Annotated in this window: 102 protein-coding genes (2 of these 102 only partly in view); 77 read left to right on the forward strand and 25 right to left on the reverse strand. The window is 59.9% G+C overall.

Annotation, left to right across the window (positions count from 1 at the left end; translation table 11 throughout):
• Positions 1-1282, forward strand: the 3' portion of a protein-coding gene (locus KB449_RS09690; protein WP_282908183.1) for an FAD-binding protein. 23 nt of this gene lie to the left of the window's left edge; only the last 1282 of its 1305 coding nucleotides appear in the window; its start codon lies off the left edge, out of view; the stop codon is at positions 1280-1282.
• Here KB449_RS09690 and KB449_RS09695 read toward each other — a convergent pair.
• On the reverse strand, positions 1279-2118 hold the full coding sequence (locus tag KB449_RS09695; protein ID WP_282908184.1) for an AraC family transcriptional regulator: 840 nt from the start codon (positions 2116-2118) through the stop codon (positions 1279-1281). The two genes, KB449_RS09690 and KB449_RS09695, sit on opposite strands and share 4 nt — an antisense overlap.
• A 148-nt stretch (positions 2119-2266) precedes the next feature.
• Between KB449_RS09695 and KB449_RS09700 the strand changes: the two genes are divergently transcribed.
• The 9 genes from KB449_RS09700 to KB449_RS09740 all read left to right on the forward strand — a co-directional run bounded on the left by KB449_RS09700 (position 2267) and on the right by KB449_RS09740 (position 12817).
• Positions 2267-4339 carry a beta-galactosidase gene (locus KB449_RS09700; RefSeq protein WP_282908185.1) on the forward strand — a complete coding sequence of 691 codons (2073 nt, stop codon included), beginning with the start codon at positions 2267-2269 and terminating at the stop codon, positions 4337-4339.
• A gap of 108 nt (positions 4340-4447) precedes the next feature.
• Positions 4448-5560, forward strand: a complete 1113-nt coding sequence (locus tag KB449_RS09705; protein ID WP_282908186.1) for a dienelactone hydrolase family protein — start codon at positions 4448-4450, stop codon at positions 5558-5560.
• Positions 5561-5778: 218 nt separating this feature from the next.
• Entirely contained in the window at positions 5779-6639 is an 861-nt protein-coding gene (locus KB449_RS09710) for a hypothetical protein (protein WP_282908187.1), read from the forward strand.
• A gap of 74 nt (positions 6640-6713) precedes the next feature.
• A complete protein-coding gene (locus KB449_RS09715; RefSeq protein WP_282908188.1) occupies positions 6714-7448 on the forward strand; it encodes an ABC transporter ATP-binding protein in 735 nt (244 codons plus the stop codon).
• A complete protein-coding gene (locus KB449_RS09720) occupies positions 7445-8191 on the forward strand; it encodes an ABC transporter permease (RefSeq protein ID WP_282908189.1) in 747 nt (248 codons plus the stop codon). Before KB449_RS09715 ends, KB449_RS09720 begins: the two co-directional genes overlap by 4 nt.
• 37 nt (positions 8192-8228) lie before the next feature.
• The gene (locus tag KB449_RS09725; RefSeq protein WP_282908190.1) at positions 8229-9701 is read left to right on the forward strand and encodes a sensor histidine kinase; all 1473 of its coding nucleotides are present in this window, start codon (positions 8229-8231) and stop codon (positions 9699-9701) included.
• Entirely contained in the window at positions 9698-10390 is a 693-nt protein-coding gene (locus KB449_RS09730; protein ID WP_282908191.1) for a response regulator transcription factor, read from the forward strand. Before KB449_RS09725 ends, KB449_RS09730 begins: the two co-directional genes overlap by 4 nt.
• A 53-nt stretch (positions 10391-10443) precedes the next feature.
• The gene (locus KB449_RS09735) at positions 10444-11088 is read left to right on the forward strand and encodes a DUF2306 domain-containing protein (RefSeq protein WP_282908192.1); all 645 of its coding nucleotides are present in this window, start codon (positions 10444-10446) and stop codon (positions 11086-11088) included.
• Positions 11089-11389: 301 nt separating this feature from the next.
• Complete coding sequence (locus tag KB449_RS09740; RefSeq protein WP_282908193.1) at positions 11390-12817, forward strand: FAD/NAD(P)-binding protein; 1428 nt, start codon at positions 11390-11392, stop codon at positions 12815-12817.
• A 205-nt stretch (positions 12818-13022) separates the two neighbouring features.
• On the opposite strand, the gene KB449_RS09745 is transcribed toward KB449_RS09740, so the two are convergent.
• Positions 13023-13859: an AraC family transcriptional regulator gene (locus KB449_RS09745; RefSeq protein WP_282908194.1), complete on the reverse strand. Its 837-nt coding sequence runs from the start codon at positions 13857-13859 to the stop codon at positions 13023-13025.
• Between the two features lie 148 nt (positions 13860-14007).
• On the opposite strand from KB449_RS09745, the gene KB449_RS09750 reads away from it, so the two are divergent.
• Genes KB449_RS09750 through KB449_RS09760 form a run of 3 tightly spaced genes read left to right on the forward strand, consistent with a single transcriptional unit; the run spans position 14008 to position 17036 of the window.
• A complete protein-coding gene (locus KB449_RS09750) occupies positions 14008-14766 on the forward strand; it encodes a sugar phosphate isomerase/epimerase family protein (protein ID WP_282908195.1) in 759 nt (252 codons plus the stop codon).
• Positions 14767-14796: 30 nt separating this feature from the next.
• Positions 14797-15960, forward strand: coding sequence for a Gfo/Idh/MocA family protein (locus tag KB449_RS09755; protein WP_282908196.1), 1164 nt, complete (start codon positions 14797-14799; stop codon positions 15958-15960).
• On the forward strand, positions 15957-17036 hold the full coding sequence (locus tag KB449_RS09760) for a Gfo/Idh/MocA family protein (protein WP_282908197.1): 1080 nt from the start codon (positions 15957-15959) through the stop codon (positions 17034-17036). Before KB449_RS09755 ends, KB449_RS09760 begins: the two co-directional genes overlap by 4 nt.
• A gap of 100 nt (positions 17037-17136) precedes the next feature.
• Here the strand turns inward: KB449_RS09760 and KB449_RS09765 are convergent, their stop codons facing one another.
• Positions 17137-17502, reverse strand: a complete 366-nt coding sequence (locus KB449_RS09765; RefSeq protein ID WP_282908198.1) for a hypothetical protein — start codon at positions 17500-17502, stop codon at positions 17137-17139.
• A gap of 167 nt (positions 17503-17669) precedes the next feature.
• On the opposite strand from KB449_RS09765, the gene KB449_RS09770 reads away from it, so the two are divergent.
• The 11 genes from KB449_RS09770 to KB449_RS09820 all read left to right on the forward strand — a co-directional run bounded on the left by KB449_RS09770 (position 17670) and on the right by KB449_RS09820 (position 27853).
• A complete protein-coding gene (locus tag KB449_RS09770; protein ID WP_282908199.1) occupies positions 17670-18575 on the forward strand; it encodes a LysR family transcriptional regulator in 906 nt (301 codons plus the stop codon).
• A gap of 188 nt (positions 18576-18763) precedes the next feature.
• The gene (locus KB449_RS09775) at positions 18764-19660 is read left to right on the forward strand and encodes a transporter substrate-binding domain-containing protein (RefSeq protein ID WP_282908200.1); all 897 of its coding nucleotides are present in this window, start codon (positions 18764-18766) and stop codon (positions 19658-19660) included.
• Positions 19661-19681: 21 nt separating this feature from the next.
• Positions 19682-20464: an amino acid ABC transporter permease gene (locus KB449_RS09780; RefSeq protein WP_282908201.1), complete on the forward strand. Its 783-nt coding sequence runs from the start codon at positions 19682-19684 to the stop codon at positions 20462-20464.
• Positions 20461-21171, forward strand: coding sequence for an amino acid ABC transporter permease (locus KB449_RS09785; RefSeq protein WP_282908202.1), 711 nt, complete (start codon positions 20461-20463; stop codon positions 21169-21171). Before KB449_RS09780 ends, KB449_RS09785 begins: the two co-directional genes overlap by 4 nt.
• Entirely contained in the window at positions 21168-21920 is a 753-nt protein-coding gene (locus tag KB449_RS09790; protein ID WP_282908203.1) for an amino acid ABC transporter ATP-binding protein, read from the forward strand. Before KB449_RS09785 ends, KB449_RS09790 begins: the two co-directional genes overlap by 4 nt.
• Positions 21921-21940: 20 nt before the next feature.
• Complete coding sequence (locus KB449_RS09795) at positions 21941-22960, forward strand: LLM class flavin-dependent oxidoreductase (RefSeq protein WP_282908204.1); 1020 nt, start codon at positions 21941-21943, stop codon at positions 22958-22960.
• 77 nt (positions 22961-23037) lie between these two features.
• Positions 23038-24246, forward strand: a complete 1209-nt coding sequence (locus KB449_RS09800) for an amidohydrolase (protein ID WP_282908205.1) — start codon at positions 23038-23040, stop codon at positions 24244-24246.
• A complete protein-coding gene (solA, locus tag KB449_RS09805; protein ID WP_282908206.1) occupies positions 24243-25406 on the forward strand; it encodes an N-methyl-L-tryptophan oxidase in 1164 nt (387 codons plus the stop codon). Before KB449_RS09800 ends, solA begins: the two co-directional genes overlap by 4 nt.
• A 15-nt stretch (positions 25407-25421) precedes the next feature.
• Positions 25422-25934, forward strand: a complete 513-nt coding sequence (locus tag KB449_RS09810; protein WP_282908207.1) for a DinB family protein — start codon at positions 25422-25424, stop codon at positions 25932-25934.
• Positions 25935-25939: 5 nt separating this feature from the next.
• The gene (locus tag KB449_RS09815) at positions 25940-26470 is read left to right on the forward strand and encodes a GNAT family N-acetyltransferase (RefSeq protein ID WP_282908208.1); all 531 of its coding nucleotides are present in this window, start codon (positions 25940-25942) and stop codon (positions 26468-26470) included.
• Between the two features lie 48 nt (positions 26471-26518).
• Positions 26519-27853, forward strand: coding sequence for an LLM class flavin-dependent oxidoreductase (locus KB449_RS09820; protein WP_282908209.1), 1335 nt, complete (start codon positions 26519-26521; stop codon positions 27851-27853).
• 945 nt (positions 27854-28798) lie between these two features.
• Here the strand turns inward: KB449_RS09820 and KB449_RS09825 are convergent.
• Entirely contained in the window at positions 28799-29917 is a 1119-nt protein-coding gene (locus tag KB449_RS09825) for an iron-containing alcohol dehydrogenase family protein (protein WP_282908210.1), read from the reverse strand.
• A 265-nt stretch (positions 29918-30182) separates the two neighbouring features.
• Here KB449_RS09825 and KB449_RS09830 point away from each other — a divergent pair, with 265 nt between their 5' ends.
• Together KB449_RS09830 and KB449_RS09835 are read left to right on the forward strand one after the other, a co-directional pair.
• Positions 30183-31235 (forward strand): FUSC family protein, encoded by a 1053-nt coding sequence (locus KB449_RS09830; protein WP_282908211.1) that lies wholly within the window; start codon positions 30183-30185, stop codon positions 31233-31235.
• Between the two features lie 87 nt (positions 31236-31322).
• On the forward strand, positions 31323-31700 hold the full coding sequence (locus tag KB449_RS09835) for an IDEAL domain-containing protein (RefSeq protein ID WP_282908212.1): 378 nt from the start codon (positions 31323-31325) through the stop codon (positions 31698-31700).
• Between the two features lie 90 nt (positions 31701-31790).
• On the opposite strand, the gene KB449_RS09840 is transcribed toward KB449_RS09835, so the two are convergent.
• Both KB449_RS09840 and KB449_RS09845 read right to left on the reverse strand, forming a co-directional pair.
• Positions 31791-32705, reverse strand: coding sequence for an L-lactate dehydrogenase (locus tag KB449_RS09840; protein WP_282908213.1), 915 nt, complete (start codon positions 32703-32705; stop codon positions 31791-31793).
• A 24-nt stretch (positions 32706-32729) separates the two neighbouring features.
• Positions 32730-33527 (reverse strand): formate/nitrite transporter family protein, encoded by a 798-nt coding sequence (locus KB449_RS09845; RefSeq protein WP_282908214.1) that lies wholly within the window; start codon positions 33525-33527, stop codon positions 32730-32732.
• A 246-nt stretch (positions 33528-33773) separates the two neighbouring features.
• On the opposite strand from KB449_RS09845, the gene KB449_RS09850 reads away from it, so the two are divergent.
• On the forward strand, positions 33774-34280 hold the full coding sequence (locus KB449_RS09850) for a ferritin (protein ID WP_282912776.1): 507 nt from the start codon (positions 33774-33776) through the stop codon (positions 34278-34280).
• A 216-nt stretch (positions 34281-34496) separates the two neighbouring features.
• Positions 34497-35603, forward strand: a complete 1107-nt coding sequence (locus KB449_RS09855; protein ID WP_282908215.1) for an SGNH/GDSL hydrolase family protein — start codon at positions 34497-34499, stop codon at positions 35601-35603.
• Positions 35604-35774: 171 nt separating this feature from the next.
• On the opposite strand, the gene KB449_RS09860 is transcribed toward KB449_RS09855, so the two are convergent.
• Entirely contained in the window at positions 35775-36662 is an 888-nt protein-coding gene (locus KB449_RS09860) for a metallophosphoesterase (protein ID WP_282908216.1), read from the reverse strand.
• 234 nt (positions 36663-36896) lie between these two features.
• Between KB449_RS09860 and KB449_RS09865 the strand changes: the two genes are divergently transcribed.
• From KB449_RS09865 to KB449_RS09880, 4 genes are all read left to right on the forward strand, one after another.
• Positions 36897-38099, forward strand: coding sequence for an MFS transporter (locus KB449_RS09865; RefSeq protein WP_282912777.1), 1203 nt, complete (start codon positions 36897-36899; stop codon positions 38097-38099).
• 104 nt (positions 38100-38203) lie between these two features.
• The gene (gene fabI / locus KB449_RS09870; RefSeq protein ID WP_282908217.1) at positions 38204-38980 is read left to right on the forward strand and encodes an enoyl-ACP reductase FabI; all 777 of its coding nucleotides are present in this window, start codon (positions 38204-38206) and stop codon (positions 38978-38980) included.
• 131 nt (positions 38981-39111) lie between these two features.
• Positions 39112-39552 carry a MarR family winged helix-turn-helix transcriptional regulator gene (locus KB449_RS09875; RefSeq protein ID WP_282908218.1) on the forward strand — a complete coding sequence of 147 codons (441 nt, stop codon included), beginning with the start codon at positions 39112-39114 and terminating at the stop codon, positions 39550-39552.
• 71 nt (positions 39553-39623) lie between these two features.
• Positions 39624-40892, forward strand: coding sequence for an MFS transporter (locus KB449_RS09880; protein ID WP_282908219.1), 1269 nt, complete (start codon positions 39624-39626; stop codon positions 40890-40892).
• Positions 40893-40895: 3 nt separating this feature from the next.
• On the opposite strand, the gene KB449_RS09885 is transcribed toward KB449_RS09880, so the two are convergent.
• Positions 40896-41576 (reverse strand): LrgB family protein, encoded by a 681-nt coding sequence (locus KB449_RS09885; protein WP_282908220.1) that lies wholly within the window; start codon positions 41574-41576, stop codon positions 40896-40898.
• A complete protein-coding gene (locus KB449_RS09890; RefSeq protein WP_282908221.1) occupies positions 41573-41953 on the reverse strand; it encodes a CidA/LrgA family protein in 381 nt (126 codons plus the stop codon). Before KB449_RS09890 ends, KB449_RS09885 begins: the two co-directional genes overlap by 4 nt.
• 113 nt (positions 41954-42066) lie before the next feature.
• Between KB449_RS09890 and KB449_RS09895 the strand changes: the two genes are divergently transcribed.
• The 3 genes from KB449_RS09895 to KB449_RS09905 all read left to right on the forward strand — a co-directional run bounded on the left by KB449_RS09895 (position 42067) and on the right by KB449_RS09905 (position 46912).
• The gene (locus tag KB449_RS09895) at positions 42067-42960 is read left to right on the forward strand and encodes a LysR family transcriptional regulator (RefSeq protein ID WP_282908222.1); all 894 of its coding nucleotides are present in this window, start codon (positions 42067-42069) and stop codon (positions 42958-42960) included.
• A 161-nt stretch (positions 42961-43121) separates the two neighbouring features.
• Positions 43122-46592, forward strand: coding sequence for a PAS domain-containing hybrid sensor histidine kinase/response regulator (locus KB449_RS09900; RefSeq protein WP_282908223.1), 3471 nt, complete (start codon positions 43122-43124; stop codon positions 46590-46592).
• Positions 46593-46609: 17 nt separating this feature from the next.
• A complete protein-coding gene (locus KB449_RS09905; protein ID WP_282908224.1) occupies positions 46610-46912 on the forward strand; it encodes a hypothetical protein in 303 nt (100 codons plus the stop codon).
• An 81-nt stretch (positions 46913-46993) separates the two neighbouring features.
• On the opposite strand, the gene uraA is transcribed toward KB449_RS09905, so the two are convergent.
• Positions 46994-48289 (reverse strand): uracil permease, encoded by a 1296-nt coding sequence (gene uraA, locus KB449_RS09910; RefSeq protein WP_282908225.1) that lies wholly within the window; start codon positions 48287-48289, stop codon positions 46994-46996.
• Between the two features lie 192 nt (positions 48290-48481).
• Between uraA and KB449_RS09915 the strand changes: the two genes are divergently transcribed.
• Together KB449_RS09915 and KB449_RS09920 are read left to right on the forward strand one after the other, a co-directional pair.
• The gene (locus KB449_RS09915) at positions 48482-49186 is read left to right on the forward strand and encodes a hypothetical protein (protein WP_282908226.1); all 705 of its coding nucleotides are present in this window, start codon (positions 48482-48484) and stop codon (positions 49184-49186) included.
• Between the two features lie 80 nt (positions 49187-49266).
• Positions 49267-50259, forward strand: coding sequence for a Gfo/Idh/MocA family protein (locus KB449_RS09920; RefSeq protein WP_282908227.1), 993 nt, complete (start codon positions 49267-49269; stop codon positions 50257-50259).
• A gap of 474 nt (positions 50260-50733) precedes the next feature.
• Here KB449_RS09920 and KB449_RS09925 read toward each other — a convergent pair whose 3' ends face one another.
• On the reverse strand, positions 50734-52185 hold the full coding sequence (locus tag KB449_RS09925) for a SulP family inorganic anion transporter (protein WP_282908228.1): 1452 nt from the start codon (positions 52183-52185) through the stop codon (positions 50734-50736).
• A 241-nt stretch (positions 52186-52426) separates the two neighbouring features.
• On the opposite strand from KB449_RS09925, the gene gpmA reads away from it, so the two are divergent.
• The gene (gene gpmA / locus KB449_RS09930) at positions 52427-53221 is read left to right on the forward strand and encodes a 2,3-diphosphoglycerate-dependent phosphoglycerate mutase (RefSeq protein WP_282908229.1); all 795 of its coding nucleotides are present in this window, start codon (positions 52427-52429) and stop codon (positions 53219-53221) included.
• Here gpmA and KB449_RS09935 read toward each other — a convergent pair.
• Positions 53218-54195 carry an aldo/keto reductase gene (locus tag KB449_RS09935; RefSeq protein WP_282908230.1) on the reverse strand — a complete coding sequence of 326 codons (978 nt, stop codon included), beginning with the start codon at positions 54193-54195 and terminating at the stop codon, positions 53218-53220. The genes gpmA and KB449_RS09935 overlap by 4 nt on opposite strands.
• A gap of 332 nt (positions 54196-54527) precedes the next feature.
• Here KB449_RS09935 and KB449_RS09940 point away from each other — a divergent pair, with 332 nt between their 5' ends.
• The 8 genes from KB449_RS09940 to KB449_RS09975 all read left to right on the forward strand — a co-directional run bounded on the left by KB449_RS09940 (position 54528) and on the right by KB449_RS09975 (position 70537).
• Positions 54528-55880: an extracellular solute-binding protein gene (locus tag KB449_RS09940; protein ID WP_282908231.1), complete on the forward strand. Its 1353-nt coding sequence runs from the start codon at positions 54528-54530 to the stop codon at positions 55878-55880.
• Positions 55881-55960: 80 nt separating this feature from the next.
• A complete protein-coding gene (locus KB449_RS09945) occupies positions 55961-57265 on the forward strand; it encodes a sugar ABC transporter permease (protein ID WP_282908232.1) in 1305 nt (434 codons plus the stop codon).
• Entirely contained in the window at positions 57265-58107 is an 843-nt protein-coding gene (locus tag KB449_RS09950; protein WP_282912778.1) for a sugar ABC transporter permease, read from the forward strand. Before KB449_RS09945 ends, KB449_RS09950 begins: the two co-directional genes overlap by 1 nt.
• An 80-nt stretch (positions 58108-58187) precedes the next feature.
• Positions 58188-64598 (forward strand): S-layer homology domain-containing protein, encoded by a 6411-nt coding sequence (locus tag KB449_RS09955; RefSeq protein ID WP_282908233.1) that lies wholly within the window; start codon positions 58188-58190, stop codon positions 64596-64598.
• Positions 64599-64748: 150 nt separating this feature from the next.
• Entirely contained in the window at positions 64749-65420 is a 672-nt protein-coding gene (rnhA, locus tag KB449_RS09960; protein WP_282908234.1) for a ribonuclease H, read from the forward strand.
• Positions 65421-65605: 185 nt separating this feature from the next.
• On the forward strand, positions 65606-67171 hold the full coding sequence (locus KB449_RS09965; protein WP_282908235.1) for an ABC transporter substrate-binding protein: 1566 nt from the start codon (positions 65606-65608) through the stop codon (positions 67169-67171).
• Positions 67168-68955 carry a cache domain-containing sensor histidine kinase gene (locus KB449_RS09970; protein ID WP_282908236.1) on the forward strand — a complete coding sequence of 596 codons (1788 nt, stop codon included), beginning with the start codon at positions 67168-67170 and terminating at the stop codon, positions 68953-68955. The genes KB449_RS09965 and KB449_RS09970 overlap by 4 nt, the downstream gene beginning before the upstream one ends.
• Positions 68939-70537: a helix-turn-helix domain-containing protein gene (locus tag KB449_RS09975; RefSeq protein WP_282912779.1), complete on the forward strand. Its 1599-nt coding sequence runs from the start codon at positions 68939-68941 to the stop codon at positions 70535-70537. The genes KB449_RS09970 and KB449_RS09975 overlap by 17 nt, the downstream gene beginning before the upstream one ends.
• A 96-nt stretch (positions 70538-70633) precedes the next feature.
• On the opposite strand, the gene KB449_RS09980 is transcribed toward KB449_RS09975, so the two are convergent.
• Positions 70634-70975, reverse strand: a complete 342-nt coding sequence (locus KB449_RS09980) for a LytTR family DNA-binding domain-containing protein (protein WP_282908237.1) — start codon at positions 70973-70975, stop codon at positions 70634-70636.
• Between the two features lie 329 nt (positions 70976-71304).
• Here KB449_RS09980 and KB449_RS09985 point away from each other — a divergent pair, with 329 nt between their 5' ends.
• From KB449_RS09985 to KB449_RS09995, 3 genes are all read left to right on the forward strand, one after another.
• Positions 71305-71832 (forward strand): YfiT family bacillithiol transferase, encoded by a 528-nt coding sequence (locus tag KB449_RS09985; protein ID WP_282908238.1) that lies wholly within the window; start codon positions 71305-71307, stop codon positions 71830-71832.
• 187 nt (positions 71833-72019) lie between these two features.
• On the forward strand, positions 72020-72700 hold the full coding sequence (locus KB449_RS09990; RefSeq protein ID WP_282908239.1) for a TerC family protein: 681 nt from the start codon (positions 72020-72022) through the stop codon (positions 72698-72700).
• 46 nt (positions 72701-72746) lie between these two features.
• Complete coding sequence (locus KB449_RS09995) at positions 72747-73370, forward strand: GTP pyrophosphokinase (RefSeq protein ID WP_282912780.1); 624 nt, start codon at positions 72747-72749, stop codon at positions 73368-73370.
• A gap of 111 nt (positions 73371-73481) precedes the next feature.
• On the opposite strand, the gene KB449_RS10000 is transcribed toward KB449_RS09995, so the two are convergent.
• The 3 genes from KB449_RS10000 to KB449_RS10010 form a co-directional block, all read right to left on the reverse strand.
• Positions 73482-73787, reverse strand: a complete 306-nt coding sequence (locus KB449_RS10000) for a hypothetical protein (RefSeq protein ID WP_282908240.1) — start codon at positions 73785-73787, stop codon at positions 73482-73484.
• 85 nt (positions 73788-73872) lie between these two features.
• Entirely contained in the window at positions 73873-74916 is a 1044-nt protein-coding gene (gene add / locus KB449_RS10005) for an adenosine deaminase (protein ID WP_282908241.1), read from the reverse strand.
• 36 nt (positions 74917-74952) lie between these two features.
• Positions 74953-75327: a DnaJ family domain-containing protein gene (locus tag KB449_RS10010; RefSeq protein WP_282908242.1), complete on the reverse strand. Its 375-nt coding sequence runs from the start codon at positions 75325-75327 to the stop codon at positions 74953-74955.
• 341 nt (positions 75328-75668) lie between these two features.
• Here KB449_RS10010 and KB449_RS10015 point away from each other — a divergent pair, with 341 nt between their 5' ends.
• The 7 genes from KB449_RS10015 to KB449_RS10045 all read left to right on the forward strand — a co-directional run bounded on the left by KB449_RS10015 (position 75669) and on the right by KB449_RS10045 (position 83243).
• Positions 75669-76589 carry a nucleoside hydrolase gene (locus tag KB449_RS10015; RefSeq protein ID WP_282912781.1) on the forward strand — a complete coding sequence of 307 codons (921 nt, stop codon included), beginning with the start codon at positions 75669-75671 and terminating at the stop codon, positions 76587-76589.
• A 119-nt stretch (positions 76590-76708) separates the two neighbouring features.
• Complete coding sequence (locus KB449_RS10020) at positions 76709-77857, forward strand: BMP family lipoprotein (protein WP_282908243.1); 1149 nt, start codon at positions 76709-76711, stop codon at positions 77855-77857.
• Positions 77858-77960: 103 nt separating this feature from the next.
• Positions 77961-79502 carry an ABC transporter ATP-binding protein gene (locus KB449_RS10025; RefSeq protein WP_282908244.1) on the forward strand — a complete coding sequence of 514 codons (1542 nt, stop codon included), beginning with the start codon at positions 77961-77963 and terminating at the stop codon, positions 79500-79502.
• On the forward strand, positions 79499-80602 hold the full coding sequence (locus KB449_RS10030; RefSeq protein ID WP_282908245.1) for an ABC transporter permease: 1104 nt from the start codon (positions 79499-79501) through the stop codon (positions 80600-80602). Before KB449_RS10025 ends, KB449_RS10030 begins: the two co-directional genes overlap by 4 nt.
• Entirely contained in the window at positions 80586-81545 is a 960-nt protein-coding gene (locus tag KB449_RS10035) for an ABC transporter permease (protein ID WP_282908246.1), read from the forward strand. The genes KB449_RS10030 and KB449_RS10035 overlap by 17 nt, the downstream gene beginning before the upstream one ends.
• A gap of 134 nt (positions 81546-81679) precedes the next feature.
• A complete protein-coding gene (locus KB449_RS10040; RefSeq protein WP_282908247.1) occupies positions 81680-82618 on the forward strand; it encodes an RluA family pseudouridine synthase in 939 nt (312 codons plus the stop codon).
• Positions 82619-82622: 4 nt separating this feature from the next.
• Entirely contained in the window at positions 82623-83243 is a 621-nt protein-coding gene (locus tag KB449_RS10045; RefSeq protein ID WP_282908248.1) for a nucleotidyltransferase family protein, read from the forward strand.
• A gap of 193 nt (positions 83244-83436) precedes the next feature.
• Here the strand turns inward: KB449_RS10045 and KB449_RS10050 are convergent, their stop codons facing one another.
• Together KB449_RS10050 and lplA are read right to left on the reverse strand one after the other, a co-directional pair.
• Positions 83437-84264, reverse strand: a complete 828-nt coding sequence (locus KB449_RS10050; RefSeq protein ID WP_282908249.1) for an aldo/keto reductase — start codon at positions 84262-84264, stop codon at positions 83437-83439.
• Positions 84265-84307: 43 nt separating this feature from the next.
• Positions 84308-85297, reverse strand: a complete 990-nt coding sequence (lplA, locus tag KB449_RS10055; protein ID WP_282908250.1) for a lipoate--protein ligase — start codon at positions 85295-85297, stop codon at positions 84308-84310.
• 163 nt (positions 85298-85460) lie between these two features.
• Between lplA and KB449_RS10060 the strand changes: the two genes are divergently transcribed.
• From KB449_RS10060 to KB449_RS10080, 5 genes are all read left to right on the forward strand, one after another.
• A complete protein-coding gene (locus tag KB449_RS10060; protein ID WP_282908251.1) occupies positions 85461-87197 on the forward strand; it encodes an ABC transporter ATP-binding protein in 1737 nt (578 codons plus the stop codon).
• Positions 87194-89113 (forward strand): ABC transporter ATP-binding protein, encoded by a 1920-nt coding sequence (locus tag KB449_RS10065; protein WP_282908252.1) that lies wholly within the window; start codon positions 87194-87196, stop codon positions 89111-89113. Before KB449_RS10060 ends, KB449_RS10065 begins: the two co-directional genes overlap by 4 nt.
• 94 nt (positions 89114-89207) lie before the next feature.
• On the forward strand, positions 89208-89954 hold the full coding sequence (locus tag KB449_RS10070) for a hypothetical protein (RefSeq protein WP_282908253.1): 747 nt from the start codon (positions 89208-89210) through the stop codon (positions 89952-89954).
• A 175-nt stretch (positions 89955-90129) separates the two neighbouring features.
• A complete protein-coding gene (locus tag KB449_RS10075) occupies positions 90130-90771 on the forward strand; it encodes a bifunctional 4-hydroxy-2-oxoglutarate aldolase/2-dehydro-3-deoxy-phosphogluconate aldolase (protein ID WP_282908254.1) in 642 nt (213 codons plus the stop codon).
• On the forward strand, positions 90768-91748 hold the full coding sequence (locus KB449_RS10080) for a sugar kinase (protein WP_282908255.1): 981 nt from the start codon (positions 90768-90770) through the stop codon (positions 91746-91748). The genes KB449_RS10075 and KB449_RS10080 overlap by 4 nt, the downstream gene beginning before the upstream one ends.
• Before the next feature lie 381 nt (positions 91749-92129).
• Here the strand turns inward: KB449_RS10080 and KB449_RS10085 are convergent, their stop codons facing one another.
• A complete protein-coding gene (locus KB449_RS10085) occupies positions 92130-92960 on the reverse strand; it encodes an AraC family transcriptional regulator (RefSeq protein WP_282908256.1) in 831 nt (276 codons plus the stop codon).
• 116 nt (positions 92961-93076) lie between these two features.
• Here KB449_RS10085 and KB449_RS10090 point away from each other — a divergent pair, with 116 nt between their 5' ends.
• From KB449_RS10090 to KB449_RS10145, 12 genes are all read left to right on the forward strand, one after another.
• Entirely contained in the window at positions 93077-95107 is a 2031-nt protein-coding gene (locus tag KB449_RS10090; protein WP_282908257.1) for a beta-galactosidase, read from the forward strand.
• 76 nt (positions 95108-95183) lie between these two features.
• Positions 95184-95414: a DUF3892 domain-containing protein gene (locus tag KB449_RS10095; protein WP_282908258.1), complete on the forward strand. Its 231-nt coding sequence runs from the start codon at positions 95184-95186 to the stop codon at positions 95412-95414.
• 203 nt (positions 95415-95617) lie between these two features.
• Positions 95618-97099 carry an L-arabinose isomerase gene (gene araA, locus KB449_RS10100; RefSeq protein ID WP_282908259.1) on the forward strand — a complete coding sequence of 494 codons (1482 nt, stop codon included), beginning with the start codon at positions 95618-95620 and terminating at the stop codon, positions 97097-97099.
• Between the two features lie 304 nt (positions 97100-97403).
• A complete protein-coding gene (locus tag KB449_RS10105; RefSeq protein WP_282908260.1) occupies positions 97404-98678 on the forward strand; it encodes a methyl-accepting chemotaxis protein in 1275 nt (424 codons plus the stop codon).
• A 222-nt stretch (positions 98679-98900) separates the two neighbouring features.
• Positions 98901-100811, forward strand: a complete 1911-nt coding sequence (gene glgB / locus KB449_RS10110) for a 1,4-alpha-glucan branching protein GlgB (protein WP_282908261.1) — start codon at positions 98901-98903, stop codon at positions 100809-100811.
• A gap of 39 nt (positions 100812-100850) precedes the next feature.
• A complete protein-coding gene (locus KB449_RS10115; RefSeq protein WP_282908262.1) occupies positions 100851-102014 on the forward strand; it encodes a glucose-1-phosphate adenylyltransferase in 1164 nt (387 codons plus the stop codon).
• Positions 102014-103126 (forward strand): glucose-1-phosphate adenylyltransferase subunit GlgD, encoded by a 1113-nt coding sequence (glgD, locus tag KB449_RS10120; RefSeq protein WP_282908263.1) that lies wholly within the window; start codon positions 102014-102016, stop codon positions 103124-103126. Before KB449_RS10115 ends, glgD begins: the two co-directional genes overlap by 1 nt.
• A gap of 45 nt (positions 103127-103171) precedes the next feature.
• On the forward strand, positions 103172-104602 hold the full coding sequence (gene glgA / locus KB449_RS10125) for a glycogen synthase GlgA (RefSeq protein WP_282908264.1): 1431 nt from the start codon (positions 103172-103174) through the stop codon (positions 104600-104602).
• 48 nt (positions 104603-104650) lie between these two features.
• Positions 104651-106636, forward strand: a complete 1986-nt coding sequence (locus tag KB449_RS10130) for a glycoside hydrolase family 15 protein (RefSeq protein WP_282908265.1) — start codon at positions 104651-104653, stop codon at positions 106634-106636.
• A 156-nt stretch (positions 106637-106792) separates the two neighbouring features.
• Positions 106793-107542 carry a DUF1361 domain-containing protein gene (locus tag KB449_RS10135; RefSeq protein WP_282908266.1) on the forward strand — a complete coding sequence of 250 codons (750 nt, stop codon included), beginning with the start codon at positions 106793-106795 and terminating at the stop codon, positions 107540-107542.
• A 39-nt stretch (positions 107543-107581) separates the two neighbouring features.
• Positions 107582-108223, forward strand: coding sequence for a zinc-ribbon domain-containing protein (locus KB449_RS10140; RefSeq protein WP_282908267.1), 642 nt, complete (start codon positions 107582-107584; stop codon positions 108221-108223).
• Positions 108224-108499: 276 nt separating this feature from the next.
• Positions 108500-109864, forward strand: coding sequence for a PucR family transcriptional regulator (locus KB449_RS10145; protein WP_282912782.1), 1365 nt, complete (start codon positions 108500-108502; stop codon positions 109862-109864).
• 108 nt (positions 109865-109972) lie between these two features.
• On the opposite strand, the gene KB449_RS10150 is transcribed toward KB449_RS10145, so the two are convergent.
• The 6 genes from KB449_RS10150 to KB449_RS10175 form a co-directional block, all read right to left on the reverse strand.
• On the reverse strand, positions 109973-110092 hold the full coding sequence (locus KB449_RS10150; RefSeq protein ID WP_090113152.1) for a sporulation protein YjcZ: 120 nt from the start codon (positions 110090-110092) through the stop codon (positions 109973-109975).
• Between the two features lie 104 nt (positions 110093-110196).
• A complete protein-coding gene (locus KB449_RS10155; RefSeq protein ID WP_282908268.1) occupies positions 110197-110604 on the reverse strand; it encodes a spore germination protein GerPE in 408 nt (135 codons plus the stop codon).
• 1 nt (position 110605) lies between these two features.
• Entirely contained in the window at positions 110606-110791 is a 186-nt protein-coding gene (locus KB449_RS10160) for a spore gernimation protein GerPD (RefSeq protein ID WP_434082550.1), read from the reverse strand.
• A 20-nt stretch (positions 110792-110811) separates the two neighbouring features.
• Positions 110812-111510 (reverse strand): spore germination protein GerPC, encoded by a 699-nt coding sequence (gene gerPC, locus KB449_RS10165; RefSeq protein WP_282908270.1) that lies wholly within the window; start codon positions 111508-111510, stop codon positions 110812-110814.
• A 37-nt stretch (positions 111511-111547) separates the two neighbouring features.
• Positions 111548-111769 (reverse strand): spore germination protein GerPB, encoded by a 222-nt coding sequence (locus KB449_RS10170; protein WP_282908271.1) that lies wholly within the window; start codon positions 111767-111769, stop codon positions 111548-111550.
• On the reverse strand, positions 111769-111993 hold the full coding sequence (locus KB449_RS10175; protein WP_090113143.1) for a spore germination protein: 225 nt from the start codon (positions 111991-111993) through the stop codon (positions 111769-111771). Before KB449_RS10175 ends, KB449_RS10170 begins: the two co-directional genes overlap by 1 nt.
• Positions 111994-112182: 189 nt before the next feature.
• Between KB449_RS10175 and KB449_RS10180 the strand changes: the two genes are divergently transcribed.
• The 4 genes from KB449_RS10180 to metG form a co-directional block, all read left to right on the forward strand.
• Positions 112183-112659, forward strand: a complete 477-nt coding sequence (locus KB449_RS10180) for a hypothetical protein (protein ID WP_282908272.1) — start codon at positions 112183-112185, stop codon at positions 112657-112659.
• Positions 112660-112766: 107 nt separating this feature from the next.
• Positions 112767-112967, forward strand: a complete 201-nt coding sequence (locus KB449_RS10185) for a hypothetical protein (protein ID WP_282908273.1) — start codon at positions 112767-112769, stop codon at positions 112965-112967.
• A 75-nt stretch (positions 112968-113042) separates the two neighbouring features.
• Entirely contained in the window at positions 113043-113303 is a 261-nt protein-coding gene (gene yidD / locus KB449_RS10190; RefSeq protein ID WP_282908274.1) for a membrane protein insertion efficiency factor YidD, read from the forward strand.
• Positions 113304-113684: 381 nt separating this feature from the next.
• Positions 113685-115343 carry the 5' portion of a methionine--tRNA ligase gene (metG, locus tag KB449_RS10195; RefSeq protein ID WP_282908275.1) on the forward strand. The gene runs 366 nt beyond the window's last position, so only the first 1659 of its 2025 coding nucleotides appear in the window; it begins with the start codon at positions 113685-113687; its stop codon lies off the right edge, out of view.

Raw genomic sequence — 115343 nt, forward strand, 5'->3', positions numbered from 1 at the left:
TAGCAATTGGGCCGGCAATTACGAATACCAAGCCGCCGAGATCGTCGTTCCGTCAAGCGTCGAGGAAATCCAGGAGCTTGTGGCGCACAGCAGTCGCGTCAAGGCGCTTGGCTCGCGACATTCGTTTAACGGGATCGCCGATACGAAAGGCACGCAGCTCTCGATGGACAAGCTGAACCGGGTCATCGACATGGACGAAAGAAGCGGCAGAGTCAAGGTCGAAGGCGGCATTCGATACGGAGAGCTGTGCGCATACTTGGATCAACGCGGATATGCGCTGCCCAATCTGGCTTCGCTGCCGCATATTACGGTCGCGGGCGCCTGCGCGACCGCAACGCACGGCTCCGGCATTCGCAACGGCAACCTGGCGACGTCGGTTCACGCGCTGGACCTGGTGACGGCGAACGGCGATAAGATTTCGATCTCCCGCGACGACGGAGACGGAATGCTGCAAGGCGCTGTCGTCGGCCTCGGCAGTCTTGGCATCGTGACGGCGGTTACGCTTGAGGCGATTCCGGCGTTTCGCATGAGCCAGACGGTCTACGAAGGGTTAGCGCTTGCGACGCTTGCGGGCAGCCTCGACGAGATTTTCTCCGCCGCCTACAGCGTCAGCTTGTTCACGGATTGGCGTCAGGCCGGATTTAATCAGGTGTGGCTTAAACGAAAGGAGCCGGATGAAGGAAGCGAACAATCGCTGGCGGAGCCTTCATTCTACGGCGCCACGCGTGCGACCGAGCGCAAGCATCCGGTGCCGGGACTGTCGGCGGACCCATGCAGCGAGCAGCTCGGCATCGTCGGCAGATGGTACGAGCGCCTGCCGCACTTCCGCATGAACTTCACGCCAAGCGCCGGCGAAGAGCTGCAAAGCGAGTATTTCGTTCCGCGCGCCGCGGCGTACGATGCGCTGTGCGCGATCGAACGGCTGCGCGGGCAGATCGCGCCGCTGCTGTACGTATCCGAAATCCGCACGATCGCAGCGGACGAGCTGTGGATGAGCCCTTGCTACGGGCAGGACGCGGTGGGCATCCACTTCACGTGGAAGCCCGAGCAGGCGGCCGTCTCCCGCCTGCTCCCTTTGATCGAGGAGGCGCTTGCCCCTTTCCGGGCGCGCCCGCACTGGGCCAAGCTTCATGTCATGAATCCGGCTCTGCTGCGCTCGCTTTACGAGAAGCTGCCCGATTTCCAACAACTGGCCGCGCGGTTGGATCCGAACGGCAAATTCCGCAACGCTTATACGGAAAAGTATTTGCTCGGCGCTGACAGCGTCGGTACGGGAGATTAACGCCCTTTATCTCTTCGATAATGCCCTGGCGACACGCCGTAGGCCTGCTTGAACGACCGGATGAAATAGTTGGGATCCATCCCGATTCGGCCGGCCGTCTCCGACACCGAAGCAAGCGGGTCCTCTTCCAGCCATACCGCTGCCTGATGGAGCCGGATGCGGCGAAGGTACGCCAGCGGCGGCTCGCCATAGGCTTCGCGGAACAGGCGCTGGAAGTGCTGCACCGAGTATCCGACCGCGCTGGCGACGTTCGACATGACCAATGGCTCGGCGAAGTGCTCGTGCAGGAAGTGGACGGCGCGTGCGAGCGCGGCGTCGGATTGCCGCGTCCGCAGCGGCGCTGCGGGCGAAGCGGGTCCGGCCGCGAGGGAGCCGAGCAGCAGCAGAAATTCGTATAGGCGCGCAGACAGCAGCCGGGCTGCGTCGGGATCGGCCCGGTCCGCGAGCTGCCAGAGTCCCTGGATGCCCGCGGCAGGCGCGTCCGTTTCTTTTAGCGTAAACGCCGAACGCAAAGGCAAGCCGCAAGCATCGGCTATATCCGGTGCGCATGCGCCCTCGAAGCCGATGTAGCCAAGCATCCAAGGCTGTCCGGGAAACGATTCGTAGCGATGCGGCTCGTCTGCGGGCAGCAGCAGCGCCTGACCGGCATCGACCGACAGACGGTTCCCGTCGGGGAATTCAAAGCGGCCGCGGCCGCCGAGCGCGACAAAGCATTGCATCACGGGAAAACCGGCCGGCCGGGCGACCGGATGCTGCGCATGCGCGCCAACGCAGTACAGGCTGACCGGGAGCCGTTCGCGTTGTACGGATGGGGATAACCGGAACGGGAGTTGCATCGCTTTACGCCTCCATGTTCATTTTGTGCTTATTTTGACGTTCATTGTGCTAACGATTATAGCAGGTGTAAGGCTACAATCAGACTATAGTTTAGTTTTATAACGTTGACAATGAGACGATATGCACAGAGTGAAGGAGAGAGTTGCGATGGCGAAGCGTTACGCGCCGGTCAGCGGCAAGATCAAGGGATTCATGCATGGCGCGGACTACAATCCGGACCAATGGCAGCACGACCCGAAGGTGCTCGAGGAGGACATTCGGCTGATGAAGCTGGCCGGCTGCAATGTGATGGCGGTCGGCATCTTCGCCTGGGCGGCGATCGAGCCGGAGGAGGGCCGGTTCGAATTCGCATGGCTGGACCGCGTGTTGGAACGGTTCGAAGCGAACGGCATCTATGCCTGGCTCGCGACGCCGAGCGGCGCCCGGCCGGCCTGGATGTCCGAACGCTATCCCGAAGTGCTGCGGGTGAACGCCCAGCGCGTGCGCAACCTGCACGGCTTGCGCCACAATCACTGCTACAGCTCGCCGGTGTACCGGGAAAAAACGGCGATTATGAACGGAAAGCTGGCGGAGCGGTACGCCCGGCACCCCGCCGTCGTCGGCTGGCATATTTCCAACGAATACGGCGGCGATTGTCACTGCGATTACTGTCAGGAAGCGTTTCGCGAGTGGCTGCAGGCTGAATACGGTACGCTGGAAGCGCTGAACGCGGCCTGGTGGACGTCCTTCTGGGCGCACACGTATACAAGCTGGTCGCAGGTCGAAGCGCCGTCGCCGCGGGGCGAGAACATGGTTCACGGACAAAATCTCGACTGGAAGCGCTTCGTCACCGCGCGGACCGTCGACTTCTGCAGACATGAGATTGCGGCGGTGCGTCCGTACAACCCGGACCTGCCCGTCACGACCAATCTGATGGAGGGCTACGAGGGGCTCGATTACCGCAAGTTTGCGGACATTTTGGACGTCGTTTCCTGGGACGCGTATCCGAAATGGCACGGCGCGAGGGACGACATCGAAGTCGCGGCCTGGTTCGCGTACAATCACGATCTGTTCCGCTCGCTCAAGGACAAGCCGTTCCTGCTCATGGAGAGCACGCCGAGCATGACCAACTGGCAGCCGATCAGCAAACTGAAAAAGCCGGGCATGCACAAGCTCGCTTCTCTGCAGGCCGTCGCTCACGGCTCCGATTCGGTACAGTACTTCCAGTGGCGCAAAAGCCGCGGTTCGAGCGAAAAGCTGCACGGCGCGGTCGTCGATCATGTCGGACATGAGAACACGCGCGTATTCGCCGACGTAGCGGAGCTTGGCGAGACGCTGCGGCGCATCGCGGACGCGGCGGGTACCGGCGTGAATGCCCGCGCGGCGCTGCTGACCGATTGGGACAATCGCTGGGCGGTCAACGATTCGCAAGGACCGCGCAATGCGGGCGTTCATTACGAGGACACGCTGATGGAACACTATCGCGCGCTGTGGTCGCTCGGCATCCAGGTGGATATCATCGGCTCCGAGGAGGACCGCGACCTCTCCCGCTACGACCTGATCGCAGCGCCGATGATGTACCTGTGCCGCGCATCCGTCGGCGAACGCCTGGAGCGCTTCGTCGAATCGGGCGGCACGCTCGTGGCCACCTACTGGAGCGGCGTCGTCGACGAACACGATCTGTGCCACCTGGGCGGGTTTCCCGGACCGCTACGCAAGACGCTCGGCATCTGGGCGGAGGAGATCGACGCGCTTTACGACGACGAGCGCAACGCGCTCGTGCCGGTCCCCGGCAATGCGCTCGGCCTCGAGGAGACGTACGAATCGCGCGAGCTATGCGAGCTCGTGCATCTGGAAGGCGCGACCGCACTGGCGACATACCGCGACGACTTCTATGCCGGCCATCCTGCGCTTACGGTGAACGAACTGGGCAAGGGCCGCGCCTATTACCTGGCGACTCGGGCAGACGCCTCGCTCCTCGATGCGCTTTATGCCAAGCTCGCCGGGACGCTGTCGCTGCCAAGAGCCATCGCGTCCGTTTTGCCTCGCGGCGTGACGGCGCATGTCCGCTCCGATGGCGTATCGGACTATGTGTTCGTCGAGAATTACAGCGGTGCAAGCCAGTCCGTCAAGCTCGACGGCCGGTCCTACCGGGATGCCGAGACGGGAGAGGCGCTGGCGGGCATTGAGCTGCATCTGGAGCAGAACGGCGTGCGCGTGCTGATCCGTCCGGCCGAATAAAATCATACATTGCGACCGCTTCCTTCATTGAGAGGGAGCGGTTTTCATTTGGCTGAAGAAAGCGCTATGATAAAACTTGGAAAAACTCAAGGTATGGAGGGTGGCGTTATGACGGCCGAACGTGGTTTGCCGGACGTTCTTAGGGGAAATAACGGAGAACGGATCGAGTCGGTTGACGAGTGGCGGAGCAAACGGAGACCCGAAATTTTGGCGCTTTTTCGAACGTATGTATATGGCAGGGAGCCAATCGACAGGCCGGCGTCTTTAACGTTTGAGACGGCTGTAACGCCAGGCATGCTGGATGGCAGGGCGGTCCGCAAGCAGGTCGATATCCGCTTCGAGGGTCCCGGCGGGAGGGGAACGATCCGCCTGCTGCTTTTTGTGCCGGACGAAGAAGGGAAAGGGCCATATCCGGCTTTTCTGCTGCTCAACAATCGAGGCGCGTTAACGACGGATCCACAGCGACAAGTCGGCTCCCCGTTCTGGCCGGCGGAGCGCATTGTCGCGCGCGGATACGCGGCGGCGGTGCTCGACGTCGAGGACGCGGATCCGGACGTCGACGATGGCCATCGCGACGGGGTGCACGGCATCTTCGACCGCTTCGACGGCGAACGGCCGGCGGACGCTTGGGCGACGATTGCGGCCTGGGCGTGGGCCGCGCGCCGTGCGATGGATTACCTGGAGACGGACCCTGACATCGATGCCGGGCGCGTCGCCGTTGCGGGACATTCCCGGGGAGGCAAGGCGTCGCTATGGGCAGGCGCCCTCGACGAGCGCTTTGCCCTGGTCGTCAGCAACGAGTCCGGCAGCACGGGCGCGGCGCTCTCGCGAGGCAAGCGCGGCGAGACGGTCCAGGCGATCAATGACCGTTTCCCCCACTGGTTCAACCGCAATTATAAGTCATTTAACGGTCGCGAGGAGGCGCTCCCCGTCGATCAGCATATGCTGATCGCAGCCGTGGCGCCCCGCGCCGTCTATGTGGCGAGCGCCGACCGGGACGAATGGGCGGATCCCGCATCGGAGTATGCGGCGCTTCTCGCAGCCGTACCGGTCTACAGGCTGCACGGCTTCAATGGATTGGGGGATGCGCCGTTCCCGGCGCCGGAGTCCCCGCTGATCGGGGAGCGAATGGGCTATCATCTGCGCAGCGGCGTTCACGACTTGACGGCATACGACTGGGAAAGGTTCATGGATTTTGCCGACGCCGGCGCGCTGAAGTGAGTTAGGGCAAGCTCGGCTGTAACAACGAACTTATAAATATACGACACCTTGCGCGGATAATCCGGCGCTTGGGTGTCGTTTTTTTTATGTCTCGCGGATGGTTCTCGGGTTTTTATACTTTTTTTAGAATTGCGTTGAGGATGGTTTAGACTTGCCCGTTAACATGAATTACAGGAAGCCGCAGCGCTTTAAAAATCTGATTTGCGGAGGAAACGAACATGAACAAGAAATGGTGGATGGCAGGCGGCGCGTTCGGCGTCGGAGCGGCGATGCTGCTCGCGAGCGGGCTTAGCGCGATGGCGAGCGCGTCTGGTTATAAGGCCTATGAGACGGCGATGACGAATACGACTCGGGTTTCGAGCCTGACGGCGAGCGTGAATCTGACCGTTACGGACAACGGCAAATCGCTTTTCGCCGGATCGTCTCGGATTCGCGTGGACAATGAACGGCATGCGGTCAGCTTAAGCGCAAAGGCGGAGGGCGACGGGGCGGCTCATGCTCATGCGGCCGACGTATACGTCCAGGACGGTCGGCTGATCGTCAAGGCTGCGGATAGCGACGCATACAAGGTTAAAGCATTGGACGAGGATAAAGCGAGTGCCGGTCGGGAGAAATCGGACGGCCCCCCAAAAGCGGCTCTGCAGGTATTCAACGCGCTGACGGGAAACGTGAAGGAGCTGGCCACGGTAGAGACGGAGGCGGATGGCAGCAAGCGGGCTTCGCTGCATCTGTCCGGCGGCCAGGTGCCGGCAATCGTGAACGCGCTCGGCGCGCTGGCCGTCTCGGGGCTGGCCGGGCACGACGACGCGAACGTCCAAGTGCCGGCGTTGACGGACGGGGTGACAGTCGAACGCATTGACCTCGACGCGAATATCGGTCCGGACGGACTGCTAGAGGACCAGACGGCTAGTCTCGTGTTGACAGGCAAGGACGACGCCGGCGTCAAGCACGAACTGAACCTTGCGCTGCGCATCGACATCTCGGATATTGACGGCACGACGCCGGACCGGATCGACCTGACGGGCAAAAAGGTCGAGCAGCTGGACGACGGGAAAGAGGGGCGCGGTTGGCACCGCTAAGCGGAACTGCTTGACCCAAGCGAACAATCGGGCGGCGGCGCCGCCCGATATGGCGCAAAAAGGAGCGAAGGCAAATGGAAGCCGTGTTAAAGGTGTCGAATGTCGGCAAGCGGTTTAAAAACGGTCGCGGCGTGCAGGACGTAAGCCTCGAGATCGCGGGGGGCGAAGTGTTCGGACTGATCGGCCCGAACGGCGCAGGCAAGACGACGCTGCTCAAGCTGATCGCGGGACTGGCGCGTCCGGACCGGGGCAGAATCGAGCTGTTCGGCTTGGATGCGGCGACGCGGTTCGAGCAAGCGATGGCGGGCGTCGGCTGCATCGTCGAGACGGCTCACGTCTACGAAAAGCTGACGGCTTACGGCCAGCTTCGGCAGGCCGCCCGGTTTTATCCGAGCCTGCCCGACTCGCGGATCGATCAAGCGCTCGAGCAAGTCGGCCTCTCCGCGTATCGCCATGAAAAGGCCGGAAGCTTTTCGCTCGGCATGAAGCAGCGGCTGGCGCTGGCAGCCGCGCTGCTGTCCCGGCCGAGGCTGGTCGTGCTCGACGAGCCGACCAACGGCCTGGACGTCCAGGGCATCGCGGAGCTTCGGACGGCGATTCGCAGCCTGTCGGCCGAGACGGGCGTCGCTTTTCTCATATCCAGCCACTTGGTGCATGATTTGGGTCTTATCGCGGGGCGCGTGGGCATTATGAGCGAAGGTCGTTTGATTCGAACCGAGGCCGTGGACGAAGGGCTGTGGGGCGAATCGAGCCTGGAGCAATTTTCAATGGCGCAAATTCAAAGCGACAGGGAGGCGAGGCTCGGATGAACAGTCTGTATGCCAATGCGCGCAACGAAACGGAACGGCTGTGGCGGCGCAGGAAAACGAAGGGGTTTGCGCTGGTTGCGGCCCTTCTCCCGCTCCTGTCGGTCTGGGCGCTAAATGCGCTGCCCGAGGGCGCCCTGCAGAGCGCGCTCGGCAGCGATCTCACGATGCTGATGCTGCGTCCGTTGACGCTGGTTCTGATTCCCCTGTTCCTCATGATGACGGCGGCCGACCTGTTCGCGGGCGAAGCGGCGGACGGAACGCTGAAGCTGACGCTGCTGCGCCCAATCACGAGAGCGAAGGTGTACGCCTCGAAAATATATGCGCTCTCTCTGTTTGCGGCAGCGCTGCTAGCCATCGGGTGGACCGTCTCGACGACCGCAGGCGTATTCGTCGTCGGCGCGGAAGCGGCGGACGGCTTAGCCGAGAGCCTGAAAGCCTACGCAGTCTCTCTGCTGCCGATGGTCGCGATCGGACTGCTGGCCAGCATCGTCGGCCTCCTCGTCCGAAGCGTCGCCGGCGCAATGGCGACTATGCTGCTCGTCTATCTTGCTGCGGGACTGCTGCCGTTTCTGTTTCCCCAAGCGTCTGTGTGGTCCGTCGTCGCTTATGCGCAATGGCATGTACGCTGGTCGGGCTCGGGGGCGCCTGTCGGCAGCCTGGTTCGCGCGGCAGGCATCTTGCTTGCCTATTGTATAATGGCTTATACGGCGGGCGTCGTCCTGCTGGAACGCAAGCAGCTGTAATCCAAGACGCCCCGCGTCCGAATAAAGGAGCTTTGCCGTGTCCATCAAGCTGAGGCTCGTGCTGTCCTACGTCGCCATGACGGTCATTCCCGTCGTTTTGTTCGCGCTGATCGCGGTGGGGGTCGCCTCGCTGCTGTTCAAGAAGCCGGAGGACGGAAGCGCAACCAAAATACCGGCAGCCTGGGCCGCGTCCAACGAACTCGACGAATTGACCGCTGGCCTCAAGTTCATGGCGGAGAACGATCCGGACCGGTTAGGCGACGCTGCCTTTTTAACGAAAACGAGCGAACGTCTGCAAGGGCTTCATGCAGAGCTTGTCGTTGCGAAAAACGGCGCGGTTGCTTACGCATCTCCCGAAGCAGGGGACGCTTCCGGCTTGTACGAACGCTTGCGGGAAGTCCGTCCGAACGACGAACGGCCTTCATGGGGCAAGAAAAAATTCGACGGCGAATACAGCGTCGTCAAATACGCCTTCAGTTTCAGCGATGCGGGCCAAGGCGAGATTTTCGTCCTTTACGACATGGGCGGCTTTTTCGGAAGCATGCGCTCGCTTTTCTTGATTGCCTTTGCGGCATTGCTCATCGCAGTCGCGCTGACCAACGGCCTGCTGACTTTCCTTGTTTCCCGCAGCATGATCAAGCCGCTCCGATCGCTCCAGCTGGCGGCCGAGCGAATCAAAGACGGACAGCTCGACCGGCATGTGAACCTGAAGCGCAAGGATGAGATCGGCAAGCTGGGCGAAGCGTTCGAGGCGATGCGGATCCGGCTGAACGATTCGATCCGGCTGCAGCTCCAGTACGAAGACAATCGCAAGGAGCTGATCGCGAGCATCTCCCACGATCTGAAGACGCCGATCGCCGGCATCAAAGCTTGCGTCGAGGGCATTCAGGACGGCATCGCGGACACTGCGCCAAAGCGTAACAAATACATCGGCATGATCGCCAACAAAGCAAACGACATGGATCGGTTGATCGACGAGCTGTTTCTATTTTCCAAGCTGGACTTGAACCGACTTCCGTTCCAGCTCGAGCCGACGGAGCTCGGGGCGTACCTCACGGATTGCGTGGAGGAGCTGCGGGCCGATCCGCGCTTGGCCGGCATCGATATCGTCGGCCCTGTCGGCGGTCCGGGCAAGGTTTATGTGCTTGCGGATCGGGAGAAGCTGCGCCGGGTTTTCATGAACGTCGTTGAAAACAGTCTCAGGCATATGGCCAAGCCGCATCGCGAGCTTGTCGTCGCATGGACGGGAGGCGAAGCTGAAGCCACGATCCGGATCACGGATAACGGCGCCGGCATCCCGCCCGAAGCGCTGCCTCACGTATTCGACCGCTTCTATCGCGCGGAGCGCTCCCGCAATACGGATACGGGAGGAAGCGGTCTTGGCCTGGCGATCGTCAGCCAGATTGTGGAGGGGCACGGCGGACGCGCGTGGGCCGAGAGCCGGGAAGGCGTAGGCACGAGCATTTATTTTACGCTGAAAAAGACGGAAATGGACGGTGTACGGGCATGAAGCGGATATTGATCGTCGAGGACGAGCAGGTCATCGGGGAAGTCCAAAAAGATTACTTGGAAGCGGCCGGCTGCGCCGTCGATATCGCGTCGAGCGGAGACGCGGGGCTGAAGCTGGCGCTCGAGGAGGACTACGATCTGATCGTACTCGACCTGATGCTGCCCAAGGTAGACGGCTTCGAGATCTGCAGACAGGTTCGCGAGACCAAAAACATTCCGATCTTAATGGTGTCCGCGCGCAAGGAAGACATCGACAAGATCAGAGGTCTTGGGCTGGGCGCGGACGATTATATGACCAAGCCGTTCAGCGTGGCCGAGCTGGTCGCCCGGGTGAAGGCGCATCTGACGAGGTACGATCGGCTGACGGCTTCCGGGCCGACCAAGCGACCGGAAGAGATCCGCCTGCGCGGCATCCGTATCGACAAGCCGTCGCGCAAGGCGTTCGTGAACGAGCGCGAGGTTGCGCTGACCTCCAAAGAATACGACCTGCTCCTTTTCCTGGCCTTGCATCCGAACCGCGTCTTCGGCAAAGACGAGCTCTTCGAGAAGATATGGGGGCTGGACGCAGTCGGAGATACCGCTACCGTCACCGTTTTCATCAGCAAGCTTCGCGAAAAAATCGAGGCCGATCCGTCCAGGCCGCAATATATCGAAACGATCTGGGGCGTCGGCTACCGCTTTAACGTATAACGCTTCCGTTTCGGAGCGGATTCGACGCGCCGTAAGAAAAGAGGGGGAGCATGATGAAAAACGGAAAAGCCTGGTGGATCGTTTTGTTTATTTCGCTTGCCGTCATTTTGCCGTTCGCGGCGCCTTATTTTACATTCGATCCGTCAGCCGCGCGCGTGGCGCTTTCTTCGTCGTCGCTGCAGTTCCCGATCCTGGTCGCGCACATCATAACAGCGCTGATCGCCTTGCTCGTCGGCTTCGTACAATTCCGGGAAACGGTCCGCCGCAGTCGGCCGATGCTTCACCGCTATGCGGGCCGGCTTTACGTAGCCTGCGTCGGAATTAGCGGCATTCTGGCGATCGCGCTCGTGTTTTATATGGAATCGTTCACAAAGGCGGTCGGATTTTTGACGCTGTCGGCCGTGTGGCTCTACGCGACCTGGCGCGGCTATCGCATGGCGCGTTCGGGATCGTTCGATGCGCATCGCAGATGGATGATCCGCAGCTTCGGGATTACGCTCGTGGCCGTAAGCGGACGAATCGCGGTGCCTTTTTTGCTGCTGCTGTATGCGGTCATCCATGGCTTTTCGCTTCCCGGGGGCCGCGAAGAAATGGTCGGGCAAGCATTAAACGTCAATATTTGGGTTGGACTCGTGCTGAATCTCATTGCGGTCGAGTGGATCGTGTTGAAGCCGCCCGCCGCCAGCTCCGAAGCGTAAACTCCCTCGCCGCGCAACCGTACTTTCCTCGCTTGCAGCAACCCTTGCCATCCGCCACGCCGCTCCAAACCACGAAATAAGTGCCCCTAGACCGGCAGCGGTGGGCCAATGATGCACATCGAAATGCTCGTGATCGCGTACAATCCGTCATTCGAAAATTAGAAATCCTCACAATATAGATGGCTTCGCACTGTCCAGAACGAACGAAAGACGATAATATGAGGTTAATCTATCATGCTGTGTTTAGGAATGTGACACGAAAAACGGTCGCGAAAACTCGTTCCCGAAAGGAAGGATCCCGATGAGTATTGAAGCGTTGAACGAGCGCGTTGCAATCGATCTTTCCTACTTGGCGTTCGGAGGCGCAACATGGGTCCGCCAGATCCGGCATCCGGAAGGCCATGTCTATGACGCAGTCATCGTCGGCGGCGGACAGAGCGGACTGGGAATCGCCTTCGGCCTTATGCGCGAGCGAATCTACAATATTTTGATCGTCGACGAAAATCCCGAAGGCATGGAGGGACCATGGGAAACGTACGCCCGCATGATGACGCTGCGTACGCCCAAGCATCTGACATCGATCGATCTGGGCGTCCCGTCCTTGACGTTCCGATCGTGGTGGGAAGCGCAGTTTGGTCCCGAAGGCTGGGAGGCGATCGATAAAATTCCCCGGGGCGACTGGATGAACTACCTGCGCTGGTACCGCAAGGTGCTGAATTTGCCCGTCGTCAACGAGACTAAGCTGACGATGGTGGAGCAGGCAGGGGAAGGAATCCATAGACTCCGCCTTGAAGGCGCCGGCGCGCCCTCCGTATCGGTGCTGGCTCGCAAGGTCGTGCTGGCAACGGGCATTCAGGGCGGCGGCGAATGGCATGTCCCGCCGATGATCGCGGACAGCCTGCCGCAGCATCTCTATGCGCATACGTCCCAGAGGATCGATTTCGCTGCGCTTCGCGGCAAAAAAGTAGCGGTGCTTGGCGGCGGCGCCTCCGCTTTCGACAATGCCAATTTTGCGCTGGACGCGGGCGTTGCCGAGGCGCATGTGTTTGTGCGGCGCCGGGCGCTGCCGCGGGTCAACCCGATCCGCCAGATGGAAGGCTCGGGTATGATCGAGCGCTTCCCGGCACTGCAGGATGCGGACAAATACGCAGTCATCTCCCACTTTTTCCGATTCAACCAACCGCCGACCAACGACACGTTCGAGCGAGCGAGCGCCTGGCCCGGCTTCGCGCTCCACCTGGGCGCGCCGTGGCTCGCGGTTCGGCCCGATGGGAACGGCGCGGTCGTGACGACGCCGCAGGGCGACCATTTCTTCGACTTTCTTATCGTCAGCACCGGTCTGCTCACGGACCCTGCGCTTCGTCCCGAGCTCTCGCGCGTCGAGCGACATATCGCCCGCTGGGGAGACCGCTACGCCGCCCCGGCCGAGCTCGCAAGTCCGCTGCTCGATACGCATCCTTATCTCACGCCAGGCTTCGCGTTTACAAGCCGCGACGAAGCGGGAAAGGCGCCGCTGCACGGTCTTTTCACCTTCAACTACTCCGCCCTCGTCAGCTGCGGCATATCCGCGTCCGCGCTGTCCGGCATGAAGTTCGGCATTCCGCGGCTCGTCGCCGCGCTGGCAGACCAGCTGTTCCTCGACGACCGGGAAGAGACGCTCGGCCGCTTTTACGGCTACGACGTACAGGAGTTCGTAGGCGAGTGGCCGCGGCGGTCCCAAGAAGCTTAGCGATAGCCTTAGATCTTCTGGCCTAAAGCGATAAAAAGCAGTAAAAAAGCGGACTCGCATGAAATGGCGGGTCCGCTTTTACTTGCATGCAACCAATGGAATTGAAGCACCTTCGCATCAAGTAAAACGAGTCAAGCCTCATCGAAGGGGATACCGTTCAAACGGGCAAAATCGTCAAATCGCCCGAATCCGAACCGCCCGTTGGCTAGCTGCTTTCCGCCGGCGTCGTACCGCGTTCGGTCGGCGCATGCCCGTAAATATTGCGGTAAGCGCGGAAGAAGGAGGAGTAGTGGCCGAAGCCGGCGCTCAGGGATGCGGCATTCGCAGTCTCGCCCTGCATCATGAGCTGCCTGGCGAGCGCGACCCGCTTATGAATCACGTAATTGCCGACGGTCGTGCCGGTCGCCTTGCGGAAAATTTTGTTCAAATGATGCTTGCTGACGAAGAAGCGGGCGGACAGCTCGTCCAGGGAGATGTCCTCGGCAATATGGGCGTTCAGGTAGCCGATGATCCGCTCGACGGTCTGTCTGGGACGCTCTTCGCCTTCTGCGCGGTGGATCGTTCGGCTCATATGGAGCAGCTGGGACAACAGCGCGCCGAGCCGAATTCGCAGCGACACGTCCCTGATGTCTGCGTGCATCCCGGCGCACGACATGAGCTGCTCGAAAAAGTCCTGAATGCCGAACCGGTCGGCATCGGTAAAATAAATGTCCTTTGGCTTGGCGGCGTCATGGAACGGAGACAGCAGCAGCTTCCGCTCCTCGGCCGGCAGGAAGGCCGGATCGAAATGAACCGCATAGCGCTCGTAAGGGCGGTCGCTCTCGACCCTGACCCCATGGAACACATTGGACGAGATCAACAGCAGACTATGCGGCGCGGGCACGTACTCGACCCCTTCGACAAGGTAGCTCGCGTCGCCTTCGACAAAATAAAACAGCTCGTAAAAGTGGTGACAATGCAGTGCGTACGCTTCCGTTCTGCGGCGGTCCAGGCCATGGTGGAAATACACGGAATCGGTAAACAGCTGCGCAATATTACCCATACGTCTCACTCCGTCTTCCTGATGCGACTTCAACACCGCTATATTTGCAATCTCAGTCGTGCTTTTCACAATGGATGCCGATGTTCGAATCATTATACTTAAAAGTAACATAAATCCCGTATGGATGACGAGGAGGAAGCCGTAAACGATGAAGTTGGGCGCGCAGCTGTATACCGTAAGATCGTATCTTCAGACAGAGACGGACATTCGCAGATCCCTTGAAAGGATTGCAAAAATCGGGTTTACGTCGATCCAGGTATCGGCGATGGGCAGCATATCGCCGGAGGTGCTGCGGCGCATTTGCGACGATCTTGGCCTGACGATCGCGCTGACTCATGTAAGCGCTGACCGGCTGCTTAACGATACCGAAGCCCTCATCAGGGAGCACGATATTCTGGGTTGCAAATATATCGGTCTTGGCGCGCTTGCGGAAAAGTACCGGACGACGGAATGGTATGAATACTTCGCAAGCGATTTCCGCAAGGCGGCGGCCTTGATCGCGGACGCCGGCAAGCTGTTCATGTATCATAACCACAACTTCGAGTGGCAAAAAATCGGCGGCAAGCGGCTGATCGAGCGGCTGATCGAGGATTTCTCGCCGCAGGAGATGGGGATTACGCTCGACACGTACTGGGTGCAGGCTGCCGGCGCGGACGTCTGCGAATGGATCGCGAAGCTTGCCGACCGCATCCGCTGCGTTCATCTCAAGGACATGGACGTTCGCGGCATGGAGCAGGTCATGGCGCCGGTGATGGCCGGCAACATGAACTTTACCGCCATTCTGGACGCGATCAAGCAGGCGGGTACGACCGAATACTTGTTGGTTGAACAGGATACGTGCGAGGGAAGTCCGTTCGATTGCCTGGAGACGAGCTATCGCAATCTCGCAGGACTCGGTTATCGCTAGCATTTTATTCCGAACAGGGGAGCGTTTATGATGAAGCAACTGAAGCTCGGTATCATCGGCATGGGGAACATGGGATCCTCGCATGCGAAAAACATAGCGGCGGGCGCCATACCCGAAGTGCTGCTGGCCGCGGTGGCCGAGCGCGAACCGGACCGGCTCGCGCAGGCCAAAGCTTACCTGCCCGCGCAGACCGCACTGTTCGATACGCCGGAGGCGCTCATGGACAGCGGGCTGTGCGACGCCGTCTTAATCGCGACGCCGCACTATGAGCATCCGGAGCTCGCGATCAAGGCTTTCGACCGCGGCCTGCACGTGCTGTGCGAGAAGCCGGCGGGCGTATACGCCAAGCAGGTGCGGGAGATGAACGAGCGGGCAGCGTCGAGCGGCGTTGTGTTCGCGATGATGTTCAACCAGCGGACGAACCCGGTTTACCGCAAGATGCACGAGCTGGTGAACGGCGGCGAGCTTGGCGCGATCAAGCGCGTCAACTGGATCATCACGGACTGGTACCGGACGCAAGTGTACTACGATTCGGGCAGCTGGCGGGCGACCTGGGCCGGCGAAGGGGGCGGGGTGCTGCTCAACCAGTGTCCGCACAACCTGGACCTGCTGCAGTGGATTTGCGGGATGCCGCGCCGCGTCCGCGCCTTCTGCCATAACGGCAAATGGCACGATATCGAAGTCGAGGACGACGTGACCGCTTATCTTGAATTCGAGAACGGCGCGACCGGCGTATTCGTGACGAGCACGGCGGATTGTCCGGGCACGAACCGGCTTGAGATCACGCTTGATTGGGGCAAGCTCGTCTGCGAAAACGATAAGCTCACGCTCTACAAGCTCGATCGCAACGAGCGCGAATTCTGCTACGACAAAACCGTCGGCGGCTTCGAGCGTCCATCCGCGACCGTGCACGAAATTGCCGCCGAAGGCGAGAATCCGCAGCATCTGGGCGTCATCGCCGCCTTTGCAGGATGCATTTTGAACGGCACACCGCTAACGGCGGACGGCGCGGAGGGCATTCGCAGTCTCGAGCTGTCCAACGCGATGCATTTGTCCAGCTGGCTTGAGCGCACGGTAGACATGCCGCCGGACGAGGAGCTCTTCCTCGCGGAGCTGAACAAGCGCGCGGCCGCGTCGCGGCATAAAACGGGAACAGGCGCGGTCTTCAGTACGGAAGGGAGCTACGGATCATGACCGAAACGCAAAAGAAAGACGGCATGAACTACGCGCCGAAGGGCAAGCCGAGTCCCGTGGTCTCGCCGGGCGAATTCGCGTTCGCGGCGATGGCGCTCGATCACGGCCATATTTACGGCATGACGAACGGACTGACTGAGGCCGGCGCGACGCTCAAGTGGGTGTACGACCGCGACCGGGAGAAGGCGGAGCGCTTCGCGAAATCGTTCCCCGGCGTTAAGATCGCGGACGGCGAGTCCGAGATTTTGGACGATCCGCAGATCCGGCTCGTCGCGGCTGCGGCGGTGCCTTCCGAGCGCTGCGCGCTGGGCCTGCGCGTCATGGAAGCCGGCAAGGACTACTTCACGGACAAGACGCCGTTCACGACGCTTGCGCAGCTTGCGTCCGCGCGTCAGAAGGCCACGGAGACCGGTCGCAAGTATATGGTCTATTACAGCGAACGGATTCACTCGGAGGCAGGCGTGTACGCGGGACAGCTCGTGAAGGACGGCGCGATCGGGCGCGTGCTTCAGGTCATCGGGCTCGGTCCGCACCGGCTGAACGCGCCGTCGCGACCGGAATGGTTCTTTCAAAAGGAAAAGTACGGCGGCATTCTGTGCGACATCGGCAGTCATCAGATCGAGCAGTTTCTATATTACGCCGGCTGCGCGGACGCGAAGGTGCTGCAAAGCAAGGTGTCGAATTACGCGAATCCGGATTACCCGGAGCTGGAAGACTTCGGGGACGCGACGCTTGTCGGGGACAACGGGGCCACGCAGTACTTTCGCGTCGACTGGTTGACGCCGGACGGTCTCGGTACCTGGGGTGACGGCCGCACGACGATTCTCGGCACCGAAGGCTATATCGAGCTGCGCAAGTACGTCGATATCGCGCGCGATGCTACAGGCGACCATGTATACTTGGTCAATCGGGAAGGCGAATTCCACGAAGCAGTGGGCGGCAAGGTCGGCTTTCCTTTTTTCGGCGAGCTGATCCTGGATTGCATCCATCGTACCGAACGGGCCATGACGCAGGCGCATGCCTTCAAGGCAGCGGAGCTCTGCCTCGTCGCTCAGGATCAGGCCATTCGCATCTGATTGCGTTTGGTTCGGCATTTATGCTTTTATCCATTCAGAAGAAGCGGTCCGCCCCGTCGCCGGGATGCGGACCGCTTTTCGATTTGCGCAGGAGCGCTTGTCAGACGACCAGAAATCCCGGAGGCAAGCAGCCAGTACGGCGGATCATCTTTATCTGCTCGTGCTTTAAGCAGTAGCGCGAGATGATGAGAGAGCCGGGGCCGCGTCCGCCGAACAAGCATTTCAGATCCGGAATGTTCGTCGTGCCGCGATAGATACGGAATTTCCCCTGGAAGTCGGGCCGGCTGAAGAGCACGAGCGTTGCTTCCCGGCTCGGCGAGAAGAAGCGAAGGCTTCCGAGATGGCTGTACAGGCGTCTCAAATCGCGAAGCGCCCGGTTGCCCCGCCATACGTAACGGCAGCCTTTGTAGTTTTTCTGGCTGAATAAGGAAAGCCTCGGGTAGACCTGCGATATCGTAGCGCGCATTGGCGTATCCACCTCCTTCCCTCCCCATAGGATATGGCGCGGGCGGACAGGCTGACTGGGGGAGAGGCGCGCGGTAAACGCCTGATTTCGCCGAATTGAGCTTGACAGCGGGCACTAAATCAAACTAATATTACCTCCAAACACGGAATAATAAGGAGGGATATGAATTGAATATCGAAAATATCGAAGCCTTCGTGCACGTTCTTCATTACGGCAGCTTCAACAAAGCGGCGGAAGCGCTTTTTCTGTCTCAGCCATCTGTTACGGCGCGGATTCAATCGCTCGAGCGCGAGCTGGACTGCCAGCTGTTCGACCGGGTGGGCAAACAGGTGCTGCTGACGAACAAAGGCAAGCTGTTCAGGCCGTACGCCGAGCAGCTGCTCGATACGTACCGCAAGGGCAAGCAGCAGGTTCGGCAGACGCAAGCCGCCAAGGAAGAGGTGCGGATCGGTTGTACCGTTTCGGCAGCTCAATATTTGCTGCCGCTGATTCTTCCTGCGTTCAGAAGAAAACACCCCGCGCTGCGGCTGAAGCTGACGACGGCGACTTCCGAGGAGATCGGCGCGCGCGTGCTGTCCAAGGAGCTCGACATCGGCTTCGTCCGCAAATTCAATCATCCCGGCCTCCATTCCGCCGTCCTGTACGAGGATCCGATCCGTCTATACGTTCACAGCGAGCACGCGCTGGCGACCAACCCGCAGCCTCGCATCGAGGACCTCTCGCGGGAGCCGCTTCTCTTTTTCGAGTGCGGCGCGCTCGACTGGCTGCGCATTCACCGCGTTTTCGAGAGCCAGGGGCTGCTGCCCAATCTGATTCTGCAGACGGACAACGCCGAGACGGCCAAGCGTCTGCTGCTGCAGCAGGAAGGCATCTGCTTCCTGCCTGGCATGAGCGTCCGCCGCGAGGAGCGCGAAGGAACGCTCGTTCCGATCGGTTTTCAGGAGACTGCTGGCATCGGTCTGATGACGAGTCTGATTAACGGGCAAGGGGAAAACGAAGCGTTCGCGCGCTCGTTAAAAGAGATCGCAGCCCAGGTGCTATCGGGCGCGGATTCCGCTTATCGGATAGTGTGATTTACTTATAGAACTTATCTATTAGAAATCGTATTGACGCGCTTTCGGCAAGCGTGTAGATTATTGAACATATAATCCTTACTAAACGGGTAAGAATTATTAACTATTAATCGATGGACGAATCGACCTGACATCCGGAGATCGTCGTGGCAAGCTGTATAACACGAGAAAAGGGTGGAGGATTTAAGATGAGAAACAGATTATGGACGGGCGCGGCAAGCTTGGTACTGACGGCAACGGTAGCTGTGACGGCGGGCTGCGGCAACAAAAACGACAATGGCGCGGCGGCCGCGACCAACGGCGCATCGGCAACGACAAAGGCACCGGCTTCCGCATCGTCTTCCGCCAGCGAGGCACCGGACGGCAAGGTCAAAAAAATCGTCGTCGGCACCGGCACGCAATTCCCGAAGGTGGCGTTCCTGGACGACAAAGGAAAGCTCACGGGGTTCGATGTCGAGCTCGTGAAGAAGATAGACGAGCGTCTGCCAGGTTATGAATTCGACCTTCAGACGATGGACTTCAGCAACCTGCTGCTGAGCCTGGAAACGAAAAAGATCGACTTCGTCGCGCACGAGATGGAAAAAAATCCGGAGCGCGAGCAAAAATACCTGTTCAACAAAGAGGCGTACGCGCATTGGCGCAATAAGATCATCGTGGCCAAGGACAACGATTCGATCAAATCCCTGGACGATCTCGTCGGCAAAAAGGTGCTTACGGGCGCGACGAGCGCAGAGGCGCAGATTCTCGAGAACTACAACAAAGATCACGACAAGAAGATCAATATCGTCTATCAGAACGGAGCGGCGAACGATACCGTCAGCCAAGTCGCGACCGGCCGCGTGGACGCGATCATCGGCGCCGACTTTACGCTCTCCCTCATCGATCCCGAGAGCAAGCTGAAGACGGTCGGAGACGATCTCAGCGAAGCCGACATCCTGTTCGTCTTCCGCAAGAACGAACCGGAATCGCAGCAGCTCGCCGACGACATCGATACGGCAATCAAGGAACTCAAGGCCGACGGCACGCTCGGCAGTCTCAGCAAAGAATGGCTGGGCCAGGACTTCACGGCCAACCTCTCCAAATAGCGTCAGAAAGGGTGAAAGCCGATGGGAACATCCGTTGATGTCTCCTACGTATTCGAGTATTTTGTCCGGCTGCTGCCTTCCGTGGGGATCACGCTGAAGATCGTGGTACTCTCGCTCCTGATCGGTTCGGCGGTCGGCATGCTCGTCGCCCTTCCCCGACTTTACCGGATTCCCGTGCTGCAGCGGCTGTCTCAGGTGTACGTTTCCTTTTTCCGGGGGACGCCGCTGCTCATCCAGCTGTTCCTGATCTATTACGGTCTGCCCGAGCTGCTGAAGCTGGTCCAGGTAGACGTCTCCCGGACGCCGGTGCTCGTATTCGTCGTCACCGCCTACGCCTTGCATAGCGGGGCCTTCATCTCGGAGGCGATCCGGGCGGCCGTAGGGGCCGTGGACCGCGGCCAGGTCGAGGCCGGCTATGCGATCGGTATGACCGGCTTTCAAGCGTTCCGCCGCGTCGTGCTGCCGCAGGCGATCGCCGTGGCGATGCCCGTGCTCGGCAATTTGATTATCGCCAACCTGAAGGATACGTCGCTGGCTTTTTCCCTCGGCATCATGGAGCTGACGGGCAAGGCGCAGACGCTGCCGACGATGTCCCAGCGTTTTTTCGAATCGTACCTGGCGCTTGCGCTCCTGTACTTCATCTTGAGTTTTATCCTTGAGAAGCTGCTCTTCCGGCTCGAGCGGCGGCTGCTCCGTCATGAAACCGCGGACGGCTCGTCCAGGTCGCGGGTTCGGGATCGTCGCGTGAAAGGCAAGGACGCCGGCGGCAGATTGAATCTGACCGAAGAGGGGGCGCTGCGATGAAGCTCGATCCGGCATTCATCTGGGAAGCCTTTATCAAGCTGCTGGCCGCGATTCCGACGACGCTCGAGATTACCGCCGTATCGGTCGGCTGCGGCTTTATTATCGGCATCGTCACCGCGCTCGCCCGCATTTACCGAATTCCCGTTCTTCGCGAGATCTCGTCCGCTTACGTCACATTCGTTCGCGGCACGCCGATGCTGACCCATCTGCTCATGGTCATGTTCGGCCTTCCCATCGCCATCGACGCGCTGTCCGGCGCGCTCGGACTCTCCTTCAGCTCCGTTCAAATCCCGATGATCGGCTTTGCGTACGTCGCATTCTCGCTTACGGCCGGTGCTTATATGTCGGAGGTCGTCCGTTCGGGCTTGCTCGCCGTGAACCGCGGCCAGATCGAAGCCGCATACGCGGTCGGGATGACGACCTGGCAGGCGCTTCGGCGGATCGTGTTCCCGCAGGCGTTCGCGTCCGCGCTGCCCAATCTGTCCAACTCTTTGATCGGGATGCTGCACGGCTCTACGCTCGCCTTCACCGCGTCGGTCGTCGAGATCAACGCCAAGGCGCAGATCGTCGCGTCGACCAATTGGAAGTTTTTCGAATCGTATATCGCGGCTGCGTTGATCTTCTGGGGGCTTACGATCGTCATCGAACGGTTGACGGCGCTGCTCGAGAAGCGGGTCGCCCGTTATGACAGAGGAGGGGTCGCATGATTGCCTTGAAGGAAATCCGCAAGTCGTTCGGCCGTCACGAGGTGCTGAAGGGCATCGATCTCGAAGTCGAAAAGGGCGAGGTCGTCGCTATTCTAGGGCCGAGCGGCTCCGGCAAGACGACGCTGCTGCGCTGCATCAACTACCTGGAACGTCCGGGCGGCGGTCGCATTCAGATCGGCGACGTCGCCGTCGATTGCGGCCACCCGTCCAAAAAAGACATTCACCGTCTTCGGGGCCGATCGGCCATGGTGTTCCAGCAATATCATCTGTTCCGTCACAAGACGGCGCTGCAGAACGTTATGGAAGGGCTCGTCGTCGTGCAGAACGTGCCGAAGGAGGAGGCGAGGAAGCGCAGCGTGGAGCTGCTCGAAAAGGTCGGCCTCGGCGCCAAGCTCGACGCCTATCCGAGCCAGCTGTCCGGCGGCCAGCAGCAGCGCGTAGGCATCGCCAGGGCGCTCGCGCTTAACCCCGACGTCATCCTGTTCGACGAGCCGACGTCCGCGCTCGATCCCGAGCTCGTCGGCGAGGTGCTCGCCGTCATCCGCAAGATCGCCCGGGAGGGCATTACGATGATCATCGTCACGCACGAGATGGCGTTCGCGCAGGAGGTGGCGAGCCGCATCGTGTTCATGGACGACGGAGCCGTCATCGAGGAGGGCGCGGCATCCGAATTTTTCCGGTCCCCGCGGGAAGAGCGCACGAGACAATTTCTGCGCCGCATGACGCCGGAGGGCGTTTATAACATTTAATTCGAACGGAGCTGGGATCTATGGCCTTATCCCTTGGCATCTTGGACCAAAGCATTGTTTTCACCGGCCGTACGCCGTCGGAAGCGCTGCAGGGCACGATCCGGCTGGCGCAGCTGGCCGAAGAGCTCGGCTACGACCGGTTCTGGGTCGCCGAGCATCACGATTCGCCCACGGTGGCCGGCTCGTCGCCGGAAGTGCTGATCTCTCATTTGCTCGCCCGCACCTCGAGCATCCGCATCGGTTCCGGCGGTGTCATGCTGCAGCATTACAGCCCGTACAAGGTCGCCGAGAACTTCAACGTGCTCGCGACGCTCGCCCCGGGCCGCGTGGAGCTGGGCATCGGCCGCGCGCCGGGCGGACTCCCGCGGTCGACCCGCGCGCTGCAAGGCGAAGCAGGCCAATCAGCGGATCTGGAGAGCAAGCTCGGCGAGCTGGAGCAGTATCTGATCGGTCCTGCGGGCGAAGCGCATCCGCTCGCCGGCGTCCAGGCGAACCCGCTGCCCGAATCGCCGGCGGCGATCCATCTGCTCGGCACGAGCGTGTCGAGCGCCGAGCTGGCGGCAAGGCGCGGCTATCCGTACGCGTTCGCGCTGTTCATCAACAACGACCCGGCTGCGGCGGCGCGCGCCTTCGAAACGTACCGCGCGAACTTCGACTACAGTACGGGCCGACAGCCCAGGGCCATTCTCGCCTTGTCGGTCATCGCTTCCGACACGGAAGCCGAAGCGGCTGAGCTGGCCGGCGAATTTAAGAACGTGCGCGTCACGCTGGCGAGCGGCAAGACCGTCAACGTCGGCACCCTCGAGCAGGCCGAGGAGTTCGCCCGGCAGGCCGGCGAGACGTTCACCGCGGAGGTGCGCGACGCGGATATCACCCGCGGCACCAAGGAGCAGGTGCGCGAGCGACTGATCGAGCTAGCGGAAACCTATGGCGTTAACGAGCTGCTGTTTACGACTATTTTGGCGGATTTCGAGAAGCGCGAGCGTTCGATCCGGTTGATCAAGGAAGCGTTCGAGGAGCTGCCGGTCGGCGTCGACTGACTTGCTGACCGGCAGACGAAAAGCGAAGGACGGTTGCAGGTTATCGAATGACCGCACGACCGAAGGAGGGACATGAGATGAGTCTGAAGGCAGATGAGCCGCTCGAACGGCAATTGATCGATATCCGGCGCCGGCTGCACGCCAATCCGGAGCTGTCGGGCGAAGAATACGAGACGACCGCGGCCATTCGCGAATGGCTCGGGCAGGAAGGCGTCCGGATCGCGGATTATCCGCTCAAGACCGGTCTCGTCGCCGAGATCGGCGGCTTGCGGGGAGGACCGATCGTTGCGCTGCGCGCGGACATCGACGCGCTGCCGATCCAGGAGGAGACGGGACTCCCGTTCGCCTCGCAGCGGGCGGGCGCCATGCATGCATGCGGTCACGATTTCCATACGGCGGCGCTCGTCGGCGCGGCCGTGCTGCTGAAGCGCCGCGAAGCGGAGCTGCCGGGAACGGTGAGGCTGTTGTTCCAGCCGGCGGAGGAAAAGGCGAAGGGGGCCGCGCAGGTGATCGAGAGCGGCGCGCTGGAGGGCGTTGCCGCGGTGTTCGGCCTGCACAACAAGCCGGATCTGCCCGTCGGAACGATCGGCATCCGCTCAGGTCCGATCATGGCGGCCGCGGACGGCTTCGCGGTCGAGGTCGACGGAAAAGGCACGCACGCGGCGGTGCCGGAAGCGGGGCTCGACCCGCTCGTCACGGCCGCGCATATGCTAACGGCGCTGCAGAGCATCGTCAGCCGCAACGTCAGCTCGCTCGACAGCGCGGTCGTCAGTGTCACCCGGCTCAGCGCGGGCACGTCCTGGAACGTCATTCCGGAAAAAGCGATCTTCGACGGGACGATCCGCACCTTCGACGAAGGCGTCCGCGCCGAGGTGCGCAGACGCTTCGAGCAGGTGGTGGACGGCGTTGCAGCTGCTTTCGGCACGACGGCGCGCACGCGCTGGACCGGCGGGCCGCCGCCGGTCGTCAACGACGCGCGGTGGGCGCAGTCGGCGGCAAAGGCGGCCGAACGGGCAGGTCTAACGGTCGTCGAGCCGAAGCCTTCTCCGGCTGGAGAGGACTTCGCGCTGTATTTGAAGGAAGCGCCTGGCGCCTTCGTCTTTCTGGGCACGAACGGCCCGCGCGAGTGGCATCATCCCGCCTTCGACGTCGACGAATCCGCGCTCCCGCTTGCAGCCGCCTATCTGGCATCCGTGGCCGTCGAATCGCTGGCCGAATTGTCGGCCGAGATGACGGCCGGCAGCCGGCCGGATAGTGCACGTGCTGAAGCAGGTACGCGAGCATGAGCGGCGCGAACGTATATGACGTTATTGTCGTCGGCGCCGGATCGATGGGGATGAGCGCAGGCTATCACTTGGCCGCGCGCGGGCTGAAAACGCTCCTGATCGACGCGTTCGACCCGCCCCACACGGGCGGAAGCCATCATGGAGAGCCCCGACTGATCCGCCACGTCTATCACGGCGGCGCGCATTATGTCAGGCTCGCGCTTCGGTCCGACGCGCTGTGGCGTGAACTGGAGGATCGGACGGGCGAAAAGCTGCTCGAGCGGTCCGGCGTGCTGAACGTGAGCGATCCGAACGCCTATGCTTATGACGGCCGGTTCGCCGATGCCGATCGCGAGGGCATTCGTTACGAGTCGCTGGACGCTGCCGATATCGAGCGGCGCTGGCCGGGCTGGACCGTGCCCGCGCACTACCGCGGCCTGTATGAGCCGGACGCGGGTTATCTGTTCAGCGAGCGCTGCGTCGCCGCATATCGGCGAGAAGCGCTGGCGGCCGGCGCGGAGCTGCTGACGGATACGGCCGTCCTTGGCATTGAGACAAGGCGCGGCGGCGGTCTTGCGGTGAAAACGAGTCGCGGAGAATTCGCGGCAGGCAAGGTGATCGTCAGCGTCGGCGCCTGGTTTAACACGCTTGCGCCGAGCGTGAAGCTGCCGATCCGTGCGGTCCGCAAGGTCGTCGGCTGGTTCGAGGCCGACGAGCGGCTTTACCGTGCAGGCCATCTGCCGGGTTTCACGTTCGGCGGTCCCGAAGGCGGCTACTACGGCTTCCCGAGCATCGGCGGCGCAGGCGTCAAGATCGGGCGTCACGACGGCGGCCGTCCCTGGCAGCCGGGTGAACGCTTCGAGCCATTCGGCTTTTATCCGGAGGACGAAACCGATCTGCGGGCGGCGCTCCGCGCGTTTCTCCCCGGGGCCGAAGGCCGCCTGCTCCACGGCGCGGCTTGCAAATATGAGCTGTCCCCGGACGAACAATTTATAATTGACGCACATCCCGAGCTTCCCGGCGTGCTGCTCGCCGGCGGCTTCTCGGGCCACGGCTTCAAGTTCGCCAGCGCGATCGGCGAGGCTTTGGCCGAGTGGACCCAATCGGATATTCCCCCGCCAGACCTTCTGCCGTTCACGCTCTCCCGTTTCCCGTCGGCTGCCGCAGCTTCAACCCCATAAGGAGGTCGTTTTCGCATGAGCAATCACAACGCCGATATCGACGCGTTTTCTAATACTTACGATTGGCTGACGGACGCCGTCCGCGGACTGGACGTATCCGCGCTGACCTGGAAGCCGGGTCCCGGCAAATGGAGCGCCGCCGAGGTAATCGTACACCTAACCGATCATCTGATCGTCGTGTCCTTCCGCATTCGAGAAATCTTGTCCGGCTCGCAGGTGCGTCTGCCCGCGTTCAGTCAAGACGCCTGGGTCGAAGGCCAATACGGCAACGAGGCGGAGACGGCAGACGTGCTCGAAGGCTTCCGTTCGCTCGTCGCCTACAACGCGCGCCTGCTGCATCGGCTGTCCCCTGCCGATTGGGAGAAGGTGGCGATCAACGCCAAGGGCGACCGGGTGACGCTTGCCGACGTTGTGCGCGGCTTCGCCGCCCATGCCAAGCACCATCTCGGCCAGCTCGACAGGATCAAGGCGGCAGAGGCCGCGGCGCTAGGTCGCGAGCCGTCGGCAGCGGCGCGGGAGGGGGCTTAACGGTTATGGCGCAGGCGCACATTCACGTCCGCGACGCTGAAGAACGCGACCGCGAAGCGATCAGGGAGGTGCTGCTCGCGGCTTACGGTCAATACGAGGCAACCATGCCGGCGGAACGCTGGGTCGAATACAAAAACAATATCGCCGCTTCCGTCGACGCGCCGGGACCGTTCGCCCGCCTGGTCGCCGAGCGGGAAGGCAAGCTCGTCGGCAGCGCTGTGCTATTCGACTCTTCAATCGTCGCTTACGGCCGCGACATCGGCATCGAGTCTCCGATTGTCCGCCTGATCGCCGTGAGCCCCGAAGCCCGCGGACAAGGCGTCGCTACCGCGCTGCTTCGCGAGTCCGCGCTTCGCGCGAAGGCGCACGGCGGCGAAACGCTCCACCTCCACACGTCCGACATCATGGCCTCCGCCGTCCGCCTGTACGAACGCCTCGGCTTCGAGCGCGCCTACGACAAAGACATTTATAACGGCGACATTCTCGTCAAGAGCTATCGGCTCCATCTGAACGACGCCGCGCTGCTGAAGATTTAATTTTAACCCACATCTTCTTCAATCCCCCATATTTAAGGAGGCAATACGATGAGCGCACGCAAAAAGCTGAAGTTCGGCGCACTTATCCACGGCGTAGGCGGCAACATCTCGGCATGGAGACATCCGGAGATCCCGTCCGACGCGAGCGTCAGCCTTCCATTCTATGTGCAGGCCGCGCAAAAAGCGGAGGAAGGCTTGTTCGATCTCGTCTTCATCGCGGACGGTCTTTACATTAACGAAAAGTCCATCCCGCATTTCCTCAACCGCTTCGAGCCGATCACTATCTTGTCCGCGCTAGCGGCCGTCACTAAGAAGATCGGGCTCGTTGGAACGCTATCCTCCTCTTATAGCGAGCCATTCACGGTGGCGCGCCAGTTCGGCTCGCTCGACCAGATCAGCGGCGGACGCGCCGGATGGAACGTTGTAACCTCGCCGCTCGAAGGCTCCGCGCGCAATTACGGGCGGACGGAACACCCGACCCATGACGAGCGCTACGAGATCGCGGAAGAGTACCTGGCGGTGACGAAAGGCCTCTGGGATTCGTGGGAAGACGACGCATTCGTACGCGACAAGGAATCCGGCGTATTTTTCGATCCTTCCAAGCTGCACAAGCTGAATCATAAGGGCAAGCATTTCTCCGTCGAAGGTCCGCTGAACGTCGCCCGTTCCAAGCAAGGTCAGCCGGTCATTTTCCAGGCAGGCTCTTCGGAGAGCGGCAAAAACCTGGCGGCCAAAGAAGCGGACGCCGTCTTCACCGGCCAGGAAAATCTGCAAGAGGCGAAGGCGTTCTACAAGGATGTCAAGGACCGGGCGGTCGCCTTCGGCCGTTCGCGCGACGACATCGCTATTCTGCCGGGCATCGGGCCGATCATCGGCCGCACGCAGGAAGAGGCGGAGCGCAAGTACGAGGAAATCGCGAGTCTCGTATCGATCGAAAAAGCGCTGGACTACCTTGGCCGGTTTTTCGAGCATCACGATTTCTCCCAGTATCCGCTCGACGAGCCGTTCCCGGACATCGGTGACCTTGGCAGCAACAGCTTCCGCAGCGGCACGGACAAGATCAAGAAGGACGCGCGCGAGCAAGGGCTCACGCTTCGTCAAGTCGCGCTTCGCGCAGCGACGCCCCGCGGCCAATTCATCGGCACGCCGGAGCAGATCGCGGATCAGCTTGAGCAGTGGCACAAGGAAGAGGCGGCCGACGGCTTCATCATTCACTCGACGTTGCCGAGCGGACTGAATGACTTCGTCGAGCTTGTCGTGCCGCTGCTGCAGGAGCGCGGCATCTACCGCACGGAATACGAAGCCGACACGCTTCGCGGCAACCTCGGCGTGCCGATCCCGGCGAACCGTTATACGCTGGCGAAGGCTTCGGTAGAGGTGTGAGGTTCGTTTGAAGGAGAAAAGGGATGAAATGGCGCGAAGCTTGCGCCGCTTCATCCCTTTTTTGAATATCAAAGCATACCATTGGCGCCGTTTCGAGGATAGTGGCGGCGATTAGCAGACAGGGTAAGCGTGCTTTCGGCGTGAAGGCTCCCCGGCTGCGGTTTCTGCGACAGTTACACGGTTTTTCCGTGCAACGCTGCTCCTGGAAATCAGCTTCCGCGTCGAGAGACGATCACTATAGATCCGCGCACCGGCTCGGGCTCTGAGGATCCCGACGATCCCGATGTAACTCCCAATAAAGGGCTTGCCCTTCAGGCATAAGTTCAGGCTGGAACAACTCTGCAATTCACTCGAATTGCTTATTTGATTCCATAAAATTGCAGAGATATCCATCGCTAAATTAAAAAATCCCGAGAGCCTAAGCTCCCGGGCTATTTCGTGTTGAACATTATAGCCTTATTACAACAGTGTAAATGCGGAAAAGCAACATATGGTCTACTGTGCGAATGTCTAAGCAATATATTTTAACGCGCATAAGCTAATAGCGTATTAAACAACTACGTTGGAGGTGTGCTGTATGGGTTGTGAAGTTGGTGGAGCAGGCGGAGGCGCAGCTTTCGCGCTTGTCCTCTTCGTACTGCTGGTCATTATCTTAGCCGCGGGATCCAAGGTTTGTTAATTAGTATTACTACCGTCTTATCCCCACTTCATCAACTTTTTGCCCATTTTCTTTGACTTTGTTCCGTTACCTTAAATGCACTTGTAAACCCCCGCCTATCAGGTGGGGGTTTGTTGTTATTGGCTCCTTCTGACCACTCGCCCTACGTAAGACGTTCGCCGGACGGTTGGCTTCTGCCTCACCTTTCGTGTCTCCATTGGCGCTGTCTGCAGCATAGGCTAACAAAATGCAATCGAAAAGAGACGTCGACGAGACTGCATCATTCGTCAAATAGCCGGCGGCACCGACGAAGCGAGCCGGGCGGCCCGCCGGCCGATGATGTCGGCCTGGACGATCGCTTCGGCGAGCAGCCGCTCGCTGACTGGAAATGCCAATCCTTCGGCGGTGTCTGCGTCAAACGGCACGTTTGCGGCGATTCGTGCGGCGAGATCGGAGGTGGCGCCGATGAAGCCGAGCTCCGCGAGCGTGACCGGCAGCTCCAACTGCAGATAAAAGCCCGCCCAAAAGGCGGCTTCCTCGAACTGCCCTTCCAGCGCCAGCTGGGCGATCAGGCCGAACGCGACCTTTTCCCCGTGCAGCGTTCCTTTCGTCTCGGGAAACCAGGTTAACGCATCGTGAATCGCATGGGCAAAAGCCGCGCGCTTGCCGTTGCCGCCGATGCTGCCGACGAGACCCGCCAGCAGGAAGATCGCGTCGATGACGTCTGGAAATGCGGGATGGGTCTTATCCTTTTGGGCCTCCCGGTAGACGGCGACCGCCTCGCGCTTTAAAATCTCGAGCGCAAGCAGCGACGTATGCCAGCCGATGTGGCCGTCGATGCGGCCGTATTTTCCATAGGAGACGTTGATGCGCGACGCGTACCACAGCACCACGCTGTCGGCAATGCCTGCCGACAAATACCGCAGCGGCGCGGCCGCGAGCAGGTCCGCATCGGCCAGCACGAGTGCGGGAGAACGGGTCAACGGCCGGCGGCCGACGAACCTGCCCGCATCGTCGTACAGTACAATCAGCGCCGACCAGGCTGCGCAGGTAGCGGGGACGGTCGGTATCGTCACGACAGGCAGGCCCAGCCGTTGTCCGACGGCTTTGCTCAAGTCCAGCGCGCTGCCGCCGCCGGCACCCACCACGAACTCTGCGCCGAAGGCGGTCGTTTTATCCGCATAAACGTCGATTTTCTGCGCGGTGCAGCGCCCTTCGAACGGGTAATAGGCGAATGCGATTCCGTCGTCGTAAAATCGTCCCAGCAGCCCTTCGGATACGCTTCGCCAAGCCGTGTGTCCGGCGATCACAACCGCATTTTTACCGGCGTAAGGCGCCCAAGGCGCAGCTTCTCCCAGCGCGCCGGCGCGGTTCCAATATTGCGCGGGCGTCTTGATCTCGATCATTCGACATTCCTCCTTCTTTTCCTATTAGAAACGGAACGTTAAAAGGGACCGGCGAATCCGCGGGCTGCAGCAGCATCGCGGCGTCGTCCGATCCCCGGTCGTCCGGTAGACGGTATAATACATAGTAATATAGTTGGAATAATTGGTTATGTTCCGAGTATAGGTGCAGCAAGCCGCAGTGTCAACCGTGCCTACCATAGATATTTCCGATCGATGTATCAAGGTTGCTATAATAAGGTTAATGAGTATAAGGGAAGTGAACGGAATGATTCGGGACGCGTTCCTGCTCCTGCGCAAGCTTGGCATTGATCTGCAATCGGTTAAAACGGCGTTGGCATGCGGTTTGTCATGGGTGCTGGCGGAGGCGGTCACGCCGCATTCATATCCGTATTTTGCGCCGATCGCGGCTATTCTCACGCTCCAGGTGACGGTTGCCGATTCGATCCAAAAAGGCATCTATCGCATCGTCGGGATCGTCGTGGGCATTGGAATCAGCCTGCTGGCCGGTCAATGGCTGAGCGTGAACGCTTGGACGATCGCATTGGTCATTCTGGCGGGGCTGGCGATGTCGAACGCCATGCGCCTGAACGCGCAGATCGGTGCGCAGATCGGCGTTTCGGCGCTGCTCGTGCTGGCTTTCGGCAATACGAACGGTTATGCGGCCTACCGGATCTTGGAGACGCTGCTCGGCTCGGGCGTAGCGGTGGCGATCAATCTCGCGCTCGTGCCGCGCGACACGACGCATGAGGCGTTGAACGCGGCATCGGGCCTCGGAAAAAGAATCGCCGACGTGCTGCGGCACGATGACGAGGCGGTACGCGGGAAGCGACGCCCGGCTCAGGTGCTGGAGGAGGCGCGCGGACTGCTGCTACTTATCCAACGGGGGAATGAAGCGACGGCGCTCGCCCGGCAAAGTCTGAAGTTCGTGCCGCTCGGACGCATGCGTCGCGAGCGCGTCGAGCGCGTCTCGGCCGCGATGGAGCGGTTGGAGCATCTGTCGGTACAGGCGCGGGGCATCGCGCGAAGCCTGGTCGAGCTGGACGATGCCGGTCTGCAGGTCCCGGGGCTTGTACCGGCGCTCGCTGCGGCGGCGGATTGCGTGGACCGCTACGCGGACGCGGTGACCGATCCTTCGCCGGAGGCGCAAGACAAGCTGCGAGAGGCGACCGAGCATGCGCGTCAAGTACAGCTCGGCAGCCTTGGGCAAAGCATGGCCGGCGCGGATCTGGAGCGGCTCAAGCTGATCGGCAGCGTATATGCGGATCTCGGCCGGATGCTGACCGAAGTGGCCAGAGCGGAGAAAAGTGGGAACGATTGACGAAATTAACTGTAACCATTATAATAACAGTATAGTCGAAGCCGATCATGGCTTTGGGCTTACCATTATGAACAGGCGGTGATTTGCATGCGATTTGAAATGGGAGAATGGGTAGCCGGCAGAACGAGTCAAGGTGAACTGATACAAGGCTTCGTCAATTCGATTCTATCGATGCAAGGCGCCGCAGGCATATACGTCACCGCCTCGGATCGCGTCGAAGCGATCGGCACGGAGATCGCGGTGCCTGTCGGCATGCTGCGGCCGCTGCCGCAGACGACCAAGTACAACGAGGAGCAGCTTCGCAACCTGATCGACGTATCGCTGGCAATCCGCGATACGGCATGGTTCGGCGAGCTGACGAGCGAGCTTGCCGGCCTGCAGACTTCTGCCGGCGAGCGCAGTTCCTCCGCGACGGACGTGCCGGTCGCGTGGCGCAACCGGCTCGGCCTGATCGCGCAAGAGTAAGCGCGCCGTGCGCGCTTATAAGCAGCAGACCCCCTGACCGTCCTCCAGGACGGCAGGGGGTCTGCTTTTTTTTTCGGCAATCGCCGGCGATTATACGCCTATGCTCGCGATCAGATTGCGCAGCTTGTCCGCCGAACGGTGCAGCAGCTCGCGCTCGAAGTCCGAGATCTTGATGTCGATGATCTCGCGTACGCCATGGCGGTCGACGACGCACGGTACGCCGAGGAAGATATCCGAAACGCCGTGGTAATCGTGCAGAAGGGTGGAGACATTAAGCACGGCGCCTTCGTCACGCAGGATCGCCGTGCAGATCCGGTCGAGCGCAAGCGCGATGGCGTAGTAAGTAGCGCCTTTAGCACTAATAATCTGATAGGCGGCGTCCCGCGTGTTCGTGAAGATCTCGTCCTTGTCCGCGTCGCTTAAAGACAGCTCGGCGCCGGCAATGTTGGCGAGGCTCCAGAGCGGCAGCTCGGAATCGCCGTGTTCGCCGACGATATGGCCGTGCACGCTGCGCGGGTCGATCTTCAGCTTCTCGCCGATCAGATAACGGAAGCGCGCGCTGTCGAGCAGCGTTCCCGAGCCGATGATCCGCTCGACCGGCCAGCCCGATTTTTTCCACGTGATATAGCTCATGATGTCGACCGGATTCGAAGCGATGAGCAGGATGCCCGTCGTGTTGTACTTGAGCACCTCTTCGACGATGCTGTCAATAATGACAGCGTTGCGCTTCAACAGATCGACCCGCGACTCGCCTTCCCGCTGGGCGGCGCCTGCGGTGATGACGATGATGTCCGCATCCTTGCAGTCCTCGTAGCTGCCCGCCCACAGATCGCCGCCGCCGAGAAAAGGCATGCCGTGGTTCATGTCGAGCGCGTCGCCGACCGCCTTTTTATGATTGGCATCGATGAGCACCAGCTCGTCCACCCGGTTGCGCAGCATGAGCGTATAGGCGGTCGTCGATCCCACGGCTCCCGCGCCGATGACCACGATTCTCGTTTTTTTCATCGAAATCCTCTCCTCGTATCGCTGTTATTGTTCTTCTTGCTGACCATCGTCCATAAACGGCTTATTGACATAATAATACATGTACGCCATGAGCACGCCGCCCCCGATGAGATTGCCGAGCGTGACCGGGATGAGATTGTGCAGGACGCCGCCAAGCGAGATCGTGCCCGGATGGTGCAGCACGAGCGCGATGGCGAACGTGCACATGTTGGCGATGCTGTGCTCGTAGCCCGAGATGAAGAAGCAGAACACGAACAGCATCATGGCGAACATTTTGGCGCCGTTCTCCTTCATGGACATCGGAACGAAAAAAGCGAGACAAACCAGCCAATTGCACAGGATGCCCCGGAAGAACAGCTCGACGACCGGCGTGTTCATCTTCTTGTCCACGACGCTCAGGAGGAAGCCGTTGACGCTCGCGTCCTTGAACAAGGCGGTGGCGAAGATCATGAACGCGAACAGGCAGGCGCCGATGATGTTGCCGAGGTAGCTCCAGCACCATAGCTTGATCGTGTCGGACCAACGGATTTTTTTGCGGAGCGCCGTGTAGGAGTAGTAAAACGTGTTGCCGGTGAACAGGTCGCCGCCCCCGTACACGATCAGAATGATCGCCGCGCCGAACGTAATCGCCGCCATCGGGTACGTCAACGGGGAGTGCTCGAGGTAAAAATAGTTGCCCGTCTTGAAGGCGACGATGACGCCGAAGCCGATAAACATGCTGGCGAGCGCCGATCGGGCGAGATAACGGAGCTTGCTCTGCTTGAAGATTTTCATTTTTTTCTCGGCCAGCTTTTCGACCATTCGCAGGGATTCCGTTTCCATCGATTCACCTCGCTTTGCTGCTTCCATAGATACCCAAGCCTGTTTCGATTATGCCATGTCCGCAGCTTCGGGTCCATGTTTTATTACCCGTTACGGCTGGCCTGTCGATGGGCGCCCGGCAGCCGAAGGCGGAACGGACAGGCGTTGAACGGGGAAAATGTCGCTTGGCCGCCATGGGCGATCGAGACAGATTGTGGTAAACTGATTAGCGTGCGAACAACAAACTTTGGAGGTGCGCTTCACATGATGAACGATACGCTGCACGACGCGTTAAACGAGCAGCTTAATTTTGAACTGCATTCCGCGCACGTCTACCTCGCGATGGCCGGTTACTGCTCCGCAGAGAGCCTGGACGGCTTCGCGAACTTTTTCGCGATTCAGGCCGAAGAGGAACGTTTTCACGCGTCCAAAATTTATAAGTATCTGAACGACCGCGGCAAAAAGGTGAAGCTGAAGGGCATCCCCGATCCGCAAAACGACTACGGCTCCATCCTCGAAGTATTCGAGCATGCTTATGAGCACGAGCAGGAAGTTACCCGCCGCATCTACCATCTGTCCGACCTTGCGCTTAACGACCGCGAGCACGCCACGATCCAGTTCCTGAAGTGGTTCATCGACGAGCAGGTCGAAGAGGAAGCGCTGTTCGACAGCATCATCTCCAAGCTGAAGCGCATCGCCGACGACAGCAACGCGTTTTTCATGATGGATGCCGAGTTCGCGAAGCGTACGTTCACGCCGCCGGCAGCCGAATAAAATATGAATTGGGGATGCCGGCATTCGTGCCGGCATTTTTAATCTGTCAGACGCTTGGATGAGTATTCCAACGTAGTCTTACTTCGCGTACGCGTCGCGATCGTAGACACGCTCCAATAATCGTGGTCCTCCTCCTACCCAAGCGCGGCTGTGGCCGCTACGCTAATAGGAAAAGCCCGCGCATTCGCGGGACGATCCGATCAAGGGGGAAGCAGCATGAAAAATGCGCGTCCATCGCAAAAACCGATCGACGGCGCGTTCGCCGTCGAATCGCTCGCCGGGGGGCCATGGCGCTGGCTCGATGCCGCCGACGCGTCCTTTCGCAAATGCGGACTGCCATGGTTCGACCGGGAGCGGCGCTATCGCCGGCTCCCGCAAGCGCCGGCTTGGACGATCCGCCCGGAGGTCGACCGGCTGGCCAACTTTCCGACGGGTGCGCAGATCCGCTTCCGCACGAACTCGGCCAAGCTCGCGGTTCGCGTCCGGCTGTTCGGAAGAGCCGAGTATGCCCAGCTGGCGCCGGTCGCGCAGTGCGGCATCGACTGCTATTTGGGTCCGCAGGGCAGCCAGCGCTACGTATGCTCGGCGAAGTTCCATTACGACGACGAGGCATACGAATCGCAGCTGTTCGAGAACCAGGATGAATCCGCCAAGGAAGTCACGCTCTATTTGCCGCTCTATCAGGGAATCCATAGCCTTGAAATCGGTCTTGCGCCGGATGCGGCGATCGAGCCTTTTTCGGGCTTTGCAAGCGATAAAAAGGTCGTCATCTATGGCACGTCGATCGTGCACGGCGCAGGCGCCTCGCGTCCGGGAATGGCGTATCCGAACCAGCTCAGCCGTCAGCTGCCGATCGAATTCGTAAGCCTCGCCTTCTCGGGCAACGCGCAGGGCGAGCCTGAGCTGGCCCGCCTGGCTGCGGAGATCGACGATCCGGCGCTGCTCGTTCTCGATTACGAGGGCAATACGCCGAGCACCGAGCGGCTCGGAGAGACGCTGCCTGCGTTTATCGAGATCTATCGCGAATCCCACCCGTTGACGCCGATCCTGGTCGTGTCCCAGATCAGGATGGGACGCGAGGCGTTCGTGCCGCTGTTCGACATGGAGCGGCGCCGGCGGCTGACGCTGCAGCAGGACATCGTGCAGCGGCTGCGCGACGTAGGCGATTCGCAAGTCTTTTTCCTGAGCGGCGAGGACATGCTCGGCGAGGATTACGGCGAATGCTCCGCGGACAGCGTGCATCCGTCCGACCTTGGCTACGCGCGAATGCGCGACTGCCTGCTGCCTGTGTTCGCTTCGTTGCTCGAGCCTATTCTGCGTTAACAATAAGCATGCCAACGCCCTCCCGGCGCTTTAAGGGAGGGCGTTTTTCATGGCGTTCGCCGTGTTGGAAAAAGCCATTGCAAGAGTACAAATAAGTTAAATCCGTATGAATGTGCTATGCCGAGAATTTTTGCCGCGGACCCGGCAACCGACTCAATCGTCCCGGCAAAGTCATCCTTCCGCCTTCGCCTTGCTTCTGAGCGTAAATACGCACAGTTCCGGCACGCTTCCGAATCTGACGCGAAGGCGCGTCGTGCCGATCCCGCGGTTGACGTACAGCAGGTACGGTCTGCGCGGCCGGCGCCGGTCGGATACGATGTGCAGGCCGGATAAAAATCTTCTGCCGAGCTGCGTGCGGACGAGCGCGCCGACGATTGGCAGCTTCACTTGACCGCCGTGGCTATGGCCGGACAGCTGCAGGTCGATCGGGTAGCGGACGAGGAAAGCGGCAACATCGGGTTCGTGGACGAGCAGCAGATTAAAGCCGTCCGGACGAAGCTTCGCGAGCGTGCGAGCAGGGTCCGGCTTGCCGAGCACATAGTCGTCCAACCCGGATACCGACAGAAACTCGCCATTTTCCAGCCTGATTTTTTTGGTCTCGTTCAGCAGCAGTTCGAAGCCCGCCTTCGCCAGCGACGGGTTGGTGCTGCGCCTGGTTCGCTCGTACCCGAAGTCATGATTGCCGTAGACGGCGAACTTGCCAAGAGGTGCCTGAATGCGGGATAGCAAAGCCGAGAGGTCCTTTTCCCGATCCGGGTTGTTCTTTCTGGCATCGAACAGGTCCCCCGTGAACGCGACGATATCGGGCTTTTCCGCGGCAATTGCCGAGACGAGGCCTTCGAATCTCTTGACCGAATAATTGGGCCCGATATGCGTATCGCTGAATTGCACGATCTTGATCCCGTCGAAGCCCGCGGGCAGCCACGCGGATTCGATCTCGCGCCGGGTCACGGCGAGCCTGAAAGGCTCGACGAAAAAAACGTAGATGCCGCATGCCAAGAAGAAGGCAATTAACGCAGCCGCTACGCCTATTAACCATAGCCATTCCGTGTTAGACATAACGCTTCCTCCTTCTCCCATTTTTTAAATGTATCAAAAAAAGGACCGGCAAACAAAAAAACGGCAGAAATCGGGTAAGACTAGGGAAAGCGTGATTCGACGAGTAAAAGGAGGCGGCGTCGCATGAGCAAAGCAATGGCGAATGGAAGGACTGGGCGGCGGTCCGGCTCGTTCGGACAAACCGGATCGAGCGGATCGTCCGGGTCAACCGGACGGACCGGACAACGCAAGCTGATGGTTAGCGCGGGTCTTAGCTGGCTGTTCGACGCGATGGACGTCGGGCTGATTTCGTTTGTCGCGGCTGCGCTGGCCGTCGATTGGGATCTCGGCAAGCAGCAGCTCGGATTTCTCGCCGCGATCGGTTCCGTTGGGATGGCGTTCGGCGCCGCCGTGGCCGGCTCGATGGCGGATCGCTACGGCAGACGCGCCGTGCTGCTCGCCACACTATTGGTATTCAGCGTGGCCAGCGGATTGTCGGCGCTTGCCGCCAGCTTTGCCGTATTGTGCTTGCTTCGGTTCGCGGCCGGCTTCGGACTCGGCGGCGAGCTGCCCGTGGCCTCGACGCTCGTATCCGAATCGGTGCGGCCGGAGGATCGGGGAAGAGCCGTCGTGCTGCTCGAGAGCTTCTGGGCGGTCGGCTGGATCGCCGCCGCGCTGATTGGCTATTTCGTCATCCCTGACCACGGCTGGCGTGCCGCCTTCGTCATCGGCGCGCTGCCCTGCCTATATGCGATCTATTTGCGGCGAGCGGTGCAGGACGCGCCGAGGTTCAGGGAGCAGCAGCGGTCCCGCGAGCGGATCGGGCTTCGCGAGCGGTTCGCCAAGCTGTGGGCGCCGCAATACCGGGCGTCGACCTTCGCGCTCTGGGTGCTGTGGTTCACGGTCGTTTTTTCCTACTACGGAATGTTCCTGTGGCTGCCGCAAGTGATGGTGCTCAAAGGCTACAGCCTGGTCAAAAGCTTCGAATACGTCCTTTTTATGACGCTCGCCCAGCTTCCCGGCTACTTCAGCGCGGCGTGGCTCATCGAGAAATTGGGGCGCAAACGCGTGCTGACGATCTATCTGATCGGAACGGCGATCTGCGCGTGGTGGTTCGGCTGGGCGACGAGCGATGCGACGCTCATGACGGCAGGCGCTTGTCTGTCCTTCTTTAATCTAGGCGCCTGGGGCGCGATGTATGCCTATACGCCGGAGCTGTACCCGACGCGCATCCGTTCGACCGGCGCGGGCATGGCCGCTTCGTTCGGCCGCATCGGCGGCGTGATCGGACCTTATCTGGTCGGCTATTTGCTGGAACGCGGAACGGGCATTACGGGCGTCTTCCTGATCTTCTGCGCCGCGATCGTCGTCGGGGTCGTCGTGCTGCTGGCATGGGGCAAGGAAACCCGGGGCATCGATCCCGACGCCGCAGCCGAACAGGCTTCGACTGCCGGATAACGGATAGCGTCGTACGCTGCAGCTGTTGCCGGCCTGTCCTTCGCCGCCGCATTGGGCTATAATGAATCATCTTGAATGAATAGCGCAAGCGGAGGTAGATGGAAGTGTCTGGATTGCTAAACGGTCAAAACGTCATCGTGATGGGGATCGCCAACGAACGGAGCATCGGCTGGGGGATCGCGAAGTCGCTGCACGCGCAGGGCGCCCGCCTGATTTTCACTTATCGCAAGGATAGATCGTACGAAAAGCTGGCGAAGCTGCTTGCGGAGAGCGGCATCGATCCGCTGCTGACGGTGCAATGCGACGTGTCCGACGACGCGTCGATCGAGGCGGCGTTCGGCAGAATCGGCGCTGAAGCGGGCGTCGTACATGGTGTCGTGCACTCGCTCGCTTTTGCGGATAAAGACGAGCTGGGCGGCGAGTACGTCGACACGTCGCGCGAGGGTTACTTGCTCGCGCAGGAATCGAGCGCATTTTCCCTCGTCGCCGTCGCCAAAGCTGTCAAGCCCTTGATGACGGAGGGCGGCAGCATCGTAACCCAGACGTATTTGGGCGCAGAGCGCGTCATGCGCAATTACAACGTAATGGGGGTCGCCAAGGCTGCGCTTGAGGCAAGCGTCCGCTATTTGGCCGAGGATCTCGGCAAATACGGCATTCGCGTCAACGCGGTGTCCGCCGGTCCGATCCGGACGCTTGCGGCGAAGGGAGTGTCGGGGTTCAACGACATTTTGAACGCTGTCGAGGAAAAAGCGCCGCTGCGCCGCAACGTCGACCAGTCCGAAGTAGGAGACGCGACGATGTTTCTGATCAGCGGACTATCCCGCGGTGTCACCGGCGAAGTGCTTCACGTGGATGCCGGTTTCCATATTATCGCAGGATAAATAACGAGCCGTTCTCTCGCTCTTTGCGCGGGGGACGGCTCGATTTTTAGCAATAAACAATGGCCTGTCCTGTTGACGAATCATCATTTAAGTTATATAGTTGTCATGACAACTAAATGAGGTGATCCTGTATGGCAAGTGAAGGTTTGGAGGGTTCGCTCGGCTTTACGACGGGGCTTGTCTATCGTCGAATGTCCAATAGGCTGATGCAGCGGTTAAAACCTTACGATATTACGCCCGAGCAATGGTCGGTGCTTTATTATGCCACAGAGTCCGATGGTTTGATCCAGCGAGAGCTTGGCGAACGGGCGGGCAAGGACAAGCCGACGACGACGCGAATCGTCGACCACCTGGTCCGCAAGGGCTGGATACTGAGGCGTCCTGACCAAAATGACAGGCGGGCGATTTTTATCGAGGCGACAGCGGAGGGGCGACGGCTGATCGAAGAGACGAGGCCGATCGAGACCGCCGTACTTGCCGAAGTGACGGCTTGCCTGACACCCGGGGAACTTGAGACGCTGCTCGGCCTGCTGCACCGCGTAGGCAAGCATGTAGATCAGCTAAATGGATAAGGAACGCTCGCAATCGCGCGGCATGCGCCCCGCTATCATCTAAGTCAATCACAAGAAGGAGTTTATGCAGCATGCACGAGAGTGAACGAACCGCCCCGCTTTGGACGAAGGCATTTATCGGCCTCACGCTGGGTTTCTTTTTATTGTTTCTTAATTTGCAAATGCTGCTGTCATCCCTGCCGATGTACGTAAAAGGGGATTTGGGCGGCGGGGATTTGACCGTCAGTCTCGTGACGGCGACCTTCGCGTTAGCCGCAATCGCTAGCCGTTTCGCGACGGCGTCGCTAATGCCGAAGCTCGGCCGTACCACGTTGCTTTATACGGGTTTGGCGGCAGCCGCGCTGACGACCTTTCTATGCGCCTACGCGGACGCGATCGGGTCGCTAATCGTCATCCGCGTGCTGTACGGCGTCGGCTTCGGCACGGCAAGCACGATCGTTCCGACGCTCGTGGCGCGGATTATTCCGGCGGATCGAATCGGCGAGGGCATCGGTTACTTCGGACTATCGACGAGTCTTGCGATGTCGCTCGGCCCGGTCATCGGCATGAATCTGATGAATGGATTCGGATTCCAGACGCTTACGCTATCCAGCGCCGCAGCTGCAGCTTTGTCGGCTGGCGTACTGCTGATGTCGGGATCTGCGCGCAGCGGAAAACGGGAAAAGCCGGAGACGGCATCCGGATCGGCAGCAGTGAAATCCGGTTCCGCGATCGATCAAAAACGGACGGCAATCTCGCCGATGTCAGGCGCATCCACGAACGCGGTCATGCCGCTTCTTCTGCCGGCGGTACTTAATATGCTGCTGTCTATTACGTATAGCGGCTTGCTCAGCTTCATCGCCTTGTTCGGCGAAAGTGTGCATATCGCGCAGGTCGGGTTGTTTTTCCTTTTTAATGCCATTACCGTCATTCTCGTTCGGCCGATTGCCGGACGGATTTTCGACCGCAGAGGACATGCCGCTGTTCTGATCCCGGCTGCCGCATGCGTATTGGCGAGCATGCTCGTGCTGTCGGGCGCGACGGGCATGCCGCAGCTGATCGTCTCGGCGCTGCTCTACGGTCTTGGCTTCGGCGCGATTCAGCCGACGCTTCAGGCCTGGATGCTGCGCAGCACGCCCAGAGAGCGCCACGGCTTCGCCAACAGCATGTTCTACAACTCGACCGATCTCGGCGTTGCGCTTGGCGCGGTTCTGCTCGGTGCGATCGCCGCCCGGATCGGCTATTCCCGCATGTACGGTTATTCCGCGCTGATCATGGCCGGATTTCTCTTGCTGTATGTCATCATGCGATTCGTCATGGCGTCCAGAGCGTCGAAATCGGGCGCGCAGGCGTCCGTTTAAAAATCATCCTTGAAACAAGGACATAATCGGCGCCGAGGCGCACAACGTCACAAAGGCAGTGCACACCATGGCAATGCCCGCGCACGCGCCTGCGTCGGCGTCGTATTCGAACGCCTTGGCGATGCCCGCGGCATGGGCGGCGGTTCCGAGCAGGATGCCGCGACCGACGGAGCTGCGAATGTGCAGCCAGCGCACGAGCAGGGGACCGACGAGCATGCCCGTCAATCCGGTCGCTAGCGTAGCGACCGCCGTTATCGTCGGCACGCCGCCGATCGCGTCAGAGACCGACAAGGCGACCGGCGTCGTCGCCGACTTGGGCGCGAGGCTGTCCATGATGGGCGCGGCCAGTCCGAATAAGCGGGCAAGTCCGGCGGAGACGGCGACGGCCGCGAGCCCGCCTGCGGTCACGCCGGCCGCGATGGCCCGCGCATGCTTTTTCAGCACGTTCATATGCTTGTGCATCGTGACGGCGAGCGCGATCGTCGCCGGACCGATCATCTCTCCGATCCCGTGCGAGCCCCGGTCGAACGATTCGTAGGAGGAGCCGCTGAGCGCCAGCGCGGAGATAACGATAGCGGGCGTGACGACGAGCGGCGTCAGATACAGCTTGCGCGTTCGCGCATACAGCCATTTAGAGCATACGTAGACAAAGACGGTCAGCACGGGCCAGACGAGCGGCATCATGATGCCGCCTCTTTTCTGCGCGCTCCGGCCGATCGCTCGCCGGCAAAGCCTGCGATCGCCATGACGATGGCCGTGCTAAGCAAAATGGTGGCGAGAATCGCGGCGCCGCTGTGTACAATAAGCGGCTTGTAGCGAACGATGCCGACGGTAGCGGGGACAAAAAACAGCAGCATCTGTGCGACTAACCATTCGGCGCCCAGCTCGACCCAGGCGAGCTTGACGATTTTTAACTCAAGCAGCGCGAACAGCGCGACCAGACCGAGAATGCTGCCGGGGATCGGAAGACGGACAGCTTCCGCGGCCAGATCGGACATCCGTGATAAGGCGATAAAGAAGCCGACCTGCAGCGCAGTTTTAAAGATCGTTTTTGCTTTCATTTTGTGATGCTCCTTTTATTGGCCATAAAAACAGTATACGAATACCTGTATCATAGGTAAAATGAATATAAAGAATAGAAATCATTCCATATGGCTATGGGGAAGGGAGTAAAATGGATATTCGACATTTAGAAGCCGTGGCGGAGATCGCCCGTCGGGGCAGCTTCACGCTGGCGGCGGATACCCTGCATATCGCGCAACCGACGCTCAGCAAGACGATTATTCAATTGGAGGAGGAGCTCGGCGTCCGCCTGTTCAGCCGGGAAGGGAAGCGGCCGAGGCTGACCGAGGCCGGAGAAGCGGTGGTCCGGTACGGCACGCCGATCCTGGCGCAGATGGATGCGCTGCGCCGGGAGCTGACCGATCTGGCCGACTTGCGACAGGGAACGCTCCGTCTCGGCCTTCCCCCGATGGCGGGCTCCAATTTTTTTCCGGGTGTCGTCGGCGAGTATCGAAGGCTGTACCCCGGCATCGCAATCCGCTTGTCCGAAGCGGGGGCCTTATCGCTGGACGAAGATCTGCGGGCCGGCTTGCTGGATGTCGGCGTTCTGCAGACGCCGATCGACGAATCGTTCTACAATTCGTTTATCGTCATCGACGATCGCATGAAGGTCGTGCTTCCGGCGGGTCATCGGTTAGCGGGCGAGACTGTCTTGGGACTGGGGGAGCTGGCGTCCGAGCCGTTCGTGCTGTTTCGCGCGGAGTTCACGCTTCATGGAAAGATTACGGCCGCGTGCGAAGCGGCGGGCTTCAGCCCGAATATCGTTGCCGAAAGCTCCCAGTGGGACTTCATCGTCCAGATGGTCGGCGAGGGGCTCGGCGTCGCCTTGCTGCCCGCGACGATCTGCGCACAGCTTCCCCCGGCGCGTGTGCGAACGGTGGAGCTGGCGCCGCCCGGGCTTCCTTGGCGGCTGGCGATGGCATGGAGAAAAGAGGGGTACGTGCCGCTTGCCGCGCAGGCCTGGATCGACCTCGCGCGTAATCGGTTCGAGGGTTCCCGGAACTGATTCGCAAAGAACGGATCGGTTTATTATTGAAGGAGACCAAAGCTTGCGTTCCCGTGATTACTCGTTTTTTCGCAAGAAGCGCATGGTATAATCATTACGATAAATTTCGCCATTCGGCTCAAATAGACAGGCGATTCACCTGATGACGTGGAGGCTCGCTGATGACTTCTTCGTTGGACTATGGCATCATCTTCCAGCAGGCCAGCAACTTTTCGTTGAACGGCTTCGCTGTTATCTCGGCTTTGGACGATACGCTGCTCAAGCTCAATCCCGCGTTGTGCGATATGCTTGGTTATCGGGAAGAAGAGCTGCTCGGATTGCCGTTTCCCGATATTACCGACCGCGATCCGAGCCGTCCGTCGTTCTACCGTGCGGCTGCGGAAAGATGCAAGGCGCAGCACGGCTATATGGAGGAGATCGAGAAGCGTCTGCTGCACAAGGACGGGCGCTCGATCTGGGTGCGCATGCGCTTGTCGTCGGTGAGAGATCCCCGGACGGACGAAGCGCTCTACCTGTTTGCGGAGATGCTGGACATTACGAGTCAAAAGACGGAACGCATACCCGTGTTGAACAACCGTCATCTGTATATGCTCCTTACTCGCAATTCCCACGATCTCGTATCGGTGAGCTCGCTCGAGGGAGAGCTGCTTTATATTTCTCCTTCTTGCAAGGAAGTGCTCGGATACACGCCTGAGGAAATGACCCGCAAGATGCGCCAAAGCTATTACCATCCCGAAGACGCAAGCGAGATGAGTCATCCGGGCAAGCTCTTCTCGAACGATCGATTTTTTCTGCGCCGCGTCCGTCGCAAGGACGGCCGATACCTCTGGTTCGAGGTGTGGTCGCAGGTGATCTGGGACGATACGGAACAGGCGGACCGCGTCTTGTCCGTGGCCCGGGATGTGAGCGATCGCAAGCAGTACGAGGACAAGCTCGACGAGGCGCAGCGAATCGCCAAGATGGGCACCTATGAGATCGACCTGGACCGGGACACGATCACGCTGTCCAATGGGGCAAAGCGCGTGCTTGCCTTGCCGGAGAGCTACGAGCAGGGCAGTATCGACTCCGCCATGGCGAATATTCCGGAGGAAGACCGTTTAATGATACGCGGCCATCTGGACAAAGTCTCCGCCGATACGCTCAAGGATTCTGTCATATACAGGCTTATCCATCCGGATGGTTCGATACGCATTCTCGAGGGAACCTGGGAGGTGGTCGATCCCGAATCCGCACGGCCGTCCCGCTTGCTCGGATCCGTTCAGGACATTACCGAACGAAGGCAGTTCGAGCAGCGGCTGCAAGAGAGCGAGCAGCGCTACAAATCGCTTTTCGAGTACAACCAGTCCGCCGTGTATTCGATGAATCTCAAGGGAGAATATTTAACGGCCAATCCGAATTTGGAGAAGCTGACGGGGTATACGCTCGAAGAGTTGATCGGCATGTATTACGGCCCGCTCGTACCGCCTAAATACGAGGCCAAGACGGCGCATCACTTCGCGCTTGCGGCGAGCGGCGTAGCGCAGAATTACGAAATTACGATCATCCACAAGAACGGCAGCGAGATCGAGACCAACGTGTCCAACATCCCGATCGTCGTAGACGGCGAGGTGGTCGGCGTTTACGGCATTTCCATCGATATAACCGCCCGCAAGCGCGCCGAGGATAAATTGACGGAAAGCGAGAGCCGGTACCGGTGCCTGTTCGATCTGAATAATACGCCGATTTGCTCTTTCGATCTGGCAGGCAATTTTACAAAGATTAATCCGGCGATGGAGCAGTTGACCGGATATGATCAGGACGAGCTTCGAGAACTGACGTTTGCGCCGCTTACCTATCCGGAAGATCTGGAAAAGTTGTCGCGCCACGTCAATCTCGCAATTCAAGGCACGCCGCAGACGTACGAGGCGCGTTTGATCCGCAAAGGCGGCGACATCCTTACGCTCAACATTACGAATGTCCCCATCGTCGTGAACGGCGAGACGGTCGGATTTTACGGCATCGCGACGGACATTACGGCGGCCAAGCAGCATACCGAACGCATTCATAAATTGAACGAAGAGCATGCCCGCATCCTGAACTCGGTTTCCGAGGGTATCTTCGGCTTGGATGAGGAAGGTAACTTTACGTTTATCAATCAGTCGGGCGCCTTGATGCTCGGCTTGCGGGAGGATCGTCTGCCCGACGTATCCGCACTGCGTCATCTGCTGCAGACCGGCACGGACGGCGTGAGCTATTGGGACGACGAGTCTCCGCCTCTCAGGGCGCTGCGCGAGGGCCGTGCGTATCAGGACAAGGATGCGGTTTTCTGGAAAAGCGACGGCACGAGCTTCCTCGCCGACTATCAGATCTCGCCGACCTACGAGGACGGCATGCCGAAGGGCGCCGTTGTCGTATTCCGCGACGTGACCGGCGAGAAAGAGATCATCAAGGCGAAGGAAAGCGCGGAACGCGCGGACCGTGCCAAGTCCGAGTTTCTGTCGGTAATGAGCCATGAGCTGCGTACGCCGATGAACGGCGTCATCGGGATGACCGGGCTGCTGCTCGACACCGAGCTGACCGAAGAGCAGCGGAGCTATGCGGAGGTGATCGGCCGCAGCGGCGAATCGCTGATGCATATCCTGAACGAGATTCTTGACTTCAGCAAGATTGAGGCGGGCAAGCTCGTGCTGCACTACGAGCCGATTGCGGTACGCAGCACGGTCGAAGAAGCGCTCGAACTGTTCAAGGTCCAGGCAGTGGAAAAAAAGATCGAGATCGGTCTCCGGTTCGAGGGGAGCGTACCGGAGCTCATGTTCGGCGATCCGGTTCGGCTGCGGCAGGTGCTTGTCAACCTGCTGAGCAACGCCGTCAAATTTACGGATACGGGGTCCGTATTCCTTTTCGTTAGGGCGATGCCGACGCGTAACAAGGAATCGATGCTGGTCGAATTTGCCGTGCAGGATACGGGAATCGGCATTCCGAAGGATAAACAGGGCCAGCTGTTTCAAGCCTTCTCCCAGCTGCATTCGGGTACGAATCGGAAGTACGGAGGAACCGGGCTCGGACTGTCTATCTGCAAAAAGCTGGTCGAGCTTATGGGCGGCACGATCGGCTTCGATACGATCGAGGGGCAAGGCTCGACATTCCGGTTCACGCTGTCGTCCCATGCGCAGTCCGAGCAAGCCTCCGCAGCCGAGGCAGCCGCGGATTTATCGGGGGCGTCTTCCGCAGGTACGGAAGACGCGACGCGGTTCGGTCCGATGCGGATTCTCGTAGCCGAGGATCACGCGGTAAACCAGCAAATTATCCGGGCCATGCTGAACAAGCTGGGCTACGAGCCGGTCATCGCGTCGGACGGGCAAGCCGCGGTGAACGCGGCGGTGACGCAGCCTTTCGATCTCGTGCTCATGGATGTGCAGATGCCGGCGATGGACGGCTTGCAGGCAGCCGCAAAGATCAGGGAGCTGCTGCCCGAGCATCGGCGCCCCATCATCGTAGCGCTGACGGCATTCGCTCGTCAGGAGGACAAGGCGGCTTGTCTGGCTGCGGGCATGAACGACTTCTTGAGCAAGCCGACGCGACCGGCGGAGATTCAGGAGCTGCTGTCCAAGTGGTCGGAGGATATTCGGGCGAGGCGCTCGATCCGAGGATAAGATAAGGAGGAAAACGCATGGCTTTCGGGGTGAAGCGTGAGGAGCTTGAAGCCTGGAAGCGTAAGGTAGCCGAAGGCGAGATCGCATTTTTAACGCATTATTGGTTCGAGCCCCGATTCCCGGGCGTCAAGACCATCACCAAGGTAGGCTGTGCGGATCTGCGCAAGCTGGCCGACTGGTGTACGCGTCACGGGTTAAATCCGGCATATATTCATGAGCGGAGACCTTTCCCGCATTTCGATCTGATCGGCGACAAGCAGCCCGAGATTTTGCGTCTCGAAGGACAATGGGAACAGCTGGAACGGTTCGGGATGGCTTGAACGCGAAATAGCTCAAAAACCGTCGGCGCGTCATGCGCTCGACGGTTTTTTGTATGCTGCCTTAAGTTTGTGCAAGCTGCTTTAATGCGAGGATTGCTTTTCGTTCGACCAACCGAGCTTCTCGAACAGCTTGAACAAGAGGCTCATCACGATGGCGACGACAGTAGCGAGCGCCATGCCGGAGAGCGAGAAATCACCGGCCGTAATCTTGACGCCGGACAATCCGGTGACGAGCACGATCGTTGTCAGAAAAAGGTTGACCGGCTTGCTGTAGTCGACCTTCGATTCGACGAGCATCCGCAGGCCCGAGGCGGCGATGACGCCGAACAGCAGGAGCGATACGCCGCCCATGACCGCTGTGGGAATCGCGGCGATGAGCGCGGACAGCTTGCCGAAGAAGGAGAGCACGATCGCGATGGCGGCGGCGCCGCCGATGACGAAGGTGGAGTAGACGCGCGTGATCGCAAGCACGCCGATATTTTCCCCGTAGGTCGTATTGGGCGTTGAGCCGGTAAAGGCGGACAGAATCGTCGAGATGCCGTTGCTCAGCATCGAGCGGTGCAGGCCCGGATCCTTGGACAGATCCTTGCCGACGATATTGCCGGTCACGATCAAGTGGCCGATATGCTCGACGACGACGACCAGCGCGGCCGGCAGGATCGTGAGCATAGCCGACCATTCGAACGATGGCGCCGTGAAGGTCGGCGATTCCAGCCAGCCCGCGCTCTTAACGCCGGAGAAGTCGGTCATCCCGAGCGTCCAGGCCAGGAAGTAGCCCGCTACGATGCCGAACAGAATCGGGATGATCTTCATGAATCCGCGGAACAGCACCGAGCCGAGAACGGTAACGAGCAACGTGAACACGCTCACGGCGATGGCAGTGCCATTCGGCGACCAGTCCGCGCTGCCTGAACTCGGGATCCAGCCGGCCATACCGGCCGCGACGGGGATCAGCTCGAGACCGATGACCGCGACGATCGCGCCCATGGCGGCCGGCGGGAAGACGACATCGATCCATCGCGTGCCCGCGAACTGCACGATCAGGGCGACGAGGACGAAAACGACGCCTGCCGCAAAAAATCCGCCGAGCGCTGCCGCATAGCCGTCGCCCGGGTTCGCGTAATTTCCGATGACAGCGCCGGCCGGCGCGATAAACGCGAAGCTGGAGCCGAGGTACGCCGGAATCTTGCCCTGGCATATAAAAATGTAAAGCAGCGTACCGATCCCGTTCATCAGCAAGCAGATGGCGGGGTCGACGCCAAGCAGGTTCGGCACGAGCACCGTGGAGCCGAACATGGCGAACAGGTGCTGCAAGCTGAGCATGAGGCTCTGGCCCAGCGGAGGCCGTTCGTGAATGCCGATTTCTTGCCTCGTCACTTGATGTTAACCTCCAATGATCAACGAATATGGGTAAATCCTTTGTCGATTCTATACAGTTCATTCCGATTTGACAAGCGAAGTTTTCTGCATTTCCGGATTTCTCGTCGAACGATCCGCTTCCGCGCATGCGGCGTTCCTCATATCCTATAGGGAGAGCCGATAAGCCATAAGGAAGAGAGGCGATTCGCCATGACTGCTGCTAGGAAGACCGGGGAAAAAGGAAACCGGGTTGCGCCGCTAATGGGGCGGATCGGGCATAAAACAAGCAAGCCCCTGTTGTTGAGAGGCGAAATTTGCGGCACGAACAAGTCGACGTCCTGTCGCCGCGTCGATAAGCGAGCCATTCGCAGCGTAGCCAGGGCGCTGCGGCTATCGGCGCGAGCCATGCTCCCCTTTTATCGGGAAGTCGCTGCGAGCGGCCGGTTTGCCGATCGCTGGTCCCGCAGTATCGTCGAGCTCCGGCTGGACGACATGAAGCGGCAGCTGCGGGAGGCCTCGCCACTCGCAGGTCGTCTGGAGCAAGGTCTCGGGACCAATGGCATCGGGTACTTTATCGATTATCCGTCGCCGGGTACGAAGGACGCTTATGCTACGGGCATTACGATTCCGCCGGGCAGCGTCCAGTTTTACTTCGCGCCCGGCGCGCATCGGGCTGTGGCCGCGGCCCTGCTGCCGTTTTGCTACGCGCTTGCGACGAGTCGCGAATATGCGTTCTCGCTGGCGTCGGCCATGGCGCGAACCGACCGAAGGGCCTTGGTTCGGTTTGTAAGGAGCCGTATACGGACTGCCGATCTGCGTGCGATAGACGGAGCACCGGGTTATCTCGCCCTTGATTTCAAGCCCCAGGGCTCGAAATACATCTACCGAAACTTGTTTTTCCGCGAAGGCTTGTGATCTAATTAGGAATGTAATCAGGACCTGTAAGGTAAGCCAAGCCGTTAACCTACACCAAATGCGCAAGGAGCCATACTCTCATGACGGTAAGATTCGGATTTGTCGGCACCAATTGGATCACGGACAGGCTGCTCGCGGCAGCAAAAGAAGCGGAAGGCTTCGAGGCGGCGGCGGTATGCTCGCGCTCGCTGGAGCGAGCGGAGGCGTATGCCGCGCAGCACGGCATCCCGCATGCCTATGACGATATGGAGGCGATGGCGGCGGACGGCCGGATCGACGCCGTCTACATCGCGACGCCGAACGTCTATCATGCGGAGCAAGCGCTACTGTTCATGCGGCGCGGCATTCACGTGCTCTGCGAAAAGCCGGTCGCCTCGAACGGCGCCGAGGCGCGGCGGATGATCGAGGAAGCGCGCAAGCACGGCGTGCTGCTCATGGAGGCGATGAAGCCGACGTTCATGCCCAGCTTCCAGGCGATCGAGCGGGCATTGCCTTCGATCGGCAAGGTGCGGCGCTATGTCGGCAACTATGGACAGTATTCCTCGCGCTATGACGCCTACCGCGCGGGAACGGTGCTGAACGCCTTTAATCCGGCGCTTTCGAACGGAGCATTGATGGATCTGGGCATCTACTGCCTGTATCCGGCCATCTGCTGGTTCGGCCCACCGCTGGAGGTCAAGGCGAGCGGCGTCATGCTCGAATCCGGCGCCGACGGCGAGGGCAGCGTGCTGCTGCGGTACGCGGACATGGAGGCGGTCGTCATGTACTCCAAAATCGCCAATTCGTATGCGCCGAGCGAGATTCAGGGGGAAGAGGGAAGTATCCTGATCGATCAGATCAGCCAGCCGGAGCGCGTGCGCGTCCGATACCGGGACGGCAGGGAAGAGGAACTGTCCGCGCCTCAATCCGAGCACACGATGGTTTACGAGCTGCAGGCTTTCGTGAACCTCGTCCGGGAAGGCAAGACGGAATCGGAGATCAATACGCATGAGCGGATGATCGCGGTTCTCGACGTCATGGACGAGGCCAGACGGCAGATCGGTATCGTCTATCCGGCGGATTCGCAAGCGTGAACGACGCTTGAATGGCGGGGATTGCAGATTGGTAGCTTTATTTCCGCGTGCCGGCGCTTTTCGGGTGTTTGGCGGGCATCAGAACCTGCATTTGTACATGTATTTTCGGCCGACCAACGACGCTTGATGAAATACCTGCAAATGCGCAGGCAAATCGGAAGCTCAAGCCGAAAATGAGTTTTATGGAGGAAATTACATGTATATTTGCATCTTTTCCTCTCCGAAGGGTCGATATGGGAGGGAATTGATGTATATTTGCAGGCTTTGCAGCGAAACGGTACGGGAGACGATAGTCCAACGACAGTCCATCGACAGTCCGGCGTCAGCGATTGCTGCTTCTGAATTTCGTGTGAAGCGGCAGACGCTGCAAGGTGTACAATTCGGCGACGGTAAATAAAAAGCAAACGGTACGAAGCATGCTTCGTACCGTTTGCTTTTCAACTCAGCTTTTTGCGCTGAGAGCGGCGCCGCGCGTTAACGGGATGCGGTGAACGGAAGACCGGCGCGTTCGATCAGACGGCGGCTGTCTTCGTTAAGGCCGACGATGCGAACCGTTTTGCCGTACCGCGCGTACTTCTCGGCGGCTTTCGAGACCGCGGTCACGCCCGAGTGGTCCCATACGTGCGAAGCCGAGAAATCGATGGTCACGTCCGAAGGATCTTCCTTGTAATCGAACAAATTCACGAACGGATTCATCGTGCCGAAGAAGAGCTGGCCTGCGATGCGATACGTTTTGCGGTCGCCCGCGGCCGTATCAACATGCGCTTTGATACGGGCGGAGCGCCAGCCGAAATAGACGGCGCTGAGCACGACGCCGGCGAGCACGCCAAGCGCGAGATTCGAGGTCGCGACGACGATGCCGACGGTCACGACCATGATGAGCGCGTCGCTGCGCGGAATTTTCGCCAGCGTGGCAAGCGAGCGCCAGTCGAACGTGCCGATCGACACCATGATCATGACGCCGACGAGCGCGGCCATCGGGATCACGCGGACGACGTCGCCCAGCACGAGAATCAGGAACAACAGGAAGACGCCCGCCACGAACGTCGAGAGCCGCGAACGCCCGCCGGATTTGACGTTGATGACCGTCTGGCCGATCATGGCGCAGCCGGCCATGCCGCCGAACAGGCCGGAGACGACGTTGGCGATGCCTTGTCCGCGCACCTCGCGGTTTTTATCGCTTTTGGTCTCCGTTATCTCGTCGACGATCGTCGCGGTCATGAGCGACTCGGTCAAGCCGACGACCGCAAGCGCCAGCGAGATCGGCACGATGCGCCAGATGGCATCGAAGGTGAAGTCGATGTCCGGAAAGTGGAAAAGCGGCAGCTTCTGCGTGATCGGCCCCATGTCGCCGACCGTCCGCAGGTCGTTCCCGAGGCTCACCGAGACGATCGTCATCGCGATAATCGCGACGAGCGCGGAGGGGACGGCTTTGGTCAGCAGCGGAAACAAATAAATAATGGCCAGCGTACCTGCCACCATCGCATACATTTGCCAGTTTGCGCCTTCGAAGCTCGGCAGCTGCGCCATGAAGATGATGATGGCAAGCGCATTGACGAAGCCGGTCACGACGGAATGCGGGATAAACGTAATAAACCTTCCGAACCGAAGCAGTCCCATGACGAATTGAATGATGCCGGTCAGCAGCGCGGCGGCATAAATATATTCGATGCCGTACTTGGCGACGATCGGCCCCATCAGGGAGGCCATAGCGCCGGTCGCGGCGGAGATCATGCCGGGACGGCCGCCGACGATCGAGATCGTCACGGCGATGCAGAACGACGCATACAAGCCGACCATCGGGTCGACGCCGGCCAGGATCGAGAATGCGATCGCTTCCGGAATCAACGCAAAAGCGACCGTCAACCCCGACAGAATATCTCTGCGCGTGTTGAAGAACCAGTTGCTTTTCAATTTTTGCAGCAACAAAAAAACTCCTTTCGCTTATGAACGGAGTTGCCGGGATCGTTGATGCGCCGTCGTACCAATCGCGGTTCGCTCCGAATGTCCGTTTGGTGGTAGGGCTTTCCACTCTCAGAAAAGCCGGGTCCGATTATCGTCCGGTTCATTATACATGCTGGCGGCCGATTTGAATACCTCGGGCGAATGTCTTTGGCTTGGGATAGCGGTTATAATACGAGAAGCGAGAGGCAAGGGAGGGAATAGCATGAAGATCGTATTCGTGAGGCACGGTCAGAGCGAATACAACCTGGAAAATCGGTTCACCGGCTGGACCGATTCGGATCTGTCCGAGCAGGGACTGAAGGAAGCGCGGCAAGCGGGAAAGGCGCTGCGCGCGAACGGATTCGCCTTCGACGCCGCCTTTTCGTCGGTGCTGACGCGGGCGATTCGCACGATGGGCATCATTCTGGATGAACTGGACCAGCTGTGGATACCGGTCTCGAAGAGCTGGCGGCTCAACGAACGCCATTACGGCGCGCTGCAGGGGCTCAACAAAGCGGAGACGGCGGACCGCTACGGCGCCGATCAGGTGCTGCTCTGGCGCAGGTCCGTGAGCGAGCGGCCGCCGGCGCTTGCGCGCGATGACGAGCGGTATGCAGGCGACGATCCCCGTTACAAAAACATCGACGGCGAAGTTCCGCTGACGGAAAATCTGGACGACACGGCAGAACGCGTGCTTGTCTATTGGGAGAAAAACATTCTGCCCGAGCTGGCGGCGGGCCGCAAGCTGCTGCTGTGCGCGCACGGCAACACGCTTCGGGCGTTGATCCGGTATTTGGACGACCTGCCCGAGGACGGCGTCGTCAACCTTAACATTCCGACGGCTATTCCGCTTGTCTACGAATTCGGCGACGATATGAAGCCTGTGAAGCACTACTACCTGGGCGAAGACGGACCGCTGCCGCAGGGCGAGATTCCGCACAAAATCTCGCCCGACCCGGCACAGGATATGCCCGGGAAGGGCGAGGGGCATCACGTTCCGCCGCAAACGCTTGATTAAAGCAACCGATAGACGGCGAACGGGCTGCCCTGCCTGAAGTCCTCGCTGATCTTGACCAGCCTGCCAAGCGTTTCTTCGGATAAACGCAAGGCATCCGCATCCAGATTGGCACGAAGCTGCTCGGGACGGGTTGCGCCGGCGATAACCGTGGCGACGGCGGGACGGGCGAGCAGCCAGGCGATCGCGAGTACCGCCGGCTGAACGCCCAGCTCTTGGGCCAGCGCGGCGACCTGGCGGCCAAGCTCGTCCGCCCGGCCGCCGAGAAAGCGGCGGAACGATGGATCGGTGTCCGCACGCGAGCCTTCCGGCGCCGTGTCGCCCGAAACGCCGTATTTGCCGGTCAAGATGCCGCCCGCAAGCGGGAAGTACGGGATGAGCCCGACCCCTTGGTCGAGGCACAGCGGAATGAGCTCGGTCTCCGGCGTGCGGTCCGCCAGCGAATAGCTGGCCTGCGTGCAGACAAATCGCTCGAGCCCGCGACGCTCACTGATGCCGAGCGCCTTCATGAGCTCCCACGCCGCATAATTGGAGGCGCCGATATAGCGTACTTTACCCGAAGCGACCAGGTCGTCCAGCGTGCGCAGCGTTTCCTCGAGCGGCGTTCCCGGATCGAACGTATGAATCTGGTACAGATCTACATAGTCCGTCTTCAGCCTTTTCAGGCTGCTCTCCAGCTCCCGCCGAAGATGGAAACGGGACGAACCTCTGTCGTTCGGGCCTTGTCCCATCGGCAGTCCGGCCTTGGTCGCCAGCACCGCTTCATGCCGTCTCCCCGCCAGCGCCTCTCCGATGATCGACTCCGACTGCGTGCCCGCGTAGATGTTGGCCGTGTCCAGCATATTGATGCCGCCGTCCAGCGCCTCATGAATGATCCGGATCGACGTTTCCCGGTCCGATCGCTTGCCGAACGCGTTCGTGCCGAGTCCGATCGCCGATACCTGAAGCCCGCTTTGACCCAATGAACGGTAGTGCATAGCAACAACCTCCTCGTTTTCAATCCAATTCCGCATTTCCTGATTGTCTCATGCCCATATAAGATGATCAACCGCATAAGCCAAGCGCTGCGCTAAATGCGTAAAACCTCGCTTAAAGCCCGAGCCTACTTGCCCGCAGCCGCTGCAGCTGCGCTTTTTTCGTTTCCGCCAGCCAATCCGGCCTCTTCTCTCCCTGGTCACAATCTTGCGATTACCGGTCACCAGGATGGTAGTTGATCCCTGCCGCTCTGCCTTAACATGAAGGCAAGCAAGATCAACGCGGCCAAGCGCCGCAACCATCCTACGGTCCAGAGGGAAAGGGAGTCCGAACAATGTTAAACAAAAAGGCAATCGCCATCCCGCTCGGCACGCTGCTCGTCGCCGGCGCGCTGTCCGCCTGCGGCAGCAACGACAATAACGGCGGCAACGCCGGGGCGGCTTCTCCGTCCGCGAGCCAGTCCGCCTCGCCGAGCGCATCCGCATCCACCGCTCAGAACGCTTCGCCGTCGGCGTCTGCGTCCGCATCGTCCGACCTGCCCGCCAAGCCGGCCGAGCTCACCATCTGGCAGGACGACAACGCGGACAAGATCGCCGTCTCCACGGAGATCGCCAAAAAGTACACCGAACAGACGGGCATCAAGGTCAACATCAAGCCGGTCGCGATGAACGACCAGCCGGACGTGCTCGCGCTCGACGGACCGGCGGGCAAAGGCCCGGACCTGTTCTACCAGCCCGGCATCGGCGCGCTGGTCATTAAAGGACTCGTGCAGGAGATCAAGGCGCCGCAGGAGACGCTGTCCGCCTACACGCCGGAAGCGCTGGCCGCGCTCAGCCAGGACGGCAAGCTGTATGGACTTCCCGCCGTCACGGAGACGTATGCGCTCTTTTACAACAAAAAGCTCGTACCTGAAGCGCCGAAAACGATCGCCGATCTTGAGAAGATCATGGCCGAGCAGACAGACGCCAAAAAGCAGCAGTACGGCTTCCTGTTCGAAGCGACCAACTTCTATTACGCATGGGCGTTCATGGGCGGCAATGACGGCTACATTTTCAAGCCGGACGGCAGCGGGGGCTTCGATACGAAGGACATCGGCTTCAACAAGGAAGGCGCGGTCCGAGGCGGCCAACTGATCCAAAGCTGGTTCCAGAAGGGCTACATTCCGAAGGACGTCAACGGCGACATCGTCGGCGGGCTGTTCGGCCAGGGCAAAGTCGGCGCGATCATCAATGGTCCGTGGGCGATCCAGGATTTGAAAAAGCAGCTCGGCGACAACTTGGGCGTAGCGCCTCTGCCTACGCTCGAAAACGGCAAACACCCGACCTCCTTCATCGGCGTCAAGGGCTGGATGCTGTCGAAGTTCACCAAGTCGCCGGAGTGGGCGTCCGACCTGGCCGCGTTCATGACAAACGAAGAAAACGCACTTTATTACTTCAAGCAGACGGGCGAAGTGCCGCCGGTGAAAAGCGTGCTCACGAGCCCGGACCTGACGGGAGACCCGCTGGTGTTCGGCTTCTCCCAGCAAAACACGTACGGCATGCCCTTCCCGACCGTGCCGGAGCTCGATACGGTATGGGATCCGATGGCCAACGCGCTGAAGTTCATCGCAAGCGGCAAGGACGTGCAGGGCTCGATGGACGACGCCGTGAAGCAGATCGAAGACAAGATCAAGATGACGGGCGCCTGATCGCAAGCGCGGCTCAACATAGAATCGGGAGGAGGGGCTTGCATAGAAGCCCCTCTTCTTTTTAAGGAAGGTGTCACCTCATGCAAATTCAACAAGCCGCAACGGGCGGGCCTCGCAGGAGCGAAGGTCTAAGGCCGCGGACGGCGGCGCTGCTGTCCGTCATTCCCGGCATCGGACAATATGCCAACCGCCGTTATATCAAGGGCACGATCTTCCTGCTCCTTGCCGCAGCCGTCGGCACTGCCTTGTCGGCGCCGATCGTAAACGGCATTTATGGCTTGATCACGCTCGGCAGCAATCCCGAGATCGACGACTCCAGGACGCTGCTCGTCGAAGGCATCATCGCGGCGCTCCTGCTGATCCTGTTCGCGTCGGCGTACGCGCTCAACATGCGGGACGCATACCGGGACGCGGCCAAAAAGCAGGAAGGACTGCGCATCCCGTCCGTCCGCCAGGCTTTTCACGACAGCTGGGAGCGCGGATTCCCGTACTTCGTCATCGTGCCGACGTTCATGCTGCTGACGATGATCGTCATTTTCCCGCTGCTGTTCATGATTTGTCTCGCGTTCACCAACTACAATCTATACAACTCGCCGCCCGCGCATCTGCTCGATTGGGTCGCGTTCGACAACTTCGTCGCGCTGTTTACCGAAGCCGTATGGACGAAAAGCCTGCTTGCGGTGCTCACCTGGACGGTCGTGTGGACGCTGGTCGCGACGAGCCTCCAGATCGCGCTCGCTTTTTTTCTCGCGCTCCTGGTGAACGACGCTCGCGTCCGTTTCAAAAAGCTCATCCGAACCGTGTTCATTCTGCCCTGGGCCGTGCCGTCGTTCATGACGGTGCTCGTGTTCGCCGCGATGTTCAACGATACGTTCGGCTCCGTCAACCGCGACGTCATGTCGCTGCTGGGCACTTCGATTCCGTGGCTGACCGACCCGACCTGGGCGCGGCTCGCGATTATTTTCGTGCAAATCTGGCTCGGCTTCCCCTATGTGTTCACGCTTGTGACAGGCGTGCTTCAGAGCATTTCCAAGGACTGGTACGAGGCGGCCGACGTCGACGGCGGCTCCCGCTGGGACAAGATGCGCTTTATCACGCTGCCCCACGTCCTGTACGCGACCGCGCCGCTGCTCATCATGCAGTTTTCGTACAATTTCAACAACTTCAACATCATCTACCTGTTCAATAAAGGCGGCCCGCCGGTCCCGGGACAGAGCTCGGGCGCGACCGACATTCTGATCTCCTGGGTGTACACGCTCACGTTCGACCAGAACAACTACAAGATGGCCGCCGCGATCTCGATCATTATGGGCCTTGTCGTCGCGCTGTTCGCCTTTTTTCAATTCCGCCGGACGCGCTCGTTCCGCGAGGAGGGCATGTATTGATGGGTCGCAAGCTCAAGTCCAGGCTCGAAGTGGCCGGCATTTACCTCGTCGTCCTGATCATGTTCGCCGTCATCCTGTATCCGCTGCTATGGGCGGTCAGCATCTCGCTCAATCCGGGTACGAGCATGTTCAGCTCCAAGCTGATTCCCGACTCGCTGTCGCTCGAGCACTACAGGTGGCTGTTCTACGATCCGCGCAGCGATTACGTGCTCTGGTATAAAAACACGATTTACGTCGCCGTGCTGAACGCGCTGTTTTCCGTCATCATGGTCGGACTCGTCGCGTTCGTCTTCTCCCGCTACCACTTCGCGGGCCGCAAAAACAGCATCTATGCGGTGCTGCTCATGCAGATGTTCCCCGTGCTGATGGGCATGGTGGCGATTTATTTGCTGCTCAACCTCGTCGGCCTGCTCGATACGTTCGCCGGGCTCATCATCTTCTACGTGATCGGCGGTCTGCCGATGAACGTGTTCCTCGTCAAAGGATACATGGACACGATTCCGCGGGATCTGGACGAGTCGGCGAAAATGGACGGCGCGGGGCATCTGACGACGTACATCCGCATCCTGTTCCCGCTCGTGCGGCCGATTCTGGCCGTCGTGGCGCTGTTTACGTTTATGGCGCCGTTCATGGACTTTCTGACGCCGCGCATCATCCTGCGTTCGCCGGAAAAGTTCACGATCGCGCTCGGTCTGTTCAGCTTCATCAACGACAAGGTCGGCAACAACTTCACGATGTTCGCGGCCGGCACGATTCTCGTCGCCCTGCCGATCGCGGTCGTGTTTCTCATTCTGCAGCGCTACCTGATCGCGGGACTCGCGGAAGGCGCGACGAAGGGCTAGAAGTCGGGCGCGTATGGCAAGGACGTGCCGGGTGACGACATGAGCAAGCAACCATCCGAAAAAGGAGAGGTATCCGACCTATGATACGTTGGCGGAAATGGCTGGTTTTCAGTCTGATCGCGGCGCTGCTGCTCGCGCCGCTGCAGGCTGTTTCGGCATTGGCCGGCGCAGGGGAGCCTGCAGCGCAAGACGCGGGAACTTACGTCAGGTTCAAGGACGACTGGAAGGGCATGTATTTGTACGAGGACACGGCCGGCCGAGTGCGCTACGGCACGACGGCGCTGTCCGATCCGGCCGCCGAGTGGCGGATCGAGGATGCCGGCGCGGGCAAGAAGCTCATTCGCAACCGGCTCAGCGGCCGGGTGCTGGATATGACGTCGGTGACGCCGGACGCCCGGATCACGGATCCGCTCGAGACGACGGCCGCAGACGCGTCGACGCCGGGCGCGCAGTGGCTCGTGAACGACGTTCCCGGCAAACCCGGCGCGGTGGGCGTCGTCAGCGCGGGTAATGCAAGCCGGCTGCTCAACGTTCAGACGCAGGACGGCTTCGCGCATGCTAACAACTGGGCGCAGGCCGGCTGGGGCAGCGCGACCTGGCATGTCGAGTCGGCTGAATCCAGCGAGCCCGTGCGCATTTTGAATCCGTGGCAGGGAACCTTCCTGTTCGAGGATGCGGGCAAGGTCAAATACGGCTCCCCTGCGATCACGGACGCTTCTTCGCAATGGTTCGCTGAGACGACGGACGGGAAGACGGTATTCAGGAACCGTGCGACCGGTCATGTGCTGAATATGAAAAACGTCGCCGAAGCGGATGCCGTCGCGCAGCCGCTGGAGTCGCTGCCCCCGGAGGAAGGGGAGGGCGGGATGACCGCGCAATGGGTGCTTTCCCCGCCTGACGAATCGGGCCGGGTCAGCGTGTCGAGCGCGGTATACGCGAACCGGCTCCTGAACGTTCAGACGCAGGACGGCTACGCGCATGCGAACGATTGGGCGCAGCCGAGCTGGGGGAGCGCGCTATGGAAGCTGCAGCCGGCGGCCGAGGTCGAGCCGGTTCGGCTCAAAGACGGCTGGAAGGGCGGTTATCTGTTCGAGGATGCAGCGGGCGACGTGAAATACGGCATGCCGGCGGCAGAAGATAAGGGCGCGTTATGGCTCGTCTACGACACGGCTGGCGGAACGTTGATTCGCAGCGCGCAAAGCGGCAACTACCTGACTGCGAGGGAGCCGGCGGTCTCGGGGTCCGAGCCTTTCGCCTGGGCGATGGCGCCGGCGAAGGATTCCGGCGGCAGCTCGGTGGAGGGCCATTATACGTTCGCCGATCCCGCCGATTCGTCCGCGCTGCTCAACGTCCAGGCGCAGGACGGCGCCGGACACGTCAACGACTGGGCGCAGCCGGCATGGGGGAGCGCGCAGTGGCTGCTCGAGGACCCGGCGCTGACGCCCGGCGGTCCGGGCGAGCCGCAGGCACCGAGCTATATCCGGATCAAGAGCAGCTGGCTGCAGCTGTACATGTACGAGGAGGACGGCATCGTTAAGTACGGCAACGCCGCGGCGGGAGATCCGAAGGCGGAGTGGCTGGTCGTATCCGGAGAAGGCTACAAGCGGATTCAAAACCGCGCGACGGGTCATTTCGTGACACTCGACGGGGCGACGGACGCGCGTCAGCCGCTCCGTGCTACGGATCTTCGTGAAGGCTCGACGGCGGGGGATTGGGTCATCGAGGACTATCAGGGCGCCAAGCAGATTCACAGCGTTCGCGATGCGAACGAGTCCGCAGACAAGCAGTTCTACATTCACGTCGAAAACAAGCTTAAGTTCGCGCAGTACGGGGTCATCAACCGGGATTGGAGCAGTCCCAAGTGGATTTTCGTTCCGGTTGGGGATACGGGCGTCCCGCAAGGCTACGTAACGCTTAAAAACGGCTACAGAGGAACGTATCTGTACGAGGAGAACGGCGTCGTCAAAGACGGCACGCCGGACCTGGAAGCGCCGGCCGCGCAATGGTCGCTGCGCCGGGGCGAGCAGGGTGTCTTGATCGTAAACCGTGCGACGGGACATCTCGTTTCCAACGAACATGTGACTAGTTATGAGAGCGCGCTGGAGGCGCTCGACATCGATCCGACCTGGGGCAGCGCGCAGTGGACGATGACGGACGGCGCCGAAGGCCGCAAGGTGTTCACGAACGTATGGAAAAACGACCAGCGCATCCATGACGAGGACAACAAGGGCTTCGCCCAGTCCAGCGGCGTGCCGGCCGACTGGGGCAGCGCGCAGTGGCTCGTCGATGCCGCGCCGTCTGTGCCTTCCGTGCTGCCGGATGGCTATGTCCGCATCAGGAATGACGCGACGGGGCAGTATTTGTACGAAAATGCGCGTCATGTCGTCCTTTACGGCAATCCCGCGCAGGAAGACGCGTCCTCTCACTGGCTTATCGAGAGCGGCGTTAACGGCGAGCGCCTCGCGAACAGGGCAACAGGCAACGTTATGTCGATCGCAGGCGCGCAGGCCTACCTTGAGACGGAGGACGCTTCCGGCGGCTCCGACGCTTCGCTCTGGCATATCGAGGACGCGCCGATCGCAGGCAGCCTCTTGATTCGAAGCGGGGCGGCCGGACATCTCGACGAATATTTGCACACCGAGGACCGTACGGGCTATGCCCAATACGATCTGCGGTCGATCGAGAGCGAGGGGGTCCGCTGGACGCTGGAGACCGCTGTCGGAGAAGCGCGTCCGCCGGTTCCGGAAGCCGAAGATTCAAATGGCGTTACGCCGGCGATCGCGGATACCAACGTATATGCGCTGTCGAGCGATGTTTATGGCGGGCTGCTGACCGGCGCGGGCAGCGAAGCCAGCGTGATTGCCTCAGCAACGGGAGTGGCTTCGGGGACTCGTTGGGTGCTCGAATCTTACGACGGATACACCCGCGTCAAGCAGCTGGACTCCGGACGTTATCTGTCGGCCGATTCGGCGGGCACGGTTGTCCTGTCGTCCGATGGCGCGTCGCTGGGCGCGCAGTGGCGGTTGAATGAGGATGCGGGGCTCGCCTCGCTGGGCAGCGCGCTCTTGCCGGGACAGGCGCTTGCGGTCGTAGGCGGCAGCGGCAAGCTCGGGCTTGCGGCCCAGGACGCGGCAGCGTCCCGCTGGCAGCTTCGTCCCCTTAAGGGCACGGTGACTTACGAAGCGGAAAACGCGTTTGCGCGGGGCGGCGTAGCGATCGGGACAGCTTCAGGTGTCTCGTATGCCGAGCGCTTCGAAGGCGAAGATGCCGCTTTAATCTTTGCGGCCGACGCGCCGGCAGCGGGCAGCTACTCTGCTTCGGTGCGCTATCGCGGGGCAGGCGAGCTTGCGCTGGTCGTGAACGGCGTCCGGACCGGCACGCTGTCGCTGACCGGCGACGAAGGCTGGCGCGAAGCGGCGATCTCGCTTTCGCTACGCGAGGGTTATAATAGCGTCGAGCTGCAGGGCATGGGCGCAATATCGGGTACAGTGGCGATCGACGCATTGATCGTCCGTGGCGCCGTGGCGTCGCCATCTCGCGGGGCGGACGTTCCTTACACCACGTACGAAGCCGAGCGGATGAACACCAACGCGCAGCTCGTATCGGGCAGCAGAGCCTACGGCACGTTGTCCGCCGAGTCGTCCGGGCGGCAGGCGGTAAAGCTCGCGTCAACAGGCGACTACGTATCGTTCAAGACGTCCGCCGCGGCGAACTTCCTGAATATCCGCTACAGTATACCGGATAGCGAGGACGGCGCGGGATTGGACGCTACGCTGAGTGTGTACGTGAACGGGCAGAAGCGAGGCACGCTCGCTTTGACGTCCCGATTCAGCTGGGTGTACGGCAAATATCCGTACACCAACCAGCCTGCGGACGGCGATCCGCATCGTTTCTATGACGAAGCGCAGCAATTCGTCGGCGATATTCCGGCCGGCGCAACCGTGGCGCTGCGCAAGGACGAAGGGGATATGGCCGCAAGCTACGCGATCGACTTTGCCGAGCTCGAGCTTGCGCCGGAACCGCTCGCGATGACTGCCGGCTACGTATCCGCCGTGGACTTCGGCGCCGTCCCGGACGACGGCGAGGACGATACAACGGCTCTCGAGGCGGCGATCGGCGCAGCGAAGCGCGAAGGGGCCGGCCTGTGGCTGGCGGCGGGCGATTACCTGCTTAGCAAGCCGCTCGAAGTTAGCGGCGTCGAGATTGCTGGCGCCGGCATGTGGTACTCCAAGCTGACGGGCGCCGGCTTCATGGGCCGCGGCGACCGGGTCCGCATCCGCGATTTGACCGTCGACGTCGGCGTGAACGGCAGACACGACGCATTGCCGGAGGCGGGCTTCGACGGCGCGTATGGCAAAGGCTCGTCGATCCAGCATGTATGGATCCGCCATGCGAAGGCAGGTGTCTGGACGACGCTTAGCGACGATGCTTCTGTGGCTACGGAAGGCTTGTACCTCGGCGGTTTGCGCGTCAGGGATACGTACGCGGACGGCGTGCATTTCTCGACAGGCACGAAGCACGCGATGCTCGAGCACAGCTCGGTCCGCAATACGGGCGACGACGCCGTCGCGCTATGGTCCGATCCGCGCGAAGGCGCAAGCGACGAGCTGGCCCGCACGGAAGGGAACGTCGTGCGCTTCAATACGATCCAGCTGCCGACGCTGGCGGACAATGTCGCCGTATTCGGCGGCAAGGACAACGCGATCCGCGACAACATCATCACGGATACGATGGGCTTCGGCGCCGGCATCGCGATATCGACGCGTTTTAATCCCGTGCCGTTCGCCGGCACGACGGTAGTGGAGCGGAACACGCTTCTGCGCACGGGCGGCCGCGAGCCGAACTGGGGACAGGACTTCGGCGCGATCTGGCTGTTCGCGGGCGACAAGCCGATCGATGCGGACATCGTCTTCCGCAACAACGAGGCGATCGACAGCACGTATCAGGGCTTCTACGCCAACGGAGACAAAGGCGTGCATGCCGAGCCTGGACGCAAGGTGACCGTCGAAAATCTCGTGATCGACGGCGCTGGAACCTGGGGGCTCCAAGTGAATGGAGACGCGATCGGCAGCGTGACGCTGGCGAACGTCCTCGTGCGCGACACGAAGCTCGGCAGGCAATTCAATGGTGCGGGCGTGGAGAAATTCAGGCTCGAGGCCGGCGAATCCGCCGGAGAGAATGCTTCGGCGGGCCGCAATCCGCAAGTCGTACCGGACGATGAGCGCAACGGGCCCGACGCGCCGGGCAATGCCGCCGTGCAGAATCCGACGAATGCGGCGATCCAGCAAATGGACGAGGCGCTTCGGGATGCGCTGACGGGCAAGCCATCCGTCCTTCGTCTTCGGGTGAAGGCGGAAGCGGACGGCTCGGCAGCCGTCTCGATCGGCGCCGCTGCGCTTAAGGAATCGGTCGCCGCAGTGCCGGGAGGACTGATCGCGATCGAGGCCGGCGGCGTTAGCTATATGCTGCCGATAACGCTCATCGCGCAATGGCTCGATGAAAAGGCCGGCTCGTCTTCTCCGACGTCTGCGACAGGGGCGGGCAAGCTGGTGCTGACGATCGCGCCGCCTGCCGCAGACGTTATAAAGGCCATGACACAAGCGGCCTCCGGCGCCGGTTTGACGCTCATCGAAGGCGCACAATACGAATTCGAGCTCTATTGGTCGTCGGACGGCGCAGAATCGCCGATCAACAGCTTCGGCAGCCTGTTCGTAGACAGAAGCTTGACACTGAACGGTACCCTGGACGGCGGGAGGACGACTGCGCTCGTGTACGACCCCGCAAGCCGCGCCTTCCGGCCTGTGCCTGCATTGTTCAAATCGTCTGGCGGCAAGACGACGGTTACGATCCGGAGCACGACCAACAGCATTTATGTCTTGGCCGATTCGGCGCGGTCGTTCGGCGATTTGGCAGGGCATTGGGAGAGGGCAGATATTGAACTGCTGGCGGCGAAGCGAATCGTGAACGGGACAGGAGCCGGCAAATTCTCCCCCGGCGCTGCGGTGAGCCGCGCGGAATTCGCCGCGATGCTCGTGCGGGCGCTCGGTCTGAAGGGCGACGGGGGCAAGGTGGCATTCAAGGATATTCAAGCAAGCGACTGGTTCGCCGGAGATGTGGAGGCCGCTGCCCGCTTCGGATTGGCCAGGGGGAGCGGAGACGGACGATTCCAGCCGCAGGCGGAGGTCACCAGGGAGCAGATGGCGGTCATGTTGGCGGCGACGCTGAAGCTGGCGCCCGGGGCGCACACTGCCGCCCCGGCGGATTCCGGTACGACGACTGCCGCTACCTCCGACGAAGCTGCGGTCGCACAGCCGAACGTCGCCGACGCGTCCGCCGTCGGCGCCTGGGCGCGCGAAGCGATCGCGGAGCTGATGCGCCAAGGGCTGCTTCAAGGACGGCCGGACGGTACGTTCGCGCCAAAAGCGACGGTCACGCGCGCCGAGGCAGCGACTGCGATCAAGCGGCTGATGACCGGCATGAAGCTGCTCTGATCGATCGACGAAACCTTTTATTATTCTGTCCGTGTCTCCGCCCCGAATAGGGCCGCAGGCACGGATTTTTTTGCAAGCCCATTATGTTACAATCAATGTTTGAACGCGGGGCCGCGCGCACGGCGCGACGGCTGTATGGAGGAAAAAAATATGGCAGGAAAATATTATGTCGTCTGGGAAGGCGGCGCGCCTGGCGTTTACGACTCTTGGCCGGCATGCCAGGCTCAAGTATCCGGACGCAAGGACGCAAAGTACAAATCGTACGGCAGCAAGCCGGAGGCGGAGCGGGCCTATCGCGAAGGCTGGAAGAAGCACTGGGGCCAAGGCGGCAGCAAAGGCGCATCGGGCGCTTCGCCCAAGTCCGCCGGCGCGGGAGAAAAGCTGCCGCTGTCGCCGGAGCAGGCCGCAGGCGAGATCGACTTCGACAGTGTCTCGGTCGACGTCGGCACGCGCGGCAATCCGGGTCCGGTCGAGTACAGGGGCGTCGATACGCGGACGGGCGACGTGCTGTTTTCGGTCGGCCCGATCGAGAAGGGGACGAACAACCTGGGCGAATTTCTCGCAATCGTCCACGCGCTCGCCTACCTGAAGCAAAAGGGCAGCGCCAAAACGATTTACAGCGATTCGCGCACGGCGCTCAAGTGGCTGCGCCAAAAAGAAGTCGTGACGACGCTGCCGCGGGACGACTCGACGTTCGAGATCTGGGCGCTCGTCGACCGCGCGCTTAGCTGGCTGCGGGTCAATACATATCCAAACAAGGTGCTTAAGTGGGAGACGGAGCGCTGGGGAGAGGTCAAGGCGGATTACGGCCGAAAAGGCTGACGGCGCGGCGTCCCCTCGATCGAGGTCATTATTTGAACAGCATCGGTCACAAAATTGGTTGTCCGTGGCCGGCCGCCGGCGGTATGATGAAGAATCGGAACCGATCGCGATGCGGCAAGCCGCCGCGGCCGCGATCGGGCCGGCACTTTGCCGGCGCCGAACTCCGTCAAAGGTGGTCGTCCTCTTTGGGACCGAAAAATAAGAAAGCGATTGCATGGACCGTCGCCTTCGCGTCGGCTGGCGGTCTTATCTGGCTCGCGGCCGGCTTGGCACATAACGGCGAAGTCGCCGGCCCGTCCGGCGCGACGCCGTCCGCTTCGGCCCACGCCGCCCTTTCGGCGGCAAGCGGCGGAGAAGCCCCCGACACGATCGTGATGGCCTTTCCCGCAGGCACGCCGCGGGATCTTCAGCTCGTACAAGACGAAATGAGCCGCTATCTGAACAAAAAAATCAATGCGAACGTGAAGCTGAAGCCGATCGATATGGGCAGCTGGTGGGACAAGACGGGCCTCATGTTCGCGTCCGGCGAGCAGATCGATCTCATGTTCACGGCGGGATGGATGCGCTTCGGCGACGAAGTGGCCAAGGGCAGGTTCATGCCGCTTGACGACCTGCTTGCGCGGTACGGCAGCGGAATAAGCAGCCTGCTGAGCCCGGCGATCATCGAGGCGGGCAAGGTGAACGATCGCGTCTACGGCATCGTGGCGAACAAGGAATTCGCCTCGAGCAAAGGGCTCGTCATGCGCAAAGATCTGGTCGACAAGTACGACATTGACTTGACGAAGGTGCGCTCCCTGGCGGATTTGACGCCGGTGTTCGCCAAGGTCAAAGAAAGCGAGCCCGGCATTTATCCGCTGCAGGCGAGAGCCGACCGCAGTCCGCTTACGTTCGTGCTGCAATACGGCTTGTTCGACATGCTGGGCGACGGTCCGGGCGTGCTGTCCCGCGCGGACGGCACGCTTAAGGTCGTAAACCTGGCCGACACGCCCGCATTCGAGTCGAGCGCCAAGCTTATGTTCGCCTGGAACCGGGCGGGCTATCTCAATCCCGACGCGACGGTATCCAAGGACAGCGAGTATGAGGCCGTAAAAGCAGGCAAGGCGTTCGCCTTCGCCGAATCGCTGAAGCCGGGCTTCGAGATCCAGGCCTCCCGCAATACCGGTATGCCTATGATCGCGGTCGAGCTCACCAAGCCTTACACGACGACCGCGGACACGACAAGCGCGATGTTCGCGATTACCAAAAACGCCAGGCATCCGGAAAAGGCGATGATGCTGCTGAATCTGCTTTATAAGGACCCGTATTTGCTGAACCTGCTCGATTGGGGAATCGAGGGGAAGCATTACGTCAAGCTTGCGGACGGAAGAATCGCGTATCCCGAAGGCGTGGACGCCATAACGGTCGGTTACAACCTCAATCAGTCTTGGATGTTCGGCAACCAGCTGAGCTCGTACTTGTGGAGCAACGAGGACCCGGGGCTGTGGGAGCAGTATCGCGCGTTTAATGCGGAAGCGGATAAATCGAAGGCGCTCGGCTTCGTTTTCGACCCCGAAAAGGTGAAGAACGAAATCGCCGCCGTCGCAAGCGTCGACGACGACTTCGCGCCGGCGATCAACACAGGCGCGCTCGACCCGGCCGACATTCTGCCGATGTACAGGCAAAAGCTCAAGGAGGCCGGCGCGGACGCCGTCATCGCCGAGAAGCAGCGGCAACTCGACGCCTGGCTCGCGAATCGGGGGAATGGCCGATGAGACCCGCCACGCTTCGTTCAAGGCTCGTGCTCGGCTTCGCGCTCGTCACCGTGCCGCTGGTGGTGCTGCTGATCTGGAACAATCTTTATGCGACGCGCGTCGTGCATTCGCAGGTCGCCCAATCGAACCAGAGCTTGCTGACGATGTACGTCAACGACATGGACAAAGCGCTCGAGGAGATCGAGAACTACTTGTACAAGACCGCCGAACAAGACGACAGTCTGATCTCGCTCGGGCAGAATGCCAAGGGCACATGGGCGTATTATCTCGCGCAGACGCATACGATGAACGACTTGTTTTTCAACACCAATTATTACGATGCCGCGGATGTCCTGTTCGCCTACGGCGAAGCGACCGACAATCTGCTGCTCGCGCCGCAGACGTCGGTAACGTACGCGCGCAAGCTGCTCGTCCAGGATGCGCTTAGAAAATGGCTTGCGCAAGGGGACGGCACACCGCCAAGCTTCTCCGCCTGGAACGTCGTCGAACTGGACGGCTCCTATGCGCTCGTTCGAATCGTGGATTCGGGATACCGTTCTTATATCGGCGCATGGGTCGACTTGAACCGGCTGATGGAGCCCTTCCATAGTCTTACCAGGGACGGGGGCGGCCAGGCCATCTTGTCCGACAATGCGGGAAGGCTGCTGTCCCAGAGCGGCGGGCCTCTGTCGAGCTTGGCGCCGGCGGCGCTGCGAGCGGGCACGGCGACCGGTCATGAGCGGGCTGTCTACAATATCGTCAAGCTCGACCAGCGGTATTTGCTGATCGGCAAGACGTCGAGAAACGCCGCTTTGCACCTGTCGCTTCTGCTTCCCGAGCGGCGCGTGCTGGAGGGGCTGCCCTATTTTCGCGTGCTGACGTATTTGGTGCCCGTCGTCGCCGCAGGCTTGCTCGCGGTCTACCTGATCTTTCTGCAGCGTGCCATCGTCAAGCCGATCGTCGGGCTCATCAAAGGAATGCGCCGCATCCGCTCGGGAGACTTGACCGCAAGGCTCGAGGACAATCGGCTTGTGGAATTTATCGCGATCAACGAGACGTTTAACGGCATGGCCACGCAGATCGAGCATCTGAAAATCGATATTTACGAGGAGCAGATCCGCACGCAAAAAGCGGAACTGCGCGCGCTTCAGGCGCAAATCCATCCGCATTTTTTCATGAACTCGCTGAATATCGTTTATCATCTCGCGCAGACGCGCAGCTACGACATCATTCAGCGCATGTCGCTGCATTTGGTCCGTTATTTCCGCTACGCGACGCGGACGCAGACCCCGTCGATCACGATTAAGGACGAGATGGAACATATCAACGACTATTTATCGATCCAGAAATACAGGTTTCCTGAAGCGCTCATCTTTGACTTCGACGTCGATCCCGCGCTAGCGTCCTTCGCGCTTCCTCCGCTTACGGTACAGCCGCTCGTCGAAAATGCGATGATCCACGGCTTCTCTTTCAAGGGCGGCGAGGCGTACCGGATCGCGGTGCGCGTCTATGCGGTGCGGGAGGGGGCGGAGGAGGCGGTCTGCATCGAGGTCGCGGACAACGGCAAAGGCTTGGCCGCGGGGCAGGCGGCGGCGCTGGAGGAGATGGCGGCGGCGCCGGGCCCGACGGACGGTCATGTCGGCCTGTGGAATATCGTGCGCAGATGCAGATTGTTTTACAAGGCAAGCGTGAGGCTGCGGTTCGCGGACGGCGAGCCGCGAGGCGCCGTGGCGAGGCTCACGCTGCCGTTCCAGTCCAACGTCAAGGAGGGGATCCCGCTTGATTCGGGTGCTTATCGTCGATGACGAGTATTATGCGGTTAAGGGACTGCAGTCCGGTGTGGATTGGAACGCAGCCGGCGTAAACGAAGTGTTCGAGGCGTTTCATGCGGAGATGGCCAGAGAGCTGCTGTCGAGGCAGGAGATCGACGTTATGATCTGCGATATCGAGATGCCGGAGGGCAGCGGGCTCGAGTTGATGGCTTGGGTACAGGAGCAGGGTCTTGCGATCGAAACGGTCGTGCTGACCTGTCATTCCGAATTCGCCTACGCGCAAAAAGCGCTCCAGCTCGGGGGCAGCGACTATCTGCTGAAGCCGGTCATATACGAGGAACTGGAGGAGGTGCTGCGCAAGACGATCCGCAAGGTGGAGGAGCGGCGCAAGCGCGAAGAAACGGGAGAGCTGTACCACAAGTACGCCGAGCTGTGGAAGGGCCGCAAGCCGATCCTGCTCGAACGCTTCTGGCAGGATCTGTTCGACCGGGAGATCCGGCCTTCGAGAGAGGCCGTGGCAGCTGCGCTTGCGACCTTTGATGTCAGTCCCGACGAACTGGGGCGGGTCGCGTTCGTCCTCTTGAGCGTCGAGGAATGGCTGAAACCGCTCAGCGAGCGGGAAGAGGAAATCATGGAGTTCGCGCTGCGCAAGGCCGCCGAGGAAGTGCTGCTGGAGAGCCGGGCCGGCAATGTCATCCGGGATAGACGGGGCAATGCGTTCGTCGCGGTGCACGCGGGGGGCGGGAACGGCAACGCCGATCGCCTCATGGAAGATTGCTCCGCCTATATCGCTGCGTGCCGCCAATATTTTTATTGCAAGGTGTCCTGTTACGTAAGCGATGTCGCGCCGATCGAAGACGCGCGTAAAACGTATTTGCAGCTGCTCGGAGCCGAGTACCGCAACGTCAGCCGGACGAGCGAGGCCGTCTTCGTTTCCGGCCAGCAGGGAGCGGATGACCGTGCCGACAGCTGGGGGACGGGCATGCTGCTCGATGCCGCCGATCTGATCGAGCAGCGCGACAAGGACAGCGTGATGCGCGCGCTGGATGCCAAGCTGGCGGAGGAAAGCGAGAGAGCGCTGACGCCGGAGGCGCTGGCGGCCTATTATCACGCGCTGCTTCAAGCCGTTTATTATGCGCTTCAACGCAAAGGTTTTTCCGCGCATCTGCTATATGGCGGCAAAGGCGCGACCGGTCCGGAGACGGCTGCCCGCTCGGTCGCAAGACTGCGCCAATGGGCCGGCGAGGTGCTGGACGCGGCTTATGCGCTGCTGTCCGGCGGCGAGAGCGAGAGTCCCGCCGTCCGCCAGGTCAAGGCCTATATCGCCGCCCATCTGGATCGCGATCTGACGCGAGAGGAGCTGGCCTCGCACGTATATCTGAATCCGGCCTATCTGTCCAGGCTGTTCCGGAAGGAGACGGGGATGGTGTTGACCGAGTACTTGCTTCAGGAAAAAATGCGCCGGGCATCGGATCTGCTCGTAGGCACGGAACGGACGATCAGCGAGATCGCGGACAGTCTGGGTTACGGCAACTTCTCCTATTTTGCCCGCTTGTTCCGCAAGGTGTACGGTATGTCGCCGCAAGATTACCGCAAGTCCATCCGCGGCGCGTAGACAGTTGTCGGACCTTTCGCCCGCACCGCCGTCGGCCGACGCATACAAAAAAGGCCTTCCGCTGCAGAACCGCTCTGCGGATGGCCTTTTGTCCGTTCAGACGCTGATGGGAAGTCCCTGCAGCTGCGAGATGCCCTGGCGAATGAGATGCTGCTTGCGCTTGGGAACGGGGAGCATATGGTTCAAGGCAGGACCGTCGCCGAAGTATACGGCATTGTCCGTCAAATAGGTGATCTTGGCTACGTTAACGTAGCAGTCCGAGGAGATCCGTACGAAAAGCGCGTCTCTCGTCAAAGCCTCAGCCTGCTCGGCCGTCATGCGCTTCTTAATCGTATAGTTGCGGCCGTGACAACAAATTTGCCCTTGGGCGCCGATGCGGAAGAAGTAGCAATCGTTGCGCGGTTCGAACTGCTCGTATAAATTCATCGCTGCATCCATCTTTTCGTATCCCCCTGTCATCGAAAGTTTGGGTGGTAGCGCTTTCATTATAACGCATGGGGCTTTGTCTTGGCTATAGTTATTTTGTGAAATTGCACATGATTTTTTGGATTTTTTCACGTGGGATTTTTGAGCCGGCCGAAAGGCGGATCTGCATGCGGGAAAAAAGTCGAATGCCGCCTTTTTATGACGAAGCCTTCAGCGCGGGGGTCTATGGCGCTTCTGCACGCGTCCCGAGGACAGAGCGGCTAGCCGGATTTGCATTCCTGATGTGCTATACTGGAAAAAGCAAAATTTTCAAATGGACGACTGACGGGGAGCGAAGGAAAATGGAAGATTTGCGGTATCCGATCGGCGAGTTTGCTTTTGAAGGAGACATCTCCTTCGAACAGCGCAGGCAGTGGATCCAGGAGATCGCGTCGCTGCCGGACCTGTTGTCCGAAGCGGTGCGCGGGCTAAGCGATGCGCAGCTGGATACGCCTTACCGGGAAGGCGGATGGAAGGTCCGGCAGGTCGTACACCATGTCGGCGACAGCCATATGAACAGTCTGACGCGTTTTAAACTGGCGCTCACCGAAGAGCGGCCGACGATCAAGCCTTACGAGGAGAGCCTGTGGGCGGAGCTGGCCGACTCGCGCGACTTGCCGATCGCGCCGTCGCTCGCGCTGATTGCGGCCGTGCATGTGCGTTGGACGGCGCTGCTCGCTTCGCTTTCGGACGAGCAGTTCGCGCGCGAGTTTTACCATCCGGGGAGCGGAGAGATGACGCGGCTCGATCGTTGTCTGGGGATGTACGTATGGCATGGCAAGCACCATACCGCGCATATCGAGCGGCTCAGGGATCGTATGGGCTGGTGAGCTTGCTGCGGCGCTTTTGATTCGATCGGCGACCGATGGACGGCGTACCAACCCGGTCCCTCAAGGGGCGGGTTTGTTCGCGTGCCCCCGATTCGGGTAAAATGGTAACTTGAGGTGCAAAACGACTGTCTGACCGCGCCGCCCCCGCGGCAGCGACAAGGGTCGAATCGGACAAGGAGCGCGCAGGATGGGAAGCGACTGGCTGTTTGCATTGCTGGATATGATTCTGATCAACATCGTCCTTAGCGGCGACAACGCGGTCGTCATCGCGATGGCGAGCAAAAATTTAGATCCGGTGTATCAGAAAAAAGCGATATTTTGGGGAACGTTCGGTGCGGTGGGATTGCGGATCGTGCTGACGTTCGCTGCGGTCACGCTGCTGCGGATTCCGCTCGTACAGGCTTGCGGTGGACTGCTGCTGCTGTTCATCGCATGGAAGCTGCTGAACGAGGAATCCCACGATGAGGAGATCGAAGCGAAGTCGACGCTCGGCGGGGCGATCCGTACGATCATCATCGCCGATCTGGTCATGAGCCTCGACAATGTAGTGGCCGTCGCGGGCGCGGCGCACGGCAATCTCATGCTTATCGTCATCGGCCTTGCGATCAGCGTGCCGCTGATCATCTGGTGCAGCCAATTTCTGACCAAGCTGATGACGCGGTTCCCGCCGCTCGTATGGTTCGGTGCCGGGCTGCTCGGTTATTCCGCTGGCGAGATGCTGTCCGGCGATCCATGGATCGGCGATTATATCGACGAGGCCGCCCCTGCGCTGCCGGAGGTTCTGCCGATCCTGCTGGGCGTCCTGTTTCTTGCCTACGGCGCGCTTTCGTTTTGGCGTGCGCGCAGGGTCTGGCGCCATAGACATTAATTTTAAGCTCGGCGAACACGTTTAAGGGAGACATTCGAAGATGGCAATCGATCAGAGCAGCATGCGGGAATGGGGCAAGATGCTGCTGACATACAAGTTCGCACTCGACGAAGTCAGCACGAAGCTGAACATTTTGAACGAGGAACTGCACTTCATTCAGAACTACAATCCGATCGAGCATATGAAAACGCGGATCAAGTCTCCCGAGAGCATTCGGGACAAGCTGATCCGCAAAGGGCTCGCGGTGACGATCGACAACGCGATCAACCATATTCGGGACATATCGGGCATCCGGGTCATCTGCTCTTTTTCCACCGATATTTATCAAATGTACGAGATGATCAGCAAGCAGCAGGACGTCACCGTGCTCGAAGTCAAAGACTACGTCGCGAATCCGAAGCCCAACGGCTATCAAAGCCTGCACCTGATCATTCTCGTGCCGGTGTTCCTGACCGACCGGATGGAGCAGGTGCCCGTCGAGATCCAGATCCGCACGATCGCGATGGACTTCTGGGCGAGCCTCGAGCACAAGATCTATTACAAATTCAACGCGCGGGTGCCTCACGAGATCGGACTGCAGCTGAAGGATACGGCGGACCTTATCGCTTCCCTGGACAAGCGCATGTTCTCGCTGAACGAAGAGGTGCAAAAATACCGCTCGGACGAATAGCCGGAAGTAGACGCGTGAAAGCGTTACTATGCGTTACTATAATGAAGGAAAAAAAGGAGCTACCCCGTCCGTCAGGAGACTGACTGAGGGGCAGCTCCTTTATTTTTTCGGCTATTGCATGGCCTGATCTGCGTTTAACGCAGGCGATAATAGCGCAGTTTTTGAGCTAATATCGGTCATCCCGCTGACGGCGGCGAGCGAGTGGTAGTTGTGCAGGCGATAATAACGCAATTTTGAACTAATATCGAGCATCACGATGACGGCGGGGGAGCGAGTGATAGAGTGCAGGCGATAATAGCGCATTTTTGAGCTAAAATCGGGCATCATTGGCGGCGGGAAAGCGAGCGTGTGGGTTAGCGAGGGAATTGGCGAACTGGCGGCGGCGTGAAGTCCAGAATAGCGCGTTTGTGCTAGCAACTGGCCTCCCGTTGGCGGGCGAGCGGGAGGCCATGCATCCAGTAGGCGAACCGACTAGGTCCGTCAACATTATTCGCTGCAGGCGTCAATCCTCGCGCGTGACGTCCGTCATCAAGCGACCTACGAGCTCGTCGAAGCGGGCGAGCAGCCCCTCCTTGACGGGCGGCTCTGCGAAAGCGGCCTGCAGCGCGCCGCGCATCAACTTCGCCAGCTCGGCGGGCGTGAATCCGAATCGCGTCGCGATCGCTTCGCATTCGCGGGTCATATCGGTACCGGACACGGTCGGATTGTCCGTGTTGACGGTGACGTACACACCGGCATCGTAGTAGCTGCGAATCGGGTAATCGTCCCACGACTCAACCGCCTTCGTCTGTATATTGCTTGTCGGGCACAGCTCGAGCGGGATGCGTCGTTCGCGGATCCACGCGAGCAGCCCGGGGTCCTCCCTCAGCCGGATGCCATGGCCGATGCGCGTCGCGCCGAGCTCTTCCACGGCTTCGCGGACATTAAAGGGGCCGGCCGCTTCGCCGGCATGGATCGTAATCGGGATGCCCGCTTCGCGCGCGGCGGCGAACGTGCCCCGGAATTTTTCCGCGGGGTGGGAGGCTTCGTCTCCGGCCAGGTCGACGGCCACGACGCCATGGCCTTGCCGTGCAATCGCAGCGCGGATAACGGGGAGATTAATGCTATCGTCCTGGTGCCGCATGCAGATCACGATGAGACGCGCGACGACGCCATAAGCCGCTTCTCCCCGCCGCAGACCCTCGAGCACGGCGTCGATGGCGCCAACGGGCGTAAGGCCTTCGTTCGTATGCAGCGCGGGCGCGAACCGGACTTCGATATATAGGCAATTGCGTGCGGCCGACTGCTCGACCGTCTCCTCGGCGACGCGTTTAAGGGCTTCGGCATCCTGCAGCAGCGGGAGGACGAAGTCGAACTTCCCCAAATAAGTTTTCAGGCTGTCGCAATCCGCGTCCACTTGCATGTAAGGCAGCAGATCCTCTGCCCGGCGGGCCGGCAGTGGATAACCGCGTTCCGCAGCAAGCTCCAGCAGCGTAGCAGGCGTTACGCATCCGTCCAGATGCAAATGCAGATCCGCCTTCGGCAGCGCCTCAAGCCAGTTGTCCATCCCGATCTCTCCTGTCGTCTAATCTCTAATTGCGCCTTAGCGCGTCAGCTTCGCATAAACGGCGTCCGCATACTGTTCGTAGGCGTCTTGCTGGGTCCAGCCTCGTTCGTTCATCATCAGCCGATAGCGCAGCCGTTTTTCCGACAGTTCGCCTTTTAACTTCGCCGCCTGCTCGGGATCCCGGCATGCTGAGAGCAGGTCGGAAAGCGAGACGAGATCCTTGCGAATCTGCAGCTCTTCGGGCAAGGCTCCGGCATTTTTAAGCAGCTTGTAGGAGAGGCGAAGCTCTTCGGGAACGCCAGCCAAGTCGTCTTCGGGAAGCGGCTTGCCTTGCCCGGACAGCCCTGCGAACTGTCCCGATTTTTCCGCATCGCGTATTTTTTGCTCGGCAATGGAGACAATCCAATTCATCTGCTCACCGTCCTTTGCTTGTGTTATTATAGCATTGTATCACGGGTTAAACGGTTGATTGAAGTGTTTGCGCGATGGGGCGGGTTGATTCTGTCAATTTTATTGACATGGGCCTGACTTATTAACCCTTTAAAGCCGAGTGGATTAGATGAGATTTGTCATTTTGTACGATCGCACGACACAGAAAGCAGCCGGATTCACAAAGTCGGGGCGCGGGTAAAAGGTATTTTCAATTGGGTCTGGCGTTTGTGTGATTAATGGGTTATAAAAGATAACAGGACATTCGTTCAAGACGGAATGCAAAAAGGTTCACAAAGGATGGTCGAACGTTGAGAGTTTATATGAATCATGACGGCGGCGGCGACGATTTTGTCGCGCTGCTCCTGCTGCTTCGCATGCCGAGTATTGAATTGACCGGCGTCTCGGTCATCGGGGCAGACGGGTATCTGGAGCCTTCCGTGCAGGCCAGCCGGAAGATTATCGACAGGTTCGGCGGCGAGCCGCGCGATGGGCTGGACGTGTCCCGCTCCGATTCCCGCGGCAAAAATCCGTTTCCCGCTGCATGGCGTATCATGTCGTATTACGTGGACGCATTTCCGATTCTGAACGAAGCGGAGACCATCCTGACGCCGATCTCGGACAAGCCGGCATATCGGCATCTGATCGACAGCGTGCGTGCAGGCGAAGGCAAGACAACGCTCGTGTTCACGGGTCCTCTCACGGACCTTGCGCGTGCGCTTGACATCGCGCCGGATATCGAAGAGCGAATCGAACGCGTCGTCTGGATGGGAGGCACTTTCTTGCCGAAGGGCAACGTCGAGGAGCCCGAGCATGACGGCACGGCCGAGTGGAATGCGTTCTGGGATCCCGAGGGTACGGCGCGCGTATGGGCCAGCGGTCTTCGGATCGATATGGTCGCGCTGGAGAGCACGAACCAGGTGCCGCTCACGCTGGAGGCCAGAGATGCATGGGCCAAGCTCCGGAGGCACGAGGCGATCGACTTCGTTGGACAATGCTATGCGCTTGTGCCGCCGCTCATTTTCCATGCAACGAATTCGACTTATTATTTATGGGACGTGCTCACCGCCGCTTACGTGGGCAAACCCGACCTGGTCAAGGTCAAGACGGTCAACAGCATCGTCAGAACCGACGGTATGGCGCAGGGACGTACGGAGCTGTCGGAAGGCGGCAGGCCGGTCAACCTGATCTACGACGTCGATCGCGACGGATTTTTCGCTTATATGACCGAATTGCTGAAGTAAGATTAATTTTGGCTACCGCGGCTCGCGGACCCGTTTCGCCGGCGCCTGCAGCGGCTATCGGATCGGCCCGCTTGCCGTAGATGCAAATACAAGTATGAGAGACGGGGAGAGAATCAAGCATGAAAAAGAGCACGATGAAGCCGCTTAGCCTGATGCTGGTCGCCATGGTGGCAATGCTGTTGGTGCTGTCCGGCTGCGGAAGCAAGAACAACAACAATGAAAGCGCAGCGTCCCCTAGCGCAAGCGCGCCGGCCTCCGAGTCCGCGAGCCCGAGCGCATCCGCTTCCGCAAGTGCGTCGGCTTCGGCCTCCGAATCCGCAGCTCCGAGCGAATCCATCGCGCCTGCCGACGGCAAAGGCAAAAAAGTCGGCATGGTTACCGACCTCGGCGGCGTAAACGACAAGTCGTTTAACCAACAAGCCTGGGAAGCCCTGCAGAAGATCAAGACGGATACGGGCGCGGAAACCAAGTACCTCGAGTCCAAGAAGGACAGCGACTACATTCCTTACCTGACGAAATTCGTCAAGGACGGCTACGATCTGACTTGGGGCATCGGCTTCCTGTTCGCCGAAGCGGCTACTACTGTAGCCAAAGCCAACCCTGAAGCCAAGCTCGCCCTGATCGACACGACGCCGACCGAGGCGTTGCCGAACGTCGAGTCCGTCCTGTTCAAGGAAAACGAAGGCTCGTTCCTCGTCGGCGTCGTCGCAGGTCTGACGACGAAAACGAACAAGATCGGTTTTGTCGGCGGCATGGAGCTGCCGGTCATCAAGAAGTTCGAAGCGGGCTTCAAAGCCGGCGTTGCGGCCGTTAATCCTAAAGCGACGATCGAAGTCAACTATGTCGGCGACTTCAGCAAGCCGGACCAAGGCAAGCTGGCTGCGGCTACGATGTACGACGGCGGCGCCGACATCATCTTCCACGCTGCAGGCGGTTCCGGCAACGGCGTCTTCAACGAAGCGAAGGATCGCTTTAAAGCCGGCAAAAAAGTATGGGTTATTGGCGTTGACAAGGATCAATCGATCGAGTTCGGCAACGACGTGACGCTGACTTCGATGGTCAAGAAAGTCGACGAAGCCGTTTACCGCGTCTCCAACGAACTGCTCGCCGGCAACTTCAAGGGCGGCCAGACGGTCGAGCTCGGCTTGGCCGAAGGCGGCGTAGGCTTGCCTGTGAACAATCCGAACGTGTCCCAGGACATCCTCGACAAGGTCGAAGATTACAAGAACAAGATCATCAGCGGAGAAATCAAGGTTCCGACGGAATAATTCCGCGCTGCACGGAATCTCCGCAAGGGCAAGGCCGCTTTCGCGAGCCTTGTCCTTTCTTCCGTTTTAACGCTTTTGATATGGGGACAGGAGCTGATAACAGATGGAGCAAGCGGTACCGGTGGTCGAGCTTAGAGGCATTACGAAGCGTTTTCCCGGCATCGTCGCGAACGACGCCATCAGTCTGGAGCTGCGCAAGGGCGAGATCCATGCCTTGCTCGGGGAAAACGGGGCCGGCAAATCGACGCTGATGAGCATTCTATTCGGTCTGTATCAGCCGGACGAGGGCGAGATTCGCGTAGGCGGCAAGCCGGAGACAATCGACGGTCCGGGCAAGGCGATCGAGCTCGGAATCGGCATGGTTCACCAGCACTTCAAGCTGGTCCAGCCGTTTACGGTCGCGGAGAATATCGTGCTCGGCATCGAGCCTTCCAAGGGGCTATCCATCAATTATCGTCAAGCGAACGCCAAGGTGAAGGAACTGTCCGAAAGGTACGGCCTTATGGTCGATCCCACCGTCAAGGTCGAGAATATCACGGTAGGCATGCAGCAGCGGGTCGAGATTTTGAAAACCCTTTATCGCGGCGCCGAGATTTTGATTTTCGACGAACCGACGGCAGTATTAACTGTGCAGGAGATTCATGAGCTGATGCAGATTTTGAAGCGGCTGGCCGGGGAAGGCAAGTCCATCATCCTCATCACGCACAAGCTTAAGGAGATCATGGAAGTTTCCGACCGGGTGACGATCATCCGGCGAGGCAAGGTCGTCGGTACCGTGAATACGGCGGAAACAAGCGAGAGCGAGCTCGCGGAAAAAATGGTCGGCAGGCGCGTGTCTCTCGACAAACCGAAGGAAGCCGCGAAGCCCGGCGCGCTCGTACTTGAGCTGTCCGGCGTGACGGTCGCGGGCGCCGATAAAGGGAAGCCGGTCGTCGAAGGCGTCTCGTTCAACATTCGTGCAGGCGAGATCGTGGGCATCGCCGGCGTCGACGGCAACGGACAGCACGAGTTGGTGGAAGCGCTCACGGGCATGCGGCCGGTGCAAGATGGCAGCATACGCCTGAACGGCAGGGACATCACGCAGGATTCAATTAAAGACCGCATCAAAGCGGGAATGTCGAACATCCCCGAGGACCGCCAGAAGCACGGACTCGTGCTCGATTTTAGCGTCAGCGAAAATTTAATCCTGGGATCCCCCGAGCAAGACCGTTTTTTTAAGGGCGGCTTCCTGAACAAATCCGAAATCGACCGGCACGCAACGAAGCTGATCGAAGCTTACGACGTGCGGACGCCGGATATTCATAACAAAACCCGCTCTCTCTCCGGCGGCAATCAGCAGAAGGCGATCATTGCGCGCGAGATGGAACGCGATCCGCAGCTGCTCATCGCCGTTCAACCGACGCGGGGTCTCGACATCGGCGCGATCTCGTTCGTCCACGATCGGCTGCTGCAGGCGAGAGCCGAAGGCAAGGCGGTGCTGCTGATCTCCTATGAGCTGGACGAGCTTCACCGGCTGTCCGACCGGATTCAGGTCATTTTCGACGGGCGCATCATGGGCGAGGTCGATCCCGAGAAGGCCGGGGACGACGAGATCGGTCTTATGATGGCGGGCAAAATGCAGGCTGGCAAAGGAGCGTCGGCATGAACAAAGCGGCTGAAATCTTTAATAAACCATCCACTTATATTCCATTTATCGCGATCGTGCTCGGTCTGCTGTGCGGCGGGATCGTCATGTGGATCGGCGGATACAATCCATTCGAAGCCTATGGCGCGCTTTGGAAGACGGTATTCGGCACCAAGTACGACTTCGGAGAGACGATCGTTGCGATCACGCCGATTTTGTTCACGGGCCTTGCCGTCGGCTTCGCCTTCCGGACGGGCATCTTCAACATCGGGGCGGACGGACAATACATCATCGGCATGACGGCGGCGACGTTCATCGGACTCAAGGTGCACTTGCCCGCCTTCATCCATGCGCCGCTGGCGCTGATCGTCGGCATGCTGTGCGGTGCGCTCTGGGGCGCCCTGGTCGGGTGGCTCAAGGCTTACCGCGGCGTGAACGAGGTCATTTCGGCAATCATGCTGAACTGGATCGCATTGTATCTGTCCAACTACATTCTTCGCGACTTTCTCGTCAAGAAAGGCGAGCAGAAAACGCCGAACATCGACGAGACCGCATCGCTCTCGATCGGCTGGCTCAAGGACTTCATGGAGGGCGCGCGGATGGACTGGGGCATCTGGATCGGCCTGCTGTGCGTCGTCATTTTCTACGTGCTGCTGTGGCGTACGAAGCAGGGCTACGAGCTGCGCGCCGTCGGGCACAACGCCGATGCCGCCAAAGCCGCGGGCATCAACATCAAAGCCAGCTTCATCAAGACCATGATGATCTCCGGCGCGTTCGCCGGACTCGGCGGCGTATTCTCGGTGCTCGGCGTCTTCCACTATCAGGTCGTGCAGGCAGCGTCCGCGGGCTACGGCTTCGACGGCATCGCCGTCGCGCTGCTCGGCGGCAATCACCCGGTCGGCATCCTGCTCGGCGCCATCCTGTTCGGCGGTCTCACCTACGGCTCGGCCGGGATGAACTTCGAAGCCGACGTGCCGTCCGAGATCGTCCGCATCGTCATCGGCAGCATTATCTTCTTCGTCGCCTCCCACGGATTGATCCGCACCGTGATTCAGCCATTGTTCAAAAAGCGCAAATCGCGCGAGCGGAAAGGAGCTGACATGAATGGGAACGTTGGCTGATCTGATCAGTTCCACGCTTGTATTTTCCGTCGCGCTCATTTTTGCCGCGCTCGGCGGCGTGTTCAGCGAACGCTCGGGCGTGTTCAACATCGGCCTCGAGGGCATGATGACGGCAGGGGCATTCGGCGCGGCCATCGCCAGCTATTACATGGAGACGGACGGCGGTGCGACGACGTCCTCGCCCTGGGTCGGCTTGATCGCCGGCGTCGCTTGCGGTCTCGTATTCGCGCTTCTTCACGCCTACGCCACCGTGTCGCTGAAGGCCGATCAGACGATTGTCGGCGTCGTCATCAACATTTTGGCGGTTGCCGTGACGCTGTATCTCGTCAAGATCATTTTCGAAGGTGCGGGGGATACCGCTCAGCTGCAGAACGTATTCGCCAAGTGGCCGATTCCGCTGCTGTCCGACATTCCGTTCATTGGCAGAGCGTTTTTTAACAGCTATCCGACGACGTACCTGGCGTACATCCTCGTGCCGCTCAGCTCTTACCTGCTGTTCAAGACGCCGTTCGGGCTTCGCCTGCGCTCCGTCGGCGAACACCCGGGCGCAGCCGACACGGTCGGCATTAACGTCACCAAGTACCGCTACATCGGCGTGCTGATCAGCGGCGCGCTCGCCGGTCTCGGCGGCGCCACGATCACGCTCACGACGACGAGCAATTTCTCCCACAGTACGATCTCGGGCCAAGGCTTTATCGCGATCGCGGCGCTGATCTTCGGCCGCTGGAACCCGTACGGCGTATTCGGCGCCGCATTCTTCTTCGGCATGGCGCAGGCGCTTCGAAATTTCCTGACCCGGTTCGAATTTTCCCAGTCGATTCCGACCGAGTTCCTCTACATGCTGCCTTACGTGCTGACCCTGATCGTCCTCGCCGGCGCGGTCGGCAAGTCGGTTCGCGGGCCGGCGGCGGCCGGAGAGGCATACGATCCGTCGAAGCGCTAGTTGTTCCGCACCCCGCCAAGCCGCTCGTATCCAATCGGATGCGGCGGCTTTTTTGTTGATCGATGCAAAAATCAGGTATAATCGGCAATAACGACTGCATGACTTTTCGAATATAAGCTAGGAGCGTACACCGAATGATCAATCGCAAGGTTACTCCGTCGGAGAGCGGCAAGCGCCTGCACCGCTTTCTCCGCAATCTGCTGCCGAATATCCCCCTCGGCCAAATTTACAAGATGATCGACTCGGGCAAGGTCCGGGTAAACGGAAAGCGCAAAAAGCAGGACTACGAACTGGCTGCCGGCGACGAGCTGGCGATCTATATGGAAGAGGAGCAATATAATGAGGCTTCGATCGGACAGCAGAAGACGAAGTACGTCGGCGTCAACGCCGATATTCATGTCGTCTTCGAGGACGATCAGCTGCTCGTCGCGCTGAAGCCCGCTGGCATGCTCACGCATCCGGATCAGACAGATCAAAGGGATACGCTGATCAATCGCGTGCATGCGTACTTGTACCGCAAAGGGGAGCTCGATAGCCCGCTGTTCATGCCTGCGACGGCCAACCGGCTCGACCGCAACACGAGCGGCCTCGTGCTCGTCGGCAAGACGGCGGGGATGCTGCATCAGCTTAACCAGTGGATCCAGAAGCACGAACTGCAGAAGTATTATGTGACGATCGTCGAAGGCCGGCTCGAAGGCGAGGGCGAGCTGACGGACGAGCTCGTGCGCGACGAGAAGCGCAATCGCACGCGGGTTGCCTCGGCAGCGGGGGGGACCGACGAAAAGCGGCTGTCCGCGACGACAAGATACCGGGCGCTTTCCCAGGGGGACGGCTACAGTCTCGTCGAGATCGAGCTCGTCAGCGGGCGCACGCATCAGATCCGCACGCACTTCCAGAGCATCGGCCATCCGCTGCTCGGAGACGTAAAGTACGGCGGCAAAATTTACGCGGGAATCAATCATCAGCTATTGCACGCCTGGCGGGTCGTGCTGCCTGACGGACGCGAATTCCGCGCGCCGGCTCCGCCGATTTTGAAGCGAACGGCGGATAAGCTTCGGCTCGAGGGGATCTAAGGCAATGGACGAACGTATGCTGCTCACGCTCGTTCAAGCGGACGAAGAGATGATGTCGGAGCTGCGTGCCGTTAGCTCGCTTAGATTGCCAGACTGGTGGATCGCCGCCGGATTTGTGCGGAGCAAGCTGTGGGACGTCCTGTCCGGCACGACTTCGCGCACGCGCCTGCCGGATGTCGACGTAATCTACTTCGACGCCGCCGATCCGGACGAGTCAATCGAAAAGCAATATGAGGCGGAGCTTCGCAGGCGCATGCCGAACGTACCGTGGTCCGTGAAAAACCAGGCGCGCATGCATGCCGTTAACGACAGATCGCCTTACCGGTCTTCGCTTGACGCCGTCGCGAACTATCCGGAAACAGCCACGGCGCTGGCCTTGACGTTGGATGACGCGGGCCTGCCAATGCTCGGCGCGCCGCATGGACTTGCAGACGCCGTCGCCATGCGGATCGCGCCGACGCCGGCATTCGCGGCGGATCCAGCGCTTCAGGCAATCTTCGAGCGCAGAATCGATGCCAAGCGATGGGATCGGATATGGCCTGGCGTCAGCTACGAGAGGCGATTGCAAAGCAATCAACGTGTCGAAAGGATTGACGCAGGAGAAGCGAGAGTCGTGCCTGACTAGAAACAATCGAGCGCACTTGTTGCTGGAGAGGATAGCGCTGTTCCTGACCAGGAACAACCGGACGCCTTGGCGCAAGAGAAGCAAGAGTTGTTCCTGACCAGGGACGCTTATCCGCATTAGTTGCATCGTAAGCGAAAAAAAGAAGCCGCCTCCGCCGACCTTTGGGTCTGCGGAAGGGCGGCTTCTTTTCCTGTTAAAACAAAAACTTGTCCGGATCCGCGCCGAACCGTTGATCGCGGTTGAGGTCGTCGATGAGCGCCATCTCGTCGGCGCTCAGTTCGAAGTCGAATACGTTCGCGTTCTCCGCAATCCGAGCCGGCGTCACCGACTTGGGGATCGTGACGACGCCGTGCTGGATGTCCCAGCGCAGCACGACCTGGGCAGGCGATTTGCCGTGTTTCGCGCCGATCTCGCGCAGCGCCTCGTGATCGAGGTTGCCCTGCATGAGCGGGCTCCAGGCCTCGAGCTGGATGCGGTTTTCCAGACAGTAGCGCCGAAGATCTCGCTGGGACAGCAGCGGATGATATTCCACCTGATTGACCATCGGGACGAGGTCGCTATGCCGCTTAAGCTCTTCCAGGTGACGGATGTTGAGGTTGCTGACGCCGACCGCCTTCACGCGTCCGTCCGCATACAGCTTTTCGAATGCGCGCCAAGTGTCGACGAACTTGTCGGTGCCGGGCCAGTGAATGAGGAGCAGGTCGACGTGCTCAAGGCCAAGGCGCTCAAGCGACGCGTCATAGGCGGCGAGCGTCTTGTCGTAGCCCTGATCGTCATTCCAGATTTTCGTCGTAACGAATAGCTCCGAACGAGGGACGCCGCCTTCGCGAATCGCCTGCCCGACGCCCGCTTCGTTTTTATAGATCGCCGCCGTATCGATGCTGCGGTAGCCGACGTCAAGCGCGGCCCGTACGGCCGAGACGACCTGCGCATCGTTGTCCATTTTCCAGACGCCAAGTCCCAGCCAAGGCATGCGTACGCCATTGTGCAGCGCGGTGCCGGATTGAAGAGATTGAGTCATAGCGAGAGCCTCCAGTCGAGTAAGTAATGGGTTTGTATGGTCTTCAGATCAGAAGGTCCAGCCATTCATCCATCGTGACAGCTCCAAAATAGAAGGTCAAGTCCACGCCCTCGAACGCGGCCGCGAGCGACTCACGGTCGTATCGAAGCCCCTGCAGCATCTCGGTCACGTCGCCGATCTCGCCTCGTCCGAAGAAGTCGCCATACACGGCAGCTTCCGAGATGCGGCCTTCCTGCACGTCCATGCGAATATCGAAGGTGCCGGCCGGCAGGCGCTTATGCTGCCGGACGTTAAATGCCGGCGACAGGCCATAGTTCCAATCCCAGCTCCGGTACCGCCGATCGGCGAGCTGGCGCACGGCTTCCCAATCGGCTTCAGTCAGCCGAAGCTGCGGAATCTCGGAAGCGCCGCCGAAGATGGAGGCGAGGATGCGGCTTCTGAATTGTTCGATCGTCATCGGTTCCGCCAGAAACTCCGAGATGTTGGCAACGCGCGCGCGGATGGACTTGGTCGCCTTCGATTCGAACTTGAGCGGGTTGGGCTTCAGCGCGGCCGATACGTCCTCCATGTGGGAATCGAACAGCAGCGTGCCGTGGCAGAACATCCGTCCGCCGGTCGCGAACATCGCGTTGCCCGATATTTTGCGCTCGCCGACTTGAATGTCGTTGCGGCCGGACAGCTCTGCATCGACGCCCATGTCGCGCAGCGCCTTGACGACAGGCTCGGTGAACTTGCGGAAGTTGTGGAACGAATTGCCGTCGTCCTGGGTGATAAAGCTAAAATTCAGATTGCCGAGATCATGGTAAACCGCGCCGCCGCCGGACAGTCTGCGTACGACGTCGATACTGTGCGCCTCGGTGTACGCCGAATTGACTTCTTCGGCGGTGTTCTGGTTTTTGCCGATAATAATGGAAGGCTTGTTGATGTAAAAAAGCAGAATCGGCTCGTCGCCGGACAGCCTGCGAAGGGTGTATTCCTCGAGAGCCAGATTAAGTGCGGGATCGTTGCCGCCGCCGTTGTCGATAAAAAGCAATGCCGTCTGCCTCCCGTCGAATGTGCATCCTCTTTATTTTATGCCATTTGAGACTTGCGGACAAACTTGCTTTGGTTCATATTGAATTCATAATTGAAGGATAGGGTAGGGGTATCCTTTTGTTCAAAAGCAACAACCTAGGAATCGGGAGAGGATGACGTCCATGTTAAAGTTGTTCAGACTGCTTGCGCCGTACCGGGCCCTCGTCGTCCTGGTCATGGCGCTGATCCTGCTGCAGTCGCTGTCCGAGCTGTACCTGCCGACCTTGATGGCGGACATCGTCGACGAAGGCATCGTCAAGCGCGGCGGAGATACCGCTTATATCTTGCGGATCGGCGGTTTTATGCTCGCCGTCGCGCTTGTCGGCACCGGCGTATCGATCCTGGCGAGCTACTACTCATCGCGCATCTCGGCTGGCTTCGGCCGGCTTGTCCGCGGCAAAGTGTTCTCGCGCGTGGAGCAGTATTCACTGCAGGAATTCGACAAGATCGGTACCGCCTCGCTGATCACGCGAACGACCAACGACATCAATCAGGTGCAGCAGGTGCTCATGATGATGCTGCGCATGATGGTCATGGCGCCGATGATGAGCATCGGCGGCATCATCATGGCCGTGTCCAAAGACGCCCGGCTGTCGCTCGTACTCGTCGTGGCGATTCCCGTGCTCGTCCTGACGATCGTTCTGGTCGCGCGCAAAGGCATCCCTTTGTTCAGGGTCATTCAGAAAAAGCTCGACAAGCTGAATCTCGTGCTTCGCGAGGGGCTGACGGGCATCCGCGTCATCCGGTCGTTCGGACGGATCGGCCATGAGCAGGCGCGCTTCGTCGAAGCGAACCGGGATTTAACCGAGACATCGGTCAAGGTCAACCAGATCATGGCCGTCCTCTGGCCGCTTATGATGCTGATCATGAACTTTTCGAGCGTCGCGATCATCTGGTTCGGCGGTCTGCGGGTCAGTCACGGCCATATGGAAGTCGGCGACCTGATGGCGTTCCTGCAATACGCGATGCAAATTATGTTCTCGATGCTGATGCTGTCGATGATGTTCGTCATGGTGCCGCGCGCGTCGGCTTCGGCCGTCCGCATCAACGAAGTGCTGGATATGTCGCCCGTCGTAAACGACGCGCCGCATGTACGCGTCGGCCGTACGGAGCAGCGCGGCGTCGTCGAGTTCGACGATGTCACTTTCAGCTATCCGGGCGCGGAGCAGCCGGCGCTGAAGAACGTCAGCTTCCGGGCGGAACCGGGAGAGGTGACGGCGATCATCGGCGGCACGGGCTCGGGCAAGTCGACGCTCGTCAATCTGATCCCCCGCTTCTACGACGTGGATTCGGGCAGCGTACGGATCGGCGGCACCGACGTTCGAGAGCGTCCGCAAGCGGATCTTCGTTTGCAAATCGGCCTCGTGCCGCAAAAAGCGGTGCTTTTCACGGGATCGATCGCGGACAATATCCGCTACGGCAAGGAGGACGCCACCGACGAGGAGCTGCGCCACGCCGCAGAGGTCGCGCAAGCGGCCGACTTCATCTCGGGGATGGAAGGCGGATTCGAGGCGCATATCGCACAGGGCGGGACCAACGTATCGGGCGGTCAGAAGCAGCGGCTCTCGATCGCCCGCGCGCTCGTGCGAAGGCCGGATATTTATATTTTCGACGACAGCTTCTCGGCGCTCGATTTCAAGACGGATGCCAAGCTCCGGGCTGCGCTCAAGAGCGAGACGACGGAGGCGACCGTCCTGATCGTCGCGCAGCGCGTTAGCACGGTCATGGACGCCGACCGGATCATCGTGCTCGAGGACGGCGAGATCGCCGCCGTCGGCACGCACAAGGAACTGCTGCAATCGAGCGAGATCTATAAAGAGATCGTGTCTTCGCAGCTGACGGAGGAGGAGATCGCATGAGTCAGCAACCAGGCGCAGGCAGGGGCGGACCTCCGCGGCAGGGCGGCGGACCGGGAGGACCAGGCGGTCCGGGTCCTTTCGGCGGCCATCCGGGCGGCAGGCCCGGTATGCCGGTACAGAAGGCCAAAGATTTCAAGGGGACGTTCCGCAGGCTGGTCGGCTATTTGATGCCATTCCGCTACACGTTGATTACGGTGTTCGCCGCGGCGATCGTCAGCACGATTTTTTCCATTTTGAGCCCCAAGATTCTCGGGCATGCGACGACGAAACTGTTCGCGGGCATCATGGGGAAAATGAACGGCGATCCGAACGCTGCGATCGACTGGCACGGCATCGAGCTGATCATCGCTTGGCTGATTGGATTGTACGTGCTCAGCGCCATCTTCAGCTATATCCAGCAATATTTGATGGCAGGCGTTGCTCAGCGCACCGTCTACAAGCTGCGCAACGACGTTAATGAAAAGCTCGCCAGACTGCCGCTCAAATTTTTCGACTCGCGCACGCACGGGGAGATCTTGAGCCGCGTCGTCAACGACGTGGACAATATCAGCAACACACTGCAGCAGAGCTTGACGCAGCTGATAACGTCCGTCGTCACGATCGTCGGCGTTATCGTCATGATGCTGACGATCAGTCCGCTGCTGACGGTCATTGTGCTGCTGACGCTGCCGCTGAGCTTCCTGGTCATCAAGGCGATCGCCGGCAAGTCGCAGGGCTACTTCATCGGCCAGCAAAAAAACTTGGGCGAGCTGAACGGACATGTCGAAGAGATGTTCACCGGGCATCAGGTCGTCAAAGCGTACGGACATGAACGGAAGGCGGTAGAGAAGTTCGAGGGTATCAATGACCGGCTGTACGATGCCGGCTGGCGCGCGCAGTTCGTATCGGGCATTATGATGCCGCTCATGAGCTTTATCGGCAATATCGGCTACGTGGCGATCAGCGTCGTGGGCGGCGTGCTCGTCACGCGGCAGGCGATTAATATTGGGGACATTCAGGCTTTCATTCAATACGCGCGGCAATTTACGATGCCGATCACCCAGACCGCCAATATTGCCAACATCATTCAGTCGACGATCGCCTCGGCCGAGCGGGTGTTCGAGCTGCTCGACGAGAGCGAGGAGAAGCCTGAGGAAAACAAGGAACTCGAACCTTCCCGCGTGGCCGGACATGTTGCCTTCAAACACGTTGATTTCAGTTACAAAGACGACGCGCCGCTCATCGCGGACATGAACATCGACGTGAAGGCGGGGCAGACCGTGGCCATCGTCGGACCGACCGGCGCGGGCAAGACGACGCTCGTCAATCTGCTCATGCGCTTCTACGAGGTGAACAGCGGAACGATCACGGTTGACGGTACCGACATTTCCAAGCTGAAGCGCGGCAATTTGCGGAGTTTGTTCGGCATGGTGCTGCAGGACACATGGCTGTTCGGAGGTACGATTCGCGACAACATCGCCTACGGACGAGAAGGCGCGACCGAGGCGGAAGTGGTGGATGCCGCGAAGGCCGCGTTCGCGGATCATTTCATCCGCACGCTGCCCGAGGGGTACGACACTGTCCTCAACGAGGAAGCCTCCAACCTGTCGCAGGGACAAAGGCAATTGCTTACGATCGCCCGTGCTATTTTGGCGGATCCCGCGATTCTGATCCTCGACGAAGCGACGAGCAGCGTCGATACGCGTACCGAGGCCAACATTCAGACGGCGATGAACCGCCTCATGCAGGGCCGTACGAGCTTTGTCATCGCGCACCGGCTGTCGACGATCCGGGAGGCCGATTTGATTCTTGTCATGAACAAGGGAACCGTGATCGAGCAGGGTACGCACGAAGAGCTGCTCGCCGACGGCGGATTTTACGCGGATCTGTACAACAGCCAGTTTTCCGGCGGCAAATTTTCGGAGGATGCGAGTTAAAAGGAGGTTTTATCCAAAATTCAGTATTTGTTCATGGTCCATTCATTTGCCCGTGATACCTTGCTCATAGGACATGGGAGGAGATGGTTGGGGTATGAACAAAAAATGGACGATGCTCGCAGGGGTGGCGTTATCCGTTGCTTTGCTGGCGGGTTGCGGCTCCAAAGCTGAAAACAACGGGGCAGCTGCTGCGGCGGGTGCCGGCGATCAATCGGGCGGTGCCGCAGCTGGTGATCAGGGTGGGGCCGGGCAGAACGGCGGCTTCGGCGGCATGCAGGCGATGGGAACGCTCGGCAAGATCAAGAGCGTTAACGGCAATACGATCACGATCTATAAGTCTTCGTTCCAGCCGGGACAAGGCGGCGGCCGGATGGGCGGCAACCGCCAAGGTTCCGGCCAGAACTCGGGCGACGGCGCCTCGTCAAGCGGCGACGCGCAGCCGCCGAGCGGCAATCCGCCTCAGGGTGCGGACGGTCAGGCGGGCGGACAGGCCGGACAAGGCGGTCAGGGCGGCCCAGGCGGCCAAGGCGGTCAGCGTCCCGATATGGCGAACATGTTCACCGAAGAGACCGAGGACATCACGGTTACGGATGCGACGAAGATTTACAAGACCGAGATGAAGGACGGCCAGCGGACCGAGACGGAGATCGCGATCGGCGATCTGAAGGCGGACGACGTCATTACCGTAACGCTTAAGGAAGGCACGCAGGAGGCCGAATCGATCCGGCTTGGCGGCTTTGGCGGCGGTTTCGGCGGCATGCGCGGAGGGCAGGGACAAGGACAGGGACAAGGCCAGGGCCAAACGCCGGCGGACGGCCAGCAGGCTGCAACGGGCGCCTGATCGAATTTAATTTCAGCGCGAAATGGACCGCATTTCTGTACAAAAAGACAGAGATGCGGTTTATTTGCGTTTATTTAAGTTTATTTATGTCGCATTCCTAACTTTAACTTGTCCGATGATGGTGATAAACTGAAAACATTGGCGTTTTGAATTGTATGGGGGAGAGTGGTTATCGATGAAAAAGCTGCTTGAGGAGTTGTCCCGCGAAAAAATCGTGGCGATCATCCGGGGCATCGACGAAGCGAACGGCGACCGGACGGCGAAGGCGCTGGCGGATGGGGGGATCGTGTTCCTGGAGGTTACGCTCAATACGGACGGCGCCCTCGGGATGATCTCCCGTTTCCGCGAAGGCTATGCCGGCAAGCTTCGGATCGGCGCCGGCACGGTGCTGGATATCGGGCAAGCCAAAGAAGCAGTGGCGGCGGGTGCCGAGTATCTCATCTCGCCGAACCTGGACGAAGAGATCGTCTATTACGGCGCCGAGAACGGCATCGAGGTGTGGCCGGGCACGATGACGCCGACCGAGATCGTCAAGGCGTACAAGGCAGGCGCGTCGGCCGTCAAGGTTTTTCCTTTCGCTTCGCTTGGCGCGGGTTACCTCAAGGAAATCAGGGCGCCGCTGAACCATATCCCGATGATCGCGACAGGCGGCGTTAACCTGGGCAACATTCAATCCGTATTTGATGCAGGCGCCGTCGCGGTCGGCTTGGGCGGCAATCTCGTCGACAAGCAATTGATCGCCGAAGGCCGGTTCGAAGAACTGACGGCACGCGCACGCGCGTTCGCCGACGCCGTACGCACAGGAGCGGGAGCATGAGCGCGAACTGGGCGGACGTCGTCACGATCGGCGAGAGCATGGTGCTGATGCAGCCCATCCACGACGGACCGCTGGCCTACGCGCCGCTGTTCACGCGTTCTGTCGCCGGCGCGGAATCGAACGTCGCGATCGGACTGTCGCGCATGGGACTTAAGGTACGTTGGATCAGTCGTCTCGGCAAGGATCCGTTCGGCGACCTGATCCAGTCGACACTGGCGGGCGAAGGCGTGGACACAAGCCTCGCCGAACGCGACGACAGTCATCCGACGGCGATCTACTTCAAAGAATTCAAGGGCTACGGCGATCCCAACGTATATTATTACCGCAAAGGCTCTGCCGCGAGCACGCTGACGCAGGAGCATATCCGACCGGAGTGGTTTGCGAATGCCGGCCATCTTCATGTGACGGGCATCACGCCGGCGCTCAGCCACAGTGCGGAAAACGCCGTTCGCGCAGCCATGATCGCCGCCCGCAACGCAGGCCTTTCCGTCTCCTTCGATCCGAACCTGCGCCGCAAGCTCTGGTCCGAGGAAAAGGCGCGCCAGACGCTGCTGTCTCTGATTCCGCTCTGCGACGTGTTCTTGCCGGGCCTCGAGGAGGCCGAGTTTTTGCTCGGGACGAAGAGCGAGGCCGAGTACGGTACCGACTTTATGGGCATGGGGCCGAAAACGGTCGTGCTCAAGCTTGGCGAGCAGGGCTCGATCGCCTTTTCCTCGCAGGCCGCGGTCATGGCTGAGCCGCATGTGGTGAAGCGCGTTATCGATACGGTGGGGGCGGGAGATGCCTTCGCGGCTGGTTTCTTGTCCGCTTGGCTGGAGAACGAACGTCAAAGCGACAGCGAGTATCTCAAGGCCGCGCTCGAGCGGGCCAATCTGCTCGGCGCACTGGCAACGCAGTTCAAAGGCGACTGGGAAGGCATGCCCCGCCGCGAGGAAATGCTCCGTCTGCTTGGCGGAGGCAGCGAAGTAACGCGTTAAAGAAGACAGTCCGTTTATCCGTTTAATAGAAGAAGTAGCGATGCGCAGCATCGCTATTTCTCTGGGCGCGGTGTTGCTGCCGGCCAATTATCCATTCGTGAGACCAATAACTCCCCAATAACGCTACAGGACTAAATAACGATGCGAGACATCGCTATTCCCCCAAATGCGGCTCGCGGCACGAAATAACGATGCGAGACATCGCTATTCCCCAAAAATGCGGCTCGCGTCACGAAATTACGATAGTGCAGTCCATTTTCCTGACAAAAACGCTGTTTACTGTGAAATAACGTATTCGATGTCCGCGCTGCTGCGAAGGTGGCGAAATTGAAGCCGGCTCGGGCCTGATACGCCTGACCAACGGCGAGTGTCGCCGTTTTTTTATTCGTACAGCTGCCTAAACTTCTCCGGTGGCAGCCCGGTCCTGCGCCTGAAGGTAGCGACGAAATGGCTCGTATCGCGAAATCCCGCCAGCGTCGCAATCCGCGAAACGGTCTCTTGCGGGCGGCCGATCAACATTTCCTTTGCTTTGCGGATCCGCAGGTCGATGAGGTAGTTGTAGGGAGACTGGCCGAACGCCCGTCTGAAAAGCTCGTTCATCGTGCTGGGCGGCATCCCGAGCACCGAGCGCATGTCGCTCAGCCCGGCGTTCGGATCGGCATAATGCCTTTCCATCCATTCGATTAGCGGGCGCAGCCGCTCCGAGGCGCGGTCCGCCGAGTCCTGCCTGCCCGACCTGCCGTGCCGCCGGATCGTCAGCAGAAAACGGTAAGCATCCGCGGATGCCTCCAGACCGAACGGATCGGCATCGGCTTCGATCCGATCGAGCATTTTCTCCAAAAAGTCAGACAGCGGAGATTCGTGCTCCCAGCGAATCGGCGCCGGCTCAAGGAGGCCGAGCGCGATCAGCATCGTCGCCGCCGCGCTTCCGCCAAACGTCAAGTAAGCGGTCTCCCATTGGTCGGAGACAGGTTCATACGCATGCGGCGCTTCCGGCGGCACCAAAATGCCCGATCCGGCAGGGATATTATATTTACGGTCGTCGACGGCAAATATGCCTTCTCCGCTGAGCGTTTGCAGCCAGTGGTAATACGGGTAACCGGTGGGACGGGCAATTTTGCCCGCTTCACGCACCGTTCCGATCGTCTCGACGAAAAGCGGAAGCCGGCCCGTCCGGCCGGAGGGAATCGCAAATCTTTTATACGTCCGCATGATGCGTACACTTCCTTGTTGTTTTATTATATCGAATCGGGAGATCATTATATTTAGTAAGACATTAGACTGCGATAATATGAAGATATAATTATATAGTAAGGATGTGCGCACACATGATCAACGATAAGTTGCCGAAAATTTGGTATGGCGGAGACTATAATCCGGAGCAATGGGATGCGGAAACGTGGGCCGAGGATGATCGCATGTTCAAGATTGCCGGCATCGACGTGGCGACCGTCAATGTTTTTTCCTGGGCGTTGATGCAGCCGGACGAACATACCTACGACTTCACCTGGCTGGACGAGACGATCGACCGGCTCTACAGAAACGGCATATACGTCTGTCTGGCGACGGGCACCGGCGCGCATCCGGCATGGATGGCACGCAAATATCCGGAGGTCACGCGGGTCGACTATCAGGGGCGCAAGCGTAAATTCGGCGGCAGGCACAATTCCAATCCGAACAGCCAGGTTTACCGGCAATTCGCCAAGACGATTGCGGGCAAGCTCGCAGAGCGTTACAAGGACCATCCGGCCGTACTGATCTGGCACGTATCCAACGAATACGGCGGCTACGATTACAGCGAGCAGTCGGAGGCGGCTTTCCGGGAGTGGCTGAAGGCGCGCTACGGCACGCTCGATGCGCTCAACAAGGCTTGGAACACGCGTTTTTGGGGGCACACGTTTTACGACTGGGAAGAAATCGTGCTGCCGAATGCGCTGAGCGAGGAGTGGGACGGCAACCGGACGAATTTCCAGGGGATTTCCCTCGATTTTCGCCGCTTCATGTCCGACAGCCTGCTCGATTGCTATCGCATCGAATACGACGAGATCAAGAAGCATACGCCTCACCTGCCTGTTACGACGAATCTGATGGGGCTGTACCCCGAGCTGGATTACTTTAAATGGGCGCCTTACCTGGATATCGTTTCCTGGGACAACTATCCTTCGCTCGATACGCCGGTCAGCCTGACCGCGATGACGCACGACCTGATGCGCGGCCTGCGACAAGGGCAGCCCTTTATGCTGATGGAGCAAACGCCGAGCCAGCAAAACTGGCAGCCGGTCAATTCGCTGAAGCGCCCTGGCGTCATGCGTTTGTGGAGCTACCAGGCGGTCGCGCGCGGGGCGGATACCGTCATGTTCTTCCAGCTTCGACGTTCGATCGGAGCTTGCGAGAAGTACCACGGCGCCGTCATCGAGCATGTCGGACATGAGCGCACGCGCGTATTTCGCGAATGTGCGGAGCTTGGCGCGGAGCTTGGACGGCTCGGCGACAAGCTGCTAGACGCCAGAAGCGGCGCTCGCGTGGCGATTTTGTTCGACTGGGAAAATCGCTGGGCGCTCGATCTGTCAAGCGGTCCGACCGTACATTTGAAGTATGTCGAAGAAGTGCATAAGTATTACGCCGCCTTGTTCAAGCAGCATATTCCCGTCGACATGATCGGCGTGGAGGACGACCTGTCCGCGTACGACATCGTTATCGCCCCGGTACTCTATATGGTGAAGCCAGGCTTCGCCAAACGGGCCGAAGCGTTCACGGCTGCAGGCGGCACGTTCGTAACGACGTTCTTCAGCGGCATCGTCAACGAGAACGACATCGTCACGGTCGGCGGCTATCCGGGAGAACTTCGCAAGCTGCTCGGCATATGGGCGGAGGAGATCGACGCGCTCTTCCCGGATACGAAAAATACGATCGTCGTCAAGGATGGCGGCCAAGGCCGATTGTCAGGCAGCTACGAATGCGGCATTTTATGCGATTTGATACATGCCGAAAGCGCGCAGGTTATTGCCGAGTACGGTCGCGATTTTTACGCGGGCATGCCAAGCGTGACGGTAAACCGTTTTGGAGAAGGGGAAGCCTGGTATGTCGCATCGAGCCCTGAAGCTTCCTTCCTGGAGGATCTGCTCGGACAGTTGTGCGAGGACAGAGGGATTATGCCGCTCGTCAGCGCGCCGGCCGGCGTCGAGGCGACCGTGCGCGTCAAAGGCGAGGAACGCTACATGTTCCTGCTGAATCACGCTTCGGAGCCCGCTATCGTCAAGTTCGACGTGTCCGGCACCGATCTCTTGACGGGGGCGGCAGCGCCGGGGAGTTTGGAGGTGCCCGCGCGCGGTGTCGCGATCATTGCCGCTAGAAGCTGAGCGGAGCGCGAACCGTTTACGGCGGATAAAAGGGCATCGATCGCGGCATGCTATACCTCGACAGGAGGTGGAAGACATGGCGGATCGTGAACAAGTCGTAGCCGTCCGGAAAAACGGCGATGGCGACATCGTGGAGCTGAAGCTGTCTTCGGGCCAAGTGGTAGGCTACAAGGAAGCGCAGCAGATGGCTAAAAACGACCAGATCGAAAACGTCAACGTTTTCCGCGGCCGCGACGGCGACGAGCATCTGCGCTCGAACCCGGACGGCCGGGAAGACAATAATCTCGACAATCTGCCCGGTTTCTAAGGGAAGACGCGTTTCCGAGACGCCGCCGAACCGCTTGCATCAAGCGGCTTCGTCGGCGCTTTTGCATGTATGCTTCTTTTACTAACATGTACATACAAGTGTTGATTGTAGGCGTAATCTTCGTTATTATAATAAAGTAAATGTACGTACAAGTTGAAAACGGCATTCCTTCTCATTTGCTTTTATTATAGGGAGGTTACGACATGCTTCAAGTGAAGCCTTATACGTTTTGGTTCATCATCGGCAGCCAGCATTTATACGGTCCGGAAACGATCGAAGAAGTGGCAGCCCATTCGCGGGAGATCGCAGGCGCGTTGTCCGAGCGTGTCTCGTATCCGGTTCTGTTCAAGCCGGTCGTGACGACGCCGGAGGAGATCCGCCGCGTGTTGAACGAAGCGAACGTCGACGAGCATTGCGCCGGCGTCATTACATGGATGCATACGTTTTCTCCGGCCAAGATGTGGATCGCCGGCCTGACGGAGCTTCGCAAGCCTCTGCTCCATTTGCATACGCAGTATAACCGCGACATTCCTTGGGATTCGATCGACATGGACTTCATGAATACGAACCAAGCCGCTCACGGGGACCGCGAATTCGGCTTCATCGGCGCGCGTCTCGGCATCGCGCGCAAGGTTGTCGTGGGCCATTGGACGAATGAGGACGTCCATGCCCGCGTCGGCGCATGGCAGCGCACGGCCGTCGCATGGAACGAGAGCAAGCGTCTCAAGGTCGTCCGATTCGGCGACAACATGCGTCAAGTCGCGGTGACCGAAGGCGACAAGGTCGAAGCGCAGATCAAATTCGGCTGGTCGGTCAACACGCATGGCGTAGGCGATCTAGTCCAATACGTCAACGCCGTGACCGGCGCCGAAGTCGAAGCGCTTCTTGGCGAGTATGCCGAGCGCTATGAAATTGTCGAGGCGGGGCGCACCGAAGGTGCCGTGCGCGATGCGATCGCTTATCAGGCGCGGCTGGAAATCGCGATGAAGCGATTCCTGGAAGAGGGCGGCTTCACCGCTTTCACGACGACGTTCGAGGACCTGCACGGTCTAGAGCAGCTGCCGGGCCTCGCCGTACAGCGTCTGATGGAACAGGGCTACGGATTTGCGGGCGAAGGCGACTGGAAGACCGCTGCACTTACGCGTCTGATGAAAATTATCTCGGGCGGCAAAGACACCTCCTTCATGGAGGACTATACGTACCACTTCGAGCCGGGCAACGAGCTGGTATTGGGCGCCCACATGCTGGAGGTGTGCCCGACGCTCGCGGCTTCGAAGCCGCGGATCGAGGTGCATCCGCTCGGCATCGGCGGCAAGGCCGATCCGGCCCGCATCGTCTTCGACGGCAAGGGCGGCAAAGCGTTGAACGCTTCCATCATCGATCTTGGAACCCGCTTCCGGCTGATCGTCAACGAAGTGCAGGGCTTGCCGGTGGAGCGCGAGATGCCGAAGCTGCCGGTCGCACGCGTCCTGTGGAAGCCGGAACCAACGCTTGCGGCAGGCGCGGAAGCCTGGATTCTTGCCGGCGGCGCGCATCACACCGTTTACTCGTTTGTCGTAACGACGGAGCAGCTGCTCGACTTTGCCGAGCTGGCCGGCATCGAGGCGGTCGTCATCGACGCTTCGACGAACACGAGGCAGCTTAAGAACGAGCTGCGCTTCGGACAGGTCGCCTGGGGGCGATAAGCGATTTTCAAAAAAAACCGCCGGAATGTTCGAAATTCCGGCGGTTTTTTTTGGTATTAACCTAACCGTCAGGATGTGTAAATTGGTCGGCGATTCGTGACATGGAAGCGACCTTTCGGCTTGCTGGAGCTTTCGATGTATTGCATGTCGAACAAAATTCGATCGTACACAATTCGGACATTATTTAGACGCAATATAGACACATATTTATTGCCTAATGTCACCGGATAGACAAGAGGATGGCGTCGGTCGAAGTCGAATTTTGTCTTATAGTCTTTTAGACAAAATGACGGAGGCTTCGACAATGAACAAACGGATGGGAATCGTCGCGAAGATGGTCGTCGGCATTACCCTGGTGTCGGGCATTACCTATGCGACCAGCGCATTCGTGCTGCTTGAAATGAAAAGTGCGTTCGATTTCATGCCATCATGGGTATTCGTGCTTTTGACGCTCGCGCTCGGCGTATTTTGGACGGGACTATTCGGATTTTTCGCGGCCAAATGGCTGCTGCGTCCGCTGCTCTCGCTGACGGCCGCGGCCCAGGAGGCCGAGCGGGGCAATCTTGGCGTGCGCGTGCATGCGACCGGATCTGGAGACGAGCTGGCGCAGCTCGGAACGGCCTTCCAGGGCATGCTCGACCGGCTGAAGACGATCACAGGGGGCATTCTGGATAACACGGCGCAGACGGACCAGCATGCCGCCGAGCTGCAGGGGGCGATCTCGCAAGCCGCGCTTCGGATCGAAGAGATGTCGCAGCACGCCGAGCGGATCACCGAGGGGACGGAGCGGCAGTTCGCGTCCGCCGAGGCGATGCAAGCGTCCGTCGAGCGGCTGGCCGATGCCGCGCGGATTGCCGACGAGAGCGCAGCGGCCGCCAGGGACAAGGCCGAGCGCATGAACGACACGGTCGTACACAGTGAAGCCGTCTTTAGCTCGCTCGTATCCGGCATGGATCAATTGGCCGAGCAAAATCGCACGGCGCTTGAGATCGTGAACCGTCTCAGCGACAATGCGGACAAGATCGGATCGATCTCGAACGTTGTGGGCGACTTTGCCGAGCAGACAAACCTGCTCGCGCTTAATGCCTCGATTGAGGCGGCGAGGGCGGGCGAGGAAGGTAGAGGCTTCGTGGTTGTCGCGCAGGCCGTCAAGACGCTGGCCGGACAGAGCGGCAGCGCCGTCAAAGATATCCGGCAACTGATCGCGCAAATACAGGCTGAGGTCGCCGAGTGCGTGCGGCATATACAGCGGCAAGCTCAGGTGGCGGAGCGTGAGTCGGAGCAGGGCAAGGCGTCGGCGGAAGCGTTCGGCATCGTGGCCAGAGAAGCCGCCGAGGTCGGCTCGATCGTTGAGCGCATCGCAGTGCGGATGTCCGAGCAGGCCGAGCAAGCCGGACGGGCGCTCGGCGAAGCCCGCAGAGTGGCCGAGGTGGCCGGCGTGATTCGCGGAGGGGCGGAGCAAGTGTCGTCCGCATCTCAGGAACAGACGGCTGTTATGGAAGAGATTGCGGCTTCGTCGGAATCGCTCAGAGCCAAGTCGCTGACGTTAAAGGAGCAAGCCTCGTATTTTAACCGATAAGCGCACGAGCGCTTCGGCAGCCTTCCGTGCCAGTCCGCCAGACGGGACTGACGCGGGAGGTCATTTTTATCTTACGGCCGCAAAATATTTTGGAAAAGGCGGATGAAAAGGCATGGATATTCCTCTATAATAAACATAATACAGTTGTTTTATGTGAGGAAAAATGACAAAAAAATGACGCGACTGCGATCCTTACGCTTCGTCCGCAAAGGAGGCTCGGCTATGACGACCGGTACGGCATCGGTATCGCAGCATGATCTGTATTTGTACAACAACGGAGAATTGTTTCGCGCTTATCGCGCTTTTGGCGCGCATCCGTGCGAACGGGACGGCGAGCGCGGCACGCGGTTCGCCGTATGGGCGCCGCATGCCCGCGAAGTCCGCGTGGCCGGCGAATTTAACGGGTGGCGCGGAGAGTCGCACCCCTTGAGCCTATCGGGAACGACCGGCGTATGGCAGGGGTTCTTGGGAGGCATCGGCGAGGGGACGGCTTACAAGTACGAGATCGTTGACGCTTCCGGCCGCGTTTTCCTCAAATCGGACCCGTTCGCATTCTTCTCGGAACTTCGCCCGGGAACCGCTTCCGTTGTGGCGAATTTGGATAATTATGATTGGGGAGACCATTCGTGGCAAGAGAGGAGGAGCCGGAATAAGCCTTACGAACGGCCGATGCTCATCTACGAAGTTCACCTGGGCTCCTGGCGAATCGACGGTCCCGAGCAGTTCTGGTCCTACGAGCGTCTTGCGCACGAGCTCGTCGATTATGTCGCGGATAACGGGTATACGCATATTGAGATATTGCCGGTCACGGAGCACCCGTTCGACCGCTCCTGGGGCTATCAGACGACAGGCTACTATTCGGCGACCAGCAGGTACGGTCATCCCGACGGACTCAAAAAACTCGTTGACCGGTGTCATCAGCGCGGCATCGGCGTTCTCCTGGATTGGGTGCCCGGACATTTTTGCAAGGACGATCACGGACTGCGCCGCTTCGACGGCCAGCCGCTCTACGAACCCGGCGATTGGCGCGTCGCAGAGAAGCCCCTGTGGGGCACGCTTGCCTTCGACTTCGGCCGTCCCGAAGTTCAGAGCTTCCTCATCTCGAACGCGCTCTTCTGGATGGACGTGTACCATATCGACGGCATCCGGGTAGACGCCGTGGCGAGCATGATCGACCTGAACTTCGACAAGCCGCCTGAGATGCATACGAGAAACAAGCGCGGCGGCATCGAGAATCTTGACGCCTTGTCCTGGATCCGAAAGCTGAACGAGGTCGTATTCCGCTATTATCCCGACGCGCTCGTCATCGCCGAGGATTCCTCGGCCTGGCCGGGCGTGACGGCTCCCGTCTACCTCGGGGGGCTGGGGTTCAACTACAAGTGGAACATGGGCTGGATGAACGACATGCTTAAATACATGGAGACCGATCCGGCGCATCGTCCGGGGGTGCACAATCTGGCGACCTTTTCCATGATGTACGCCTATGCCGAGAACTACGTGCTTCCGCTGTCTCACGACGAAGTCGTGCACGGCAAGCGATCGCTTCTGAACAAGATGCCGGGCGCTTACGAGCAGAAGTTTGCGAATCTGCGGCTTTTCTACGGCTATTGGATGACCCACCCGGGCAAAAAGCTGCTTTTCATGGGCGGGGAGTTCGGACAGTACGACGAGTGGAAGGACCTGGGCGAGCTGGATTGGCCGGTGCTCCGATATCCGCTGCACGATTCGATGCGGCGGTTCACGCGGGATCTCGGTTCGTTTTACCGGAACGAGGCCGCGTTGTGGGAGCAGGACCACTCGCCCGAAGGTTTTAAATGGATCGATGCGGATAATGCCGCCCAGAGCGTGCTTTCCTATATCCGGTTTGGCAAGAAAAGAAAAACGCATCTCGTGGCCGTCTGCAACTTTTCGGCAGCCCCGTATCCGGTGTTTCGCCTGGGCGTGCCGACGGGCGCTTCCTACCGTCTGGCACTCAATAGCGACGCCGCCGATTATGGCGGAACCGGCGCGGCAATGTCCCGCAAGTTCAAGGCAGAACGGAATCCGATGCACGGCCAGCCCTTCAGCATGGAGATCGTACTGCCTCCGCTGACGTTTCTGCTCTTTGAGCCGGACGCGTCCGCGGAGGACTAGCAAGCCTGGCACATTCTCAAGGAGAGCGGGGAGAGCGGAATGCATAAAAGCGAATGCATTGCCATGTTGTTGGCAGGCGGCGAAGGCCGTCGGCTCGGCGTATTGACCAAGGACCTAGCGAAGCCCGCCGTGCACTTTGGCGGGAAGTACAGAATCATCGACTTTACGCTCAGCAACTGCGTGAATTCAGGGATCGATACGGTGGGCGTCCTGACCCAATACCAACCGCTCGTGCTCAATCAATATCTCGGCATCGGCAGCCCTTGGGGACTCGACCGCAGGGGCGGCGGCATGCACGTTCTGCCGCCATACGTCCGCTCCAAGGGCGGCACGTGGTACAAGGGCACCGCAAACGCCATCTACCAGAACATGGGCTTTATCGAAGGCTACGACCCCGAGTACGTCCTTATTATTTCCGGCGATCATATTTATAAAATGGATTATGACGAGCTGCTCGAGTCCCACAAGCGCAATCGCGCCGACGCCACGATCGCTGTCATTACCGTGCCGTGGGCCGAAGCCAGCCGTTTCGGCATCCTGAGCGTGGACGAAGACGACCGGGTCGTCGAATTCGCGGAAAAACCGAAGAAGCCCAATAGCAACCTGGCGTCGATGGGCGTCTACATTTTCTCGTGGAAGGTGCTGAAGGAAGCGCTGATCCGCGACGAAGCGACGCAGGGCTCCTCCAACGACTTCGGCAAGGATATCATTCCGACGCTGCTTCAGGACGGCGCGCGCCTGTTCACCCACAGGTTCGACGGCTACTGGAAGGACGTAGGTACAATCGATTCCCTCTGGGAGGCCAATATGGACCTGCTGGAGGACGAACCGGCGCTCAACCTCAACGACCGTTCCTGGCGCATCTATTCGGTCAATCCGAACATGCCGGCCCACTATTTGTCGCCTTCTTCGAGCGTCCAGAGCTCGCTCATCAACGAGGGCTGCGTCGTCGAAGGGACGATCAACCGTTCCGTGCTCTTCCAGTGCGTCACGGTGGGAGAAGGCAGCTTCATCGAGGACTCGGTCATCATGCCGAACGCGAAGATCGGTAAAAACGTGCGGATCGTGCGCGCGATCGTCGGCGACGGGGCAATCGTCGGAGACGGCTGCGTCGTCGGCAGCGTGGATGCGGCGGAGATTGCCGTCGTCGGCAGCGGCGACCGCATCGAAGTCGAAGCTGAACTCGAGGAGGCGAAGTCCTAATGAAACTGCCGCTTATGGGCGTCATCAACCTGATTCACGAGACGGAGGACATGGGCCCGCTCACGAGCGCCCGCTGCCTCGCCACGGTGCCGTTCGGCGCCCGCTACCGCTTGATCGACTTCGTCTTGTCCTCGATGGTGAATTCGGGCATGAACAAAGTCGCCGTATTCGCCCATACCAAGTACCGCTCGCTGATGGACCACCTGGGCTCTGGCAGCAACTGGGACCTTCACAGCAAACAAAGCGGCCTGTTCGTTCTGCCTCCGTCGATGGAGGATCAGTCCGACTTCGGAAAAGGCGACCTTTATCAGTTCTATCGGCACCGGGATTATTTCGTCCGCAGTCCGCTTGATTACGTCGTCGTCGCCCGCAGCCATATGGTGTGCAACATCGACTTCGCCAAGGTGCTCGAGCAGCACCGCGAGCGCGGCTCCGACATTACGGTCGTGTGCAAGGAATGGCCGGATGCGGTGACGGGGCTGACGCGCAAGGCGAAGCTGGATTCGGACGGCCGGATCGTCGACATGCAGGATCACTTCGGCAGGCTCGCGAGCGACGTCGTGTCGATGGAGATGTACGTCCTTCGCAAAGAGCTGCTCCTCGATCTGGTCGATACCTCCCTTGCGCAAGGCAAAGACCACTTCGTCCGGCACGCCGTCATGCCGAGACTCGGCGAGCTCAAGGTGGACGCTTACATGCACGAAGGTTTCCTTGGGGTCGTAAACAACATCCCTTCCTACTACAAGCATAGCCTCGAGCTGCTGGATCCCAAGGTATGGAACGAGCTGTTCTTCGAACCGGGTCCGATCTTCACCAAGGTGAAGGACGAACCGCCTACGCGATATCGCGCCGGCTCCTCGGTGACCGGATCGCTCGTCGCGAACGGCTGCGATATCGAAGGCCGCGTGGAAGGCAGCATCCTGTTCCGCGGCGTCAAGGTGCACAAGGGCGCGGTCGTGCGCAATTCGATCGTCATGCAGAACGGCGTTATCGGCGAGCATGGATTGCTGTCCAACTGCATTTTGGACAAAGAAGTGGAGATCCGCAGCGACCAGCAGCTGATGGGGGCTTCCGATCTTCCATACATCGCGCTGAAGCGCAAAATTATATAATCTACCGTAGCGGGTAACGCTTATCCCAATTATCGGAGGTGTTCCATGAACGTTTGGTTTGTGGCGTCGGAAGGCGTCCCTCTCGTCAAGACGGGAGGGCTCGCCGACGTCATCGGGGCTCTGCCCAAGGCGCTCGGCGGACGCGGCATCGACGTGACCGTCGTTCTGCCCAAATACGGGAGCATACCCGATTCTTATTTGGAAAATGCTGTTTTCAAAGGCTATTACTATATCACGATGGGATGGCGCAGGGAGTATTGCGGCCTGTTCGAGGTCGTGGCGGACGGCGTGCGCTTTCTGCTGATCGACAACGAGTTCTACTTCAAGCGCGAGTCGCCCTACGGCTACGGAGACGATGCGGAGCGCTTCGTATTTTTCAGCTTCGCCGCCGTGGAGGCGATGCTGCGCGAGGAGACGCTGCCCGACGTCGTGCATTGTCACGATTGGCAGACGGGCCTCGTGCCGTTTCTGCTGCGCACCAGGTATGCCTACGAGCCGGCCGTGCAGCGCGTACGGACGGTCTTTACGATTCACAATTTGCAATATCAGGGCGTATTCTCGCGCGAGCTGCTGCAGGACCTGCTCTCCGTAGGTGACGATGCTTTTACGGGCGACAGCCTTGAATTCTACGGCGCGGCGAGCTGCATGAAGGCGGGGCTGCGCTTCTCGGACAAGCTGACGACGGTCAGCCCCACTTACGCGCTTGAGATTCAGACGGCCGAGTACGGGGAAAAGCTGGATGGCGTGCTGCGCGAGCGCTCCGGCGATCTCGTCGGCATCCTGAACGGGATCGATACGCAGTCGTACGATTCCATGAGCGATCGGGCGCTGCATGTGCGTTACCGGGATTCGCTGGCCAAAAAGAGGCAGAACAAGCCGGCGCTGCAGCGGGAGCTCGGTCTTGCCGAGGTCGCCGACGCTCCGCTCATCGGCGTCGTTTCCCGCATGGTGGGACAGAAAGGCTTCGATTTGATTTTGGACAGTCTTCCCGCCCTGATGGACGAAGGCGCGCAGGTTGCCGTGCTCGGTTCGGGCGATACGCACTTCGAGCATCTGCTCGCCGAGGCCATTCGCCGGTATCCGGGACAGCTCGCGGTGTGGTTCGGCTTCAACGAAGGGCTTGCGAGGCGGATCTACGCATCGTCGGATATGTTCCTGATGCCTTCGCGATTCGAGCCCTGCGGCCTCAGCCAGCTCATCTCGCTGCGGTATCGGACCGTGCCGATCGTGCGGGAGACGGGCGGCCTCAAGGACACGGTCGAGCCTTTCAACGAGTTCGCAGGCACCGGCACGGGCTTTACCTTCGGTCCTGCCAGCGCGCACGATCTGATCTATACCGTGCGTCGCGCGCTCCGTTTTTACCGGGAGGAACCCGAAGCCTGGAAGCGCCTCGTGAATAATGGCGCGAAGCGGGACTATGGCTGGGGTAGCTCGGCCAAGCAGTACGAACTACTATATAGAGAGCTCGTTAAATAGAGGACGGTCCGCAACAAAGGCGGTCCAATAGGAGAGGGGAATGCTGGCATGGCCCGACATCTCGTGATCGGCAACGGCAAGATGCTCATCAATCTGGACGATCATTGCTTCATCCGCGATCTTTATTTCCCGTTCGTCGGCCAGCTCAACCATATCGGCGGGCAGCAATGCCGGTTCGGCGTCTGGTGCAACGGCTCCTTCGTCTGGCTCGACGATCCTTCCTGGCGGATCGAGCTCGGTTACATCGAAAATTCGCTCGTCACGAACGTGGTGGCCAGACATGACGGACTCGGTCTCGAGCTATACGTCAACGACGGAATCCACCAGCGGGAGAGCATCTATATGAAACGGGTTGTCGTTCGCAATCTGACGGAGGAGCCGAAGGACGTGCGCGTGTTCTTCCATCAGGACCTGATGATCGACGGCAACGAGGTCGGCGACACGGCGGCGTATTATCCCATGAATCGCACCGTGTTCCATTACAAGCGTTCCTCCTATTTCATGTTTAACGGACGTTCGCAGACAGGCGGTATCTACCAGTTCACGACCGGCATCAAGCGGTTCCACTCGGCCGAAGGCACATGGCGCGATGCCGAGGACGGCGAGCTTATGGGCAATGCGATCGCCCAAGGCTCGGTAGACAGTACGATCAGCTTCAGGCTGGAGCTGCCGGCGAACGCCGAGAGCTCGCTGTATTACTGGATGTCCGTCGGCAGCGACCTAGAGGAGGTCAAACGGCTCGACCAGTACGTGCTGGAGAGCCATCCGGAAAAATTGCTGAGCCGCATCGTCATCTATTGGAATCACTGGCTGACGAAGGTCGGGTCGCAATATCATTTCGGCGATCTGCCGCCGGAGGTCGTGCGGCTGTTCAAGCACAGCCTGCTCATCGTGCGAACGCAGATCGACGAGCGCGGCGCCATCCTGGCCGCCAACGACACGGATATACTGCAATACAACCGGGATCACTACAGCTACATGTGGCCGCGCGACGGCGCACTCATCGCGGACGCCATGTCGCTGGCCGGTTACCACGGGACGATCGCGCCGTTCTTCCATTTTTGCAACGACGCGCTGGCGCCGGAAGGCTATTTGTACCACAAGTACAATCCGGACGGCACCGTCGGCTCGAGCTGGCATCCGTACGTCGTGCACGGACTGCCCCGCTTGCCGATCCAGGAGGACGAGACGGCGCTCGTGCTGTTCGCACTCTGGAAGGATTACGAGCGCCACGGCGAGATCGAGCTGCCCCAATCGCTCTATCCGAGCCTCGTGCGCAAGGCGGCCTCCTTCTTATGCGACTATATCGAGCCTTCGCTCGGCCTGCCGCTCCCCAGCTATGATCTATGGGAGGAACGGTATGGGATCTGGACGTACACCTCGGCGTCGGTATACGGCGGCCTGATGGGGGCTGCGTACTTTGCGGACCTTTTCGGCGATTATGAGCGCAGCGACCGCTATCGCAATGTGGCCGAGCGGATCAAGCTCGGCATGCTGACGCATCTGTGGGATGAAGACGCTGGCCGCTTCGCTCGCGGTCTCGCGCTGCGGGACGGCAAGTGGGAGAAGGACATGACGATCGAGAGCAGCGTGTTCGGCCTGTTCGAATTCGGCGTGCTGCCGGCGAGCGACGATCGCGTCGTCCGTACGATGCAGGCGATTCAGCAGGGTCTGTCGATCAAGACCGATATCGGCGGCATTGCCCGGTACACGAACGATTATTACTTTCAGCAGTCCGACGATCTCGAGCGCGTGCCCGGCAATCCCTGGATTATCTGCACGCTGTGGGTAGCGTATTTCCAGATCGAGACGGCGACCAGTCTGGCCGATCTCGAAGCGCCGCGGATCACGCTCGAGAAAATCGTCCATTCGACGCTGCAGGGCGGCAACATGCCGGAGCAGATCCATCCGACGCAAGGTACGCCGCTCTCGGTAGCCCCGCTCACCTGGTCGCATGCAACCTATATCAAGACCGTTTGCCTCTACGTTCGCAAGCACGAGGAGCTTGCCGCCGGCGCGCGCAGCGCGGTTTAAGCGCAACTTTTTCGATTTTAGCAAAGATCGACCGCCATCCCCCGGAAGCCGACGGGATGGCTTTTTTTTTCGATTTTTGAAGGTCGAACGCAACTTTTTCCCGCTGAATGGTGTAAATAGGACAGTAACTAGCGTTGAAGAGGAGGATGCGTAACGATGAGCCGCCATCAACCGAGCTCCGCAGCCGAGCCGCTCGTCACGCCGGCTTTTTTAATTCTTTGTTTTACGTCGCTGCTGTGCCTGTCCATGCTCGTCGTCAGACAAGCGCAGGTCGGCGACAGCCGTTACGGATTTCTTCTTTGGAATCTGTTCCTGGCCTGGCTTCCGCTCCTCGTCTCGATGGCGGCCGCCGGTGCGGATCGCATGCTGACGCGTATGCCGGCCGTTCGCGGCGCGATCCTGCTGATTCTTGGGATCGGCTGGCTGCTGCTCTATCCGAATGCCCCATACTTGACGACCGACTTGATCCACCTCATTATGAATCCGACGTACAGCTGGCTGCAGTCCACCGAATCGCTGATCCTTTGGTACGATTTGATCGTCTTTTTCCTTTTCGCCTGGTGCGGCTTGCTGCTCGGCTACTTGTCGATGCGCCAATTCCATCTTCTGGTCTCGCGGTATCTCGGAGCCACGGCAGGCTGGGTGTTTATTTTGGCCGTCTCGTTTCTGGGAGGCTTTGGCGTCTATTTGGGCAGAGTTATCCGTCTGAACAGCTGGGATGTCGTTTTCAGTCCGTTCAGGCTGGCGAACAGCGTTTTGGGCGGCATCAATTCGAACGGCGCGATTTTGACGATTTTGTTCGGCGTGATGATCCTGATCGTCTATTTGTCGCTTTACGGTCTCGGCGTCCAGCGCGTGCCCGGTCAAGGCGGCGTTGCCCGGGACGGGGCCGGCAGGTTATCATAGTACATAGTTATAGTTGCTCGAGTCTAGGAGGCGGAATTCATGAGTTTCTTCAAAAAGTTAACGGAGACAGTCAGCAAAGGGGTCAGCACCGCCACGGAAAAGGCCCAACAGACCGTAGAGATCACCAAGCTTCATTCGCAAATCGCGGGCAAGCGCAAGGAGATCGAGCGTCAATATAACGAAATCGGAGAAGCTGTCTACAAGGCTTATCTCGCCGGCGATTTATCCAAAGCCGAGAACGATGTCATTCCGGCCTGCCAGGTCATTGCGGACAAAGGCCGCGATATAGACACCTTGGAGGATCGCATCCGCGAGCTGCGCAACGAAAAGGAGTGCGAATGCGGACAGCGCGTCCCGTTCCAGACTCGCTTCTGCCCGGCTTGCGGCAAGCCGTTCCCTGAGCCGGCGCCGGCTGCCGAGACGCCTGTCGAAGGCGAACTGTCGGTATTGTCCGAAGACGCCAAGCCGGAGCGGGCTGCAGAGGCGATCGAAGTCTATCCGGAGGACGAGTCTGCGGATGATGCCTGGGCGGCCAGTCGCGGCGTTCCGGATGCGGAGCCGATCGTGCACGAGCCTCAGCCTCCTGCCAAGCCGCTCGTTCAAATTTGCACCGCCTGCGGGGCGGAAATGCCGGAGGAAGCGAGATTTTGCCAGGATTGCGGCAATCCGATGTATCCTTAAGTTCGAGCAACGTAAAAGTGATTGTTATCGAAAGCCGTCGAAGCGGTGTTTATGCCGCTTCGGCGGCTTTTTCGTGCTTGCCGGCGTGAGTGAAACTTCAAATGGATTATGTCATTAAATATGACGCAAAATCCTTAGTTTCATAAAATAATAATAATTTAAGTACGAAAAAGGAAGACATTTAATATTGAATGTTATAAAATATAACATAATAAAGGCGATTAGTTAGAGTGTTATTCATCGTGCATGGCGAGGAGGGGGAGTAACGTGGCTGCAATGTCCCGTAATGACGCCAATCCCGAGAGCAGATCGAAGCGCATGAGCTTTCCGATCACGGGCCCGAAGGATGAGCTTTCGGCGAAGCTGGCGGATGAGCGTACGGCGCCTGATCGGCAGTATGCTGACGAATACAGTCATTTGGCCGAGCTGAATTCGTCGCTGGCTCGGGTATCCCGTTTGCTTCTGAATGGCGGCAGCTTGGAACAGGCACTGGACGCGATGGAGGAATCGCTCGGCAATCCGATCGCGGTCTTCAGGAGCAGAGACGGCGAGTGGCGTTCCGGCGGACTCGAAGCGACGGCGGCGGCGCAAGTCGCCGCTTTTGTCGGGCGTGAAGCCGGGACCGCCGATGCATCCGGTTTTATCGGCACGGGGAACGGCAGAAGAGCATACGTGCACTGGATCGCGCGTCGCGGAGACAATCCGTCCGCCATCGCGCTGTTCGAGCAGGATCGTTCGATCGCCGCTTTGGACTTACAGATTTTAGCGCGCTTGTCTGCGTTCTTTGATTTAGAGATGGCTAATATCGACGCGGTCCGGGAGGTCGAAGGGAAATATCTTGAGCTATTCCTTCAGGATTGGCTCGCGGGCAAGATCGTCTCCGAACGGGACTGGACGGTGCGGGCGGAGGTATGCGGCTGCGAGATCAAGCGCGCAGGCCGGCTATATGCAGCCCTGGTCGGGCTCCCGGAAGCGGGCGGCGAAGCGGGTGACGCCAAGCTCGCGGAGCTGTCGCGTCTGCTTAGAACGGGAAGACGTATGCCCGGGCGAGAGCTGCTTGCAGCCGTCTATGGCGGCGATCTCGTGCTGATCCTGTCGGAGAAAGAGGAAGAGGGACCGGAATCGGCCGAAACGACGACGGAAGCGAAGTTGCTGGAGCTGCTTGGCGAGCTTCGCGCAGAGCTCGGGGCGCCGGCGATGCGGTTGTTCGCCGGACGCCCGGTCGCGAAGCCGGAGCTGCTGCCGGCCAGTCTGTCGCAAGCCAAAAGGGCGAAGCAGGTCGCCGAGGTGTGCGGGCTGGCGGGAGACGTCGTGCCCTACGATGATCTAGGCGTGTACGCGCTGCTGTATTTAATTCCGGGCGGCGAGGAACGCGAGCAATTTTTGCGCCGTTATATGGCTCCGCTGCAGCAGGCTGACCGCAAAGGAGGCGGCCGGCTTGCGGAGACGCTTGAAATGTTTTTCCGATGCAACGGCAATATCAAGCTGACCTCCGAGCGGCTGTATGCGCATTACAACACGATCGTCTACCGTCTGGACAAAATCCAGAGCATTCTCGGCGTATCTCTCGACGATCCCGAAGACAGGCTCCAGCTTCAGCTGTCGCTGAAGCTCGGCCAGCTCTCGCCCGGCAGCTACTGACCGCCGTGTGTTAACAGGCTCGAAACGTTCAAAAGCCTCCGGCCGCAGCGAATGCGGACCGGAGGCTTTTTACGCTATCGTTGCGTGCGCGGCATCGCCGCTAGTCGATTAGAAAATGCCGGCTTTGAGGATGATGACGAGAAGCACATACAGTACCAGCGCGAACGCTGCACCAGCCATGGCGCCGCCGCCGTATCCGCAACCTGCGCCTGCTACTCCGTATCCCATAGTAACAACCTCCCGAAGTGGTTTATGTGATGAGCGATCACACAGTCATCATATGCGGAGGATGGCGGGCGGCTTGTGCGTTCGCCCGTTTGTGTTGTTACGTCTTATTTAAAATCGACTTCGACCAATGGACGAGTACCGGGGATCCGATTGCGGATGTTCACGATCCTCGTCTCGGCGGTCTCCGGTCCGCCGCAGCCGATTCTCACATGGGAGGCAGCGGAGATGGCGGTAATTTGAATGGCGCCGATCTCGATCGGTGCGCAAGCCGACAAGAAGGCCGATGCGGGTCCCTGGTCAGGCGGGGGAATGGGGAGGGGACGGGTAAATAAGGAATAGGAGGCGAAAGGAAATTCGTTGTCCCTGAACGTTGCGACGCTTCGCTGCACGGCAAGCACTCGCGCATTCAGCCTCGCGCCGTCGCGGTTGTCCCCGAAATGAACGATCGACGAATCGGATGCCGAATTAATGTAGACAAGACCGACGGCCGACAGCCTGGCCGATAAATTCATCTTACTCGTTCTCTTCAGGAAGCGCCGGCAGAGGTGCGAGCGGTCCGACGATGACGGATTCGGGCGGGGTGTCGAAATACGAATAAAGCGTCATGCTGTGCGTGTCCCCAACAAGCATAGAGGAGGAGCTGGAAATACCCAGAACCCGGATCGATCCGATTCGGACCGGTTCGTTGTTGACGATCATTTGTCCGAGACTCATCGATGTCACGGCCTTTCCTGGGGAGGTTGCGGCGCACGCTTGGCCGCATAGTTTTCGAAAGCGGCCCGTACGTCCTTCCTGACTTTGCCGATCACTTCCCGTTCCCAATCCGCTATCGCTTTTTCGCCGGTTTCCTCGGGCAGCGGCGACGTACGCGCGTAATACTGGATGCGGGGGCCTAATTGATCTCTTACGTCCTTCGTTACCATCTGAATTTCGGAAGCAGGGAAAGAAACGCCGTTTTTTGAGGCGGCCGCTGCCAGATCCGCTGCGGCTTCTTTGTCAAACATATCGTTTCCCAGCTTGATTAAGCGGGGGATTAACGGCTCGGATCCCGCTGTGCCGACGGCGGGCGTTTGCCAGGTGCCTGGGGCCGGAACGTCGAAGGAATCGACGTCGCCTTTGGCGTTGGGACTAATGCCGATGTTGAGCGTGCCGTCCAGTCTGCTTACCTTGAGCTGATCGAAGTGATACTCGACATGAAGGGGAGGCTTGCTCTGCAGGTCTTCGATGCGGCTCTGCATCTCGCCTATTCGCGATTGGGCTTCGGCTTGCCGCTGACGCAGGTCGGCGATCTGCTTTTCTAACTCTCCCAATTGCGCCGCAGCCGATGCGATCCAGGATTCGAGCTCGCGAATTCGCCCTGCGCAAGCTTGGCAATCGAAGCCCGAATATCCGTTCGGAAAATGCCATACCGAGTTCAATGCAAAACGCCTCCCGCTTAGAAAAGTACCATGCGCGTTACCTGGGATTGGGCAGCGGGACGAGGGACAAAGGCGTCAAGGCGTTGGTCAGTTGCCCCTCGGTCAGCTCGGCTGCCGGTTCTGTAAAGCCTCCTGTGTTATAAAGCTGGGAGAGCGAACGAATGCTTCCGGCGCTGCCGATCTGGAGAACGGAGGAGTTGGAGACGGCATCGACGCGCAGCTGTCCGATCGATATTTGCTGATAGATCGTCCATGCCATCAGACTACGGCACCTCCCGCCGAGTTCGAATCGACGACGTCCGGATCGTTCGTATTGGTCGAGCTTATCGAGTTGGTTCTGGGCAAATCGCCGGTAACGAACGAACCTGCTCCCGCGAATGTTTTGGTCGTGCTGGATGGGGAAACTTGCAGGCAGTCTCCGAATTGAACGACGCCGCTGGAGCCGATGCTGATGATTTTGACAGCTCCTACGATGCTGGGCATGCGGCAACGACTCCCTTTTGAATGGTCATGTCGTATTGTATGAAGGCTGGAGCCCAGATGTTCCCGATTTCGGGCTTTTCGCACGCCCTCGCCCAGGGAGGCATATACTGATGTGGTTTTGATGCCGGCGGATCGACTCGCCGCGATCCGGCGACGAGCGACGTTTTTCTGCGAGGGAGGGCGCAAACCATGTCATTTTTCGACGAAGGGCCGCTGCCCAACTGGGACGAGATCCGCAAGCTGATCGGCAAGGATCTGCCATGGGACTTGATCAAACAATGGGAGAACAAGGACGATTCGTGGCTCGACGATTATATACGGAAGCTCGGCTTTGGCAAGCATGAAGATAAGACGGTGGCCGCGGCGGGAATCCGGCCCGATGCCGTCACAGCCACCCCGCAGATGGAGGCGCGAAAAGAGCCCAAGCGGGTTATCGCTACGATTAAACCGCCGCCGGGTACGGACAGGAGAGCCGTGCGCCTGCATGCGACTGCCGATCGGCTGCGCGTCTCCGGGCTGCCCGGAGACGCTACGGCGTCGCTCAAGCTGCCCTGCCTCGTTTTGCCGAAGACGGGCAGTGTGGTCTGGAAAAACGGAAAATGGGTCGTCGTATTCCGGCGAAAGCCGGCGCGGCAAGGCGAGGTCGAGCTATTTATCGGAGAGTAGCACGACTAACGATGTTCAATTCTGCCCGGATTCGATATAATGCTTTACAGCGGCATTCGCGCATGCCAAGGCGCGCGGATGCATCAGAGGATGGGGAGGAAGCTTTTTTGGAACTGGTCGACGTATCTGAAGTGTCCGCGGGTCTGTTTATCGTTGGCGTTATTTTTATTTTGTTGGTCGGAGGATTGCTCAGTATGGGCATACTCCGTTTTTTTCAGGGCAAAAAGGGACAAGGCTGGGGCTACATGGTCGGTTCGGCCGTCTCGCTCGTCGCGTTTATTTTCGTCGTAAACGAGTGGTTCGCTTGACCCTTTCGCCGATTTGACTTCGACCGGGGCTTCCCGCATCATGAGGACAAGGACAACGGGGGGAGGCGAAACGGAATGAAGCAGACAATCGTGGCGGCGATGCGGCTGCCGATCGTGTTCTATCGCCGGTTTATCTCGCCGCTTAAGCCGCCCACGTGCCGATTCGCTCCGACCTGCTCGGCCTATGCACTCGAGGCGATCGAGGTGCACGGTCCGATTAAAGGCGCGGGCTTGGCCGCGGTGCGGATCTGCAAATGCCACCCTTTTCACCCCGGCGGCTTCGATCCGGTACCTCCTCCCAAGGGGGGGCGCGAGCCGGGGCGACCCTCCGCTTGACATCGGCCCTCGCGCTGCGGTATATTTTGGCCAATACAACCGTATATCGATCCGATGAAGCGATAAGTACAAAGGCAATGATCTATCTCAGAGAGCCGGGGCCGCTGCGAGCCGGCATAGATCGACTTTGGAAGATGGTCCTGGAGGATTCGTGCTCGAGCGCTGCCGCTGCCGGCTTGCGGTGAGAGTACGACGCGCGTTCCGGCGTTAACGGAGCTGCCGGTCTTAGGCGACCGGCGCGAATGAGCCTTCGCGCGCGTACGGCGAGGGGAATTTGGGTGGTACCACGTGAGCGCAGACTCTCGTCCCATGACGGACGGGAGTCTTTTTGCGTTTCCGGCCCGATGTCTGCGCCAAATCCCCTGACAGGAGCTGAAGAGTATGACCGAAGCGGGCAAAACCTTCTATATCACGACGCCGATCTACTACCCGAGCGACAAGCTGCATATCGGGCACGCATACACGACCGTCGCCGGCGATGCCATTTCCAGGTACAAGCGGCTTCGCGGCTTCGAGGTGCGTTATCTGACGGGCACGGACGAGCATGGGCAAAAAATCGAGCGCAAGGCGCAGGACGCAGGCAAGACGCCGCAGCAGTTCGTCGACGATATTGTCGTCGGCATTAAGGATCTATGGAAAAAGCTCGAGATTTCGAACGACGACTTCATCCGCACGACGGAACCTCGGCATACGCGGGTCGTGGAGGAAATCTTCGAGAAGCTGCTGGCCCAGGGCGACATCTATAAAGGGGAGTACGAGGGCTGGTACAGCATCCCCGACGAGACGTTCTATACCGAGACGCAGCTGGTCGACGTCGTTAAGGACGAGCAGGGCAACGTCGTCGGCGGAAAAAGTCCGGATAGCGGACACCCGGTCGAGCTGGTCAAGGAAGAGTCTTACTTTTTCAAAATGAGCAATTACGTGGACCGGCTGCTTGCGCATTACGAGTCGCATCCGGACTTCATCCAGCCCGAGTCGCGCAAGACGGAGATGGTCAACAACTTCATCAAGCCAGGCCTCGAGGATCTTGCGGTGTCCCGGACGACCTACAATTGGGGCATCCCGGTTCGCTCTGATCCGGAGCATGTCATCTACGTCTGGATCGATGCGCTCTGCAACTACATTACGGCGCTCGGCTACGGAACGCCGGACGACGCGCTCATGCGCAAGTTCTGGCCGGCGGACGTCCATTTGATGAGCAAGGAAATCGTGCGCTTCCACACGATCTACTGGCCGATCATGCTGATGGCGCTCGACCTGCCGCTGCCCAAGAAGGTGTTCGCGCACGGCTGGCTGCTCATGAAGGACGGCAAAATGTCCAAGTCCAAAGGGAACGTAGTGGACCCGGTCAAGCTGATCGACCGCTACGGTCTCGATCCCGTCCGTTACTACCTGCTTCGCGAGGTGCCTTTCGGCTCGGACGGCACGTTCACGCCGGAGAACTTCGCGGAGCGGCTGAACTACGACCTCGCGAACGACCTTGGCAATTTGCTCAGCCGCACCGTCGCGATGATCGGCAAGTACTTCGACGGCGTCGTGCCCGAGGCAAATGGCGCTACGGCGTTCGACGCGGATCTGGAGGCCGTGGCGGCGGCTGCCGTGCGCAAAACCGAGGAAGCGGTCGAGGCGATGGAATTTTCCGTGGCGCTGACGGCGATCTGGACGCTCGTCAGTCGAACGAACAAGTATATCGACGAGACGCAGCCCTGGGTGCTCGCCAAGGATGAAAAAGGCCGCGGCGCGCTGGCGTCGGTCATGGCTCATCTGGCCGAGAGTCTTCGAATCGTCTCGATCCTGCTGCAGCCGTTCATGACGCATGCGCCTGCGCGAATCTGGGCGCAGCTCGGCATAGCAGAGGGGCCGGCGACCGCCTGGGATAGCATCGGCTCCTGGAGCAGCCACGCCGTCGGAGCCGGCGTCGAGAAGGGCGAGGCGCTGTTCCCGCGGCTCGATCTCGAGAGCGAGGTCGCCTGGATCGTAGAGATGATGGGCGGCGGCGCCAAGCCTGACGTATCGGCGGGCCAATCCGCGCCGGTCGTG

The organism is Cohnella hashimotonis (assembly GCF_030014955.1).
GTDB lineage: Bacteria > Bacillota > Bacilli > Paenibacillales > Paenibacillaceae > Cohnella > Cohnella hashimotonis.

Bases quoted from the DNA above. Each gene is read 5' to 3' on its own strand.
- KB449_RS10045 (WP_282908248.1), top strand. From the start codon at position 82,623: ATGGACGAACGTATGCTGCTCACGCTCGTTCAAGCGGACGAAGAGATG.
- yidD (WP_282908274.1), top strand. From the start codon at position 113,043: ATGAAGCAGACAATCGTGGCGGCGATGCGGCTGCCGATCGTGTTCTAT.
- rnhA (WP_282908234.1), top strand. From the start codon at position 64,749: ATGGCAGGAAAATATTATGTCGTCTGGGAAGGCGGCGCGCCTGGCGTT.
- KB449_RS10145 (WP_282912782.1), top strand. From the start codon at position 108,500: ATGTCCCGTAATGACGCCAATCCCGAGAGCAGATCGAAGCGCATGAGC.
- KB449_RS09940 (WP_282908231.1), top strand. From the start codon at position 54,528: ATGTTAAACAAAAAGGCAATCGCCATCCCGCTCGGCACGCTGCTCGTC.
- KB449_RS09730 (WP_282908191.1), top strand. From the start codon at position 9,698: ATGAAGCGGATATTGATCGTCGAGGACGAGCAGGTCATCGGGGAAGTC.
- araA (WP_282908259.1), top strand. From the start codon at position 95,618: ATGCTTCAAGTGAAGCCTTATACGTTTTGGTTCATCATCGGCAGCCAG.
- KB449_RS10035 (WP_282908246.1), top strand. From the start codon at position 80,586: ATGGGAACGTTGGCTGATCTGATCAGTTCCACGCTTGTATTTTCCGTC.
- KB449_RS09920 (WP_282908227.1), top strand. From the start codon at position 49,267: ATGACGGTAAGATTCGGATTTGTCGGCACCAATTGGATCACGGACAGG.
- KB449_RS09700 (WP_282908185.1), top strand. From the start codon at position 2,267: ATGGCGAAGCGTTACGCGCCGGTCAGCGGCAAGATCAAGGGATTCATG.
- KB449_RS09695 (WP_282908184.1), bottom strand. From the start codon at position 2,118: ATGCAACTCCCGTTCCGGTTATCCCCATCCGTACAACGCGAACGGCTC.
- KB449_RS09735 (WP_282908192.1), top strand. From the start codon at position 10,444: ATGAAAAACGGAAAAGCCTGGTGGATCGTTTTGTTTATTTCGCTTGCC.
- KB449_RS10020 (WP_282908243.1), top strand. From the start codon at position 76,709: ATGAAAAAGAGCACGATGAAGCCGCTTAGCCTGATGCTGGTCGCCATG.
- KB449_RS09915 (WP_282908226.1), top strand. From the start codon at position 48,482: ATGACTGCTGCTAGGAAGACCGGGGAAAAAGGAAACCGGGTTGCGCCG.
- KB449_RS09980 (WP_282908237.1), bottom strand. From the start codon at position 70,975: ATGGATGCAGCGATGAATTTATACGAGCAGTTCGAACCGCGCAACGAT.
- KB449_RS09845 (WP_282908214.1), bottom strand. From the start codon at position 33,527: ATGGAAACGGAATCCCTGCGAATGGTCGAAAAGCTGGCCGAGAAAAAA.
- KB449_RS09970 (WP_282908236.1), top strand. From the start codon at position 67,168: ATGAGACCCGCCACGCTTCGTTCAAGGCTCGTGCTCGGCTTCGCGCTC.
- KB449_RS09765 (WP_282908198.1), bottom strand. From the start codon at position 17,502: ATGCGCGCTACGATATCGCAGGTCTACCCGAGGCTTTCCTTATTCAGC.
- KB449_RS09860 (WP_282908216.1), bottom strand. From the start codon at position 36,662: ATGTCTAACACGGAATGGCTATGGTTAATAGGCGTAGCGGCTGCGTTA.
- glgA (WP_282908264.1), top strand. From the start codon at position 103,172: ATGAACGTTTGGTTTGTGGCGTCGGAAGGCGTCCCTCTCGTCAAGACG.
- KB449_RS09840 (WP_282908213.1), bottom strand. From the start codon at position 32,705: ATGAAAAAAACGAGAATCGTGGTCATCGGCGCGGGAGCCGTGGGATCG.
- KB449_RS10040 (WP_282908247.1), top strand. From the start codon at position 81,680: ATGATCAATCGCAAGGTTACTCCGTCGGAGAGCGGCAAGCGCCTGCAC.
- KB449_RS09795 (WP_282908204.1), top strand. From the start codon at position 21,941: ATGGCCTTATCCCTTGGCATCTTGGACCAAAGCATTGTTTTCACCGGC.
- KB449_RS09800 (WP_282908205.1), top strand. From the start codon at position 23,038: ATGAGTCTGAAGGCAGATGAGCCGCTCGAACGGCAATTGATCGATATC.
- KB449_RS10180 (WP_282908272.1), top strand. From the start codon at position 112,183: ATGTCATTTTTCGACGAAGGGCCGCTGCCCAACTGGGACGAGATCCGC.
- KB449_RS10155 (WP_282908268.1), bottom strand. From the start codon at position 110,604: ATGAATTTATCGGCCAGGCTGTCGGCCGTCGGTCTTGTCTACATTAAT.
- KB449_RS10095 (WP_282908258.1), top strand. From the start codon at position 95,184: ATGGCGGATCGTGAACAAGTCGTAGCCGTCCGGAAAAACGGCGATGGC.
- KB449_RS09890 (WP_282908221.1), bottom strand. From the start codon at position 41,953: ATGAAAGCAAAAACGATCTTTAAAACTGCGCTGCAGGTCGGCTTCTTT.
- KB449_RS09830 (WP_282908211.1), top strand. From the start codon at position 30,183: ATGATTCGGGACGCGTTCCTGCTCCTGCGCAAGCTTGGCATTGATCTG.
- KB449_RS10130 (WP_282908265.1), top strand. From the start codon at position 104,651: ATGGCCCGACATCTCGTGATCGGCAACGGCAAGATGCTCATCAATCTG.
- add (WP_282908241.1), bottom strand. From the start codon at position 74,916: ATGGACAACTGGCTTGAGGCGCTGCCGAAGGCGGATCTGCATTTGCAT.
- KB449_RS09985 (WP_282908238.1), top strand. From the start codon at position 71,305: ATGGAAGATTTGCGGTATCCGATCGGCGAGTTTGCTTTTGAAGGAGAC.
- KB449_RS09745 (WP_282908194.1), bottom strand. From the start codon at position 13,859: ATGGGTAATATTGCGCAGCTGTTTACCGATTCCGTGTATTTCCACCAT.
- solA (WP_282908206.1), top strand. From the start codon at position 24,243: ATGAGCGGCGCGAACGTATATGACGTTATTGTCGTCGGCGCCGGATCG.
- KB449_RS09755 (WP_282908196.1), top strand. From the start codon at position 14,797: ATGAAGCAACTGAAGCTCGGTATCATCGGCATGGGGAACATGGGATCC.
- KB449_RS09760 (WP_282908197.1), top strand. From the start codon at position 15,957: ATGACCGAAACGCAAAAGAAAGACGGCATGAACTACGCGCCGAAGGGC.
- glgB (WP_282908261.1), top strand. From the start codon at position 98,901: ATGACGACCGGTACGGCATCGGTATCGCAGCATGATCTGTATTTGTAC.
- KB449_RS09955 (WP_282908233.1), top strand. From the start codon at position 58,188: ATGATACGTTGGCGGAAATGGCTGGTTTTCAGTCTGATCGCGGCGCTG.
- KB449_RS09780 (WP_282908201.1), top strand. From the start codon at position 19,682: ATGGGAACATCCGTTGATGTCTCCTACGTATTCGAGTATTTTGTCCGG.
- KB449_RS09810 (WP_282908207.1), top strand. From the start codon at position 25,422: ATGAGCAATCACAACGCCGATATCGACGCGTTTTCTAATACTTACGAT.
- glgD (WP_282908263.1), top strand. From the start codon at position 102,014: ATGAAACTGCCGCTTATGGGCGTCATCAACCTGATTCACGAGACGGAG.
- KB449_RS10105 (WP_282908260.1), top strand. From the start codon at position 97,404: ATGAACAAACGGATGGGAATCGTCGCGAAGATGGTCGTCGGCATTACC.
- KB449_RS10085 (WP_282908256.1), bottom strand. From the start codon at position 92,960: ATGCGGACGTATAAAAGATTTGCGATTCCCTCCGGCCGGACGGGCCGG.
- KB449_RS09935 (WP_282908230.1), bottom strand. From the start codon at position 54,195: ATGCACTACCGTTCATTGGGTCAAAGCGGGCTTCAGGTATCGGCGATC.
- KB449_RS10160 (WP_434082550.1), bottom strand. From the start codon at position 110,791: ATGATCGTCAACAACGAACCGGTCCGAATCGGATCGATCCGGGTTCTG.
- KB449_RS09775 (WP_282908200.1), top strand. From the start codon at position 18,764: ATGAGAAACAGATTATGGACGGGCGCGGCAAGCTTGGTACTGACGGCA.
- KB449_RS09900 (WP_282908223.1), top strand. From the start codon at position 43,122: ATGACTTCTTCGTTGGACTATGGCATCATCTTCCAGCAGGCCAGCAAC.
- KB449_RS09710 (WP_282908187.1), top strand. From the start codon at position 5,779: ATGAACAAGAAATGGTGGATGGCAGGCGGCGCGTTCGGCGTCGGAGCG.
- KB449_RS09785 (WP_282908202.1), top strand. From the start codon at position 20,461: ATGAAGCTCGATCCGGCATTCATCTGGGAAGCCTTTATCAAGCTGCTG.
- KB449_RS09880 (WP_282908219.1), top strand. From the start codon at position 39,624: ATGCACGAGAGTGAACGAACCGCCCCGCTTTGGACGAAGGCATTTATC.
- KB449_RS09875 (WP_282908218.1), top strand. From the start codon at position 39,112: ATGGCAAGTGAAGGTTTGGAGGGTTCGCTCGGCTTTACGACGGGGCTT.
- KB449_RS09825 (WP_282908210.1), bottom strand. From the start codon at position 29,917: ATGATCGAGATCAAGACGCCCGCGCAATATTGGAACCGCGCCGGCGCG.
- KB449_RS09790 (WP_282908203.1), top strand. From the start codon at position 21,168: ATGATTGCCTTGAAGGAAATCCGCAAGTCGTTCGGCCGTCACGAGGTG.
- KB449_RS09865 (WP_282912777.1), top strand. From the start codon at position 36,897: ATGGTTAGCGCGGGTCTTAGCTGGCTGTTCGACGCGATGGACGTCGGG.
- KB449_RS10075 (WP_282908254.1), top strand. From the start codon at position 90,130: ATGAAAAAGCTGCTTGAGGAGTTGTCCCGCGAAAAAATCGTGGCGATC.
- KB449_RS09990 (WP_282908239.1), top strand. From the start codon at position 72,020: ATGGGAAGCGACTGGCTGTTTGCATTGCTGGATATGATTCTGATCAAC.
- KB449_RS09895 (WP_282908222.1), top strand. From the start codon at position 42,067: ATGGATATTCGACATTTAGAAGCCGTGGCGGAGATCGCCCGTCGGGGC.
- KB449_RS10175 (WP_090113143.1), bottom strand. From the start codon at position 111,993: ATGCCCAGCATCGTAGGAGCTGTCAAAATCATCAGCATCGGCTCCAGC.
- KB449_RS10065 (WP_282908252.1), top strand. From the start codon at position 87,194: ATGAGTCAGCAACCAGGCGCAGGCAGGGGCGGACCTCCGCGGCAGGGC.
- KB449_RS09950 (WP_282912778.1), top strand. From the start codon at position 57,265: ATGGGTCGCAAGCTCAAGTCCAGGCTCGAAGTGGCCGGCATTTACCTC.
- KB449_RS09720 (WP_282908189.1), top strand. From the start codon at position 7,445: ATGAACAGTCTGTATGCCAATGCGCGCAACGAAACGGAACGGCTGTGG.
- KB449_RS09835 (WP_282908212.1), top strand. From the start codon at position 31,323: ATGCGATTTGAAATGGGAGAATGGGTAGCCGGCAGAACGAGTCAAGGT.
- KB449_RS09885 (WP_282908220.1), bottom strand. From the start codon at position 41,576: ATGATGCCGCTCGTCTGGCCCGTGCTGACCGTCTTTGTCTACGTATGC.
- KB449_RS09750 (WP_282908195.1), top strand. From the start codon at position 14,008: ATGAAGTTGGGCGCGCAGCTGTATACCGTAAGATCGTATCTTCAGACA.
- KB449_RS10030 (WP_282908245.1), top strand. From the start codon at position 79,499: ATGAACAAAGCGGCTGAAATCTTTAATAAACCATCCACTTATATTCCA.
- KB449_RS09945 (WP_282908232.1), top strand. From the start codon at position 55,961: ATGCAAATTCAACAAGCCGCAACGGGCGGGCCTCGCAGGAGCGAAGGT.
- KB449_RS09850 (WP_282912776.1), top strand. From the start codon at position 33,774: ATGAACGATACGCTGCACGACGCGTTAAACGAGCAGCTTAATTTTGAA.
- KB449_RS09820 (WP_282908209.1), top strand. From the start codon at position 26,519: ATGAGCGCACGCAAAAAGCTGAAGTTCGGCGCACTTATCCACGGCGTA.
- KB449_RS10015 (WP_282912781.1), top strand. From the start codon at position 75,669: ATGAATCATGACGGCGGCGGCGACGATTTTGTCGCGCTGCTCCTGCTG.
- KB449_RS10140 (WP_282908267.1), top strand. From the start codon at position 107,582: ATGAGTTTCTTCAAAAAGTTAACGGAGACAGTCAGCAAAGGGGTCAGC.
- KB449_RS09740 (WP_282908193.1), top strand. From the start codon at position 11,390: ATGAGTATTGAAGCGTTGAACGAGCGCGTTGCAATCGATCTTTCCTAC.
- KB449_RS09855 (WP_282908215.1), top strand. From the start codon at position 34,497: ATGAAAAATGCGCGTCCATCGCAAAAACCGATCGACGGCGCGTTCGCC.
- KB449_RS10170 (WP_282908271.1), bottom strand. From the start codon at position 111,769: ATGGCATGGACGATCTATCAGCAAATATCGATCGGACAGCTGCGCGTC.
- KB449_RS10150 (WP_090113152.1), bottom strand. From the start codon at position 110,092: ATGGGATACGGAGTAGCAGGCGCAGGTTGCGGATACGGCGGCGGCGCC.
- KB449_RS10135 (WP_282908266.1), top strand. From the start codon at position 106,793: ATGAGCCGCCATCAACCGAGCTCCGCAGCCGAGCCGCTCGTCACGCCG.
- KB449_RS10080 (WP_282908255.1), top strand. From the start codon at position 90,768: ATGAGCGCGAACTGGGCGGACGTCGTCACGATCGGCGAGAGCATGGTG.
- KB449_RS10070 (WP_282908253.1), top strand. From the start codon at position 89,208: ATGAACAAAAAATGGACGATGCTCGCAGGGGTGGCGTTATCCGTTGCT.
- gpmA (WP_282908229.1), top strand. From the start codon at position 52,427: ATGAAGATCGTATTCGTGAGGCACGGTCAGAGCGAATACAACCTGGAA.
- KB449_RS09815 (WP_282908208.1), top strand. From the start codon at position 25,940: ATGGCGCAGGCGCACATTCACGTCCGCGACGCTGAAGAACGCGACCGC.
- KB449_RS09705 (WP_282908186.1), top strand. From the start codon at position 4,448: ATGACGGCCGAACGTGGTTTGCCGGACGTTCTTAGGGGAAATAACGGA.
- KB449_RS10010 (WP_282908242.1), bottom strand. From the start codon at position 75,327: ATGAATTGGATTGTCTCCATTGCCGAGCAAAAAATACGCGATGCGGAA.
- KB449_RS10090 (WP_282908257.1), top strand. From the start codon at position 93,077: ATGATCAACGATAAGTTGCCGAAAATTTGGTATGGCGGAGACTATAAT.
- KB449_RS09905 (WP_282908224.1), top strand. From the start codon at position 46,610: ATGGCTTTCGGGGTGAAGCGTGAGGAGCTTGAAGCCTGGAAGCGTAAG.
- KB449_RS09715 (WP_282908188.1), top strand. From the start codon at position 6,714: ATGGAAGCCGTGTTAAAGGTGTCGAATGTCGGCAAGCGGTTTAAAAAC.
- KB449_RS10025 (WP_282908244.1), top strand. From the start codon at position 77,961: ATGGAGCAAGCGGTACCGGTGGTCGAGCTTAGAGGCATTACGAAGCGT.
- KB449_RS10050 (WP_282908249.1), bottom strand. From the start codon at position 84,264: ATGACTCAATCTCTTCAATCCGGCACCGCGCTGCACAATGGCGTACGC.
- KB449_RS10115 (WP_282908262.1), top strand. From the start codon at position 100,851: ATGCATAAAAGCGAATGCATTGCCATGTTGTTGGCAGGCGGCGAAGGC.
- KB449_RS10060 (WP_282908251.1), top strand. From the start codon at position 85,461: ATGTTAAAGTTGTTCAGACTGCTTGCGCCGTACCGGGCCCTCGTCGTC.